Origin of the sequence: uncultured Idiomarina sp., assembly GCF_964010655.1 — a bacterium.
Taxonomy (GTDB): Bacteria; Pseudomonadota; Gammaproteobacteria; order Enterobacterales; family Alteromonadaceae; genus Idiomarina; species Idiomarina baltica.
This window is the reverse complement of record NZ_CAXGLS010000004.1, coordinates 1-100,199: the sequence shown is the minus strand read 5'-3', so window position 1 is coordinate 100,199 and position 100,199 is coordinate 1. Positions and strand designations below refer to the sequence as shown.

General features: G+C 47.0%; 93 protein-coding genes, 2 tRNA genes, 1 pseudogene and 1 riboswitch. Of the genes and pseudogenes, 37 read left to right on the top strand and 59 right to left on the bottom strand.

Annotated elements, in window-relative coordinates:
• Nucleotides 1-97 precede the first annotated feature (97 nt).
• Both groL and ABNS04_RS02445 read right to left on the bottom strand, forming a co-directional pair.
• Nucleotides 98-1,741, bottom strand: coding sequence for a chaperonin GroEL (groL, locus tag ABNS04_RS02450; RefSeq protein WP_006954339.1), 1,644 nt, complete (start codon nucleotides 1,739-1,741; stop codon nucleotides 98-100).
• A gap of 47 nt (nucleotides 1,742-1,788) precedes the next feature.
• Entirely contained in the window at nucleotides 1,789-2,079 is a 291-nt protein-coding gene (locus ABNS04_RS02445) for a co-chaperone GroES (protein WP_006954340.1), read from the bottom strand.
• A 141-nt stretch (nucleotides 2,080-2,220) separates the two neighbouring features.
• Here ABNS04_RS02445 and cutA point away from each other — a divergent pair, with 141 nt between their 5' ends.
• From cutA to ABNS04_RS02385, 12 genes are all read left to right on the top strand, one after another.
• On the top strand, nucleotides 2,221-2,544 hold the full coding sequence (cutA, locus tag ABNS04_RS02440) for a divalent-cation tolerance protein CutA (RefSeq protein ID WP_040487585.1): 324 nt from the start codon (nucleotides 2,221-2,223) through the stop codon (nucleotides 2,542-2,544).
• On the top strand, nucleotides 2,541-4,244 hold the full coding sequence (locus tag ABNS04_RS02435; protein WP_272977991.1) for a protein-disulfide reductase DsbD: 1,704 nt from the start codon (nucleotides 2,541-2,543) through the stop codon (nucleotides 4,242-4,244). The genes cutA and ABNS04_RS02435 overlap by 4 nt, the downstream gene beginning before the upstream one ends.
• A gap of 155 nt (nucleotides 4,245-4,399) precedes the next feature.
• Nucleotides 4,400-4,870, top strand: a complete 471-nt coding sequence (aroQ, locus tag ABNS04_RS02430; RefSeq protein ID WP_040487587.1) for a type II 3-dehydroquinate dehydratase — start codon at nucleotides 4,400-4,402, stop codon at nucleotides 4,868-4,870.
• A gap of 20 nt (nucleotides 4,871-4,890) precedes the next feature.
• The gene (gene accB, locus ABNS04_RS02425; protein ID WP_006954347.1) at nucleotides 4,891-5,346 is read left to right on the top strand and encodes an acetyl-CoA carboxylase biotin carboxyl carrier protein; all 456 of its coding nucleotides are present in this window, start codon (nucleotides 4,891-4,893) and stop codon (nucleotides 5,344-5,346) included.
• Between the two features lie 20 nt (nucleotides 5,347-5,366).
• Entirely contained in the window at nucleotides 5,367-6,716 is a 1,350-nt protein-coding gene (accC, locus tag ABNS04_RS02420) for an acetyl-CoA carboxylase biotin carboxylase subunit (protein WP_272977992.1), read from the top strand.
• Nucleotides 6,717-6,719: 3 nt separating this feature from the next.
• Entirely contained in the window at nucleotides 6,720-7,601 is an 882-nt protein-coding gene (prmA, locus tag ABNS04_RS02415) for a 50S ribosomal protein L11 methyltransferase (RefSeq protein ID WP_006954352.1), read from the top strand.
• A 125-nt stretch (nucleotides 7,602-7,726) separates the two neighbouring features.
• Entirely contained in the window at nucleotides 7,727-8,689 is a 963-nt protein-coding gene (dusB, locus tag ABNS04_RS02410) for a tRNA dihydrouridine synthase DusB (protein WP_006954355.1), read from the top strand.
• 18 nt (nucleotides 8,690-8,707) lie between these two features.
• On the top strand, nucleotides 8,708-9,001 hold the full coding sequence (gene fis, locus ABNS04_RS02405) for a DNA-binding transcriptional regulator Fis (protein ID WP_006954357.1): 294 nt from the start codon (nucleotides 8,708-8,710) through the stop codon (nucleotides 8,999-9,001).
• Between the two features lie 83 nt (nucleotides 9,002-9,084).
• The gene (gene purH, locus ABNS04_RS02400; RefSeq protein WP_272977993.1) at nucleotides 9,085-10,647 is read left to right on the top strand and encodes a bifunctional phosphoribosylaminoimidazolecarboxamide formyltransferase/IMP cyclohydrolase; all 1,563 of its coding nucleotides are present in this window, start codon (nucleotides 9,085-9,087) and stop codon (nucleotides 10,645-10,647) included.
• Between the two features lie 80 nt (nucleotides 10,648-10,727).
• Nucleotides 10,728-11,579, top strand: coding sequence for a methyltransferase (locus tag ABNS04_RS02395; protein ID WP_272977994.1), 852 nt, complete (start codon nucleotides 10,728-10,730; stop codon nucleotides 11,577-11,579).
• Between the two features lie 3 nt (nucleotides 11,580-11,582).
• A complete protein-coding gene (gene purD / locus ABNS04_RS02390; RefSeq protein WP_272977995.1) occupies nucleotides 11,583-12,863 on the top strand; it encodes a phosphoribosylamine--glycine ligase in 1,281 nt (426 codons plus the stop codon).
• A gap of 110 nt (nucleotides 12,864-12,973) precedes the next feature.
• Nucleotides 12,974-14,725, top strand: a complete 1,752-nt coding sequence (locus ABNS04_RS02385; protein WP_348671178.1) for an EAL domain-containing protein — start codon at nucleotides 12,974-12,976, stop codon at nucleotides 14,723-14,725.
• Here ABNS04_RS02385 and ABNS04_RS02380 read toward each other — a convergent pair.
• The 3 genes from ABNS04_RS02380 to ABNS04_RS02370 form a co-directional block, all read right to left on the bottom strand.
• Nucleotides 14,708-15,073 (bottom strand): DUF413 domain-containing protein, encoded by a 366-nt coding sequence (locus tag ABNS04_RS02380; protein WP_006954363.1) that lies wholly within the window; start codon nucleotides 15,071-15,073, stop codon nucleotides 14,708-14,710. The genes ABNS04_RS02385 and ABNS04_RS02380 overlap by 18 nt on opposite strands.
• Nucleotides 15,074-15,197: 124 nt before the next feature.
• Nucleotides 15,198-16,424: an Nramp family divalent metal transporter gene (locus ABNS04_RS02375; protein ID WP_348671177.1), complete on the bottom strand. Its 1,227-nt coding sequence runs from the start codon at nucleotides 16,422-16,424 to the stop codon at nucleotides 15,198-15,200.
• Nucleotides 16,421-18,472 (bottom strand): GGDEF domain-containing protein, encoded by a 2,052-nt coding sequence (locus ABNS04_RS02370; RefSeq protein ID WP_272977844.1) that lies wholly within the window; start codon nucleotides 18,470-18,472, stop codon nucleotides 16,421-16,423. The genes ABNS04_RS02375 and ABNS04_RS02370 overlap by 4 nt, the downstream gene beginning before the upstream one ends.
• 133 nt (nucleotides 18,473-18,605) lie before the next feature.
• Here ABNS04_RS02370 and ABNS04_RS02365 point away from each other — a divergent pair, with 133 nt between their 5' ends.
• Both ABNS04_RS02365 and ABNS04_RS02360 read left to right on the top strand, forming a co-directional pair.
• Nucleotides 18,606-20,459 carry a GNAT family N-acetyltransferase gene (locus ABNS04_RS02365; RefSeq protein ID WP_348671176.1) on the top strand — a complete coding sequence of 618 codons (1,854 nt, stop codon included), beginning with the start codon at nucleotides 18,606-18,608 and terminating at the stop codon, nucleotides 20,457-20,459.
• Nucleotides 20,456-21,385, top strand: a complete 930-nt coding sequence (locus ABNS04_RS02360) for a histone deacetylase family protein (protein ID WP_272977797.1) — start codon at nucleotides 20,456-20,458, stop codon at nucleotides 21,383-21,385. The genes ABNS04_RS02365 and ABNS04_RS02360 overlap by 4 nt, the downstream gene beginning before the upstream one ends.
• Nucleotides 21,386-21,398: 13 nt before the next feature.
• On the opposite strand, the gene ABNS04_RS02355 is transcribed toward ABNS04_RS02360, so the two are convergent.
• The 3 genes from ABNS04_RS02355 to orn all read right to left on the bottom strand — a co-directional run bounded on the left by ABNS04_RS02355 (nucleotide 21,399) and on the right by orn (nucleotide 22,202).
• Nucleotides 21,399-21,474: transfer RNA gene (locus ABNS04_RS02355), tRNA-Gly, on the bottom strand.
• Between the two features lie 32 nt (nucleotides 21,475-21,506).
• Nucleotides 21,507-21,582, bottom strand: a tRNA-Gly gene (locus ABNS04_RS02350).
• Nucleotides 21,583-21,650: 68 nt separating this feature from the next.
• Nucleotides 21,651-22,202, bottom strand: a complete 552-nt coding sequence (gene orn / locus ABNS04_RS02345) for an oligoribonuclease (protein ID WP_272977760.1) — start codon at nucleotides 22,200-22,202, stop codon at nucleotides 21,651-21,653.
• 72 nt (nucleotides 22,203-22,274) lie between these two features.
• Between orn and rsgA the strand changes: the two genes are divergently transcribed.
• Genes rsgA through ABNS04_RS02330 form a run of 3 tightly spaced genes read left to right on the top strand, consistent with a single transcriptional unit; the run spans nucleotide 22,275 to nucleotide 24,916 of the window.
• A complete protein-coding gene (rsgA, locus tag ABNS04_RS02340; RefSeq protein ID WP_272977761.1) occupies nucleotides 22,275-23,321 on the top strand; it encodes a small ribosomal subunit biogenesis GTPase RsgA in 1,047 nt (348 codons plus the stop codon).
• Entirely contained in the window at nucleotides 23,322-24,191 is an 870-nt protein-coding gene (gene asd, locus ABNS04_RS02335; RefSeq protein ID WP_272977762.1) for an archaetidylserine decarboxylase, read from the top strand. It begins immediately after the preceding gene.
• The gene (locus ABNS04_RS02330) at nucleotides 24,188-24,916 is read left to right on the top strand and encodes a glycerophosphodiester phosphodiesterase family protein (protein WP_272977763.1); all 729 of its coding nucleotides are present in this window, start codon (nucleotides 24,188-24,190) and stop codon (nucleotides 24,914-24,916) included. Before asd ends, ABNS04_RS02330 begins: the two co-directional genes overlap by 4 nt.
• An 8-nt stretch (nucleotides 24,917-24,924) precedes the next feature.
• Here the strand turns inward: ABNS04_RS02330 and ABNS04_RS02325 are convergent, their stop codons facing one another.
• From ABNS04_RS02325 to nudC, 4 genes are all read right to left on the bottom strand, one after another.
• Nucleotides 24,925-28,023 (bottom strand): efflux RND transporter permease subunit, encoded by a 3,099-nt coding sequence (locus ABNS04_RS02325; RefSeq protein ID WP_006954372.1) that lies wholly within the window; start codon nucleotides 28,021-28,023, stop codon nucleotides 24,925-24,927.
• Nucleotides 28,024-28,026: 3 nt separating this feature from the next.
• Nucleotides 28,027-29,082 carry an efflux RND transporter periplasmic adaptor subunit gene (locus tag ABNS04_RS02320; RefSeq protein ID WP_272977764.1) on the bottom strand — a complete coding sequence of 352 codons (1,056 nt, stop codon included), beginning with the start codon at nucleotides 29,080-29,082 and terminating at the stop codon, nucleotides 28,027-28,029.
• A gap of 124 nt (nucleotides 29,083-29,206) precedes the next feature.
• Entirely contained in the window at nucleotides 29,207-30,277 is a 1,071-nt protein-coding gene (gene hemE / locus ABNS04_RS02315) for a uroporphyrinogen decarboxylase (protein WP_272977765.1), read from the bottom strand.
• Nucleotides 30,278-30,312: 35 nt separating this feature from the next.
• Nucleotides 30,313-31,122: an NAD(+) diphosphatase gene (gene nudC / locus ABNS04_RS02310; protein WP_348671175.1), complete on the bottom strand. Its 810-nt coding sequence runs from the start codon at nucleotides 31,120-31,122 to the stop codon at nucleotides 30,313-30,315.
• Nucleotides 31,123-31,215: 93 nt separating this feature from the next.
• Here nudC and rsd point away from each other — a divergent pair, with 93 nt between their 5' ends.
• Nucleotides 31,216-31,686, top strand: coding sequence for a sigma D regulator (gene rsd, locus ABNS04_RS02305; protein ID WP_272977767.1), 471 nt, complete (start codon nucleotides 31,216-31,218; stop codon nucleotides 31,684-31,686).
• Nucleotides 31,687-31,749: 63 nt separating this feature from the next.
• Here the strand turns inward: rsd and fkpA are convergent, their stop codons facing one another.
• Entirely contained in the window at nucleotides 31,750-32,505 is a 756-nt protein-coding gene (fkpA, locus tag ABNS04_RS02300; RefSeq protein ID WP_272977768.1) for an FKBP-type peptidyl-prolyl cis-trans isomerase, read from the bottom strand.
• 95 nt (nucleotides 32,506-32,600) lie between these two features.
• Between fkpA and ABNS04_RS02295 the strand changes: the two genes are divergently transcribed.
• The 3 genes from ABNS04_RS02295 to ABNS04_RS02285 are packed head-to-tail and all read left to right on the top strand — an operon-like array spanning nucleotide 32,601 to nucleotide 34,785.
• A complete protein-coding gene (locus ABNS04_RS02295; RefSeq protein ID WP_006954378.1) occupies nucleotides 32,601-33,602 on the top strand; it encodes a hypothetical protein in 1,002 nt (333 codons plus the stop codon).
• 1 nt (nucleotide 33,603) lies between these two features.
• Nucleotides 33,604-33,834, top strand: coding sequence for a SlyX family protein (locus ABNS04_RS02290; protein WP_006954379.1), 231 nt, complete (start codon nucleotides 33,604-33,606; stop codon nucleotides 33,832-33,834).
• A gap of 54 nt (nucleotides 33,835-33,888) precedes the next feature.
• Nucleotides 33,889-34,785: a phosphoribulokinase gene (locus tag ABNS04_RS02285; RefSeq protein ID WP_006954380.1), complete on the top strand. Its 897-nt coding sequence runs from the start codon at nucleotides 33,889-33,891 to the stop codon at nucleotides 34,783-34,785.
• Nucleotides 34,786-34,789: 4 nt separating this feature from the next.
• On the opposite strand, the gene rlmJ is transcribed toward ABNS04_RS02285, so the two are convergent.
• The 10 genes from rlmJ to rpe all read right to left on the bottom strand — a co-directional run bounded on the left by rlmJ (nucleotide 34,790) and on the right by rpe (nucleotide 43,948).
• Nucleotides 34,790-35,641: a 23S rRNA (adenine(2030)-N(6))-methyltransferase RlmJ gene (rlmJ, locus tag ABNS04_RS02280; RefSeq protein ID WP_272977769.1), complete on the bottom strand. Its 852-nt coding sequence runs from the start codon at nucleotides 35,639-35,641 to the stop codon at nucleotides 34,790-34,792.
• Nucleotides 35,638-36,054: an OsmC family protein gene (locus ABNS04_RS02275; RefSeq protein ID WP_272977770.1), complete on the bottom strand. Its 417-nt coding sequence runs from the start codon at nucleotides 36,052-36,054 to the stop codon at nucleotides 35,638-35,640. The genes rlmJ and ABNS04_RS02275 overlap by 4 nt, the downstream gene beginning before the upstream one ends.
• Before the next feature lie 8 nt (nucleotides 36,055-36,062).
• Entirely contained in the window at nucleotides 36,063-36,410 is a 348-nt protein-coding gene (locus ABNS04_RS02270) for a DUF3802 family protein (RefSeq protein WP_272977771.1), read from the bottom strand.
• A gap of 12 nt (nucleotides 36,411-36,422) precedes the next feature.
• Nucleotides 36,423-37,892, bottom strand: coding sequence for a succinylglutamate-semialdehyde dehydrogenase (gene astD, locus ABNS04_RS02265; RefSeq protein WP_272977778.1), 1,470 nt, complete (start codon nucleotides 37,890-37,892; stop codon nucleotides 36,423-36,425).
• A gap of 13 nt (nucleotides 37,893-37,905) precedes the next feature.
• Nucleotides 37,906-38,931: an arginine N-succinyltransferase gene (gene astA, locus ABNS04_RS02260; protein ID WP_272977772.1), complete on the bottom strand. Its 1,026-nt coding sequence runs from the start codon at nucleotides 38,929-38,931 to the stop codon at nucleotides 37,906-37,908.
• 13 nt (nucleotides 38,932-38,944) lie between these two features.
• On the bottom strand, nucleotides 38,945-40,147 hold the full coding sequence (locus ABNS04_RS02255; protein ID WP_143441028.1) for an aspartate aminotransferase family protein: 1,203 nt from the start codon (nucleotides 40,145-40,147) through the stop codon (nucleotides 38,945-38,947).
• Between the two features lie 255 nt (nucleotides 40,148-40,402).
• Entirely contained in the window at nucleotides 40,403-41,581 is a 1,179-nt protein-coding gene (locus ABNS04_RS02250) for an HDOD domain-containing protein (RefSeq protein WP_272977773.1), read from the bottom strand.
• A 68-nt stretch (nucleotides 41,582-41,649) separates the two neighbouring features.
• Nucleotides 41,650-42,234 carry an aminodeoxychorismate/anthranilate synthase component II gene (locus ABNS04_RS02245; protein WP_272977774.1) on the bottom strand — a complete coding sequence of 195 codons (585 nt, stop codon included), beginning with the start codon at nucleotides 42,232-42,234 and terminating at the stop codon, nucleotides 41,650-41,652.
• 11 nt (nucleotides 42,235-42,245) lie between these two features.
• On the bottom strand, nucleotides 42,246-43,256 hold the full coding sequence (gene trpS / locus ABNS04_RS02240) for a tryptophan--tRNA ligase (protein ID WP_006954389.1): 1,011 nt from the start codon (nucleotides 43,254-43,256) through the stop codon (nucleotides 42,246-42,248).
• Nucleotides 43,257-43,282: 26 nt separating this feature from the next.
• Complete coding sequence (rpe, locus tag ABNS04_RS02235) at nucleotides 43,283-43,948, bottom strand: ribulose-phosphate 3-epimerase (protein WP_006954390.1); 666 nt, start codon at nucleotides 43,946-43,948, stop codon at nucleotides 43,283-43,285.
• A 133-nt stretch (nucleotides 43,949-44,081) separates the two neighbouring features.
• Here rpe and ABNS04_RS02230 point away from each other — a divergent pair, with 133 nt between their 5' ends.
• Nucleotides 44,082-44,414, top strand: a complete 333-nt coding sequence (locus ABNS04_RS02230) for a hypothetical protein (protein ID WP_272977777.1) — start codon at nucleotides 44,082-44,084, stop codon at nucleotides 44,412-44,414.
• A gap of 24 nt (nucleotides 44,415-44,438) precedes the next feature.
• Nucleotides 44,439-44,636, top strand: coding sequence for a DUF2970 domain-containing protein (locus tag ABNS04_RS02225; protein WP_006954392.1), 198 nt, complete (start codon nucleotides 44,439-44,441; stop codon nucleotides 44,634-44,636).
• A 6-nt stretch (nucleotides 44,637-44,642) separates the two neighbouring features.
• On the opposite strand, the gene prlC is transcribed toward ABNS04_RS02225, so the two are convergent.
• Nucleotides 44,643-46,691, bottom strand: a complete 2,049-nt coding sequence (gene prlC, locus ABNS04_RS02220) for an oligopeptidase A (protein ID WP_348671174.1) — start codon at nucleotides 46,689-46,691, stop codon at nucleotides 44,643-44,645.
• Nucleotides 46,692-46,828: 137 nt separating this feature from the next.
• Between prlC and ABNS04_RS02215 the strand changes: the two genes are divergently transcribed.
• From ABNS04_RS02215 to ABNS04_RS02205, 3 genes are all read left to right on the top strand, one after another.
• Nucleotides 46,829-49,153, top strand: coding sequence for a S9 family peptidase (locus ABNS04_RS02215; protein ID WP_272977587.1), 2,325 nt, complete (start codon nucleotides 46,829-46,831; stop codon nucleotides 49,151-49,153).
• A gap of 116 nt (nucleotides 49,154-49,269) precedes the next feature.
• Nucleotides 49,270-50,622, top strand: a complete 1,353-nt coding sequence (gene gorA / locus ABNS04_RS02210) for a glutathione-disulfide reductase (RefSeq protein ID WP_272977586.1) — start codon at nucleotides 49,270-49,272, stop codon at nucleotides 50,620-50,622.
• 147 nt (nucleotides 50,623-50,769) lie between these two features.
• On the top strand, nucleotides 50,770-53,661 hold the full coding sequence (locus ABNS04_RS02205) for an insulinase family protein (protein WP_348671173.1): 2,892 nt from the start codon (nucleotides 50,770-50,772) through the stop codon (nucleotides 53,659-53,661).
• Between the two features lie 90 nt (nucleotides 53,662-53,751).
• Here the strand turns inward: ABNS04_RS02205 and ABNS04_RS02200 are convergent, their stop codons facing one another.
• A complete protein-coding gene (locus ABNS04_RS02200) occupies nucleotides 53,752-54,081 on the bottom strand; it encodes a hypothetical protein (RefSeq protein WP_006954399.1) in 330 nt (109 codons plus the stop codon).
• Nucleotides 54,082-54,342: 261 nt separating this feature from the next.
• Between ABNS04_RS02200 and ABNS04_RS02195 the strand changes: the two genes are divergently transcribed.
• A complete protein-coding gene (locus tag ABNS04_RS02195; protein WP_006954401.1) occupies nucleotides 54,343-54,513 on the top strand; it encodes a hypothetical protein in 171 nt (56 codons plus the stop codon).
• A gap of 47 nt (nucleotides 54,514-54,560) precedes the next feature.
• Here ABNS04_RS02195 and gdhA read toward each other — a convergent pair whose 3' ends face one another.
• Complete coding sequence (gdhA, locus tag ABNS04_RS02190; RefSeq protein ID WP_272978127.1) at nucleotides 54,561-55,913, bottom strand: NADP-specific glutamate dehydrogenase; 1,353 nt, start codon at nucleotides 55,911-55,913, stop codon at nucleotides 54,561-54,563.
• 62 nt (nucleotides 55,914-55,975) lie between these two features.
• Nucleotides 55,976-57,682 (bottom strand): M1 family metallopeptidase, encoded by a 1,707-nt coding sequence (locus ABNS04_RS02185; RefSeq protein ID WP_286682102.1) that lies wholly within the window; start codon nucleotides 57,680-57,682, stop codon nucleotides 55,976-55,978.
• Nucleotides 57,683-57,881: 199 nt separating this feature from the next.
• Between ABNS04_RS02185 and ABNS04_RS02180 the strand changes: the two genes are divergently transcribed.
• Nucleotides 57,882-60,542 carry a GGDEF domain-containing phosphodiesterase gene (locus ABNS04_RS02180; protein ID WP_272977716.1) on the top strand — a complete coding sequence of 887 codons (2,661 nt, stop codon included), beginning with the start codon at nucleotides 57,882-57,884 and terminating at the stop codon, nucleotides 60,540-60,542.
• Here ABNS04_RS02180 and ABNS04_RS02175 read toward each other — a convergent pair.
• Genes ABNS04_RS02175 through hemH form a run of 3 tightly spaced genes read right to left on the bottom strand, consistent with a single transcriptional unit; the run spans nucleotide 60,535 to nucleotide 62,619 of the window.
• Nucleotides 60,535-61,002, bottom strand: a complete 468-nt coding sequence (locus ABNS04_RS02175; RefSeq protein ID WP_272977715.1) for a hypothetical protein — start codon at nucleotides 61,000-61,002, stop codon at nucleotides 60,535-60,537. The genes ABNS04_RS02180 and ABNS04_RS02175 overlap by 8 nt on opposite strands.
• Before the next feature lie 8 nt (nucleotides 61,003-61,010).
• On the bottom strand, nucleotides 61,011-61,514 hold the full coding sequence (locus ABNS04_RS02170) for a retropepsin-like aspartic protease (RefSeq protein ID WP_272977714.1): 504 nt from the start codon (nucleotides 61,512-61,514) through the stop codon (nucleotides 61,011-61,013).
• A 7-nt stretch (nucleotides 61,515-61,521) separates the two neighbouring features.
• Nucleotides 61,522-62,619 carry a ferrochelatase gene (gene hemH, locus ABNS04_RS02165; protein WP_272977713.1) on the bottom strand — a complete coding sequence of 366 codons (1,098 nt, stop codon included), beginning with the start codon at nucleotides 62,617-62,619 and terminating at the stop codon, nucleotides 61,522-61,524.
• Between the two features lie 129 nt (nucleotides 62,620-62,748).
• Between hemH and ABNS04_RS02160 the strand changes: the two genes are divergently transcribed.
• Both ABNS04_RS02160 and ABNS04_RS02155 read left to right on the top strand, forming a co-directional pair.
• On the top strand, nucleotides 62,749-63,366 hold the full coding sequence (locus tag ABNS04_RS02160) for a VTT domain-containing protein (RefSeq protein WP_272977712.1): 618 nt from the start codon (nucleotides 62,749-62,751) through the stop codon (nucleotides 63,364-63,366).
• Between the two features lie 10 nt (nucleotides 63,367-63,376).
• Nucleotides 63,377-64,411 (top strand): CNNM domain-containing protein, encoded by a 1,035-nt coding sequence (locus tag ABNS04_RS02155; protein ID WP_272977711.1) that lies wholly within the window; start codon nucleotides 63,377-63,379, stop codon nucleotides 64,409-64,411.
• On the opposite strand, the gene ABNS04_RS02150 is transcribed toward ABNS04_RS02155, so the two are convergent.
• Nucleotides 64,376-65,101, bottom strand: coding sequence for a sulfite exporter TauE/SafE family protein (locus ABNS04_RS02150; protein WP_272977710.1), 726 nt, complete (start codon nucleotides 65,099-65,101; stop codon nucleotides 64,376-64,378). The genes ABNS04_RS02155 and ABNS04_RS02150 overlap by 36 nt on opposite strands.
• Nucleotides 65,102-65,196: 95 nt before the next feature.
• On the opposite strand from ABNS04_RS02150, the gene ABNS04_RS02145 reads away from it, so the two are divergent.
• Nucleotides 65,197-66,126, top strand: a complete 930-nt coding sequence (locus tag ABNS04_RS02145; RefSeq protein WP_272977709.1) for a rhodanese-related sulfurtransferase — start codon at nucleotides 65,197-65,199, stop codon at nucleotides 66,124-66,126.
• 57 nt (nucleotides 66,127-66,183) lie between these two features.
• The gene (locus ABNS04_RS02140; protein WP_006954414.1) at nucleotides 66,184-66,660 is read left to right on the top strand and encodes a Dps family protein; all 477 of its coding nucleotides are present in this window, start codon (nucleotides 66,184-66,186) and stop codon (nucleotides 66,658-66,660) included.
• Nucleotides 66,661-66,715: 55 nt separating this feature from the next.
• On the opposite strand, the gene ABNS04_RS02135 is transcribed toward ABNS04_RS02140, so the two are convergent.
• Both ABNS04_RS02135 and ABNS04_RS02130 read right to left on the bottom strand, forming a co-directional pair.
• Nucleotides 66,716-68,347 carry a TonB-dependent receptor gene (locus ABNS04_RS02135; RefSeq protein ID WP_287830641.1) on the bottom strand — a complete coding sequence of 544 codons (1,632 nt, stop codon included), beginning with the start codon at nucleotides 68,345-68,347 and terminating at the stop codon, nucleotides 66,716-66,718.
• Between the two features lie 18 nt (nucleotides 68,348-68,365).
• Nucleotides 68,366-69,160, bottom strand: a complete 795-nt coding sequence (locus tag ABNS04_RS02130; protein ID WP_272978521.1) for a TonB-dependent receptor plug domain-containing protein — start codon at nucleotides 69,158-69,160, stop codon at nucleotides 68,366-68,368.
• A 195-nt stretch (nucleotides 69,161-69,355) separates the two neighbouring features.
• Between ABNS04_RS02130 and ABNS04_RS02125 the strand changes: the two genes are divergently transcribed.
• Nucleotides 69,356-69,553, top strand: a complete 198-nt coding sequence (locus ABNS04_RS02125) for a DUF3185 family protein (protein ID WP_272978522.1) — start codon at nucleotides 69,356-69,358, stop codon at nucleotides 69,551-69,553.
• A 30-nt stretch (nucleotides 69,554-69,583) separates the two neighbouring features.
• Here the strand turns inward: ABNS04_RS02125 and ABNS04_RS02120 are convergent, their stop codons facing one another.
• The 9 genes from ABNS04_RS02120 to trxA all read right to left on the bottom strand — a co-directional run bounded on the left by ABNS04_RS02120 (nucleotide 69,584) and on the right by trxA (nucleotide 78,861).
• Complete coding sequence (locus ABNS04_RS02120; protein ID WP_272978523.1) at nucleotides 69,584-70,900, bottom strand: MFS transporter; 1,317 nt, start codon at nucleotides 70,898-70,900, stop codon at nucleotides 69,584-69,586.
• 9 nt (nucleotides 70,901-70,909) lie between these two features.
• Entirely contained in the window at nucleotides 70,910-71,626 is a 717-nt protein-coding gene (locus ABNS04_RS02115) for a phosphotransferase (RefSeq protein WP_272978524.1), read from the bottom strand.
• Entirely contained in the window at nucleotides 71,623-72,216 is a 594-nt protein-coding gene (gene pnuC / locus ABNS04_RS02110) for a nicotinamide riboside transporter PnuC (RefSeq protein ID WP_272978525.1), read from the bottom strand. The genes ABNS04_RS02115 and pnuC overlap by 4 nt, the downstream gene beginning before the upstream one ends.
• Before the next feature lie 4 nt (nucleotides 72,217-72,220).
• Entirely contained in the window at nucleotides 72,221-72,481 is a 261-nt protein-coding gene (locus ABNS04_RS02105; RefSeq protein WP_272978526.1) for a hypothetical protein, read from the bottom strand.
• A 9-nt stretch (nucleotides 72,482-72,490) separates the two neighbouring features.
• Nucleotides 72,491-74,605: a TonB-dependent receptor gene (locus ABNS04_RS02100; protein WP_272978527.1), complete on the bottom strand. Its 2,115-nt coding sequence runs from the start codon at nucleotides 74,603-74,605 to the stop codon at nucleotides 72,491-72,493.
• 84 nt (nucleotides 74,606-74,689) lie between these two features.
• A riboswitch (TPP riboswitch) is annotated at nucleotides 74,690-74,788 on the bottom strand.
• Between the two features lie 35 nt (nucleotides 74,789-74,823).
• On the bottom strand, nucleotides 74,824-75,525 hold the full coding sequence (gene fre, locus ABNS04_RS02095; protein WP_272978528.1) for an NAD(P)H-flavin reductase: 702 nt from the start codon (nucleotides 75,523-75,525) through the stop codon (nucleotides 74,824-74,826).
• Nucleotides 75,526-76,998 carry a 4-hydroxy-3-polyprenylbenzoate decarboxylase gene (gene ubiD / locus ABNS04_RS02090; protein ID WP_006954423.1) on the bottom strand — a complete coding sequence of 491 codons (1,473 nt, stop codon included), beginning with the start codon at nucleotides 76,996-76,998 and terminating at the stop codon, nucleotides 75,526-75,528.
• A gap of 3 nt (nucleotides 76,999-77,001) precedes the next feature.
• Nucleotides 77,002-78,270, bottom strand: a complete 1,269-nt coding sequence (gene rho, locus ABNS04_RS02085; RefSeq protein ID WP_006954424.1) for a transcription termination factor Rho — start codon at nucleotides 78,268-78,270, stop codon at nucleotides 77,002-77,004.
• A 264-nt stretch (nucleotides 78,271-78,534) separates the two neighbouring features.
• Nucleotides 78,535-78,861: a thioredoxin TrxA gene (gene trxA, locus ABNS04_RS02080; protein WP_272977632.1), complete on the bottom strand. Its 327-nt coding sequence runs from the start codon at nucleotides 78,859-78,861 to the stop codon at nucleotides 78,535-78,537.
• Nucleotides 78,862-78,954: 93 nt separating this feature from the next.
• Between trxA and rhlB the strand changes: the two genes are divergently transcribed.
• Both rhlB and ABNS04_RS02070 read left to right on the top strand, forming a co-directional pair.
• Nucleotides 78,955-80,226: an ATP-dependent RNA helicase RhlB gene (rhlB, locus tag ABNS04_RS02075; RefSeq protein ID WP_287830625.1), complete on the top strand. Its 1,272-nt coding sequence runs from the start codon at nucleotides 78,955-78,957 to the stop codon at nucleotides 80,224-80,226.
• 1 nt (nucleotide 80,227) lies between these two features.
• Nucleotides 80,228-81,166, top strand: a complete 939-nt coding sequence (locus ABNS04_RS02070; protein ID WP_272977630.1) for a Ppx/GppA family phosphatase — start codon at nucleotides 80,228-80,230, stop codon at nucleotides 81,164-81,166.
• Here ABNS04_RS02070 and hemB read toward each other — a convergent pair.
• From hemB to ABNS04_RS02010, 12 genes are read right to left on the bottom strand one after another with little or no spacing between them, the layout of a single operon-like run.
• Nucleotides 81,158-82,153: a porphobilinogen synthase gene (gene hemB, locus ABNS04_RS02065; RefSeq protein WP_272977629.1), complete on the bottom strand. Its 996-nt coding sequence runs from the start codon at nucleotides 82,151-82,153 to the stop codon at nucleotides 81,158-81,160. The genes ABNS04_RS02070 and hemB overlap by 9 nt on opposite strands.
• A gap of 5 nt (nucleotides 82,154-82,158) precedes the next feature.
• Nucleotides 82,159-83,943: a diguanylate cyclase gene (locus tag ABNS04_RS02060; RefSeq protein ID WP_272977628.1), complete on the bottom strand. Its 1,785-nt coding sequence runs from the start codon at nucleotides 83,941-83,943 to the stop codon at nucleotides 82,159-82,161.
• 2 nt (nucleotides 83,944-83,945) lie between these two features.
• Nucleotides 83,946-84,740, bottom strand: coding sequence for a TatD family hydrolase (locus ABNS04_RS02055; RefSeq protein ID WP_272977627.1), 795 nt, complete (start codon nucleotides 84,738-84,740; stop codon nucleotides 83,946-83,948).
• 15 nt (nucleotides 84,741-84,755) lie between these two features.
• Nucleotides 84,756-85,478: a twin-arginine translocase subunit TatC gene (gene tatC / locus ABNS04_RS02050; protein WP_272977626.1), complete on the bottom strand. Its 723-nt coding sequence runs from the start codon at nucleotides 85,476-85,478 to the stop codon at nucleotides 84,756-84,758.
• Nucleotides 85,471-85,809 carry a Sec-independent protein translocase protein TatB gene (gene tatB, locus ABNS04_RS02045; RefSeq protein WP_006954432.1) on the bottom strand — a complete coding sequence of 113 codons (339 nt, stop codon included), beginning with the start codon at nucleotides 85,807-85,809 and terminating at the stop codon, nucleotides 85,471-85,473. The genes tatC and tatB overlap by 8 nt, the downstream gene beginning before the upstream one ends.
• A gap of 6 nt (nucleotides 85,810-85,815) precedes the next feature.
• Entirely contained in the window at nucleotides 85,816-86,061 is a 246-nt protein-coding gene (gene tatA, locus ABNS04_RS02040; protein WP_006954433.1) for a twin-arginine translocase TatA/TatE family subunit, read from the bottom strand.
• A gap of 7 nt (nucleotides 86,062-86,068) precedes the next feature.
• Nucleotides 86,069-87,721: a ubiquinone biosynthesis regulatory protein kinase UbiB gene (gene ubiB, locus ABNS04_RS02035; RefSeq protein WP_006954434.1), complete on the bottom strand. Its 1,653-nt coding sequence runs from the start codon at nucleotides 87,719-87,721 to the stop codon at nucleotides 86,069-86,071.
• A 9-nt stretch (nucleotides 87,722-87,730) separates the two neighbouring features.
• Entirely contained in the window at nucleotides 87,731-88,324 is a 594-nt protein-coding gene (locus tag ABNS04_RS02030) for an SCP2 sterol-binding domain-containing protein (RefSeq protein WP_272977624.1), read from the bottom strand.
• A complete protein-coding gene (ubiE, locus tag ABNS04_RS02025) occupies nucleotides 88,324-89,079 on the bottom strand; it encodes a bifunctional demethylmenaquinone methyltransferase/2-methoxy-6-polyprenyl-1,4-benzoquinol methylase UbiE (RefSeq protein ID WP_272977623.1) in 756 nt (251 codons plus the stop codon). The genes ABNS04_RS02030 and ubiE overlap by 1 nt, the downstream gene beginning before the upstream one ends.
• Nucleotides 89,080-89,131: 52 nt before the next feature.
• Nucleotides 89,132-91,207 carry an ATP-dependent DNA helicase RecG gene (recG, locus tag ABNS04_RS02020; RefSeq protein ID WP_272977621.1) on the bottom strand — a complete coding sequence of 692 codons (2,076 nt, stop codon included), beginning with the start codon at nucleotides 91,205-91,207 and terminating at the stop codon, nucleotides 89,132-89,134.
• Between the two features lie 3 nt (nucleotides 91,208-91,210).
• Complete coding sequence (trmH, locus tag ABNS04_RS02015; RefSeq protein WP_006954438.1) at nucleotides 91,211-91,903, bottom strand: tRNA (guanosine(18)-2'-O)-methyltransferase TrmH; 693 nt, start codon at nucleotides 91,901-91,903, stop codon at nucleotides 91,211-91,213.
• Nucleotides 91,904-91,912: 9 nt separating this feature from the next.
• Nucleotides 91,913-93,442, bottom strand: coding sequence for a bifunctional GNAT family N-acetyltransferase/carbon-nitrogen hydrolase family protein (locus ABNS04_RS02010; protein WP_272977620.1), 1,530 nt, complete (start codon nucleotides 93,440-93,442; stop codon nucleotides 91,913-91,915).
• A gap of 130 nt (nucleotides 93,443-93,572) precedes the next feature.
• Here ABNS04_RS02010 and ABNS04_RS02005 point away from each other — a divergent pair, with 130 nt between their 5' ends.
• Nucleotides 93,573-94,922: a Na+/H+ antiporter NhaC family protein gene (locus tag ABNS04_RS02005; RefSeq protein WP_006954440.1), complete on the top strand. Its 1,350-nt coding sequence runs from the start codon at nucleotides 93,573-93,575 to the stop codon at nucleotides 94,920-94,922.
• Between the two features lie 17 nt (nucleotides 94,923-94,939).
• On the opposite strand, the gene ABNS04_RS02000 is transcribed toward ABNS04_RS02005, so the two are convergent.
• From ABNS04_RS02000 to gmk, 4 genes are all read right to left on the bottom strand, one after another.
• On the bottom strand, nucleotides 94,940-95,332 hold the full coding sequence (locus ABNS04_RS02000; protein ID WP_006954441.1) for a RidA family protein: 393 nt from the start codon (nucleotides 95,330-95,332) through the stop codon (nucleotides 94,940-94,942).
• A 1-nt stretch (nucleotide 95,333) separates the two neighbouring features.
• Nucleotides 95,334-97,439 (bottom strand): bifunctional GTP diphosphokinase/guanosine-3',5'-bis pyrophosphate 3'-pyrophosphohydrolase, encoded by a 2,106-nt coding sequence (gene spoT, locus ABNS04_RS01995; protein ID WP_006954442.1) that lies wholly within the window; start codon nucleotides 97,437-97,439, stop codon nucleotides 95,334-95,336.
• Between the two features lie 170 nt (nucleotides 97,440-97,609).
• The gene (rpoZ, locus tag ABNS04_RS01990; RefSeq protein WP_006954443.1) at nucleotides 97,610-97,882 is read right to left on the bottom strand and encodes a DNA-directed RNA polymerase subunit omega; all 273 of its coding nucleotides are present in this window, start codon (nucleotides 97,880-97,882) and stop codon (nucleotides 97,610-97,612) included.
• A 68-nt stretch (nucleotides 97,883-97,950) separates the two neighbouring features.
• The gene (gene gmk, locus ABNS04_RS01985; protein WP_272977357.1) at nucleotides 97,951-98,577 is read right to left on the bottom strand and encodes a guanylate kinase; all 627 of its coding nucleotides are present in this window, start codon (nucleotides 98,575-98,577) and stop codon (nucleotides 97,951-97,953) included.
• Nucleotides 98,578-98,707: 130 nt separating this feature from the next.
• Here gmk and ABNS04_RS01980 point away from each other — a divergent pair, with 130 nt between their 5' ends.
• Nucleotides 98,708-99,901 (top strand): cyanate transporter, encoded by a 1,194-nt coding sequence (locus ABNS04_RS01980; RefSeq protein ID WP_272977356.1) that lies wholly within the window; start codon nucleotides 98,708-98,710, stop codon nucleotides 99,899-99,901.
• Here ABNS04_RS01980 and ABNS04_RS01975 read toward each other — a convergent pair.
• A pseudogene (locus ABNS04_RS01975) lies at nucleotides 99,887-100,199 on the bottom strand (TetR/AcrR family transcriptional regulator); the annotation flags it as partial. The gene ABNS04_RS01980 and the pseudogene ABNS04_RS01975 overlap by 15 nt on opposite strands.

Here is a 100,199-nt window from a genome sequence, read left to right as displayed (position 1 = left end):
ACTCTGCCGGATCGGTCAACCGATCATTGAAAATTTCTTAACTGATCGGCATTACCCGCAGGGCTCTTTTTTAAGTGTTCATGGGGTGAACGACAGATTACATCATGCCGCCCATACCGCCCATGCCACCCATGTCGCCCATACCACCCGCAGACTCATCGTCTTTAGGGATTTCGGCAACCATTGCTTCGGTCGTGATCATCAATGAACCAACCGATGCAGCAAATTGCAGTGCAGAGCGAGTAACTTTAGTTGGGTCAAGGATACCCATCTCTAGCATGTCACCGTAGGTGTCATTACCTGCGTTGTAACCGAAGTTACCTTCACCTTCACGTACACGGTTTGCAACAACAGACGCTTCAGCACCTGCGTTATACGCGATTTGACGCAGTGGTGCTTCCATCGCACGTAGCATCATGCGAATACCTACGTTTTGCTCTTCATTGTCGCCGGTTAATTCCGCTAGCTTGCTTGCAGCGCGAACCAAGGCAACGCCACCACCCGGTACAACACCTTCTTCAACCGCAGCACGAGTTGCGTGCAACGCGTCTTCCACTCGAGCTTTCTTCTCTTTCATCTCAACTTCAGTTGCTGCGCCAACTTTAATTACCGCAACACCGCCAGCGAGTTTCGCAAGACGCTCTTGTAGTTTCTCACGGTCGTAATCAGATGAAGTTTCTTCCATCTGTTGTTTGATTTGCGTTACACGGCCTTCAATCGCAGCGTCATCACCATTACCATCAACAACAGTGGTGTTGTCTTTAGTAATAACAACACGTTTAGCAGTACCCAAGTCTTCGAGCTGAGTTTTTTCAAGCTCCATGCCGATTTCTTCAGAAACGACGGTACCACCGGTCAATACCGCGATGTCTTGAAGCATAGCTTTACGACGATCGCCGAAACCAGGTGCCTTAACAGCCGCAACTTTTACAATGCCGCGCATGTTGTTAACAACCAAGGTCGCCAACGCTTCGCCTTCAACGTCCTCAGCGATAATAAGCAGTGGCTTACCTGCTTTCGATACGCCTTCAAGTACAGGCAGTAATTCACGAATGTTCGATACTTTCTTATCAACCAACAAGATGAATGGGTTGTCGAGTTCAACAGAGCCGCTTTCTTGGTTATTGATGAAGTAAGGAGATAAGTAACCACGGTCGAACTGCATACCTTCGACAACATCAAGCTCGTCTTGCAGCGCTTGACCTTCTTCAACGGTAATAACGCCTTCCTGACCGACTTTATCCATCGCCTTAGCAATGATTTCTCCAATGGTGCTATCAGAGTTAGCTGAGATAGTACCTACTTGTGCAATGGCTTTGCTGTCAGCACAAGGTTGAGAGATCTTCTTCAGTTCTTCGACAGCGGCAGTAACTGCTTTATCGATACCGCGCTTCAGATCCATTGGGTTCATACCCGCTGCAACTGCTTTCACGCCTTCGTTTACGATAGCTTGTGCTAAAACCGTTGCAGTGGTTGTACCGTCGCCTGCTTCGTCGTTAGCTTTAGAGGCAACTTCTTTAACCATCTGCGCGCCCATGTTTTCGAACTTGTCTTCAAGCTCGATTTCTTTCGCTACAGAAACACCATCTTTAGTGATGGTTGGTGCGCCGAATGATTTATCTAGAACAACGTTACGGCCTTTAGGACCTAAGGTCACTTTAACCGCGTCTGCAAGGGTGTTTACACCTTTCAACATTCTTTGACGCGCGTTATTGCCAAATTTTACTTCTTTTGCTGCCATTTTTTGATTCCTCTTAACTGTACTCTTAGAGACTGTTTAGATTCGGCTTACTCTTGGATAGCCAAGATGTCGCTTTCGCTCATGATCAGGTATTCTTCGCCGTCAATTTTTTCAGTCTTAACGCCGTACCCTTCATTGAAAAGCACTTTGTCACCCACTTTAACGTCAAGTGGACGTACTTCACCGCTCTCTAAGATGCGTCCGTTGCCAACGGCAACGACTTCACCACGCGTTGATTTTTCTGCTGCTGAGCCAGTTAGAACGATACCGCCTGCCGATTTAGCTTCGACTTCGATACGCTTGATAATGACTCGGTCGTGTAAAGGACGAAGTTTCATTTCTCGATAACTCCTTAACCTATTGTTGTTGATAAAACCCACTGAGTGGGCGTTTAAATTTAGTCGTGACCTTTAAATGGGGTATGATTTTCTGTTATCAAGGTTTGCAAGAAAATTTTTTTCATCATATTCGAGGTGAACATGACTACCCCCATCCGCATGGTTTACACCACTACCGACGATGGCGAAGTTGCTGATAGACTAGCCAAAACAATGATTGAGCGACGTCTAGCCGCCTGCGTAAAAATCGTGCCCAAGGTGAGTTCTTACTATCGCTGGGAGGATAAAGTTCAGTGCGACAGCGAATACTGGTTGGTGATTAAAACCCATCATTGGCAGGTCGCAAACCTTAAGCAGTTTATCAGCGAGCAGCACAACTATGATTCACCCGAGTTTATCGTTACAGAAATCGTCGATGGACTTGAGTCATACTTGGACTGGGTTGAGGTACAAACCAAACCATGAAAAAAATATGTTCGACTTTCTTATTTGCGCTAATCAGTTGGAACCTACTCACGGCCAATGCCGTTGCCCAAAGTAGTAATATCTTTGACCAGCAGCCGGAGTTTTTAACGGTCGATCAAGCCTTTAATGTTCAGGTGCTTAGTGAAAAGCCACTCACTATTGGCATTGAGATCCAGCCTGGCTATTACTTGTATCAGCACGCGTTTAAACTCACACCTGCATCGGCTCTTAATCGACCTATCGAGTACCCTCCTGCGGAATCACACGTCGATGAGTTCTTTGGTGAGAGTCAGGTTTACCGAAATTATGTCGAACTGACGTACTCACTCAATGCAGGTGTCAACGAGGTGACCTTTCACTATCAGGGTTGCGCCGACGCCGGCTTATGCTATCCGCCCGAAACACGCACTATTGGTGTTCAAAGTGATACCAATGAGCCCATTAAGGCGGCATCTAATCCTACGGAAAACAACCAGGTTGAACAGGTCGACTTCGCCACCTTAGGTTTATTTTTTCTATTAGGTATCGGACTCGCTTTTACTCCCTGCGTATTTCCCATGTATCCAATCATCTCAGCGACAGTTGTTGGAGACAAACCAAAGACTCTTAAAAACCTCGTCTTTCTTGCCTTCATTTATGTGCAGGGAATGGCTATCACCTATTCGTTGCTAGGACTTATCGTTGCTTCAATGGGGATGCAGTTTCAGGCTTATTTCCAACACCCAGCCATCATTGCCACCTTAGCAATTGCCTTCGCGATTTTTGCCATGAGCATGTTGGATATTATCAACCTACAACTACCGTCGGGTTGGCAATCACGACTAGACCAAATCAGTAGAAACCAGAGCGGCGGTCGAATTGCCGGTGTATTTTCCATCGGCGTGATTTCCGGGTTAGTCGCTTCACCCTGCACGACCGCGCCATTGAGTGGGGCATTGCTGTTCGTTGCACAAACTGGCGAATGGCTCTCTGGCGCTATACTATTGTACGCCCTGAGTTTAGGCATGGGCTTACCACTAATCGTTTTCGCCGCATCCGGTGGAAGGTTACTACCGAAAGCCGGCGCTTGGATGAATATCATCAAGCACTTGCTCGGCTGGTTACTATTAGCTGCTGTGGTTTTCTTATTAGAGCGCCTGTTTAACGACACAGTAAGCTTCTTTTTATGGCTTACTTACTTTGTCGGTCTAGCGGTGTATATGGGACGACATATTAACGATCTGAAGCATCCGTTAAGCCGCACTTTACTCTATCTGCTGGTAACGGCGACAGCCGTCGCTGGTAGCTATTGGCAAGTCGATAAGTATTACTCTGTTAAACAAACTCACGGTTTTTTCACTCAGGTTGAAACGCGAGCAGCGCTTGAGCAACAGCTGAATAACGCACACCAATCTCAGCAGTGGGTGATGGTCGATCTTTATGCAGATTGGTGCGTTGCGTGCAAGGAGTTTGAGCAATATACCTTTTCACGCCGTTCAGTACAGAGTGCACTCAGCGAATTCAAAAAATTGCAAATAGACGTTACCGCGAATACTGCGGAACACAAGCAACTACTCAGCGACTATCAAGTACTGGGATTACCAACGCTTTTATTCTTCTCCCCAAATGGCGAGGAGCTCAAGCAGTGGCGTGTAACCGGCTTTTTGGATGAAGATGCGTTCAATGAACATTTACAAAAGATGAAAGACACTGCAAACTAGAGTTTGCGGCGAAAATCGCTGATAAGACCAGTATTTTACTGCAAACTAGCATAACTCAACTATAATGCAGAAAGTTTTGTCAAAATGGCGGTTAAACTTTACTGAACCGCCATTAATCTTTGACTTTTAACATGTTCGTAACTTTTGGCGGCAATATGCAAAACACTTCTCGACAAAAAAAGCATATTTTGGTTTTAAACGGCCCTAACTTGAACTTATTAGGAAGCCGTGAGCCCAATATATACGGACATGAAACGCTTAAAGATGTTGAACAGTTACTTCAAACACAAGCGAATACGCTCGATGTAACGCTCGAGTGCAAGCAAAGCAATCGCGAATATGAACTGATCGAATGGGTACACGCAGCGGCTAACAAATCCCAGATGATCATCATTAATCCGGGCGCATTCGCGCATACCAGCGTAGCGCTAAGAGATGCATTGCTTGGCGTGGGAATACCTTTTTACGAAGTACACATCTCCAATATTTATCGTCGCGAAGCGTTTCGACATCACTCATATTTGGCAGATATAGCCGAGGGTGTCATTAGCGGCTTCGGGATTTACGGTTACGAGCTAGCGTTAGCTGCGGCTAATCGGCTCATCGATTCAACTCTAGAAAAATAAATTAGAGGTTAAACAGCACCATGGATATCCGCAAGATTAAGAAGCTCATTGAGTTAGTTGAAGAATCGGGCATTTCGGAATTAGAAATTACAGAAGGCGAAGAGTCTGTTCGCATTAACCGCTACAGCCCGCAACCAGCGCAAGCACCTATCCAATACAGTGCCGCGCCTCAACAAGCAGCTCCTGCACCGGCAGCACCGCAAAGTTCTGACAGCGCGCCGGCTGAGTCAGAGGAAATCTCAGGACATATCGTTCGCTCACCAATGGTAGGCACCTTCTATGAAGCACCCTCACCAGACGCAAGTCCATTCGTGACTGTCGGCTCACGTGTTAATGCAGGCGACACGCTGTGTATCGTTGAAGCGATGAAAATGATGAACCAAATCGAAGCCGATAAGAGTGGCGTTATTAAGCAAATCTTGGTCGAAAACGAAGAACCCGTTGAATTTGACCAACCTCTGTTCGTCATTGAATAAGATTAAACCGGGAACGCATCATGTTAGATAAAGTGGTCATAGCAAACCGCGGTGAGATTGCACTTCGCATTCTGCGCGCGTGTAAAGAGCTAGGCATCAAAACGGTCGCTGTTCATTCAACGGTCGACCGTAACTTAAAGCACGTCTTATTAGCGGATGAAGCGATATGTATCGGTAAAGCGCCCGCAGCAGAGAGTTATCTCGATATTCCGAGAATTATCAGTGCCGCTGAAATTACCGACGCCGCCGCTATTCACCCAGGCTACGGCTTTCTTGCTGAAAATGCTGATTTTGCTGAGCAGGTGGAAAAATCAGGTTTTGTTTTCGTAGGTCCTACGGCAGACGTGATTCGCTTAATGGGCGATAAAGTATCAGCCATTAAAGCCATGAAAAAGGCGGGGGTACCTTGTGTACCGGGTTCAGACGGCCCGTTGGACGACGACGATGAGCGCAACATTAAATTAGCAAAACGCATCGGTTATCCAATCATCATCAAAGCAGCTGGCGGTGGTGGCGGTCGTGGTATGCGTGTTGTCCGCCAAGAAAGCGAGCTACTCGGCGCTATCCGCATGACTCAAAACGAAGCGCGCGCGGCCTTTGGCAACCCTGTTGTCTACATGGAGAAATTCCTTGAAAACCCGCGTCACGTTGAGGTGCAGGTATTGGCCGATGGCCAAGGTAATGCGGTCCACTTAGGTGAGCGCGATTGCTCCATGCAGCGTCGCCACCAAAAAGTAGTCGAAGAAGCGCCTGCCCCAGGTATTACGCCAGAAATGCGTAAGTTCATCGGCGAGCGTTGTGCCAAAGCGTGTATCGAAATCGGCTACCGCGGCGCTGGTACCTTCGAGTTCTTGTACGAAAACGGTGAGTTTTACTTCATCGAAATGAACACACGGATTCAGGTGGAGCACCCCGTTACCGAAATGGTCACAGGTATCGATTTGATCAAAGAACAACTGCGTATTGCCGCGGGTCGTCAACTATCTTTCAATCAGGAAGATGTGGTGATTCGAGGTCACGCAGTTGAGTGCCGTATCAATGCGGAGGACCCTGAGACCTTTGTCCCTTCGCCGGGCCAAATTACTCGCTTCCACTCACCGGGTGGGTTTGGTGTGCGTTGGGATTCACACGTATATGCAGAATATAAAGTGCCTCCTAACTATGATTCGATGATCGGCAAACTAATAACATACGGTGAAAACCGTGACATCGCTATCGCTCGTATGCGTAATGCGTTGAACGAGCTGATTATCGAAAACATTAAAACCAATATTCCATTGCAAAAGTCGATCATGGCTGACGAAAACTTCCAACACGGTGGTACCAATATTCACTACCTTGAGAAGAAACTTGGCCTTGGGGGTCACTAAACAGTGCCCTGGATTCAACTGACATTATCAAGTTCAGAAGAGCATGCACCCCAAGTGGGTGACATGCTCATGGCCAACGGTGCACAAGCGGTGACTTATCGCGATGGTGCTGACACGCCAATTTTCGAGCCGCCACTGGGCGAGGTCTTACTATGGCAACATACCTTAGTGACTGGCTTATTCGATGCCGATATCGATATGAAGCCTGTCGTAGCTAACTTAGAGAAAGCTAAAGTTCTACCTAAACCACTGCAGTACAAACTCGATGGACTTGAAGACAAAGACTGGGAACTCGAATGGATGGATAACTTTCATCCTATTCAGTTTGGTAGACGGCTATGGATCTGCCCAAGTTGGCGCGATATTCCAGAGCCCGATGCCGTCAATATATTGCTTGATCCCGGCATGGCATTTGGTACAGGGACTCACCCGACGACGGCGATGTGTCTCGAGTGGCTTGATGCTCATGTAAAAGGTAACGAGCAGATAGTGGATTTTGGTTGCGGTTCTGGAATCTTGGGTATTGCCGCGCTTAAACTGGGTTCTGCTCATGCGCTAGGCATTGATATCGATAAGCAAGCACTTATATCGACACAAGAAAATGCTGAGCGCAATCATGTCGCCGATAAATTTGACGTCTACTTGCCTGAACAGCACCCAAACCTTCAAGCTGATATTGTATTAGCTAATGTACTTGCTGGTCCGTTGCGTGAATTAGCTCATGTTATCAAAGAGTTCGTGAAACCAGGTGGGCGTCTCGTGCTATCAGGCATACTCGCACGCCAAGCGCAATCAGTCATGGATGCTTATGCGCCGGAAATCAAATTTGAAACACCAACTCAACAAGATGAATGGATCATGTTGGCAGGATACCGCGCAGAGTGACTCTGCGCGACTTTTGTCAATAGTAAAAAATTAAAAAAAGACCAAATTTGCATACTTTTTAGCCTTTCCTTTATCCCATAAATTCCATAAAATTCTCTCCCTTTTCGCTGAGTAGTTTTTGACCGATGCGGATTGGACCATATTCTTTACCTAATAACCTGATTTTAGCGCCAATGGCCGGGGTCACTGACCAGCCGTTCCGACAGCTTTGCTATAAGCTCGGTGCTGGCATGACAGTGTCAGAGATGCTGTCGAGTAACCCGAAGGTATGGCAAACAGACAAATCGATGCAACGCATGGATCACTCTGGTGAATTAGGTATCCGGTCGGTACAAATTGCAGGTTCTGAGCCTGAGTTGATGGCACAGGCAGCGAAAATAAATGTCAGCCAAGGCGCTCAGATTATTGATATCAATATGGGCTGCCCGGCAAAAAAAGTAAATAAAAAGCTCGCGGGGTCGGCATTAATGCAGCACCCCGCGCTTGTAGAAAGCATTTTAACAGCAGTGGTTGAGGCGGTTGATGTACCCGTGACTTTAAAAACAAGGACGGGTTGGAACCTAGACCACAAAAATGGAATTGAAATCGCTCAAATAGCCGAACGTTGCGGTATTCAGGCGTTAGCCGTACATGGACGCACACGCGCCTGCATGTATAAAGGTGAAGCAGAATACAACACCATTCGTGCGATTAAAGAGACAATATCAATTCCTGTCATTGCTAACGGAGATATTACGTCGCCCGAGCAAGCAGCACACGTGCTTAGATACACGGGAGCCGACGCCATCATGATTGGACGTGGTGCGCAAGGTAACCCTTGGATATTTAAGCAAATACAGTACTTCCTTGAGTACGGAGAGCACTTACAAGCACCTCCGCTCGACGAAGTCGCCCACACTGTCGTAGAGCATGTGAAAGCCTTACATCAGTTTTACGGCGAATACAAAGGTGTGCGAATCGCTCGTAAGCACGTTGGCTGGTATCTCAATGAGCGTCCCAATGGGCGCGAGTTTCGCCAAGCGTTTAACGGTATTGAAGAAGCTGAACAGCAGATTAATACCTTGGAACATTATTTTTTGTCACTGTAGGAAAGAGATAAGCGCATTATGTTTGATCAAAACCCAAATCGTGAGAACACGTCTCCTTTAACCACTATTGGAAATAACTCACAACCTAAGCCGTTACGTGACTCAGTCAAACAAGCTATCAACAGCTTCTTACGTCAACTCGACGGTCAAGATCCAGAAGAGCTGTATGAGCTTGTTTTATCCGAAGTGGAAGCACCACTGCTCGAAGAAGTCATGACCTATACTCGAGGGAATCAAACGCGCGCGGCCACCATGCTTGGCATCAATCGTGGAACTTTACGCAAAAAGTTGAAGAAATACGGCATGAATTAACTGCCTATTCTCTAAGAGCGCCTTCTGGCGCTCTTTTTTTTACTACACTGTCCATTAATTGTAATTAAAATTAAGGCTCTATAATGACGACCCCAGCTATCAAACGTGCTCTTTTAAGTGTTTCAGATAAAACCGGTATCCTGGAGTTTGCCAAGCAGTTAGCATCACGTGGTGTAGAACTCCTATCTACAGGCGGTACCGCAAAACTGTTACGAGACTCTGGCCTTACTGTTACCGATGTCTCTGATCACACCGGACACCCTGAAATTATGGATGGTCGTGTAAAAACGCTTCACCCAAAGGTTCATGGTGGAATCTTAGGTCGTCGCGATGTCGATCAGGCGGTCATGGATACTCACGGTATCGCACCTATCGACATGGTTGTTGTTAACTTATATCCATTCGCTAAAACTGTCGCAAAAACGGATTGCAGTTTTGAGGATGCGATCGAAAATATCGATATCGGCGGTCCTACCATGGTTCGTGCGGCAGCAAAAAACCATAAAGATGTGACGATAGTGGTTAACAGTGATGACTATGAACTTGTTATCGCTGACATGGAGCAAAACAACGGCGCAGTATCCGCAAAGAAACGCTTTGAACTCGCCGTATCAGCCTTTGAGCATACAGCCCAATACGATGGCATGATCGCAAACTACTTAGGTGGTCGTCTACGTGATGAAGCAGCATTTCCGCGCACCTATAACCTCCAGTTCAATCACAAGCAAAGTCTACGCTACGGCGAGAATAGCCACCAACAGGCCGCATTTTATACCGAACAAGATGCCCCTGAAGGAACTGTCTCGAGCGCAACCCAACTGCAAGGCAAAGCGTTGTCATTTAACAACATCGCGGACACCGACGCCGCACTCGAATGCGTAAAAAGCTTTGTTGAGCCAGCTTGCGTCATCGTCAAACATGCTAATCCTTGTGGCGTTGCTGTCGCAGACTCCATTGAACAGGCTTATCAACGCGCCTTTAAAACCGACCCCACATCCGCTTTTGGCGGCATTATCGCGTTTAACCGCCCGCTAGACGAAGCCACCGCTAAAGCAATCATCGACCAACAGTTTGTCGAAGTGATTATTGCGCCTTCGGTCAGTGAAGCTGCACAAAGCGTCATCGAATCGAAGAAAAATGTCCGTTTATTGGCGTGTGGAGAGTGGTCGGAGTCAACCGAGCAATGGGACTACAAACGTGTTGCTGGCGGTCTATTAGTGCAAGAAGCAGACGCACAAGATGTGGATGAGTCACAGTTACGCGTCGTTTCAAAAGTTGCGCCAACCGATGAGCAAATGGCCGATCTGCGTTTCTGTTGGAAAGTGGCTAAATTTGTAAAATCTAACGCAATTGTCTATGCCAAAGATGGCGCGACAATCGGTGTAGGTGCAGGTCAAATGAGCCGCGTGTATAGTGCAAAAATAGCGGGCATAAAAGCCAACGACGAAGGTCTCAATGTGCCAGGCTCTGTTATGGCGTCTGACGCGTTCTTTCCATTCCGCGATGGTATCGATGCCGCTGCGGAAGCTGGCATTAAAGCGATTATTCAGCCAGGCGGTTCTATTCGTGACGAAGAAATTATTGCGGCGGCCGATGAACATGGTATTGCAATGGTCTTTACGGGAATGCGCCATTTCCGTCATTAATCCGTAGGTATTAGTTAGACAGATTTGCAGCCCTGCCTAAGCGGGGCTAATCTATCTTCAACAACTACGGAGGAAGCAAAATGAAAACAAAATTAATGTTATCAATGGCCGCCGCACTGACTTTAAGTGCTTGCGGGCAAGCGTCGAACGAAAATTCAGTCGGCTCTAGCATGACGTTAGAAAAGGCCGTTCAAGACGACAGCCGCACGGAACGCTATGTAAAGCGTGACGAAGCTCGTCATCCTGTTGAAACCCTTGAGTTTTTTGAGCTCGCTCCAACCATGACAGTGGTTGAGATCTGGCCAGGCGGTGGCTACTACACAGAAATTCTGGCGCCTTACTTAAGCGAAAGCGGTCAGCTCTACGCTGCGCACTTTCCACAAAACTCGGGTAGCGACTATTACCAACGCTCATTAGAAAAGTTCACGGATCGTATCCAAACCGAAGCGGTGTTCGGTAATGTCGAAATCACCGAGTTTGCACCACTGACTGATTTGGAAAGCGACATTGCGCCGCCTAACAGCGCTGATCGCGTACTGACATTCCGTAACTTACATAACTGGTACATGAGCGGCGGTGAAGAAGCAGTACGTGACGCATTTAAGCAGTTTTGGCGTGCGTTGAAGCCAGACGGTATTTTAGGTGTTGTTGATCATCGCCTACCAAAGGATGCGAGCGCTGATGCGATGGCAGAATCGGGGTATATTCATCAACAATGGGTTATTGATATCGCTGAACAAGCAGGTTTTGAGCTTGTTGAAGCCAGTGAAATTAATGCCAACCCCAAAGATACGGCAGACCATCCTAATGGTGTCTGGAACCTACCACCTACATTAAATGTTAATGAAGGTGATGATGCCGAGATATACAAAGCGATTGGCGAGAGCGATCGCTTCACACTGAAGTTTAGAAAACCAACAACACAAAGGTAACACATGAAGATATTGGTAGTTGGTGGCGGTGGTCGCGAGCATGCGCTCGCATGGAAAGCCGCCCAGTCAAAACAAGTCACTGAGGTTTTTGTTGCACCGGGCAACGCGGGAACAGCCGATGAAGCGAACCTTAAAAATGTCAGCATCAGTGCTGAAGACATCGAAGGGTTAGCTGACTTTGCCCAAGAGAATGCGGTCGATCTCACCATTGTTGGCCCTGAGGCACCGTTGGTAAAAGGTATCGTTGACCTGTTCCAGTCGCGTAAACTTGCGATTTTTGGTCCCTCTGCTGCAGCCGCACAACTCGAGGGCTCAAAATCGTTCAGTAAGGACTTTTTGGCACGTCACAACATTCCTACAGCCGCATACGATACCTTTACGGATATTGCGGCGGCTAAAAGCTATGTACGTGACAACCAACTACCCATCGTCATAAAGGCAGACGGCTTAGCAGCAGGCAAAGGTGTCATTATTGCTGAAACCCTTGAGCAAGCAGACGCAGCAATCGACGATATGTTAGCTGGCAATAAATTCGGTGAAGCGGGCAGCCGTGTGGTCATCGAAGAATTCCTCACAGGCGAAGAGGCTTCATTTATCGTTATCGCCGATGGTAAAACAGCAGTCGCTTTTGCATCGAGTCAAGATCATAAAGCGCGCGATGACGGTGATAAGGGTCCTAATACCGGTGGTATGGGGGCTTATTCTCCCGCTCCTGTTGTCACCGATGAAGTCCACGAATGGGTTATGCAGCACGTCATTCAGCCCACCATCGACGGTATGGCAGCGGAAGGTACACCTTATGTTGGTTTCCTTTATGCTGGTTTAATGGTTGCTCCAGATGGTTCTGCCAAAGTGTTAGAGTACAACTGTCGCTTTGGTGATCCCGAAACACAGCCCATCATGATGCGCATGCGCTCAGATCTGGTTGAACTTTGCGAAAAGGCAATTACAGGTCAATTGGCGGGTGCTTCAGCTCGCTTTGATGAACGCACCGCAGTAGGCGTAGTGATGGCGGCTGGTGGTTACCCTGAATCCTATCACAAGGGTGATGAAATTAAGGGGATTCCCGAAGCTACGGAATCGTACAAAGTTTTTCATGCTGGCACAAAATATGAGCAAGGCCGTTTGTTAACAAATGGCGGTCGTGTGTTGTGTTGTGTTGCGCTTGGCGATGACGTCCAGCAAGCACAGCTTGAAGCATATCAATTAGTTAAACATATTCATTGGGATAATGTTTATTACCGCAATGATATTGCACATCACGCTATTAAACGTCTCGGTTAATAGCCATTTTAAAAGGCGGCTGCCTCAGCCGCTTTTTAAACCTTCTGTCACAAATTCGTCACTCAAATGAGATAAATTAACGCCATCGTTAATCAGTCAGCTCACAATGCATGTCGAATCGGGACGTCTTATTAGAACTCATTGAACATGATCGTTTGTCACCACTCTTTCAACCAATTTTTGACAATGCATCACAAACGATCCTCGGGTATGAAGCACTTATTCGCGGCCCTGCTGGCCACTTGCTTGAGTTTCCTGACCAGTTATTTAAGGTTGCACAAGAAGAAGAGCTTCTATCAGAGCTCGAATTAGCCTGCCGCAACGCAGCCATTCAACGCTTTGTCCAACTTGAGACAGACGCCAAGTTATTTCTCAATGTAAATCCCAACGTACTTAAAGATGAGAGTCACCCCACAGGCAGCACCCTGCGACTTTCAGAACTGCATGGGTTAGCACCGGAGCGCATCATTATTGAGCTATCCGAACGTTACCCTATCGATGATACCGACTTACTATCTGAAGCTATTACACATTATCGGGCGCTTGGGTTGCGTGTGGCTATCGATGATCTGGGCGCGGGCTATTCGGGGCTGAAATTATGGTCAGAGCTACAACCTGATTTCGTTAAAATCGATCGCTACTTTATAAAAGAACTCCAACATGATGCGACTAAAAAGGAATTCGTTCAGTCAATTATCAACCTTGCTCGTAACCTAAACGCAAAAGTCATTGCCGAGGGGATCGAAACTCACGCCGAATTAAAGCAGTTGAATGAGATGGGTATCCATTTGTATCAAGGTTTTTATCTCTGTCGGCCCGTTCAAAGCCCGCCCATACACCCGGATTCGCAACTGATAGAGCGTATTGCCAGCTCTCACCGACCTAATGGCGATACCATTGCTCAGTTAGCTAAAGATGCTCCTAGCATTCCATCGACGACAAAAGCGCACGTGGCGCTTGATCTATTCACTAATGACAAGCAACTCACCGCAATCCCCGTTGTCGACAACAGTAAGCCGGTAGGCATGTTGCGCCGCGAAGCCATCATGGAATTATTCTCGGGGTCTTACGGGCGTGCACTATACGCCAATAAAGATGTCAGTCGAGTGATGGATAAAAACCCCATGATAGTGGACTGGCTGACGCCTATTGACTTGGTTAGTAACAAAGTGACCGATGATTTTGATGTTGATATCTACAAACAATTTATCGTTACGCAAAATGGTCGATTTCAGGGCATTGCCTCTATCCGCGACCTTTTGCGACGCATCACCGAAGTAAAAGTTCAGAATGCACGCTACGCCAACCCGCTGACACTATTACCCGGAAATGTGCCGATACACCGCACTATCTCCCAGTACCTCGATGAAAACAAAGCTTTTGAAGTCGCCTACTTTGACCTAAACAACTTCAAACCCTATAACGACGTGTACGGCTATTCGAAAGGCGACCGCGTGATATCTTGGGTAGGCGATTTATTACGCGAACTATTCGCTGAGAGTCATCACTTTATCGGACATATCGGTGGCGACGACTTTGTCACTATCTCGCCTGTTGCTGTTACTAACAGAGATAAATACCTCGACGTAGTGGCGCGTTTTGAGGCCAAAGTGAATGAGTTTTACTCGACTGCTGATCAAGCAAGGCAGTATATTTTGGCCAATGACAGAACGGGAGAACGTGCGCAATTCCCATTATTAGGTATCGCGATCGGTATCGTACAACCCGATTGCTCTCGCTGTAACTCGTATCACGACGTTTCTGATTTAGCGGCAGAAGCAAAGAAGCGTGCAAAACAACAACAAAAAAGCGCCTGCTTTTTTAGTCACAGACGCTTTCCTCAATTAATCCTCGACGATTAAGTCATCTTCACTGTCAGTGGAATAACCGAAATCTTCATCGGATAATTTACCTTTACCATACATACTTGCCACCTTAGGGCGGTGTATGCGTGCTTGGTATTTTGCCCAAGCCTTTTCGACAACGGTTACGGGCGCTTGTTCACCACGAGCCGATGCGAGCAACGAAATATCTTCATCGCAGCCAGGCGTTAATTCACCCTGCAATAAAGCAGTGATTAAACAGCCATATTGAGTCAGTGCGTCACTTTCTCGGATGGAAAAATCCCCAGAGCGAGAGAAACCATAGGGATAATTGCGGAAATCGTTAAACGGTTTTCTCAATAAAAATTCACGTGTAATTGCGGTCATGGCAAGCCCTTCCTACAGACTAAAACCTAACAAAAAGTCTGTCGCCTATAACGACAATGACGATATAGATGTAGAAAGAAAGTTTGTCAACGAAAAATTTATTTTTAACCGCAATTATCTATAACTAACTTGTGATGGACAGCCAGACATGATGCAAACTTTTCCAGCTCAGCAAGATACTGGTTAACATGATGATGGCTGCGAATGCATTACCCACGACACTGTTTTTCATGTGCCCCATCGTCGACTGGTTACATAGCCACCAAATAAAGCCGACAATAACCGGGAGTAAAATGCCGTTAGCAACTTGAGCAAACCAGATCACTTTAATCGGCGATAGATCGAGGCTACTAATAACGACACCTAGTACTAGAATTGTTGCCCAAATGGCACGAAACGCAAAGCCTGTTAATGACTGCTTCCACCCCATGATGCCGCATAGCGCATAAGCAGATGCGAGTGGCGCAGTGGTGGCTGATGAAATACCCGCGGCACATAAGCCGAGCGCCATTAAGTACTTCGCTGAGTCGCCGAACAGGGGCGCTAAGGCAACAGCAAGATCACCGGCGGACTCAATAACGATACCTTGGGCAAAAAAGGCGCTCGCCGCCGTGGCTAATATTGCCATGGAAATTAAACCGCCTAGCGGAATCGAGATAAACGTATCGATTCGAGCGTTTTTAACCCCCTCATCACCCGACCATTTATTTGCCACCGACGCGCTATGAAGAAACAAGTTGTAAGGCACCACGGTAGTTCCGACCAGCGCGATAACGGTGATAATACTGTCCGAAGGCCAGCGCCAGCGCAGCAGACTATCGGCAACACCGAGCCAGTTTGGGTCGGTCAGCAAAAAAGTGCCGATAAACGCGAGGCTCATTAACAAAACCAGCGTAATCAGCGCATATTCGATAAACTTGGCTTTGCCTTGCCAAAGAATAGCGGCTGCTAATACGCCAAAAACTAACGGCCACCCCTGAGCAAACCAATCCGACAATAACGGTACTTGCCCTAGCACTTCCTGTGCACCGAGTGTAGCGCCCGATAAGTTACCGCCTTGGTAAACACTGTTACCAACCACGATGGCGGCAATAATAAGTGTGAAGAAAAGAATACGAAGCCAAGGCGAGGTCATTTGGGAACGGATATTTTCACCGAGCCCTTTACCCGTAATAACGCCAATACGCGACGCCATCTCTTGCAGAACAGCGCAAATGACAGTGGAAAGCATCAATGCCCATAACAGCGCATAGCCAAATTCCGCGCCAGCAAGTGAAGCGGTGACAACCGTTCCAGGACCAATAAAAGCCGCCGCAACAAGTGCGCCTGGCCCAAACTGCGACAACTTCACTCAGCGTCCTCGAGAAACTCTAAAACTAACCAGTTTTCCTCTATCGCTGCATCCGAATTGTTAATTAAGTCGTCCATATGAGCATGTCCTCGCTCTGTTAGACCCATTACACCAACCGCGCAATGACGACCACGTGCTTTGCCCGAGTAGAGTGCGAGGTCAGCCAGTTTCAATGCACTTTCCCAATCAAGTTCAGACTCACTAAAATGACTGAATGGCAACGCTATGAACCCTACCGTCGCACTGACCTCGATCGATTGCTTCGACGTTTGTACGGGCTCCGCTGACACTGCGTGTTGAATACGCTGAACCAGGGTCACCAGTTGTTGCTGCGTGACTCTATTAAAACAAAATAAGAACTCCTCACCTCCCCAACGCACGAGACTATCATCTTCACGACAAAGCTCGCGTAGGCGTTGACTCATCTCCACTAGGACCTCGTCTCCAGTGTGATGCCCAAAGGTGTCATTTATCTTTTTAAAGTTATCAATATCGAGCAAAACTAAACCCATCGAGGTCGCGACATTTTTAGTCTTTCGGGTTTCCATTGTTAGTTGCATGGAACGGCGGTTTTCGAGTCCTGTCAGTGGATCTCGTTTGGTTTGCTCCGATAAAGCAACATTGGCTTGTTGTAGCTTACGATTGGATTCCTTAACTTTTCTATAAAGCAGTAAAAGCGTAAAAAATACAAATCCACCCAGCACGATAGCTAGCCATGTAATAACGGTTTGCTGACGGTTATTTTCTATGATTTGCTCACTTAACTTATTTCGTTGCTCCAGTAAGTCGATGCGTTGCGCCTTGTCGCGATTATCGTATAGCGCCTGCATCTCGGCTAATGCCTTGCTTTGCGAGTTTTGTAGAATTTTTTCTCGGATCGACTGACGCTCTTTTAATGCTGCTGCTTGCTCTTTATAGCGCCCCATAAGCTCGTATGCTTGCGCCAACTCTTTTAATGTTTGCTCGAGCGCACTGGATTGTTCGGTATCACGAAAATAGTCAACAACACGCTTCATCTGCTGCAGACCTAGGCTATCTCCTTGCTTCACGGCAATAAAACCTAAGTTAAACTCAACCGTGCGAATCATATCGCCGTAGTCAAGCGACTGCGCTAATTCTAATGCTTCTTGTAAGTGGGACTTAGCCTTATCAAGTTGCTGTAAACGCATGTACGAGTCACCAAAATTATTCAGCACGATCGCTCTTTGATAAGGAAAGTTTTCAGTGTATGCATAAGCCTTTTTCAAGGCGTTTAGACCTTTCTCGTGATCACCTAAACTGATGTACGCATAATATTGTGTAAACCAGAGCTCATAAGAAAGCGCAGGAAATGCATTCCCCTCCATCTCAACGAGTGCTTCCTGTGAGGTTTTTAAGGCGAGATCCCATTGCTCCAATCGTATTTGAATATCAGCAATGGAAGATTTCAAATAAAGACGACGACGAAGTTGATTAATGCCCTGCATATGATCGAGTGCCGACTGGGCTTTAATTAAGTAGGCAAGCGCCACCTCATAGCGACTCCACTGCGTATATAGACTAGAAAGCAAGTTATAGGCGTAGTAATTAATACGCGGGCTGGTGACTTGAGGCATTATTGCTTCAAGGTCAGGAACCTTAACAAACGCTTTATCGACCTTATCTGCAATGACTAAAAGATCGATTCTATTCGCAAGTAGTTCGGCTTGAAGGTTTGCATCACGACTCTTTTTCACCTCATCCGCCAGCTTATCAAGAATCGAGTTCGCCTCATCATAGCGCTCAGCATAGGCAAATTCAGAGGCCCAATAACTTAACGCGCGCAACCGTGTAGCGAGTGGAGTTGCGGGAGACAAACTATCAACAATCGGCTTCAAATAAGCTTTGCCATCAAAATCGTCAGCCTGAGACTGATTAAGATAGTCGTCCAGCTTCGACTGTACCGATTTATTCGACTCGGCTTCAGCGGTCTGAGCTTCGACTAAAGACGCATAGCCGATGAGGGCAAAGCTCAGTAACAATAGACAAAGTGCTTGCGAGAATGACTGTTGAGTTTTGGCAAATTTCACGGATATGCGTCCAACTTTTTGTTATATTTTTGTGTAAGCGGCGACATTGTATACGATTTTGCAACATCCTGTAACAGTTTAGCCTATTTAGCGCACAATCTAAATAATGACGGTTCCCTCTAAGGTGGTAACTATGAGCAAACTTGATTGGTCCAAGCTATTAAAATCAGGGCAACGCATTTTTATCGGCTCCCACGCTGCCGTTCCTACAGCATTGATTGATGATCTCATCGAAAATGCAAAACACCTACACGACATTGAAATTGTGCAGCTGATGACGCTCTCTGATAATAAGTGGGCACTTCCTGAGCATCAGCAACTATTTAAAGTGAATACCTTTTTTATCGGCGGCGATAACGTACGTAGCGCCGTTAATGAGGGGCGCGCCGACTACACGCCTTGCTTTATTTCTGATATTCCCAACTTATTCAGTAATGGCATATTACCCTTAGACGCCGCACTGATCATGGTTAGTCCAGCCGATCAATATGGCTATCACTCAATGGGGGTCTCCGTTGATGTGGTGGCTGCTGCTGCCAAATCCGCTAATACCGTAATCGCACAAGTCAACGAGCATATGCCTGTTACCTTTGGTCAATCTTTCTTACACAAAAATCAGATTGATTACTTTTGGTACCACAATCAGCCGCTACCTGAATTACCACCGCCCGATACCGTAGATAACAAAATTATTGAGCGTATTGGACAGTATATTGCTTTATTGGTGCGGGACGGTTGTACTTTACAAATTGGCTTAGGTCGTATTTGTGCCGCAGCGCTGCATTACTTAGGCAACCATAAAGATCTGGGAGTCCACAGCGAACTTATTACCGACGATATCATGAACCTGATGTTACAAGGCGTGATTAATAATCGTAAAAAAACGTTCCATCCCAATAAAATTGTCACTAGCTTTTGTATGGGCAGCCAAGCACTCTATGATTTCGTCGACAGAAATCCTCATATCGGCTTTTATCCAAGCGAATATGTCAACTCACCAACGAATGTGGCACGCAATGACAACTTAATTGCCATCAACAGCGCAATTGAAGTCGACTTGACCGGACAAGTGGTATCTGACTCGATAGGACATCAATTCTACTCAGGGATTGGCGGTCAAGTTGATTTCAGTCGAGGAGCGTCATTGAGTCAAGGAGGAAAGCCGGTCATCGCCCTTCCTTCAACAACACAAGACGGCAAGACCTCACGCATCGTCGCGCACATTCGAGAAGGCGCCGGCGTAGTGACCTCGCGTGGCCATGTGCACTATGTAGTAACAGAGTTCGGTGTCGCATCACTGCGTGGTAAAAGCATCCGCGAACGTGCTTTAGAACTCATTCGCGTTGCGCATCCAAAATTTCGCCAGCAACTATTGCAGCAAGTAAGGCAACATTATTGGGTCCCCAATTATCATCAACTAACGCCAAGCGATGTGCCGGAGCTAGGAGACATTGGGTTTAAAAAAATCACCTTCGCCGGTGAGGAGTTTGATTTGCGACCATTGTATCCGTCTGACGAACGCCGTCTGCAAGAGTTTTTCTATTCGCATACCAAGGAAACGCTTCAACTACGCTACAACGCCGTTCCTACACAAATGAGTCGAGAAAAATCCTGTACTTTAGTGAGTATTGATCAGTCCGTTGACCTTGCACTGTGTATTGTGCGTCAAAAAGGCTCGGCGGCAAAAATCATGGCCGTGGGGCGCTATTACTATATTGAATCTCATAATAGTTGCGAGGTCGCGTTTGTTACTCGTGAGCATTACCAGGGTCAGGGAATGGCCAGTGTCTTACTACAAGAAATGATACGAATTGCCAAACTACGTGGGCTCGACTCAATGCAGGCAGTCGTACTCGTGAATAATAAACCCATGCTCAACGTATTTGAAAAGTCCGGATTTGTGCGTCAAGCGAGTGATGAGCCGGGTGAAGTCATGCTCAAACTCGAACTTAAGCAAAACCAAACCCAAGAAGAGTCGTCCTCATGAGTATTTACCTTTACTCTCATCCTCACTGTCTACTGCATAACCCTGATAAAGAACATCCGGAGTGTCCTGATCGAATAGACGCGGTGAATGACCAGATTATTCGTTCAGGACTCGATTTTGTGTTGACTCGCGAGCAGGCGTGTCCTGCAACGTTAGAGCATATAAAACTAGCGCATAGCGATCAGTACATCAGTGAGTTGTATCGTAAGCAGCCACACGAAGGTCATGTTTGGCTCGATCCAGATACGCCGATGACGCCCGACACGCTTGATTCTGCACTGCATGCGGTTGGCGCAAACGTGGCTGCCGTAGATAAAGTGTTAGCCGATCAAAACAAACAGGCGTTCTGCCTGGTAAGACCGCCGGGACATCATGCGACAAAGGATCAAGCAATGGGGTTTTGCGTATTTAATAATATAGCCATTGCAGCGCTGTACGCGCAGCAGGCATATGGCTTATCACGGGTAGCGATTGTCGATTTTGATGTGCACCACGGCAACGGCACTGAAGATATTGTGCAAGCGCATCCTAATATCCTGTTTTGCTCAACTTTTCAGTCACAGCTCTACCCTTATGTTGACGAGAACAACAACGATGATCACATTCTTTCTATCGCACTGCCGCCAGGCTGCAAAAGCTTAGATTGGCGAGAGGCTGTTTACTACCAAATTTTGCCTAAACTCGATGCTTTTAAACCTCAATTAATTCTTATCTCAGCGGGTTTTGATGGTCATATTGAGGATGAAATGTCGCAGTTTCTACTGAAAGAAGATGATTACTTTTGGATTACGCAAAAACTCAAGTTAATTGCCGACAAACATTGTTCCGGACGCATCGTGTCCAGTCTAGAAGGCGGCTATGATCACAGCGCATTAGGACGCAGTGTTGTGGCGCATTTAAAAGGGATGCTGGGTAGCGAATACTAAGATAAAAGAGATTTGGAGCGGGAAACGAGACTCGAACTCGCGACCCCAACCTTGGCAAGGTTGTGCTCTACCAACTGAGCTATTCCCGCATTTCGGTATAAATACTTAGGAGAGTCTGACTTGGAGCGGGAAACGAGACTCGAACTCGCGACCCCAACCTTGGCAAGGTTGTGCTCTACCAACTGAGCTATTCCCGCATCGTCAGTGCGGCGTGTATTCTACTGAAACCGCCGCCAACGTCAACCGCTTTTTCACCACGAGCCGCTTAAATGGCGAAAAAATGTGCTCTATAATGTTTGAGTTCATCAATTGACTCACGAATATCAGCAAGTGCTTCATGTGCGCCTTTCTTTTTGAACCCATTCATGGCTTCGGGCTTCCAGCGCTTGGCCAGTTCTTTTATCGTGCTTACATCGAGGTTTCGATAATGGAAAAAGGCCTCGAGCTCCGGCATGTGTCGCGCCAAAAAGCGGCGATCCTGACAAATTGAATTACCACACATAGGCGATGTCTTGGGCTCGACATACTGTGATAAAAACTCAATGGTTTCGCGCACCGCATCCGCTTCGTTATGCTGGCTCTTTTGCACTCGCTCGACGAGACCTGAACCGGTATGCGTTTTGACATTCCAGTCATCCATTTTATCGAGGTTTGCCTGCGGCTGATGAATCGCTATAGTTGGGCCCTCAGCAAGAATATTCAAATCGGCGTCAGTCACAATGGTTGCCACCTCAATAACGTGATCGTAGTCAGGGTTTAGCCCCGTCATTTCTAAATCGATCCAAATTAACCGCTGACTTTTTTGTTCTTCACTCATTCGAACTCTCTTAACTCGACTCATTTTAGGTTATGATAGCGTTAAACCGTAAGTGGCAACAAGGTAAAGCGATTGGCGAAGCAAAAACGACTGAATAAAGGGCAAAAACGTCGAATCCAACAGAACCGTGAGAAGCGTCTCGCGCAAGCATTCGACGTGCCTAGCGACCAGCTAGGTGCCAGCGAAACAGGTGTCATTGTCAGTCGTTACGGTCAGCACGCCGACTTGTTGACCGCCGATAATGAAATTATTCGTTGTCACATACGGCGTACTGTCGATTCATTGGTGACTGGTGATAAAGTACAATGGCGCCCAATGATCCAGGCGCAAGACGGTATGCGAGGCATTATCGAAGCGGTGCACGAACGTCAATCGTTGCTGTCTCGCCCTGATTATTATGACGGCCTTAAGCCAGTCGCCGCCAACATCGACCAAATATTTGTCATTTCGAGCGTGCTCCCAAGCTTTACGACACAAATTATCGACCGTTATATCGTTGCGTGCGAAGCGATCGATATTGAGCCGATTATCGTTCTTAATAAAGCCGATTTGTTAGACGAAATTGATGCTGACGAGCGCCAGCTGATTGAGCAAAGGCTGGCTGACTACCAAGCGATTGGCTATCGGGTACTGCGGGTGAGTAGTCAGACTGCAGAAGGTATGGCTGAACTTAACAACATGTTGAGTGAACATATCTCGATTGTTGTGGGTCAAAGTGGTGTCGGAAAGTCATCTATCGTCAACCGGCTTCTTCCTGACGTTGCCACCGAAACCAAAGAAGTCTCGTCAAACTCGGGTTTGGGTCAGCATACGACGACCGTGGCAACTTGGTATCCACTAAACAGTGGTGGCGCCTTAATCGATTCTCCAGGGATACGTGAGTTTGCCTTGTGGCACCTTGAACCGGAGCAAGTCGCCAGTGGCTATGTTGATTTTCAGCCTTATCTTGGGACCTGTAAGTTTAAAGATTGCAAACACAAAAATGATCCGGGCTGTGCATTGCAAGAAGCCGTGGAAAAAGGTGAAATACACCCATGGCGATTAGAAAATTATCATCGGATTATCGAGTCTATGTTGGCTAATAAGCCATCTCGAGTTTCAGCAAAAGGAAAACTGTAAGTGAGCAGCAGCGAACGATTCAAAATTGGTCTTCAATACGTACTCCCAAAGCACCTACTATCGCGTTTAGTGGGTCGATTTGCAGCGGCGAAGGCGGGAATATTTACTCAGGCTTTTATTCGCTGGTTTATCAAACAGTACAAAATTGATATGTCCGAAGCGATTCAAGAGGATCCGCGCGACTACGCCACGTTTAACCAGTTTTTTACTCGTCGCCTAAAACCTGAATTACGGCCAATCGTTGATGAGCCGGACCATCTAGCTCATCCGGTCGATGGTGCCGTAAGTCAGCTCGGAGATATTGAGGAAGGCCGTATTTTTCAGGCCAAAGGGCACGATTATTCGTTACTTGAGCTATTAGGTGGCAAAGACGAGGACGCGGCACCGTTCCGAGAGGGTTCGTTTGCCACCATTTATCTCGCACCAAAAGATTATCATCGAATCCATATGCCAGTTGACGGGGTGCTGCGTAAGATGGTGTATATTCCAGGTGACCTGTTTTCGGTCAATCCACTCACCGCACAAAACGTACCGAATCTCTTTGCCCGCAATGAGCGAGTCGTTGCAATATTTGATACCGAAGTCGGTCCAATGTCGATGGTACTCGTCGGCGCGACCATTGTTGCGAGTATTGGTACCGTTTGGTCGGGAACCGTCACACCTCCAACGGGCGCACGGATACAACATTGGTCCTACCCGACATCTGGACCTGAAGCCATTCGTATCAATAAAGGTGAAGAGATGGGCCACTTTAAACTCGGCTCCACCGTAGTGATGACCTTCGCTAAAGGAGCAATAGAGTTTGATGAAGCACTGCAACCCGGCTCGGTGGCTCGAATGGGTTCAGCGATGGCTAAGGTTCGGTCATGAAAATTTGGGCGCATCGGGGTGCGAGCTTCGAAGCGCCCGAAAACACCCTGGCGGCATTTAGTCGAGCGATTGATAGCCATGCCTTTGGTATTGAGCTTGACGTTTATGCCGTCGACGATGAGCGATTTGTATTCCACGATCGGTATTTAGAACGCTTGACCGCTTCACCCGGGCGTTTGCTCGATTTAACTCAAGTTCAAGTTAGAGCGCTTAAGGTATTCGGTCAACAACCCATTCCCACTTTACGTGAAGCACTTGAGCATATCGCGGGACATTGTCACGTCAATATAGAGTTAAAAGGGGATATCCCGAGCCAGTCGCTGCTTCTCGACATCGATTATGTTTTGCAACGCAAGCTGTTCAAACCTGATCAGATCCTCGTCTCTTCGTTTAATCACCATTGGTTACAGCGCTTAAAACACCGTCGACCAAATATCAACGTAGGTGCCTTAACCACTTGTTGCCCACTCGACTACTGTGATTTTGCATCGCGTCTTAACGCCTACTCTGTCCATGTTGACGTTGATTTTGTCACACAGGAGTTAGTTGATGACGCACACCGACGCGCATTGGAAGTCTACGTATTTACCGTAGATGAAGGGCATGATATCGAAGAATTACATGACATGGGTGTGGATGGCATTTTTACCAACCACCCGAGTTTTGCTCAGAAAATTATTGAGGGGCTTCCCGGTATAAACCGTTCGCCCCTCTGGCATTACTGACCCACGGCCTAGTGACGGTGGTCAGGGTATTCCTCTTGCAATGACTCTAAACGACGTGTAATCGCCATCGGCGATTGTGTCTTCTGCGCCATCAGCATATACAGTGCCGGTATCACAAACAGCGTTAAGAACGCCGATAACGCCACACCCGCGAAGATAACCGTACCAATCACCATACGGCTCTCTGAACCCGGCCCAGTTCCTAGAATAAGCGGAACTGAACTCATTAACGTGGTAAATGCCGTCATCACAATCGGCCGCAAACGTTGTCGCGATGCCGTAATCACTGCATCACGGAAGGACAGCCCTGCATCCCTTAATTGGTTGGCAAATTCCACGATCAGAATACCGTTCTTCGCCGCCAAGCCAATAAGCATGACAATACCAATTTGGCTATAAATATTAATGCTGTTCCCGCTCAAATACAGGCCAATAAAAGCGCCTACAATGGCGATTGGGACAGCCAGCATGATGACCAGTGGATGAATAAAACTCTCAAACTGCGCCGCAAGTACCAAGAAGGTAATAATTAATGCGAGTCCAAAGACAAATACTATCGAGCTGCCACTCTCCTTATAAAGTTGTGACTCACCTTTGTAATCAATAGAAACGTCTTCTGGAAGTTTTTTGTCGACGACTCCCTCTAGGTAGCTCAACGCTTCGCCGAGCGAATAACCGTCGGCGAGGTTGGCTTCAATGGTGACACTACGCATACGGTTATAACGATTCAACTGAGATGAAGTCGCCCGCTCGCTCACTTTCACCACATTAGATAGTGGGATCAGTTCGCCGCTTTTGCCTGACCGAACATAAATGTTGTCGATAGCACTTGGGCTGCGATAGTCAGCTTTTTCACCCTCGAGCATGACATAGTATTCTTCGCCACGGTCAAGATAGGTCGTTACCCGACGTTGACCTAAAATCGATTGCAACGTGATACCGATATCTTCAACCGAGACACCGAGATCGGCAGCTCTCACTTCATCAACTTCGATTAATAGTTGTGGCAAAGTCTCTTTATAATCACTATCAACTTCAACTAAACCCGGGTTCTTAGCGGCTTCCTCAATCACAATATCGCGATACTCAGCCAGCTTTTCGTAGGTATTACCTTGCAGTACAAACTGCACGGGACGACCACCGCCACCGCTAATACCACTGCGCATAAAGGCAAAAGCCTGTACGCCAACGACTTGGTTGAGCTTTTTACGCATCTCTTCCATAAGTTCAAACGTCGACCAATCACGTTCCTCAAAAGGAATTGCGCCAACAATCGCGATCCCCGCTGAGTTACCCCAGCCCGGCGCCCTGACGATGACGCGATCTATTTTATTTTGATCGATATAGGGCAACAGAATTTGCTCAATTTCATCCATGTGCCGCGAATTAGATTCAAAACTCGCCCCTTCTGCGCCTTTAATACTGATGTAGAAGGTACCGCGATCCTCCGGTGGTGCGAATTCTTGTGGTACAAATTGCATTGCGCCGTAACTCACCACGCCACTTAAAACGACCAGTATCAATGCCAAACTCGGGCGTTTGATACTACCCTCTAAGACTGTTGTATATTTCGCTTCAAGCCATTTGAAAAAGCGGTCAAATGCTATACCAAACTTACTGGTCCGTTCTTTCTTATGTAAGATTTTCGAGCCTAGCATGGGCGTCAGGGTAAGCGCTGCAATACTCGAGAACGCCACAGCCGCCGCAATGGCTAAAGCAAATTCGGTAAACAACTTACCGATATTGCCTTCCAAAAACGCCAAGGGTACGAATACTGAAATCAGCACAAGCGTTGTCGCAATGACCGCAAAGCCGACTTCTCGAGCACCTCGATAAGCTGCCAGTAAGGGAGGCTCGCCTTCTTCGACCCGACGATAGATATTCTCTAGCACCACGATCGAGTCATCAACCACAAGCCCGATTGCGAGCACGAGTGCCAGCAAGGTCAATAAGTTAATCGAGAATCCGAGTGAAAACAGCACAATATACGAAGCAATAATAGCCACAGGTACCGTCAACGCGGGGATAATGGTCGCTCGGATATTGCCTAAAAATAGATAAATAACCACGACAACCAGTGCCATCGCGATGAGTAGTGTGTTATACACTTCATCAATCGAGCCTTTGATGAAAATAGACGAGTCGTAACTTGTGGCTAAGTACATGGTTTCTGGTAGTGTTTTTTCTAACACTTCCATTTCCTCGCGCACATTCTCTACGACACTCAGGGTGTTGGCTTTGGATTGTTTAATGATGCCGATACCGACCATATTGACGCCATTACCACGGAAATCAGTTTTGTCGTCCTCGGCGCCAAGCTCAACACGCGCAACCTCACCCAACCGCACTAAATAACCGTCATCACCCTGACGAATCACTAAGTTTCGGAAGTCGTCCTCAGATAAATAGGCACGTGCCATACGCACAGAAAATTCGCGCTCGGTCGATTCAACTTCGCCCGCTGGTAACTCAATATTTTCCTCACGTAAGCGGCTAACGATATCCGTCACAGTGATTTGACGTGCAGCCATCGCGTCGCGATCAAGCCAAACCCGCATTGCATAGCGACGGTCACCACCGATACGCACACGCGCAACGCCATCGACAACAGCGAGACGGTCCACAATATAACGCTCTGCATAATCGGTCAGTTCGAGTATCGACATACTCTCACTACGCAAGTTATACCAAACCACCGTTGTTTCATCAGAAGACGCTTTTGAAACTTCGGGGGGATCGGATTCCTCAGGCAAATTATCCAGTGCGCGTGATACCCGTTCACGCACATCATTGGAGGCTGCATCAATATCACGTGAAAGCGTGAATTCAATGCTAATCGACGAGTTCCCTGGACGGCTGCGTGACGAGATATTTTTTATTCCCTCAATGCCACTGATTCGTTCTTCGATAAGCTGCGTGACTTGCGTCTCTACAACTTCAGCACTCGCTCCTGGGTAGTCTGTGCTGATGGTTACCACAGGCGCATCAATATCCGGAAACTCTCGCAACGGAAGCATTGTGAAAGCAACAATACCGAAAATAATTAACAGTACATTGACGACGGTGGCAAAGACTGGGCGTTTTACTGATACATCAGATAACAACATGCCCTAGTCCTCCCTTACATCGACAGGAATACCATCACGCAAGCGCACTAAGCCCTCGACGATGACTTCGTCACCCGGTTTAATGCCCTCTGTAATTTCGACTACGCCCGGCTTACGACGACCGATGCTCACTTCCACCTGTTTAGCGCGATTATCCGGTGTTAGAACAAACACATACTGACGATTTTGAATCGGTAATAACGCTTTTTCAGGAAGTATCAAAGCCTCATCAATGCTGCGTAACAAGGTAATTTGTAACAACATACCTGGGCGTAGGCGTTCATCATCATTGGCTAGTTTGGCACGAACACGCACTGACCGAGTGACAGGATCGATGCGTGAATCAATACTGGTAATGCGTCCGCGGAACTGCTCGCCGGGATACGCTCGATTTCGAGCAATGACCTCTTGGTCAACAGCGAGGCTAGCGAAATACCGTTCTGGAACACTGAAGTCCACTTTAATCGGCGAGATGTCATCTAATGTTGTAAAGGTATCCCCCGGTGCAACTAGAGCACCTGGACTCACTTCACGAATTCCCACACGACCTGTGAACGGCGCATAGATCTTCATTTCCGCTAAGGTAGCTTCGGCTACTTCAAGTTCCGCCTGTAAGCGGTTAACTTCAACATGTTGCTCCTCGACCTGCTGTTGTGACGCTGCATTTTGACGACGCAGAGAGGTTAAACGGTCAAGTTGACGCTGGGCTTCGTTGAGACTGAACTGTAGCTGCTGTACGCGAGCCACTTCTTTACGCGCATTGAGCTCAGCCAGTAGTTGACCTTTCTCGACACGATCACCGCTATCAAAATAAATTGCATCCACGATATCTTGTGTTTGCGAAGTGATTTCAACGGTCTCATTAGCTTGGGCTGTACCCAAGGCCTCAATCACATCGCGGTACTCACTCATCGAGACAACTTGTGTCTTTACGGGAACACTCGGTTGCGATTGTTCCTCCACTTGCTTAGTCGGTGGAAATGCAAAAAAATAAATCGCCAGTGCAATTAAGGCGATAACAACAAGGGTAATTGGATTAATCCAATTGCGGCGCGCCATACAATAACCTCGAGAAAAACAACATCATAATAAGGTCTATTGTATGAAAAACACCGCCCATTGGGCGGTGCATCTAACGAGTTTGAACGTGAGTTAATCGCAAATGTTTCAAAACATGTTCGATTTAGCGGTGATATTTGGGGCTGTGCTTATGAACCGCTTCTATAAATGCCCCCGCGTGGTCAGGATTCACTTCTGGATGAATCCCATGACCCAAGTTAAATACGTGGCCACTTCCTTCACCGTAACTCTCTAAAATCAACTGAACTTCTTCTTCGATACGTTTTGGAGAAGCATATAATACAGATGGATCCATATTACCTTGCAAAGCAACCTGATCGCCAACGCGCGCACGTGCATCCGACAAGTCAGTAGTCCAGTCCACGCCTAAACCATCAGCGCCCGTTTGTGCCATCGCCTCTAGCCACTGCCCACCGTTTTTAGTAAACAGCGTGACAGGTACGTGATTTCCGTCTTGCTCACGGATCAAACCAGCGACAATTTTTTCCATATACGCCAGTGAGAATTGCTTATAATCGCGTGGTGATAACACGCCACCCCAAGTATCAAAAATCATCACCGCTTGCGCGCCCGCTTTAATCTGCGCGTTGAGGTAGTCAATCACCGAGTCAGCTAACACGTTGAGTACATGATGCATCAGCTCAGGTTCAGCAAATAGCATCTGCTTAACTTTAGAGAAGTTTTTAGTACTTCCGCCCTCGACCATATAGGTCGCTAACGTCCAAGGACTGCCAGAGAAACCGATCAAGGGTACCTTGCCATCCAATTCCTGACGAATCAGGCTCACCGCATCCGTTACATAACTTAATTCATCACTCATATCGGGCACAGCAAGCCCTTTCACATCTGATTCAGTGCGCAACGGACGCGAGAATTTGGGCCCTTCACCTTTTTCAAAGTAAAGACCAAGCCCCATCGCGTCTGGAATCGTTAAGATGTCACTGAATAGGATAGCCGCATCGAGGTCAAAGCGTCGCAGTGGCTGCAATGTCACCTCGCACGCAAGTTCTGTGTTTTTGCACAGCGACATAAAGTCACCGGCTTCAGCCCGAGTTGCTTTATATTCAGGCAAGTAACGGCCCGCTTGGCGCATCATCCAAATCGGTGTTCTATCAACCGGCTGTTTCTGCAATGCTCTCAGATAACGATCATTTTTTAACTCGGGCTTTCTCATAACGTCTTCCAACATCCAATTTATTGGTTATTTTATCACTCTTGCTGTGCCTTGCCGATAGCGATTTCAATCAAACGATGCGCAATCGTACCTTCAGGTGGCGTGTCGGGTAAGTCATTAATAGAAAACCAGTCGCCCGTTTCGAGTTCCACAGGATCAATGTGTAAATCGCCTGACTGCCATTGTGCAGTGAATCCCATCATCAATGAGTGTGGAAACGGCCACGGCTGACTTAGTTGGTACTCGATATCACAGACTTCAATACCCGCTTCCTCATGCACCTCGCGCGCTAATGCTTGTTCGAGCGACTCTCCCGGTTCCACAAAGCCCGCCAAAACAGAATAGATCCCCTGCTTGTGCCGCTTGCCCCGCGCCAACAACAACGTATCTTCTTTTCTTATTGCCACAATGATGCAAGGGGAAACACGCGGGTAACAGCGGTGATTACACTGCTGACAATGCATGGCGAGTTCCCAGTCCACCGCTTGCATACGCGCCCCGCAACGACCACAGAACCGATGTTGGTTAATAAAGTCCATCACCTGACGCGCTCTCCCAGCCATCGCGAACTGCTCTTCATCATGCACCGAGAGTAAGCTCCGTAGTGGCACAAACTCACCGCCTACAAAAGCAGGATCATTAAGGTCAGCCACAATAAGGTAACATGGTCGCTCTCTCAACTCGCCTAAATAGACCACTGTATATTGAGACAGATCAGGAAAGTTCAGTGATGCCATCGGTCCCGAGGGAACGTTACCATTCTCGGTTATAAAAACATCACCCGCCGAGCAAATAAACCAACGTGCGGGTTCGTCTTTCGATGGTTTTACATAAGGCTTAACCAAGTTACACTCCTTAGAGTAAAGATCGCCAATTTTGATTGAGAAAAGCATTCGACACCTTTACAGTATGTCGAAGATCTCATTTCGGAGAACCCCATGTTAAAGAAAAGTGAGGAAGCACGCCAGCGTTGGGGCGGAGCTCATGACAGCATTGACCAATGGTTAACTGAACGACAAGACCTTCTCGTTAACTATTTTAAGCTAGCCGCCCTTCCTCCCTATGAAGGTGTACGCAACGGCTTACCTGATGTCACTGACATTCGTGATTTCTGTGGTCAATTAGTCGACTACGTATCGAGTGGTCATTTTGAAATATATGAACAATTGATGAAGCAAGCGAGAGAGAATAAGCAACCCCTCGAAGCCTTGTTAGAACAAGTATTTCCACTCATCAGCGATACCACCGAAATCGCTTTAGACTTTAATGATAATTACGGTGAAATTGATTCAAATAATCACCTAAATCAATTTGATCGTGATCTATCAGCACTTGGTGAAGCCATTGAATTGCGAATGGAATTTGAAGACCAGTTACTACATCACTTAGAAACACACAAAGCGCTATAAATGATTCGATGAACAATAGAAAACGGCCGCAATTGCGGCCGTTTTTTGTATGTAAGTGACAACTTACTGTTGAGTCTCAGATTTATCAGACTCTTGCTTATCTTTCACGTCCAATAGCTCAACAGTGAAGATTAACGTTGAATTAGGTGGAATTTGACCACCCACTTCGCGATCACCGTAAGCTAGCTCTGCTGGAATAACAAAGCGGTATTTTGCACCCTCTTTCATCAACTGCAGGCCTTCAGTCCAGCCTGGGATCACACGATTAAGTGGAAAGACTGTCGGTTCGCCACGCTCATAGGAGCTATCAAATACTTCGCCATTGACTAAAGTGCCTTCATAGTGGACTTCTACAATGTCATCTTCACTAGGGCTATCACCTTCACCCGCTTCAATCACTTCGTATTGAAGACCCGATTCGGTTACCTTAACGCCATCTTTTTTAGCATTTTCTTCTTGGAACGCTTTGCCTTCTTTCGCAGCTTTGCTACCTAATACATTCTTGCGTTGTTCCATCACTTTTGAACGTAAGTCATTCAGTAGTTTGTCAGCTTCTTCGTCAGATAATTTATTTTCACCTTTGACGGCATCAACAAAACCCGCAATCACGAGTTGACGGTCAAGCATCACTTCTGCTTTTTCCTGATCATCAAGGTTACGAGCAACAAAACTACCCACTGACGAACCTAGCGCATAAGCTTGCTTTTCTTGTTCTGATTCGAGTTTCTTCTGGCTAACAGGATACGGTTCTTGCTGCGAACATGCAGTAATAGCCAGCGCAATAGCCGATAGCGCTAGAGGTTTCATCATTCGGTTCATCTTTTTCTCCAATTAACATCCCGTAAAGTAATTGACTATGCCATAATCAAATTGTTCGGTCAGCCCCATACTACACAACACCATAAGGCTTGCCCATGAATATTAAACAAAACGTCGTATTCAGTCTTGGTCTTGTAATCAGCATGCTGCTATTTGGATGCACGCCAGCACCCGAGCAGATACATAAAAAAGCCCATTCCGAAGCTGGCACATACGTGGCAGACATCGCCGATGATGGCTCCTTTAGTGTCGTCGCGACTGACAGTAACGGCGTCTTATTATGGCCACGCTACGCGAATGATGCCAAGTATCAATGGCGCCAAGATGATGCTGATGTGTCACAAATAATTGCCGTCGATATTAGCGCCGATGGCGCAACTGTAGCCGCGGCAAGTCGTAAGGCATTTAGCCTTTGGGACGTTGATAAAGGAACTAACATAGGTTATTGGCAATCAAGCGGAGCGGACATTAACAATATTGCCGTCTCTAATAACGGCTCCACCATCGTACTTGGGCTAAACAACGGTACTCAGATCGCATTTAATCCGCAGTCGGGTCGACGCCTTGAGTTTTACGGTCATCAAAGCTCAATCACTGACTTGGTCATTACACCCAATGGTCGCTATGCCTTGAGCGGAAGTACCGATCAAACAGCCATTCTGTGGTCAACTGAGTCTGGACAACCCATACATCAATGGCAGCATGAGACTCGCTTAACAAAGGTGGCATTAGACAGCGGTGGACGCTATGCCCTCACCGCTGGGAGTTTAGATAAAGCCTATATCTGGGATGTAAACTCCGGTGAGCAAGTAAAGCAACTCGATATCATCGAGCGTGTTAGAATATTTAGTAGTGCACGTTTCAGTCAGTCAGGTAAATTTTTAATTACCGGCTCGCCGTCTCGTCAAATCACACTTTGGCGTACTAAAACCGGCGAAGAACTTAGGACGTGGAACGTCGAGTTACGCGATAGCCATCGACCTAATAATGCCGTGGTATTATCAACCTGGCTTAACGAGAGTACCGGCATGGTCATGAGTGAGAGCTCCGCAGGCTATGGCGAATGGTGGCAACTAGAACCTAACTGGCAGCAGTAATATGAGTGAAGAAGAACGCTTACAAAGTAGAATTGATAATTTGGAATCACAATTAGCATTCCAAGAAGATGTCATTGACGCGCTGAATCAGCGCGTCACTGATCACAACCGCGAGCTCGCAGAGGTAGCGCGGCGCATGAAGTATTTAGGCGAACGATTAAGACAAGTGCAAGACAGTCAATCATCACCTGATGCGGATCCGAGTGTTGAGCCTCCACCGCCACATTATTGATCGTGACGCGGTTATCCGCTATAACAGATGTTCATCCATTGTTAATAGGTTTTTATGTCTTCGAAGCATCCTATCATTGCGGTAACGGGTTCGTCAGGTTCGGGAACAACCACGACAGGTCAAGCACTACGTCATATCTTTCGATCCCTCGATGTATCAGCTGCTTTCGTAGAAGGTGATAGTTTTCACCGTTATTCTCGACCAGAAATGGATGTCGCAATTCGTAAGGCGCAAGAGCAAGGGCGCCATATTAGCTACTTTGGACCTGAAGCAAATGATTTCGAGCGGCTTGAATCGTTGTTCGAAGAATACGGCCGCACGGGTAATGGACAAATTCGACGTTATTTACACACTTTTGACGACGCCGTCCCCTACAATCAAATGCCAGGCACATTTACGCCATGGGAAGACATGCCAGAAAACACCGACGCATTGTTCTATGAGGGGTTACATGGAGGCGTTTGCGGCGACGGTTATGATGTCGCTAAACACGTTGACTTATTGATTGGCATGGTACCCATCGTCAACTTAGAGTGGATCCAAAAGCTCGTTCGCGATACGCAGGACAGGGGGCATTCACGCGAGGCCGTCACGACTAGTATTATTCGTAGTATGGAAGATTACATTTACCATATTGTCCCCCAGTTCTCACGCACTCATATAAACTTTCAGCGCGTTCCGACCGTTGATACCTCCAACCCGTTTAGCGCCAAAGAAATACCGTCTCATGACGAGAGCTTTGTCGTTATTCGTTTTCGTGGAATGAAAAACGTCGACTTCCCGTACTATCTGCAAATGATCGACGGTTCGTTTATGTCGCGTACCAACACGCTTGTCGTGCCCGGTGGTAAACAAGCACTCGCAATGGAGTTAATACTAACACCTTTAATTGAACAAATTATCGAGCGCAAAACGCAGTTGCGTACCCAAGTGGATTGGCTCGATAATTAAGTCGTTACTCTTCAACAAGCCAAAAAGTACGCGAATGAGCTGACTCATCTTGAGCAAGAACACGTTGCAGGTAGTTCATCACATCAGGTAACTGTTGCTGTATTCCATAAGGGGGGTTAACCCAAACGTAACCGCACCCATAAAGACCGGCACTGGGGTCAGGCTCTTTTACCATCAGTTCAATCGCCAAGGTTTTTGGTAAGCCCTCGAGCTCACTGAGTTGACCGTAAAAGTCAGCCACTTTCGCATCGTCTTTAAGCGGGAACCAAACGGCAAAACTTCCCGCCGCCCAACGCTTAATACCCTGTTGGATAGCCGCTACAATATCATCAAACTCGTTAACCGATTCGAATGGTGGATCGATTAACACGAGTCCTCGCTTCTCATTAGGAGGCATTTTAGCTTTTAGTACTTCATAACCATCAAATGGCGCAAGTACCTCTAAGCGACTCGTTTGCTGCCCTTCAAGATTAGCCTTTAACGCCTCGGCATCTTCTATATGCAGCTCGCTCACAATATGTCTATCGTTCGCTCTCAATAATTGTTGCACTACCCAAGGCGAACCTGGATATGACTTCAACTCACCTTGCTCATTTAAACCTTCAACAATATCTAAGTAAGGCTTAACAAAAGCTGGCGCATCGGCATCGTTCCACAGCCTGCCAATACCCTCTGGATACTCATTCGTTTTACCGGCTTGCTCAGAGGTCAGATCGTATAGCCCAATCCCGCCGTGGGTATCGAGCACACAAATAGGCTTGTCTTTCTGCTTGTAATAGTCAATCGCCATGACCACCAGAAGATGTTTGAATACGTCAGCAAAGTTGCCAGCGTGATAAATATGTCGATAATTCACGCTTCGATAATCTTATAACTGTGAGTCATCTCAACACTGGCTTCCAGCATTTTAGCGACCGAGCAATATTTATCGGCTGACAGCTTAACTGCTCTGTCCACATGCGTTTCGGCGACATTTTGTCCTGTTACCACGAATTCCAAATGCACCTTTTTAAACACTTTCGGGGTGTCACTCACTCGTTCACCGGTCACACGACATTCACAGTGCATGACCTTTTGTCGTGCCTTTTGTAGTATGCTCACCACATCCACTGAAGCACAACTTCCGGCAGCCATTAGTATCGCTTCCATGGGACTGGCAGATGTTTTAGCATGCCCATCAAGTACCATTTGATGGCCACTCCCAGACTCGGCAACGAACGTCAAATCATCAAGCCACTTGACGGTCGCATTCAGGGTATTATCAGACATAAAAGCAATTAACCTTTAGTATTGAGACGCTGATCGAAGAGGTTTTTTACTAAACCTACGAATTCAATAATGCAGGCCTCTTGTTGTTCGGAGGGATGATTGTTTAGAACAGAAGAAAGGATTTCTTCTAAATCATACATGATAGCGTCAGCTTCTCTTACCATATCGAGCCGAGTATCTTGGTCGATATCATTTTGCTCGAACAACGCCATCATATGCTGAGAAAGTTGCTCTTCAAGCACATCACGTAGGGTGTAGTTGGCACTACCCGCTGGCAGCTTCCGCTGTTCAAACAACGGAAGCTGCCCAGTCAAGTAGTGAATAAGTTCGACGTAACCGTCTGTCTCAGTAATCATTGAGATAACTTATTAAAATTTTAGCCCCGGCGCTAGTGTTTCGGGCAAACTTTGTGTATCGGCTTCGACAGATGCCACAGGGTAAGAGCAGTAATCTGCCGCATAATAAGCACTTGCGCGGTGGTTACCGCTCGCACCAATGCCACCAAAAGGAGCTGCACTGCTTGCACCTGTGATCGGTTTGTTCCAATTAACAATGCCAGCACGAATGTGCTTAAAGAAATGACGATAGGTCGCTTCGTCATCACACAGAATGCCTGCTGACAACCCATAGCGCGTATCGTTTGCTTTAGCAATCGCATCGTCTAGATCGTTAAAGCGGTATACTTTAAGCATTGGACCAAAGTATTCTTCATCGGGCGCATTTTCGACACCGGACATATCAATAATACCTGGCGTAACAAAGCCTAAGTTACTGTCTTTCTGCTTGAGCTTAACCAATGGTTTACCACCGAGTTGGACAAGCTCATTCTGCGCATCCACCATTTGACTCGCGGCTTTTGCAGAAATCATTGCGCCCATGAACGGCTGAGGGTCAGCATCGTAGTCATCAACGAGGATGTTTTCGGTCACTTCTACCAAACGGTCGAGTACTTTGCCGCCCATTTCGGTGTTTTCGATAAACAGTTTACGCGCACAAGTACAACGCTGACCTGAAGTGATAAACGCTGACTGGACAATGTTATGTACAGCGGCATCGACATCAGTAATGTTGGTAACGATTAACGGGTTATTGCCGCCCATTTCCAACGCTAAGATTTTATCAGGACGTCCACCAAATTGTTTATGTAACAAGTGCCCGGTATTCGAAGATCCCGTAAAGTATAGGCCGTCGATCTGTGGATGGACTGACAGCGCTTTACCGGTCTCAACTTCACCCTGAACCAAGTTCAGCACGCCCGCCGGAAGCCCGGCTTCTTGCCACAACTCGACCGTGACCTGAGCCACATGAGGCGTCAGCTCAGACGGCTTAAACACCACCGTGTTGCCAGCGATCAAAGCAGGGACAATGTGACCGTTCGGTAAGTGCCCTGGGAAGTTATAGGGACCATAAACAGCGACTACCCCATGAGGCTTGTGACGAATAAACGCCTTCGCGCCTGGCATCTCGTTTTCAACCGTGCCTGTACGCTCTTGATATGCGCGCTCAGAAATGCCCACTTTACCGATCATCGCACCCACTTCAGTGCGTGTTTCCCAAACCGGTTTACCCGTTTCGGCCGCCATCACGCGTGCTAAACGTTCTTTGTTTTGCTCAAGTAATTCCGAAAACTTTTTACAAATGGCTAAGCGATCTTCAAATGAAGTGTGAGACCACTCAGGAAATGCCGCGCGAGCAGCCATAACCGCTGCATCAACTTGTTGCTCGGATGCACTTTCACCACTCCAAACAACTTCATTACGTGCAGGATCAATCGACTTAAAGGTTTTACCTTCGCCCGCGAGCCATTGATCGTTAATAAACTGTACATTAGAACTCATCATTGTTCTCCTGTTACAGAGCCACGATACGCACCGTATCGCCCTCAGAAAGATTCAATTTATCCGCTTGCTCAGCGCTCAATTGCACTTTTTCAGAGCCGTCAACGTGACGAACCTGAGCTGCTCTAAATGATTCAATTTGTGTGTTGCATATAATATGAGGTGTTGCACTCTCAGCATCTACTGGCGTATCGACCAGCACCACCTCTTTTAAAACACTATTACGTACACTACGTAAGTTCTGGACTTCTGCCTCAACCGTTGGTCCTGCGTCGAAAATATCGACAAAGCCACGGAACCTAAAGCCTTCAGACTCGAGTAGTTTTAACGCCGGTCGCGTATTATCGTGCACTTTGCCGATCACTTCTCTTGCCTTCTCTGGCAACAGTGATGTGTAAATCGGGTAGCGCGGCATGAGTTCAGCAATAAAGGTTTTATCGCCAATACCACTCAAGTAATCTGCTTTGGGGAAGTCCATCGAGAAAAAATGTTGTTCCAACCAATCCCAGAAAGGTGATGCACCATCGTCGTCACACACGCCACGCATTTCGGCAATCACCCAATCGCTAAAGCGTTGTTTGAATTGCGCTAAAAACAGCATCCGAAAACGTGAAAGCGTGCGGCCATTTAGGTTGTGACGATACGGTTCACGTAAGAACAACGTGCATAGCTCTGAAACACCTGTGTAGTCATTACATAATGACAGTGTCTCGAGCGTGTTATGAATGTTTAGCTTCTCAGAATGGTGCACGACCTTACCTAAGCGGTAATGCCAAAACGCTTCCGTCAACCCAACGGCTGCCTCAATACCACTGACACCGGCAATTTCGCCCGTTTCGGTATCTTCCATGACGAACAGATAACTTTCATCGCCTGGGGTCGCTACATCTTGCTTGGCAAAAGCAGCTTGCGCTCGAGCGATTCTTCGCTCGAGCAAACCTTGATCAATTGGCAACGATGTAAATCCATGCCCAGACTCTACCGCACAACTATATAGCGCTTCGTAATCTGCTGCCTCTATCGGTCGAATAACCAACATACAGGGTCCTCAATTAACCAACGACTTGAGCAACGGCGTGCTCAAAACGTTTGAGACCTTCCTTGATATCCGCTTCAGGGATAATAAGCGAAGGTGTGAATCGAATAACGCTGGCGCCAGCAACCAAAACCATAACGCCGTGCTCTTGACCCGCGAGCAAGAAATCGCGTGCACGACCTTCAAATTGCTCAGTAAGCTCCGCGCCAATCAGACAGCCCATGCCTCGTACTTCTTTAAACACATTGTATTTGTCGTTAATTGCAGCGAGGTGCTCTTTAATCATTGCTTCGCGCTGCTTAACACCTTCAAGCACGGTCTCTGTATTTACTACTTCTAGAACCGCTTCTGATACGGCACATGCCAACGGGTTACCGCCATAAGTACTACCATGCGTGCCTGGTTTTAAATGCTCTGCAATTGCCGCAGTCGTCAACATTGCACCGATTGGGAAACCACCACCCAATGACTTAGCAGAGGTTAGAATATCTGGCGTCACGCCAAGTTGCTCATACGCATACAACGTACCGGTACGACCAAAGCCAGTCTGGACTTCATCAAAAATCAATAACGCATTGTGTTTATCACACAATTCGCGAACTTGTTTTACGAAGTCCTGCTCTGGAGGGACAACGCCACCCTCACCTTGCAATGGCTCCATCATCACCGCACAGGTCTCGTCATCGATAAGTTTCGCCAATGCATCAGCATCATTGTAAGGTACGTGTTCAATCGCACCTGGCTTTGGACCAAAGCCATCAGAATAAGCAGGCTGACCACCAACCGTGACGGTGAAGAAGGTACGACCGTGGAAGCCTTTGTTAAAGGCAATAATTTTTTGTTTTTGTTCGCCGTGCACATCAATCGCCCAACGACGCGCCAGTTTTAACGCAGCTTCGTTTGCCTCAGCACCCGAGTTGGCGTAGTAAACACGGTCAGCGAAAGTCGCGTCAGTTAACTTCTTAGCTAAACGAATCGCCGGTTCGTTAGTAAACACGTTACTTAAGTGCCAAAGCTTTTGGCTTTGCTCATGAAGCGCGTTTACCATTGCCGGGTGACAATGACCTAGACAGTTAACGGCAATACCACCAGCAAAATCAATGTACTCTTTTCCCGCTTGGTCCCAAACACGTGAACCTTCACCTTTCACAGGCACCATTTGAGCGGGGTTATAGTTTGGCACCATCACGTCACTAAACATCTCACGCGTAACGGCCATTTTTGCTGAATTATCTGTCATTGCTCACTTCCTTATCGCTTACAGCGAATTAGTTAACTTAACAATCACGAATGATTTTAAAGGATATATTATGCCAAAAATTGAGCAATTTGTCTGCGTAAATCAGGTATGAATGGGGCGAAAGCCGTGATATGCAGTAGTTTTGCAAAGAATACGAATAACTATCCACAAACGCGGCTTAAAGTAGAATGAATACGCACAATTTTTTCTAAAGTTTAAAAACAGCGCGGTCGGTTACTTTGGCACGTTAAATTTTGGACGCTTCAAATTGAGCGTATTTAGTTCGGCAACAAGACCGGCGTCAACGTCATAGCGCCGCAGTAGATGTGAGCCCTCTTCAACACTGGCGAGCTCGACCTCACGTAACATACGAAACTCACAAAACGCATTTGCTTGGGACAAGACTTTCGCATAATCAGAGTCAAAGTCATCCACATCGTGCGCTTGGTGAAAGTTTTGCAAATGTTGACTGATCGGCACTCGCTGCAGACCCCACCCCTCAGAGACAATGTAACTTACACGCTTATCTTGCTCGAGCATCAAATTACGCAAAAATCGCTCGTCTGGTGTGATGCTGATGAGTGCGCTGTGGCGCTCTGGACTACTGTCGTTAATCGAAGCGATTGCCATTTCACGTTGGATCTCATCAAATACACGTAAGTACAATTTAGTCAGCGCCACTTTTCCTAATTCATGAAACATACCGAGCGTAAACGCCAAGACAGGATCCTTGAGTTGTTGCCGTTCGGCGATTGCTTGCGCGATGATCGCTGTTCCCAATGAATGTTCCCACACTTTCCTGCGAAACAATGTAAAGGGTTGCGTGGAAGGCGGCAGCCAGTTTTGCATGATGTAAGCAGGCGCCAATAAACGGAGGTTTTCCGTACCCATGAAGCTCATCGCTGTTCGCAGATTCTCTAGTTTTACTTTTTTACTCTGCTTACGTTGGTCAATAAATGGGGGCTGATTAACCGTTTTTAAGACTCCATTATGAAACCAATCCATGCCTTGCACGATATCTTCGATACGTCTCATCGACGCCGCTTTAGTGCTCAGAATATCAAGTAAATCCGGCAGTTTTTCAGGAAGCGGGATCAGCTTTTCACGGATATAATCTCTATCGTCAAGTTGAGCTAAAATACGACGATAGATATTTTCATGAAGCTCATCCGAAATCCGATCTTGGTAGCGTTGACGAGCACGCGCTAAACGTTCACGTTCATCATAGTTAATTTGTTCGACTTGCAATAACCGACGCTTCTGCTCTTGAACTTCACTTTCTACTCCATCCGCTTTATCTTTACTTTTACGGGCAAATGGAAAGCTAATCAGATAGTTAATAAAACGCTTCTCAAGACGAAATGCGGGGTCCTTGCTTCCACCTTCGGTCGATACAGCAAAAAAATCAAACATTTAACAGTATACTCTTGTTAACAATAGCTGGCTCAAATACACATAGAATGGCGCAAGACTATAGCATGCTAGGAGTTTAGCTCTGCTAAAAAGTTGCCAATAATCCTATGCCCCATTTTCGTAAGTACCGATTCTGGATGAAACTGCACGCCAAAAATTGGTAATCGCCGGTGCCTCATCCCCATCACCTCGACACCAAAATTGTCCGTTTCTACCCAGGCATCTACAACAAAGTCGTCCGGGATAGTATGTTGCTCAACAATCAGTGAGTGATATCGAGTTACTTCAATTGGCGACGGCAGCCCCATATAAAGTCCTTTTCCACTATGGGTTACCTCCGACACTTTTCCGTGCATGACACGTGGCGCTCTCACCACTTGCGCACCCCACACCTGAGCGATTGCCTGATGACCAAGACATACTCCGAGGATTGGCATATGGCCCGCACAAGCCTCTATCGCAGCCAACGACAGCCCGGCCTCATTAGGACTACAAGGCCCTGGCGAAATAACTAAGGCGCGAGGTTGCCGTGCCAGCAGTTCCGACAGCGAAATGGCGTCGTTACGCACGACCCATACCGACTCGCCTAGCTCCTCAAAGTAACGGGCTAAGTTGTAAGTGAATGAATCGTAGTTGTCGATTAACGCGATCACGCGTGGTGACCTCACTGACCGGGATATTGTACAAAGCCAACCGCTTTGTAGACATCTGACAGCGTTTGATGAGCAGCTTCCCGCGCCTTGTCAGCACCTTTCTTCATGACTTGATTTAAAAACTCACGGTCGTTTCGCATGTCGTGATAGCGTTGTTGAATCGGTTCCAGCATGGCGACGACAGCCTCTGCAACGTCTTTTTTCAAATGACCGTACATCTTATCTTCATACTCAGGGACAAGCTCATCAATACCACGACCTGTCGCTGCTGACATAATACTCAACAAATTGGACACACCCGGCTTCTCTTGTTGGTCAAAGTAAATGCGCGCTTTCTCATCCGAGTCAGTAACCGCTTTTTTGATTTTTTTGAGGATTTTTTTAGGTTCCTCTAATAAGCCCACATAGTTGTTCGGGTTGTCATCTGACTTTGACATTTTCTTCGTAGGGTCTTGTAGCGACATCACTCGAGCACCGACTTTAGGAATCATCGGCTCAGGAATTTTGAACACTTCTCCATACAAATTATTAAAGCGTTCAGCGACGTTTCGCGCGAGTTCCAAATGTTGTTTTTGATCATCACCCACCGGCACCTCGTTGGCTTGGTAGAGCAAAATATCAGCCGCCATCAGTGCTGGGTATGTGAATAGTCCCGCATTAATATTGTTGGCATGACGCTGCGACTTATCTTTAAACTGCGTCATTCGATTCAGTTCACCCATTTGCGTGTAGCAATTTAAAATCCACGCCAACTGGGCATGTTCTGGTACATGTGACTGAATAAATACTGTGCTTTGTTCGGGATCAAGACCGCAGGCGAGATACAATGCCAAACCATCAAGGGTCGCCTCTTGCAGTTTTTCAGGCTCCTGGCGCACAGTAATCGCATGCAGATCGACCAACATAAATTTGCAGTCGTGGGTCGCTTGCATATTCACCCACTGACGCAATGCGCCGATGTAATTACCAATTGATAGTTGTCCTGAGGGTTGGCAGCCACTTAATACAATAGGTTTCGACATCTTAATTTGCTTCCTAACTGAATAATTTAATTTGCGTTAATCGCTTGCTTCATCGTACGGATAACCTCGGCATAATCGTCGGCATTAAAAATCGCCGAACCTGCAACAAACATGTCGGCACCCGCCTGCGCAATTTCACCGATATTGTCGCAATTTACTCCACCGTCGACCTCTAAACGAATATCACGCCCACTTGCGTCAATCCGTTCGCGCACTTGACGAAGCTTATCTAACGTTCCCGGGATGAACTTCTGCCCCCCAAAACCAGGATTAACTGACATCAAGAGGATCAAATCGATTTTATCCATCACATAATCGAGATAATGCAATGGCGTCGCCGGATTAAATACGAGACCCGCCTGACACCCGTGTTCCTTTATTGTCTGAATCGTACGATCGACATGTTCAGATGCTTCCGGGTGAAAAGAAATAATAGAAGCTCCAGCCGCAGCAAAATCGGGCACGATTCGATCAACCGGCTTAACCATAAGGTGGACATCGATAGGTGCTGTGACGCCATAGTCCCGCAGCGCCTTACACACCATTGGACCAATGGTTAGATTGGGCACATAGTGATTGTCCATGACATCAAAGTGAATAACGTCAGCGCCCGCGGCTAACACATTATTCACTTCCTCGCCCAGACGCGCGAAGTCGGCAGATAAAATCGAGGGTGCAATTAACGGCTGCATGGGTCATCTCCGTTTTTAAAAGTGCGCGCATTATAGCACCGAAAAGATGACAAAAAAATTCGTAATATCGACTAGCATTTTCAGCAATTCGCTGATAAATTAATCAGAATTGTTAATGATAAAGGTGCTGACCATGAAAACATCCGCTAAATATGCAGCGCTCGCTGTCGGCGTGATTCTCACGGCTTCAGGCGTTTTTGCCCTGAACCAAGGTCCTGCTTTTGTCTCTAAACAAGCTGCTAACTCAACACAACGTTGCGAAGTGTTACTCAACGCCTCCGAAATTAAGCAGTCAAGTGCACAGTGCCAAGCACCTAGCACGAAAGTGACTTGGTCCAACTGGTTTAAAGGTGAGAGTCGCTCTACCCAGTTTCACTTCTTCGATTTAATCGAACTCCTCTTCAGCTCATCCGAAGAGCATACGCCCCAGTCGACCTCTAGCTATAATAGTCAGACAGCCTTATAACCGAATATTATGCAGATTGCGCGAATGAGCCAAGGCTCCATTTTGCAAACACTCTTGAGTGTTATTGCGGCTTTTTTTGGCGTACAAACAGATAAAAACCGCCAACGTGACTTCAATAAAAAAAGTCCTGTGCCTTTTATCGTCGTTGGCATCATTTTGGCGGTCTTAATGGTGATAGGCATTATGCTCATCGTCAAATGGGTGTTAGCCACCCATTCTTAATCGTTATTAATTGGCAATACCACTGTGACGGAGCAGTGCATTTATATCGGGTTCACGCCCTCTAAATTCGCTAAACAGTTCAGCGGCAGGTTGACTGCCTCCTCGCTCGAGAATTGCGTGTAAAAATTCGCGACCCGTTGCTCGATCAAAAATGCCATTTTCTTCAAATTTGGCAAACGCATCCGCTGACAACACTTCAGCCCATTTGTAGCTATAGTAGCCGGCAGCGTACCCCCCAGCAAAGATATGACCAAAGCTATGTTGAAAGCGATTATATTCTGGTGGGATACGCACAGCAACGTGCTCTCGAACACGTTGTAAGACGCCCGCAATATCTGCACCTTGCGCCGCATCAAACTCATAATGCAACTTCATATCAAATAGTGAAAACTCTAATTGCCTCACCATTTGCATCGCCGACTGGAAATTACGCGCCGCCAGCATGTTATCAAGTAAGTTTTGCGGGAGCGGTTCACCCGTCTCGTAGTGACCCGAAATATCGGCCAACGCCTCTGGTTCCCAACACCAGTTTTCAAGAAATTGGCTTGGTAACTCCACCGCATCCCATTCGACGCCATCAATACCTGACACGCCGCCCGTGTCTACTTGGGTAAGCATGTGGTGTAATCCATGCCCAAACTCGTGAAACAGAGTCAGAACTTCATCATGAGTAAACAGAGCCGGCTTATCTCCCACTGGCTTACTAAAGTTACACGTTAAAAATGCAACGGGATACTGTAACTCACCCTTACTATCACGATTGCGGCCAACAAAGTCAGCCATCCAAGCGCCACCACGTTTGCCAGCTCGCGCATATAAATCCATATAAAAGAAACCGCGTGTTTCACCATTGGCATCCGTAATCTCGTAAAAACGTACGGTTGGATGATAGGTGTCAATCTCCTTATGCTCCTTGATATGTATACCGAATAATCGGTTAACAACACTGAACAACCCATCCACTACCTTGTGCTCTGGAAAGTAAGGCTTAAGTTGCTCATCTGAAATCGCATATTCAGACTGTTTTAATTGCTCGCTATAATATGGAACATCCCACGCATCTAGGGTTTGTACTGACTGCGCTTTAGCAAAGTTTTCAATGGCTTGATAATCTGCTTTAGCCTGACCTAACGAACGCTCAGCCAAATCGTTTAGAAACGAAAGCACTTGATTAGGCGACTCGGCCATTTTGGTTGCCAGAGACATTTCAGCGTAATTATCAAACCCGAGTAAGTTAGCAAGCTCATGACGAAGGGCTAACGTTTCATTCATCACGTCGGAGTTATCATACTCACCTGCATTCGGACCGACATCCGATGCTCGTGTGACAAAAGCCTGATACATCGCCTTACGGAATTCGACATTATCGGCATACAACATGACGGGTAGATAGCTCGGAATATCAAGGGTAAACAACCAACCCTCCTTTTCCGCTTCCTGTGCCGCCTCTTTCGCAGCCTCAATCGCGCTATCGGGTAACCCGCTCAGTTGCGTTTCATCGGTTATATGATAATGCCAGGCGTGGGTGGCATCTAACAGATTGTTACTAAACTGAGACGATAATTCAGACAAGCGACTAGTGATTTCCGCGTAACGCTTCTTCTCGTTCTCAGGTAGGTCCACGCCCGACAGTTTGAAGTCGCGCAAGGTATCATTAATTAGCTTCTGCTGTGACCGATTCAGCGTAGAATATTCGTCACCATTAGCAAGTGCTTGGTAGCCTGCAAACAGCCCTTGATGCTGACCTACGTAAGTCGCATACTCAGACAGCAAAGCTAAGCATGCGTCGTGCGCGTTACGGAGCTCAGGCTCACTCATCACCGAATTTAAGTGTGACACCGGTGCCCACACTTTTTGGATACGTTCATCCGCACGTTGCAACGGCTCAACAAACCCTTGCCAAGTAAATTGTTTGGTATCAAGCACCTTATCAACCGTGCTTTTCGCATCGTTAATAACTTGTTCAATCGCGGGTTCTATGTGCGTTGGCTTAATCGCCGCAAATTTTGGCAACGCATTATGATTGTTAGCGACTTCAAGTAGTGGGTTCGACATCTTTACCCTTCCTTATAAAACCGATTAATTTAACTCTTATATTGGGCAGTTTGTCCAATCTTCAACCATAAACACTGATTTTCTGGCGCGCATCGGGTATCCTTTTTATGTTTTAAATAACAAGATGGAAACCGACTATGAATTTTAAAGCGTCAACCTTTAGCGCACTGAAGCCGCTAAAGCGGGGGCTAACACTGGTAAGTTTTGCGACGCTCGTTGCTCTTTCTGGTTGTAGCTCTATGTCGAATCAGTCTGTGGATAAAAATGACTCGGTAGCAGCTCAATCCACTGAGGGTCAGCTCTCTTTACAAGACATTTTTGCGAGTGATAAATTTCGTGTAAAGCGTCCTGCACCAACACGCTGGCTAGAAGATGGTTCGGGCTATACGACCCTTGAGTCATCAAAACAGGTAAAAGGTCGCGATATTGTCCGTTACCACCCCGAAACCAATGCGCGCGATATTATGGTATCAGCGCAAGCACTCACACCAGAAGGCTGGGATCACGCGCTTGATATTGCAGATTACCAATGGTCTAACGACGGCGATAAAGTATTAATTTTCACTAATACTAAACGCAGTTGGCGTACGCATACACTGGGCGACTATTGGGTCCTGAATCGCACAACCGGTGAATTGCGTCAGTTGGGCGGTGATGCGCCTGAATCAACGCTTCAGTTTGCAAAATTTAATCCACAAGGCACTAAAGTCGCTTACGTGATGCAGAACAACATTTACGTACAAGACTTGGATACGTTTAACATTCAAACGTTAACTAATGACGGTAGCAACACCATTGTTAACGGTACCTTTGACTGGGTTAACGAAGAAGAATTCTTCTTGCGTGATGGTTTCCGCTGGAGTCCTGATGGTCAGCACATTGCTTACTGGCAGTTAGATACGGAAGGCACACCGACCTTTACGATGATCAATAACACCGACTCGCTTTATCCAACGTTAAAGCAGTTCCCTTACCCTAAAGTGGGTGAAACCAACGCTGCCATGCGTATTGGCGTGATGCCAGCAGACGGAGGCGACACCACGTGGATGCAACTGCCTGGCGACCCACGCATGCACTACCTCGTACGCATGAATTGGGCGGGTAATTCAAGCCAACTGTTAATTCAACAACTCACGCGTAAACAAGACGTCAATCGCGTTTACCTGAGTGACATCAGCAACGGACGTAGTCAAAAATTATTAAGTGAAACAACCGACTCGTGGGCCGAATACGTTGATGACGTCAAGTTCCTCGATAATGGCAAGTCATTCACTTGGCTGAGCGAGCGCTCTGGATACCGTCATATTTACCGTGTTGAACGTGATACCGGCAAGATGACGACGATTACTCGCGGTAACTGGGACGTGGTTGAAGTCTTGCGTATTAACGAAAACGACGGCTGGGTTTACTTTATTGCATCACCTGAAACGCCACTCGAGCGCTATTTATTCCGTGCCAAACTCGATGGTAGTGGTGTATTAGAGCGTTTAACGCCTGATCAACCAGGCACTCACAGTTATAGTGTTTCACAAGATGCAAAATACGCCGAGCACACCTATAGCGACGTCAACCATGTTCCCGTGACTGATATGGTCAGTTTGCCCGACCACAAAGTTATTCGTACGGTTGTCGCTAACGATGATGCACAAAAGGCCGTCGAGAAGATCAACCACAAGCCGCTAGAGTTTTTCCGAGTATCCGCCCGTGATGGGTTAGCGCTTGATGGCTATATCATGCGTCCGACTGACTTTGACCCTAATAAAAAGTATCCCATTTTATTCTATGTTTATGGTGAACCATGGGGTCAAACGGTTGCTAATCGCTGGGGTGGTTGGTTGTATCTTTGGCATACCATGCTAACCCAACAAGGCTATATCGTAGCTTCAATTGATAACCGCGGAACTAAATCTCCACGGGGCTTCGATTGGCGTCGTTCGATTTACAAAAATCTCGGTGTTGTGACTGTTCGTGATCAGTACGATGCACTGCAAGAAATGGCAAAACGTTGGGATTACATCGATACCGATCGTGTCGGCATCTGGGGTCACAGTGGCGGCGGTTCACAAACACTGAACGCCCTATTCCGTTATCCTGAAGCCTACGATATGGGTATGGCACTCGCCCCCGTACCAGACTTAACGCTATACGACACAATTTACCAAGAGCGTTACTCAGGTCTGTTGCCGGAATCAGCTGAACGTTATAAAGAAACTTCAGCTATCACTCACGCCAAAAATCTCGAGGGTGATTTGCTACTGATCCACGGTACCGGCGACGATAACGTCCACTTCCAGGGCAGTGAACGCTTAGTCAACGAATTGATTAAATACAATAAGCAGTTTGAATTTTTTGCTTATCCCAATCGTTCACACGGTCTTTATGAGGGCGAGGGTACCACGCTACACCTTCGGACCATGATGACTGAGTTCTTGAAGGAGAACCTGCCAGCAGGTGCTCGCTAACTGATCTTCCGATTAAGTTAATCGGTATTAACCACTGATAAACCCCGTATCTTCGTTGCATGATACGGGGTTTTTACTCATCATATGCGCATCTTAGATTTGAGGAGTCGATTTTCATGAGCAGACATTATGACTATTTAGCTATCGGTGCAGGAAGCGGCGGCATCGCTTCAGCTAACCGCGCGGCCATTCGCGGCGCAAAAGCCGCTGTTATAGAAGCCAATGCGGTGGGTGGCACCTGCGTTAACGTCGGTTGTGTACCGAAAAAAGTCATGTGGTATGGCGCTCATATTGCCGAAGCAGTGAAATACTCATCCGCATATGGCTTTGATCTCGATCAGAAAGGTTTTGATTGGGCAACGATGGTTAAAAACCGTGAGGCTTACATTGAACGTATTCACGGCGGTTACCATCGTGGGTTCCAAGGCAATGGTGTTGAATTTATCGAAGGCTTTGCCAAATTCGTTGACCACCGCACCGTCGAAGTTAACGGTGAGAAAATTACTGCCGACCACATTACCATCGCTACTGGCGGTCGACCGATGATACCTGACGTACCGGGTGCCGAACACGGTATCGATTCAGATGGTTTTTTTGCGTTAACAGAACAACCTAAAAAGGCTGCTGTAGTAGGTGCAGGCTACATTGCCGTTGAGATTGCCGGCGTTTTTCAGGCGCTAGGAACAGACACACACTTACTCGTGCGTCGCGATCGTCCACTGCGCTCGTTCGACCGTTACATCACCGATGGTCTTTTAGAGCGTATGGAGCAAGACGGGCCTACCTTGCATACAGAAACCGTGGTTAAAGAGGTAGTTAAAGAGCAAAACGGTACGCTCACCTTGCACTTTGAAAACGGCGAAACAATGAAGGATGTCGACTGCCTTGTGTGGGCAATTGGCCGTGTCCCTGCAACCGATAAGATCAACCTCGAAACAACAGGTGTTGAGCTTGACGCGCAAGGCTTTATTAAAGTCGATAAGTTCCAAAACACCAGCGTGCAAGGCATTTACGCCGTAGGCGACAATACCGGTGCTACTGCTCTCACGCCCGTCGCCATTAAAGCGGGTCGCCAGCTGGCTGAGCGTTTGTTTAATGATATGCCGAACGCTCATATGGATTATGAGAATATCCCGACCGTGGTTTTCAGCCATCCAACCATTGGTACTGTCGGCTTAAGCGAAGAAGATGCCATCGTTAAATACGGTAAGAGCAATATCAAAGTGTATACCTCTTCTTTTGCTGCGATGTATAACGCCGTCACGCCACACCGCGCACTCAGCTACTTCAAAATTGTGTGCTACGGAAAAGAAGAGCGCGTCGTCGGTATTCACGGCATTGGTGAAGGCATGGATGAAATCCTACAAGGCTTCGCGACTGCGATGAAGATGGGCGCAACTAAAGCTGATCTCGATTCAACCGTGGCTCTGCACCCGACCAGCGCGGAAGAGTTTGTGACGATGCGCTAACCACTTACTGACAGTCGCTTAGTCTGCAAAGACAAGCGGCTGTCAAATTCTGTTACAAATTGCTTTGTGCCGTTGCATTTCTTTACTGCAAGAAACGACGTATTTCTGTTTATTATAAGGTACACCCTTAACAGGAATATGACGCTTATGAAGAACCTATTTATGCTGTCTGCACTCACTTCAGCCCTTATTTTGGCTGGTTGCAGCAGTTCAGAAACTCAATCTAATAATGCGCAAGTAGCAGCGCAGTCACAACAAGCACTCGCTGAACAAGTCGTAAAGAGTCCGAACGACGAACGCCAATATCGAGTCGTCACACTGCCCAATCAACTCGAAGTCATGCTCATTTCCGATCCAAACACAGAGAAATCGGCAGCTGCTTTGAGTGTTGGTGTGGGCTTGCTCAAAGATCCCATGACCCAACAAGGTATGGCGCATTATCTTGAACACATGCTGTTTCTCGGAACCGACAAGTATCCGGATACCAATGGTTATAGCGAGTTCATGAGTAATAACGGTGGTAGCCAAAACGCATCAACTTGGCTTGATATCACGAACTACATGTTCAAAGTGAACAATAGTGCGTACGATGAAGCACTTGACCGCTTCTCAGATTTCTTCAAATCACCCAAGCTATACGCAGAATACGCCGACAAAGAAAAAAATGCCGTCAACGCTGAGTGGTCGATGCGCCGTGAGATGGACTTTTTTGGTCAGTTTAAGCTCGCTCGCATGCTTTTAGGTGAACACCCGGCAAACCGCTTTTTAATTGGTAACAACGATTCACTCGGTGATAAAGACAACAGCAAGCTACACGAAGAACTTGTGAACTTTTATAATCGCTATTATTCAGCGAACATCATGAAAGTCGCAATGATTAGCAACGAACCGCTGGACAAAATGGAATCATTAGCGAAAAAGCATTTCGCCAGCATCGAAAATGATGACATCGAGCCACCAGAAACAACGGATAAAGTCGACTTCGCGAAAGCGGGTAAAAAGCGTATTCACTACGTACCCAATGAAGATGTTAAGCAATTGCGCCTTGAGTTCATTATCGACGATAACCAAGACCAGTTTGCGGTAAAACCCAATCGCTTTGTGACCTATTTATTGGGCTCAGAAATGCCAGGCACACCGACTGAACGCCTCAAGGCAATGGGATTGATTTCTAGTTTAAATGCATCGGCGTCACCGACCGAGTACGGTAATTACGGCGCGTTAACCGTGGATATAAATCTAACTGATGCAGGTATGAAGCATCGTGAAGATATCACTGCCTTAGTCATGCAATATATCAACATGATAAAAGAGCAGGGCGTTGATAAAAAATACTTTAAGGAAATTCAAACCAGTCTGGCTAACAGCTTCCGCTTTTTAGAAAAAGGTGACGAGTTTGGTTACGTTTCATCGCTTGCTTCCGCGATGCAGAATTACCCTGCTCAGTACGTGATAAGCGCACCTTACGAATACAAAGAATTTGATGCCGATGCGATTAATAACGTACTTAATCAGTTAACGCCTGAACACCTGCGCGTTTGGTACATTTCTAAAGATGAACCACACGACAAAGAGCTGAGTTTTTACGATGGTAAATACCAAGTCGAAGATATTGCAGCTTCAGAGGTTGCCACTTGGTCAGCCGAGCCACAGCTCGCAATTAACTTACCTAAAGTTAATACGTTGCTTCCTGAAAACTTCGATTTAAAGAAAAATGCTGACTTTGACCAGCCGAAAGTCGTTATCGAAGAGCCCGGCATTGAGGTATGGCAGTATCCAAGCCAAGTATTTGCCGACCAACCACGGGGCGTGCTAACCACCATCATCAACAACCCCGATCCGATTACTGACGTTAAGAAATCAGTACTGCTTGCTTTATGGCAGGATCTTTACAACCTGCGTGTGAGTGCTTTATCGACTGAGGCGAGCATCGCGGGCATGAGCTTAAGTCTTAACGATAATCGGGGTCTTACCTTTAATATTTCGGGCTTTACCGACAAACAGCCAGAACTCATGCAACGTGCACTAGAGGAGCTCACGTTTGATATCGAACCGCAAGCATTTGCACAAGCTGTTGATCGTTTAGTTCGCGGCATCAAAAACAAAGGACAACAATTCCCGTTATATCAATCCTTTGATGCGTACGGACAAATTATTCGCGAAGGTCAGTTTGCCGATGACAGCCTTATCCAAGCAGCCCAGAACGTAAAACCGGCTGATTTAGCAAGTTACATGGATGAGCTACTAGCGAATAACTCAATTAAAATGTTTGCCTTTGGTAACTACGACAAGGCTGATTTACAGTTAGCAGTCAATGAAATCAAAGATCTATTGCCCGCCAACAGAAGCGTCACCGAATACCGCACTGCACGCTTCTGGAAGCCGCAAGCTGACACTTCTTTAGTGTTACGTAAGGACTTATCTGTTGCAGACGTGGGAATTGTTGATGCACATATCAACGGCACACCGAGCTTCGCTACACAGGCAGCAGCGACCGTATTGCAAGGCCACTTCCGTACCGAGGCGTTTGATACCTTACGTACCGAAGAGCAGCTTGCCTATGCGGTAGGTACTTTTGCACCACAACTGGACCGCTACACCGGCTTTGGGCTTTATATTCAGACTCCGGTGAAAAATGTTGCCGATATGCAGGCGCGTTTTGAATCCTTCAAAAAGGAGTACTGGGAAACATTGCAGAACTTAAAGCCTGAGACGTTTGAACAGTTGAAATCAAGCACCTTAGTCACGCTTAACGAACCGCCGAAGAACCTGTCTGAAGAGTTACAGCCGGTGTTGAGCGATTGGTATTTACATCGTTATGACTTTGATACCAAGCAACAGCTAATTAATGCGGTTGAGCAAGTGACTCTGGAAGACGCGAAACAGTTCTACAAGGATACGGTATTAAACGAAGATAGTGCCCGGATCTCTGTACAACTACGCGGTGAGAAGTTCCAAGATGCTAGCTTTGCTGACCTTCCAAATCAGCAAGTGATTGAAGACTTAGCAGAGTTCCATCAAGAGATGCCTAAGCAATAGGCGATGATATGAAGAAAAGTAAAAGGCGCCGCTAGGCGCCTTTATTATAACTGCCGAATCAACTCGACAGTGGTTGGGAACAAGGTTCAACTATTTGTCAGCGCGGAGCTTTAGTGCACTCGGAAATCCGGTTGCCGCAACGCTGCTCGTCCGAAACTGCTCACGAACTTGAGATACGACGGTTTGAGCATCATTCGCTAACATCGCTTGGTTACTTAACATCAGGTCATACATCATGCGCTGCTGAGTCAGACGCACACTGCCACGAATGGTTTCATGATAACCCGTTTGTCCTGGTGTCACTGTGTAGTGTTGCATGACACTTGATGACGCAGGTGCCTGTTCTATATTCATTTCTGCACTTGCCATTACGTTCGCTGATACGACTAAGCCAGCGACTATCGAAATTAAACGTTTCATAATCTTGACTCCTAATCTTGAGGCTTACTTAATGAGTCGTACTCGCGTAAGCAAAGGTTGCATCACCGTGAAATTATTTTTGTTATGAGCTAACTATAGCGAGTTATCTATGTATTTGGGTTTCAAAAAGATGTCCATTTGTAAATGATTGGATCAAATCACGCAGATTAGCCTGGCTTTGATGAATTTTTTCGAACACAGCATCCAAACTGGTTATTTTTTCGTCTAATAGGTGATTGCCCTAATCTAGAGGAACTTATCATGGCTAACAGCAACCACTCGCAATGGGATTCACACCCCGATATTGGACCACAACCCGCCTGTACTGGAGCAGACTTGGATAACGAAACAGGCTTTTGGGAGCGGAGTCGACCTATCGACCCCTTTATCGAACAGAAAGAGTTAGACAGTATCGATGATCAACAGGAATAAAAAAAGGGAGTGCGTGCACTCCCTTTTTTAATGATGCCATCGTCAGATTAAACGACACCCTGCTCAATCATCGCATCAGCGACCTTTTTGAAGCCCGCGATATTGGCCCCCAAAACGAGGTTATTAGGTGAGCCAAATTGTTCAGCCGTGCGCTTACAGTCAGAGTAGATAGTTTTCATAATCTCTTGTAACTTACGATCCACCTCATCAAACGACCACTGCTGCATACTCGCATTCTGGGCCATTTCTAGCTGACTGGTTGCCACACCACCCGCATTCGCTGCTTTACCGGGACCATAACCGATTTTTTGTTCAACAAAGAAGTCGACCGCAGCTTGCGTCGATGGCATATTCGCTCCTTCAAGCACCGCTAAACAGCCATTTTCAGCGAGTGCTTGAGCATCCTGCTCAGTCAGTTCATTCTGCGTTGCACACGGAAACGCGATATCCCCCTCATAACGCCAGACACTATGCCCGTCTTCAGGGTAATCTTCACGAGCGATATATTCGGCGTCGTCGTGGGTGTCTAAATATGTTTTTAGGCGTTCATGGTTTTCTTCTTTAATCTGTTTAACTAGGTCTAAGTCAATACCTGATTTATGATAAACCATACCGTTTGAATCGCTGCATGTGACCGGTGTAGCACCGAGCTCGTAGAGCTTTTCCATCGCGTATATGGCGACATTACCGGATCCAGATACAAGGCACCGCTTGTCACTGAGCTTTTCGCCACGATCACCTAAAAGGCATTGAGCAAAGTAAACAGCCCCGTAGCCAGTGGCCTGTTTGCGTGCGTGCGAACCTCCCCAACGCAAACTTTTACCAGTCAGTACACCCTCGAATCGATTTTTTAGCCGCTTATACTGACCAAAGAGATAGCCAATCTCGCGGGTTCCCACACCAATATCGCCTGCCGGAACATCGGTGTGAGGACCAATGTGGCGATGCAACTCGGTCATAAACGATTGACAAAAACGCATGATCTCCGCGTCAGACTTGCCCTTGGGATCAAAGTTTGAGCCGCCTTTACCGCCCCCAATTGGGAGTCCAGTCAACGCGTTTTTAAATATCTGCTCGAAACCAAGAAACTTAATGATGCCAGCGTTCACTGATGGATGGAATCGCAACCCACCTTTATAAGGACCTAGGGCTGAATTGAATTCAATCCGATAGCCCTTATTCACATGAACCTGACCTTCATCATCTTGCCATGGCACGCGAAACATGATCTGTCTCTCGGGTTCTACGAGTCGCTCAATGATCGCCTGTTGACGATATTTGGGGTGCTCCTCCAACAACGGTTCGATAGACTCCAATACCTCTTCCACCGCTTGATAAAACTCATTTTGCGCCGGAGAGGTGCGTTTCAACATATCAATAGTTTCTTTTACGTAGCTCATGCGTTCCTTCTCGTTTCTAAAAGATACTTAATAAATAAACCTTCCATGGTGTTTTGGATCGTTTATTTGGCTTCAAACGCCGAATATTCATCCAAATAATCTTGTTGCCGCAAAATTTTCGACTCTGGATCGAGTACAATGTGTACGTCGTTAGACGGGAGTGTAATTGTCTTCGCCTCCTTCGATACGACAACGGTTCTTAGCTCACCACCGACGCGTATTTCGACGGGCATCGTAAAAGGAGCCTTTGCTGCCGATTTAAAGTGCAACGTAAGTTGGTCGCCGTCGCGTTCGGAGACTAACTCGGGTAGAGCCGCTTGATAAATATAATGCTCAAAAAACCATGTCATGTCTTTTCCCGTTTCGGCATTAACGGCATCGATGAAGTCTTGGGTATCGGCAAAATGTGGCTTGAAGTTACCTGGCTTGGGATCGTCCGTACCGTAGACAAGCTGTTGGGTTGCGTTAAAAAAGGCTTCATCGCCAATCAGGTAACGCAGCGTGTGCAAGACCCAAGCGCCTTTTTGATAAATATCGCTACCCGGTCCACGATCGGCTTTGTAGACGTCATCCTCGGACATTGGTTTATTTGAAACAATGGGATGCTCGTTACGAATCCCAATACGCTGGTCATACATCATTGTATGGTATAGGGCATCACCATGTAGATACTGGCCGTAGAGTGGTTGCATATAAGTACCAAATCCCTCATGTAGCCACATATGGTCCCAGTCCGTATTCGTGACTTGGTTGCCAAACCACTCATGCGCCAGCTCATGTTGTAGTAGCCAATCAAAGTCGTACTTCCCTGGTTTATAATCCTGCCCATAGGCATTAATGGTCTGGTGCTCCATCCCTAAATGAGGTGTTTGTACAACCCCCATTTTTTCAGCATAAAAGGGGTATGGCCCTATGACCCGTTCGTAAAATTCAAGTTGCTTAGGAAACTCCGCAAAGAGTTTTTGTGCTTTTTCCTTCTCGCCTCGCAAGTAATAGAATACAAGCGGGTATTCATGCCCGTAACGACTGTGATAGGTCGTCTCGAGCTTATCGTAAGGACCGATATTTAACGCGATGCCATAATTATTTTGTGACTGTTCGCTACGCCAATGATATTCGCTCCAATCATCGCCCTCAGTGGTTTCGATAAGTTGACCATTGCTTGCCGCGACGAGTCCCTTTGGCACACGAATGCGAATATCTGTTTGCTGCGGCTCAAACGTTGGGTGATCGAGGCAGGGCCAAATTAAATCACATCCCTCACCTTGCACTGCGGTCGCGATCCACGGTTGACCTGACTCAGTTTTAGACCACACATAGCCGCCATCCCAGGGCGCTCGTTCAGCCACATGAGGCTGGCCCTCATAATTGATAGTTACCTCGAACGGCTGGTTGACGGTGACACTATCAGGTAGGGTAAAACGGATCTCACCCTTTTCGTGACTAAAGTCACTCACCGGATGCCCTGCGGCGGTAATTGATGAGATACGATAGTTGTTGTCCAAGTCTAACAATAGCTGCTTCTGTTCAGCCGTTACGGTGAGTGTCAATGTCGTTGTGCCAATTACCGACTTTGTCTCAGGGTGAATATCAAAAAATAAGTCCGCCTGATCGAGTTCAATGTTTTTTTGTAAAGGCTTAAGCGCACCTCCAGTTTCAAGCGTTTGCGCTAGTGTTCGTTGCTCTTGAATTGGTGTGCTGCATCCTGACAATGCAGTAGCAGATAAGATCCCCAGCACGAGAGCCGAGTTTATAGCGTTAGAACCCATGTTTTCACCTCGTTTGTTTTTGTACTTATACACTAGCGCGTCTCCCACTTGGCATACAGTTCGTTAGTCGCTTCAAATACGGTGTTGATAGAAAGTTACATGACATTGATCAAAAATATATGTGCTCAGCGACATAATCTGTTACCTTGCAAATATACAAATATCAATAATAAAAATAACCTAATTAGAGAGAGCCGCTTTGTTAAAAGCATTACTCAAACATGCATCAACTTCCGTTGTTCATACGGCCGCGTTTACGTGCGTGTTGTTTGGAATGTTAGGCTTTGCAAACTATCTTTTTATCGAACCATCAAGCCGTATTAATTCTGCAAGTCTGTCATTAAGCGCCGCAGCGCTATGTATTGGCGTCGCACTTTACGGTCAGCAAGCTCATCGATACTGGCTTGCACGTATTGGCGGGATTGGGTTATTCGCCACTGGCCTCTACGCACTTAAAGCCACTGATCTACAATTGCCCCTATTCCTGCCCACCTGTTGTTTCATATTAGCGGCGGTCTACATCACCACGGGTAAGACTCAATTACATCGCATTATTTGGAAAGCCGTCGGTAGTATTTTTATCTTCATTGCGCTGATTAGCTTCGCTATTACTTGGCTCGATATTAATACCTACCCACTGATTCAAAACCCGATCGCATTTTCAGCAGCCACCATCATTGGCCTCATTGCCGGTTTAGGCATGCTATTTTATTGCTTTAATCAATCGCCCCCAAAGCAATCTATTCTTTCTCTAACAGGCTTAGTCTTAACCTTGAGTGCCACAATCGCAATTTGGTTCGCTCAATCGAATGCCGACATTAATGAAATACGCAGTCGCGGCGAAGTAAACCTGACTCAGTCAGCGGATGTGATTGGCCAAAGGCTCAGCTCTCAGTTCAGCGCGCTTCAGCGCCTCTATCGACGTTGGAGCGAATTACCAGCAGAATCTGTCGACCAAATTATCAATATTGATACAGAGGACTACACGCGCGATTTTTCATTGATTGAGTGGATGGGAGTCTACGATGATAGTCAACAGCTGATGTTTAGCCCTATCCCGATATCGGATATTGATAAAGAGATTTTAGAACAGCCTTCAATCAAGGCATGGCGCGCCAATAATGTGCATAATGAAAGCCGCGTTATTTCCGCCTATTCATTACAACAAGGCGTTCCACGATTAATTCTTAGTTACCCGATCACTAACCCAGACATCGAAGCCGATCAGTTAATCGCCAATTTAAATATCAAAGACCTCATGCGGATCGATCGCATACCTTATTTAGATATCTTCGACAGTTACGTCGAACTATCAGAAAGTTACCTATTACCGATAAGTAGTGATTCATTTGATGTTATTTCACTGTCCGAACTCACGGACATCCATGCCTACAAGGTATCGACCATGTCTTCGATTCTTGGGCAACCCATTAAGCTACACGCTGTTATTGCCGACGCTCATGTATTCTGGCAAGCGGCTCGCGTTAATCAAACCATACTCATCGCCGGAATCCTTCTTGCCTTTTTGTTGTTGGAGTCGATAGAGAGTAACCGCAAACTAACCGAACAACAGGGTCGCTTGATTCAAATGGCCAATTTTGACTCGGTGACTCAGCTAATGCGTCGCGATGTCTTAGAGACGAATATCAACCAGTGGCTATCGGTCAATCCAACTGACGCGCATATTTTGTTTATTGATTTAGATGGGTTTAAGCCCATTAATGATAGTTTAGGGCTTCATACAGGTAATGAGTTACTCAAGCGTATTGCGACACGCTTAGCAGAGGTCAGCCCTGCAACGGCGCAGTTATCAAGATTTAGTAGCGATGAGTTTATCGTCTTTCTACCCGGAGCCGATAAAACATCGTCGACGGAGGTGGCGCGTTCTTTGTTAACTGCCCTACGCGACAAGTTTGAAATCGATTATATCGATCTGTACCTCACTGCAAGTATCGGTATTGCGTCGCGTGAGTTTCAAGTGTCTTCTGCCGAAGCCTTTATTCAAAATGCTGACGTCGCGATGACTAAAGCGAAAGAGAGTGGGGGAAATACCTTCGCTTTCTTCACACAAGCGATGGGGCTGAAGTATCAGACAGATTTAACGCTACGTAATCAACTTCAAGTGGCGATTGAAAACCAACAACTGGAAGTCTTCTATCAACCATTCGTCGACCTCAAAAGCGAGCAGATAATCGGCGTTGAGGCGCTCGCTCGTTGGCGTGATAAACAAGGCAACTGGATACCTCCCGACGTTTTTATACCGCTAGCTGAGCATACTGGACAGATTATGCCGCTTTCCGATTTGATCCTAGAAATGTCAATTCGTGAGGTAGCTCAGTATGTTGCTCAGCCGAACTTTATATTGTCGATAAATTTGTCACCCAAACAGTTGCAAAATGGTCAGTTGGTCAGTCAAGTGACACAGTTGGCTCACAAGTACAAGATGCCGTTCAGTACGCTACAGTTTGAGTTGACAGAAACTATGCTAGTCGATGATGCAAAGGCTGCATTTAAACAACTCGCCGAGCTCAGAACACTCGGCTGCAAAATCGCTATTGATGACTTTGGCACCGGTTACTCATCGCTTTCTTATTTGAATGATTTACCCGCCGATATTATTAAAATTGACCGAAGCTTCACACGGCGAGTGCTTACCGATAGCTCATCGCACCCCATCACTGAGGCAGTGATTTCGATGGCGTTGGGTCTGAATAAGTCAATTACTGTTGAGGGAATTGAAAATGCCGAAGAAGCAGCTTACTTTGCTCGGCGTAGCTGCCAAGCGGCACAAGGTTTCTATTTCTACCGCCCTATGCCGCTCGAGCAACTCATAGAAGTGATTAATCCTGCGACTACTTAATGCGTTCGATTTTCATGCGTTTATTGACCTCTTTGCGTGACAGAAAATACGCATTAAACATGCCTCGCGTAATGGTATAGTTGCCCTCATCGTGCCAAGGAAAATAGTCTTCTGAGCCCTTTTGCTTCCAAACTTGACCGTTATCGAAAGTAAGTATCCATTTACCGTAAGCATCCTTGTCGCGACTTGTCAGTTTAACTGACATGCTTTCATCTTGTTTCAGCTTTTTATGCTCTAAACCAAAGTCAGCATTGTTGTCACGCTTCTGCTCGACTTTCTCTTTCATTTTGGCAGCAGGGACCGGCTTTTTATCTTGCTCATTCAATCGGTCGTAGCACATCAACCGCTCTTGGTCGTCCTGAATGAGCGCACAATCACGATATGATTGCTGCGCCATGGCCGCTGACGCTACAACGCCAGACACGAGTACTAACGAAATCGTCACAATATTAACTCTCATACCACCTCTTAATATTTAATGGTTAATGTATCGCCCTTTTGTACCAACTCCAGTTGTTTTAACGCACTCATGCCCAACAAGATCACATCATCTTCTAAGCCAGGCGTGATCGAGGCATCCACATTATCGAGTACAATATCGCCCAGAGTTAATGAGTTTAGGTGGGTTCTATAGGTAACAATACGTCCATTGGCGGTTGCAGAAATACCCTTTCGTCCTTTTACAAGGCCCAGTCTGTCAGCAATATGTTCTGGAATAGCCACTAAGGTAGCGCCGGTATCTAATAGAAACGTAACGGGTTGCTGGTTTATCTTGCCTGATACTACGTAGTGACCCATGCGGTTTTGCGTCAGTTCGACCACAGTTTGACCACTCAACCGCTGAGAAACAACGTCTTGGTTGGGATTAAATTGCTGTTCGAGCTTGTCTTGGAAGAACCAAAAAAGTAGCGCGAGGGCAAGTCCCCACGCTATAAAACTAAATGTTTTACCAAATCCTTGAGTGCTACTCATGCTTGACTCAATTCGCCGTATTTCGCTCTACCTTATCAGCTTCACGTTGTCTTGTCGCTAACGCTTCGGCCTGCTGCTCGGGTACAGTCCAGCCTGCGAGGTTATCTTTAATTAAGCTAACAAGTGCTGAGATATGCTCCTCTTCGGCATTGAGAGCGCTAATATATTCATAGCGTTCGCCCCCGTTCTCGATAAAGTACTCACGATTCTCTTCGCCTATCTCTTCAATAGTCTCCAAACAGTCGGATGAGAAACCCGGACACATCACTTGAACTGATTTGACTGACTGCTTCGGCAACGCCTTTAACGTCTCATCGGTGTATGGCTTTAACCATTCCTCACGACCAAAGCGCGATTGAAAAGTTGTCATATACTCTTGCTCACTGAGGCCAAGACGTTCAGCCACTAGGCGCGTGGTCTTATAGCACTCACAATGATAAGGGTCACCGTTTTTCAGGTAGCGCAAAGGTACGCCGTGATAAGAAAAAATCAGCTTATCGGCACGTCCGTGAGTTTCCCAATGGCGCTCTATCTTATTAACTAAAGCACTGATAAATGGGTCATAGTCGTGATAATGCGAAATGAAACGAAACTCGGGTAACCAACGTCGCTGAGTAAAGTCATTCGCTATTGCATCGAAGGTTGAGCCTACGGTCGATGCCGAATATTGAGGATAGAGTGGTAACACCAATAGTTTGCGTACGCCCGCACGCATCATTCTGTCCAGCGCATCTTGAATCGATGGTTTTCCGTAGCGCATCGCATAGTCCACTATCACATGTTCACCTAAATCCTGCGTCAGCGCGTGTTGCACCGCAGCGGCTTGGTCCTCTGTGTGATACAGCAAGGGCGAGCCCCGATCAGTCCATACGGTCTTATACGCCTCTGCAGAACGTTTAGGTCTGATATTCAGAATGATACCGTTAAGGATAATTTTCCAAAGCCAACGTGGAAACTCAACAACTCTGGGGTCAGACAGGAATTCTTTAAGGTAAGGCTTGAGCGCTGCTTTAGTCGGCGCATCGGGCGTACCTAAATTAGTGAGCAAAACACCGACTTTATCAGCTTGTTGATGCGAGAACGCGCTATTACCACGATAATTCATTGAGGAAACACCTTATTAACTTCATTCTGGGTTTAGTTTACGAAATTTTTCGACTTTACGATCCACTAAATTCCAATTTATGCAGTATAACGATACGATTAACTTAATCGAGTAAAAAGGATACCTAAAGTGAGTAACGAGCCTGCTTCAGCGCAGAAAATTGAACCGGATGATAAAAAAGCGAACAAGTGGTTCCAGAAACTCATTGACTCGCCTCATGCATTGGTGCTTTTATTTTTCTTCTCAGCGCTAGAAGCCACCATTATACCTATTCCTTTAGAACTCATATTAGTGCCATACATGCTTGTTGAGCGCCAGCGCATTTGGCTCATTGCTTCTGTCGCGCTAGCAGGTTGTCTAACAGGTGCGACCGCAGGCTATTTCGTGGGTCAAGCATTCATGGATACGGCAGGCGTTTGGGCAATAAACTATTTTGGTATTGAAGATTCTTTTGAACAATTTAAAAGCACACTCGAAGCTCAAGGTTTCTGGGCCGTATTTTTAGTCGGCGTAACACCCGTCCCCTTTCAAACAGCGATGTTAGCTGCCGGCGCTGTTGACTACTCCTTTGCTATGTTCATGCTGGCATCCGCGCTATCACGCGGTATTCGCTATTACGGACTGGCGTTACTCGCTCTCTGGTTAGGTCCTTATGCACAAAAATGGTGGCAAAAGCACGCTGTTAAGCTTGGTTGGGGGGTTGTACTTATAGCCGCAATGGTTATTATCGGCGTTCAACTCGTATAGGTACTCATTCATGTTTTTGCTGATTGTATTTGCGTTTATAGCTATTGGTATATCGTTTTTGTGCTCCATGCTTGAAGCGTCGTTGCTGTCGATTACACCAAGCTACATTGCTGGCCTCAAAGAACAGCGCCCCAAGCTGCACAAACAGCTATCTAAATTGAAACAGACGATTGATCGCCCGCTCGCTGCTATCTTGACCCTGAATACGATCGCGCATACGGCCGGTGCGGCGGGTGTGGGCGCCCAAGTTGGTGTTGTATTCGGAGATGGTTATCTCGGTGCCGCGAGTGCAGTCATGACTTTACTGATTTTGATTCTGTCAGAAATCATTCCGAAAACCATCGGTGCAAAATTTTGGCGTTCGCTCGCGCCTCTACTCCCGGGGATTTTGAACTTCTTAATCACTAGCCTTAAGCCATTTATCTGGCTATCGGATCAAATCACCAAACGTATTGGCGCCAACGAAGCGGATATCGATGTGCGCTCAGAAATCAAAGCGATGGCGACTATGGGACTTGAGCAAAATGCCCTCGATGAGGACGAGCGCCGAGTTATCTGGAACATTCTAGACCTACACGATATTCGCGTGAAACAAGTCATGACGCCGCGCACAGTATGCGAGACAGTGCGCCCAGATATGACCATTGGCGAGTTCTACAAGCACACTAAACAACTACCCTTTTCTCGATTTCCAGTCATCGATGCTGACGAGGAGCCGCATGGAATCTTGTTTCGCAGTGACGCGCTAGAAGCCGATCAGGAAACAACCCTTGCTGAGCTCACACGCCCAGTTGAAATTGTCACGGAAACGGTGAGTGTTGAAGCCTTAATGGCGCATCTGCTACAAGAACGCCAGCATATGTGTTTGGTCTACGATGAGCATGGAAGTTGGCTTGGGTTAATTACTTTAGAAGATATCATCGAGACCATTTTAGGTACGCCGATCATGGACGAAACCGATAATATCGCCAGCCTGCGTCGTTATGCTCGGCAGCGCTGGGATAAACGCTTAAAAAGCACTCCAAAGCAAGCGCAGAGCGAGTAAGGTAATGACCCATTTAAAGAGTTGGTCAAAGTGCTGGTTAGTCATTCTCTTTAACCAGCGAACCCCCATGTAGGTTCCTAAAAAACCGGCGGCTATCATACACATGATAAGTAACCACCACTGCTCAAAGACAAAACCTTGTGCGCCAAAGACAATTGCTTTCGGCGCATGTTGCATTGTCATAATAGCGGCAAATGTCGCCACAACCGTATGCCTATGATCAAAGCGTGCTTTTACGAAACTGGCGACCACGGGCCCTGAAGCACCAACAAACAGTGAAATAAAGCCACATAATGCCGCGCCAAGCGCTAAACCAACACGTCCCAAAATTAATTTAGGTAACTGCGGCCCCCAAGTTAAAAACAACAGGAACCCAGCAATACTCAACTGCAACCAATGTTGCGGTAATTGCAGCAATACGAGGCTACCCAGCAGCGTTCCGACCAATCCAAAGGGCACAAACCAAATGACGGTCCGCCAATCAATATGCCGCCACGTCAATGCTGAACGCCCTACATTCGATCCCATTTGCACAAAACCGTGTACCGGGATGATTGCATGCGCCGGCAATACCGAAGCTAGGACGGCAATAAGCACAGCGCCACCGCCAGCACCCGCGACAGCACTCAATAGTGATGTCAAAAACGAAAGACCCACCAATAAACTAAACCAGATATCCTGAACGCCCAACTCGCCCCCTACACACAACGCTCTAATTTGGTTATAATCCGCTCGATTTTAACGCCCCGGATTTGCGATCCGACCTGCTGAAAAAGGAAGTAAACATGTATATCTGTGCAGCCCTCTATAAGTTCGTTGAACTCAACGACTTTGAATCCCTCCGTGAACCACTCTACCAAGTGATGTTAGAGAATGATGTCAAAGGCACATTATTGCTCGCACGTGAGGGCATTAACGGTACTATCTGTGGCACCCGCCAAGGCATTGACAATGTACTAGCACACATCAACGCGGATGAACGCCTCGCTGGTATTGAGCATAAAGAGTCACCGAGCGATGAACAAGCGTTCTATCGCACTAAAGTGAAGCTTAAAAACGAGATTGTCACCATGGGTGTTGATTGGGTGGATCCAAAGAACACTGTGGGCACTTATGTCGAGCCCGAAAAGTGGAACGACCTCATCTCAGATCCCGAAGTGCTTTTAATTGATACACGTAATGAGTACGAATACGCCGTAGGCACGTTCAAAGGCTCGGTCAACCCCAAAACAGAAACCTTCCGTGAGTTCCCTGAATACGTCAAGGAGCACTTAGATCCGTCTAAACACAAAAAAGTAGCCATGTTTTGTACCGGCGGTATTCGTTGTGAAAAGTCGACGGCTTACTTGAAAGAGCAAGGATTTGATGAGGTCTATCATTTAAAGGGCGGCATCTTAAAATACCTAGAAATGGTGCCAGAGGAAACCAGCCTTTGGGATGGTGAATGCTTTGTTTTTGACCAGCGGGTAACGGTAAAACACGGTTTAGAGCAAGGTGCGTACGACCAGTGCTATGCTTGCCGCATGCCTATCACTGATGAAGAGAAGCAATCGGAACATTATGTGAAAGGGGTCAGTTGTCCACACTGCTACGACAAGACAACCGAAGAGCAAAAGGCGCGCTATGCCGAACGCGAACGCCAAATCCAACTTGCTAAACAGCGAGGCGAAGCGCACATTCGCGATGGTAAACGCGATGCCACACTACAAAACTGATCGGAATTGCGCTAGATTCGTATCAGTTCAACAGCATCGATTTACTGGAGAAAGGTAATGAAGCAATTAAAAGTGATTGGTTTAGATGAGAAAAAAGCTGAGCAATTAGCCGACAAACTCAACGAATTGTTGTCTAACTATCAGATTTTTTACATGAACGTTCGTGGCTTTCACTGGAATATTAAAGGTGAGCGCTTTTTTGAGCTACATGCCAAGTTCGAAGAAACTTACGACGATTTATTGTTGAAGATTGATGAAATTGCCGAGCGTATTTTGACATTAGGTCAACGCCCGATGCATGCCTATTCGACTTACATCAAGACCAGTGACATCGAAGAAGTCAAAGACGTTCATGATGGTCGCGCGTGTGTGGCTAACATCTTAGATAGCTATCAAACGACAATTCGCCTACAACGCGAAATTCAAGATCTGGCGAATGACGCAAATGATGAAGGCACCTCAGCACTGATGAGTGATTATATTCGCGAGCAAGAGAAAACTGCGTGGATGCTCACCTCATACCTAAACGACTAAAGTTACGAAGCTAGAAAATGAAAGCCCACCCTGCGGTGGGCTTTTTTGTGAGCGATTAAAAGCTGTACTTCGCTTTTACGTAGTAGTAGCCGCCGTTGATACCAAAAGGTAGTGTTTCCCAGCCATATTTAAAACCTGCTTGAGAGAACGGAACGCCTGCACTCCCCCATTCATCCGGATAAGTATCAAACAGGTTGTTTGCCCCCACGACCAGTTTAAAATCATCAGTCAGATCGTAACCGACCGACAAGTCAGTAAGCCACTTTCCATCCCATTTATGTTTGATACCGGTGAAAGCCTGACCTTCTACGGCGCCAAAGTAGTTAAATGCAAGATTAACGCTCCAACGATCACGCTCCCAGTCGGCCATAATCGATGCTTTCTCACTCGGTTGACCTTCTTCGATACGTAATACTTGAGTTTCGTTAAATATCTGCTCGGCAGGGATAAGTGATGAGACTGAGTTAACGCGTTCGACATCGGTATTAACAAAGCTCAACGCCGTAGTTAATACAAGATCGCCACTCAAAACTTCTGTCGGATATGACGCGATAATATCGACACCCTGCGTTTTGGTATCCACAGAGTTAGTGAAGAACTGCGCCGCGCCGAGATTGTTATTATCGAGTATAGTTGCGAACTCGGTACCAATATCTGCCGTTAGCGGCTCTGAGATAACGATGCGATCATCAATATTTATTTGATACAAATCGATGGTTAGGTCGAGTCCGTTTCGCCAACGTTTGATGATACCGATACTCGCGCTCTCAGATGTTTCTTCTTCGAGTCGGTTAATGCCAAATTGACGGGCAACTTCATCGTCATTCGACACAGTACCCGTTTGTACCAAAGTACCATTTACGATATTAGTAAGCACTTGTGAGTAATATATCTGTTGCACACCGGGCGCCCTAAAACCGGTCGCCAAAGTGCCACGGACCGAGAAATCATTGGTAATATCGTACCGCGTTGAGATTTTACCGGAGATGTTGTCACCGGCGATATCGTAATCTTCGTAACGCAACGCACCAGCAAGTAGCCAATCCGGTGTTACGTAGTACTCGGCATCAACGTATGCGCCGTAGCTATCACGTGAGGCATCTACTTCTTGTCCTGGACTAAAGCCAGGAAAGCCTTGGATACCGGCTTCTGCGGGCGCACCGGAAGGCGTTAGAATGGTTATTGAAGGGTCATTGCTACGACCATAAGCCCAAGACACCGGATCACCTGCATTGATCTCATAACCATCGGTTCTAAACTCAACGCCCAAAGCGAGATAGAGTAATTCGTTATTGACGTCGATGGTGCCATTAAAATCGAGGTTGAAGGTGGTTTGGTCAAACACTAATTCACCATCAAACGCCTCGGTCGGCGTGTCTGCGTAGATTCCACCGCCGGGTGCCGGCTCATAATACCAACTGACGTTTGCTGAGTAGGCAGAGTTAAAACCGAATTCATTTTTGCCATACACAATACTCGCGTCCCACAACCATGCATTGGGTAAGTCCCCCCGCAACCCAACCGCTATCGACTGATCATCCGCTTCGGTTTTAAGTTGTGGCAAAAAGCCATCTGGATAGATTGTCTCAATTGTACGAGGGTGTCCGCGACCACGGAAAAAGCCCGCTGAGCCACCATCGCGTGACGAAATACCACCAAAAGCATAGAGCTCGGTCGAGCCCGTCAATGTGTAGGCTGAGTTAAACTAAGCGTAATAGTTTTCTGAATCTGCATCCCCCACATGTAAACGTACAACAGGATCGCCATTACGATCCCACCAGTCACCGATTAATTGTCCACCGGTCGCTTCTAAGGTCGCTGGTGCAGCGCGATTAGTCATACCGCGGTCACGATATTCTAGAGTAAAATTAAAGTAGCCTTTATCGTTCGTAGTGCCCAAGTTGAGGCCAACTTGATTAACCTCACCATCACCTTCATAAGTTTGCCCGATTTCCGCACTCACGCTTCCACCGTCTCCTGATTTAAGCGTGATGTTGATAACACCTGCAATAGCATCCGATCCATATTGTGCGGCTGCACCATCCCGCAAGATTTCTACGCGCTCAACCGCAGTGATTGGAATCGCATTGATATCGTAGCCTGGTGAACCTTTGCCGATGGTTTCTTGAACGTTAACAAGCGCTTGTTGATGACGACGCTTACCATTGACGAGTACAAGTACTTGGTCAGGTCCTAGACCACGTAACGTCGCTGGTCGAATGATATCCGAGCCATCTGAAATGGTGGTGGAAGAAAAGTTAAACGAAGGCGCACTCATTTGAATAGCTTTACCGAGTTCAGAAGCGCCTGTCTCAGCCAGTTGCTCACTCGAGATAATGTCCACAGGTGACGCCGACTCGGTGGCCGTTCGCCCGTTTACTCGTGAACCCAAAGTAACAATACGCTCGATATTTTCAGGCACTTCTTCAGCTTGCTGTTGCTGTGCCAAAACCGGTGAGGCACCGCAAACGGCTGATACAGCAAGCGCGATGACACTCAATTTTATTGTTTTTCTTTCATGCTCGCTCTTCCTTCACCATTTTGTAATAGTTCATTTACAGTGTTTACTTATATTGGTGAAGAATATATATATGACATTTGACGTAACGTTGACGTCAAACTAAAAAATACATGCTATGGTAGTCATTGTAGTTAAATTATTTAATATATATAACAACAACTTAGGAAGATTCAGATGAACAAAATCGTAGGTCTTATTCTTTTAGTGGTCGGAGCAATTTTATTGTACTTTTCTTATGAGGCGTCTCAGTCGCTTGCTTCTGAAGCTTCACAAATGGTCACCAATGAGCCAACGGATAACACCATGTGGTATTTAACCGGTGGTGTGGTCGCCGTGATTATTGGGTTATACGCGGTATTTAAAGGAAAGTAAGTAAATTAGAGTATAAAGCAGTGTGTCTGGCTAACTGCCAGACACATTTTTAAGTGAAAGCGATGACAGTGTGGCAAGCACCCCAATGCCGACAAGTAGCCATAATACCGCCGCCACACCGTAAGAAGCATCGAGCCAACCAAGCAAGATACCAGCCAGTAGAATAACGCCCATCACCGTATTAGATACAGCAGTCAGTTGCGCGCGGTTATCTTGATTTGCCATGTCCACCAGATAGGTTTTACGCCCCACACGCGCGCCATGATGCGCCACTGCAGATAGGAACATTAAACCGCCCGCCGCCCAAATTGAACTTAACGCTTGTGGGAACCAATAATAAATCGCCAAGGCTACTAACATCACAAGCGTCGACATTACCGACGCCGCCGCCATCACATGATGGCTAGCCGAATCTGACCAACGTCCCCAAAACCGTCCGGCCAATAAGCCGGCTAAGCCACTAGCCAATAGTAAACTCCCTAGACTGGTATAGCCTGCATCGCCTTCGCGCTGAATAAGAACAACGATATATGGAATCGCAAAAGCCGCCGCAACTAATAAAGCTCGGGTAAGAACAAAGTGACCAAAAAGTGCATTACGCCACAGTAATGACAGTGACTTTAACGCTTCGCTGATAGCGTTACCGCCGCCCTCTGTTGCGCCAGCAACTTCGGGTATACCCGCGTAGGTGATTGCCGCACAGGTCCAAAGCAGCACGCCACCACCGAGCAATACAAGAAAGAGACTGCGTTGCCCCTCAACATCGGGAAACATCACAATAACTAACGCTGTCACTAAGGTCAGTAATCCCGCAGCCGAAGCGGCGACACCCGACAGTCGCCCACGCCGCGTTTTCGAGACGGTTTTGCCCGTCACGTCTTTATTGGCTACGGAACAGACCCCACGCGACAGTGAGAAAGTAATTAGAAACAAAATGACTGTCCAACCCAACGCGGTACCGTCCAAAGTCGCGACAGCCACAAGCATTAAAGCCAATGACACGGCTTGACCAACGCTACCGGCGACCCAAAACCACTTTCGTACAGGTTGCTCGCGTAATTTTTGCGCAACAAAGAGTTGTGGTAGTAACGCCAAAGATTCTCTTATGGGCACTAAGGCACTGATAAATACGGGTGGCGCGCCCAGTGCACTGAGCATCCAGGCTAAGACTAACCGTGCGCTCACCAGTGAATCGCCAAGTTTGGTCAGCATTAGAGAAATAAGCATCAATACGAATGAACGCGGTTGTTCATTGCATGCATTTTCGGGGATATCTTTACATACGCGTGCGTCTTCGTCTTCAGCAAGGTAGCCGTAGACACGATTCATCAATTGCTTATCAGCCATCACATTTCCCTAATCGTCAGCTAATTGATACCAAATGTCATTGACCCATTGCATCAATTGCAGCGCAGCTAGCACATCATCCCACTTTAAAGGTACCGGCGACTGCCGACGGTACTCATCAAAGCAGTCATGCTGTTCAGCCACTGAGCAGCGATTAATTAACATAGCACTGGCAAAATCAACGGCGGGGTTACCAAAACTGGCGTACTCCCAGTCCAACGCCACAGGTCGTTCTGTTAGTACGATATTATCGAAAGAAAGATCGAAATGGCAAAGACAAGATTGCGCTGCATCAATCGTTAACTGTTCTTGCAGCGCATGTATGCGTGCTAACTGTTGCTCAGAAGCGCACGCAAAATAGCCCTCAAGGCGTTGCCAGAAAGAAGGACCCTGGTAATCAACGCGCGTTTGATGCAGCGTAGCCATGAGACCAACCATGATAGTTAGTTTTTCGGTTCGCGGTAACTGACTTTGCGCTAGGGTAGGTCCTTCAACGAACGCTTGCAGCACCCAACGACTGTAATCGCTATCAATAATTTGAGGGGCCAAACCTTGCACCGCCAGAGCCCTTTGCAACTTCAGCTCATCCTCGCGATTAAGTAATAGACCCTCTGCCGCATTGAGCCACTTAAACAAGTAGCTTTCCTGAGCGCAGGTAATGCGCCAAACATCGTTCACTTGTCCAGTCGATATGCGTTCAACATGTTGAGGGGCCGGCAGTCTCATGTCGTCTGAACCGCAGGTCCATCATCCACTCGCCAGCGGTACATGGCATACACCACAAGTACCAGGTAGAGCACAAATAACATGGCTGTAGCGACGAATCCTTTACTTAAATAGAGATAAACATAGACCGAATCGATTACAAGCCAATACCACCAGGTTTCCATCGCCTTTTTGGTAACCAAGTAGGTCGCTAGTAGACTAAATGCGGTCGTAAAGGTATCGAGCCAAACCGCATCTGCATCGGTATAGTTTTGTAAAAGCACGGCGGTAACCACCGCAACCACTGATACCCAAACCCATTGCTTGAAATGCCACTTAAAGGAATAATGATGACCGCGTTGATTTTCCTCAATTGCAGTCCCCTGCTGTCGCCATTGCCACCAGCCATAACCTGCCATAATGACGTATATCACTTGCAGTAGCGATTCCATATACAGCTTTGCATCCCAAAAGATACTCGCATAAACACAACAGCTTACCGCCGCAGCGAGCCAGCACCCTTGCCTTTGATGCGCGGCAAGCACTAAGTAAGCAAGCGCCAGTAGCAAAGCGCCGAGCTCCCAAAAGGAGCTCAGCATAAGTTGATCCATTAACTCACTTAACATGGTCAGGGGTCAGGTCTTTATTGATAAACTTACAAACAAGAACCTGCGATGGCACCCGATCGTATAACCACTTGAGCTCCTTCGTCAGAGCGCCCATAACCACTTCAAGCTCACCAAATACTTGTGTGCTCATGGTGTTAGTGAGCACCGTTAAATCGGGATACTCATTCAGTCTATCGATAAACGCTTGAATCACCTCTATGTAATTATTTGCAAGCGGATAGAGCGAGAGTTCTGCAGAAAATGGCATACAACCTCCTTAAAATGTGTAACGTGCGGTAAGGCCAAATCGACGCGGCTCACCATATTGGACGTAGGTTTCCGTCACGTATTCATCGCGCGGGTCGTTACCGAAATAGAAGCCTCGAATTTCGTAGTCTTCATCGGTTAAGTTACGTCCCCAAAGGGTAAAACGCCACTGGTTCCAATCGTAATTAAGTTGCGCGTGCAGCAAGGCCATACTATCCGCTTGTTGATTGTGTGAGTTAGAGAAGTAAAAGCCATCTTTTAGATCGGTTTGAACGCTCCAGCTCAACGCATTCGTCAGTTGTCCCTCTAAGCCAATGTTGGCTTGGTAGTTAGGTGCGTGAGCTTGATCGCGTCCACTCATATCCCTGCCATCTTCGGTGACGAAGCCATCGATTTCCGTATCCAACCAGCCCAGTGATGCAAACGCACTGACGGAATCACTCAAACGGTATCTTAGCTCGGCTTCTAACCCATAGTTACTGCCTTGTGCAGCGTTCTCAATGTAACCCACGAACGACTGATTGCGATTTACCCAGCTCTTGAGCTGTACATCATCACGCCAGTTGTAAAACGTGGCCACCCGATAACTCCAATCGCTGCGCGTGGCCTTCATACCCACTTCCGCATTCCACAATATTTCAGGGGCAAAAGTCGCACGATCAAGTAAATAGGCTTCAAGTTCGTCAAGTTGTTGGTCTTTCGCGCGCCCTAACGCCTCACCATTAACGCCACCCGCTTTATAACCGCGTGCGAGCGTGGCATAAGCATAACTTTGCGGTGCATATTGATACCGTAAACTCAGATTTCCACCAACCATGGTATCGCTAGGCTCTGCAACCACTCCGTTACTATCAACATAGTCATTGTCGTAACGTTCGATACGCAAACCACCAATCCAGCTCCAGTTATCGTTGACTTGTTGGACAAGCTCGCCATAGATCGCTTGGTTTTGAGTTTCGTAACTACTGCCGAAAATACTTGGTGAACCGATGTCCCAATTATAGTAATCACGGGTCAGGTTCACGTCTTTACTGTAATAGTAAACACCGACCGTCCAGTCTGTTGGCAAGCCCCACAGGTTAATGGGTGCATCCGATGTAAAACGAACTTCAGCAGTTACATCGTCTCGCTCACGATAATACGCGTCAAAAGAAGAGTACTCCCAACCTGGAGCGATGCCGACATAAGTCCAGTCTTCATCAAATGCGTAGTCTTTGTCAGCGCTGAGCACGTTAACCGCGGTTTCAATCGTGAATTTTTCAAAGCCGCTGTAATCCAGCTGTAATCGCCCTGCCGTTGAATCCAAACGATCAAACCCAGGTTCATCAGATAAGGTGGTGCGGTCGTTCTCTAAACTAAAGGCATCGTAGCCATTATCAATATCCATTTTATGGATACGCGTTTTTAAAAGCCAATCTTGCCCGAGCTGGGTATCGATGCTTAAGCGCGCAGTAAATTCATCACGTTGCTCAGTATCATCGCGGTTTAGAAAGGTATTTTCGGTGTAGCCATCTTGGTCGAATTGCATGAGGGATAAGCGTGCATTGCCCAACGCGCCCAAGGAACCACCCACAGCACCGGCCAATGTGCTTTCAGAGTAGTTACCCACACCGATTAGCCACTCTCCACTCGTAACCTCGGTGGGCTGATTAGACTCGAGCAACACCATACCCGCCAGCCCGTTAACGCCAAAGCGCCCACTTTGTGGACCACGGTAGACTTCCACTTGTCCGACATCGAATAATGTCGCTGCAGAACCCAACCCAGAATAGTCGATGCCATCAATGACTAAGCCGACCGATGGATTAATTGCATCAACGAATTGCGAACGTTCGCCGATACCGCGGATCTGGATGAAACGTGCCGTACTGGAGCCACCCGAAAAATTGACGTTAGCAACCGAGTTCAACACGTCCTGCAAGTGACGTGATGCGCGTTGCTGCATTGAGTTTTCATCAACAATGGCAATGCTGCGAGTGGTCTGTGTGATGGTCTGCTTTTGAAAGTCACCGACCACCTCAATGGATTCATCAATAGTGGTTTCGTTGGTATCTTGTGCCCAAACAGAAGTGCTGCTCAGTACACTAACCAGAAGCGCAGATAGTTTAAATCTGTTGTTATGCATGGATCATTTCCCTTATTGACTGCAAAGAAACGACCCGGTTGGATCAGTCAGAGACTGATACTGAAGGAGGTTATTCACTCATTGTATGCGAGACTTTACCATCCCTACGCCAGTATTAACCGGATCAGGTAAAAAGGGTTCGCTTTCGCATCTCAGCCTAAAAAGGCACCCCTTGGTACTCGGGCGCTAGTATAACGCCTTGTTTAAAATTGGCAAACCTAGATGAATGCCAATGCGTCACCGTGCATATTTTCCATTGGCACATCACGTGCCGTAAAATCATCACGAATGACACGGACCATTTCAAAACGTCCAGCCATATAGATCTGGCATTCGGACAAATTCGGTTGCTGAGCCATGACTTCGTGGTGGACTAAACCAACGCCATAATCCCAACCCTGCGGCGCCTCTTCGACCACAGGATGGTAAGTAAATAATGGATGTTGAGTTGCTAATGCCTGCAGCTCCTCATGCAAATAAAGGTCATCCGCCGACTTTGCGCCCCAATAGAAATAAACAGGTTTATCTAAGCCATCTGTCAGCAATTTTTGCAAAATAGAATATGTGTAAGAGAAGCCCGTACCTCCGGCAATCAACACCGTATCGCCAGTACGATCGGACTTAAATACAGCCTCCCCCGCCGGGGCTTCAATCGTGAGTTCGCCTTTATCTTTTATAACATCTAATACTTCTGTCGCGTAGCTGTTATCCGGTGGCGCGCCAATATGAAGTAACCATTCTTTATGCGCAGTCGGTGCCGACGCAATGCTAAACGGGCGCTTATCTCGCTCGCCCATCACCACCATTAAGTACTGACCCGCTTCAAATTTCGTCGCCTCAGGTAAGGTCACACTGACTTCCCAGACGTGCTCTGCTAACTGACGGCTCACATGCGCTTTACAGTGCATCACTTGCGACATTTACTTCTCCAAAATATTTAGTTCATCCCACAGCGAATCAACGCGCTGCTTGACTGCTTCGCTCATCACGATGGGTTCACCCCACTCACGATTAGTCTCGCCAGGCCACTTATTCGTGGCATCGAGACCCATTTTTGAGCCTAGACCCGAAACCGGTGAAGCAAAGTCTAAATAGTCGATTGGCGTATGCTCAACCATCGTCGTATCTCGCGCTGGATCCATACGCGTTGTCATCGCCCAAATCACGTCTTTCCAATCGCGCGCGTTGACATCATCGTCACACACGATGACAAACTTGGTATACATAAATTGTCGTAAAAAAGACCAAACCCCCATCATCACACGCTTTGCATGACCGGGGTATTGCTTCTTCATGGTCACAACAGCCAATCGATACGAGCAACCTTCGGGCGGTAAATAAAAGTCGACTATTTCTGGGAATTGCTTTTGTAAAAGCGGAATAAACACTTCGTTCAATGCAACACCCAATACGGCAGGTTCATCCGGCGGACGCCCAGTATAGGTGCTGTGGTAGATAGGGTCTTTACGATGTGTAATATGAGTCACTGTAAATACAGGGAACTCATCCACCTCGTTGTAATAACCTGTATGGTCGCCGTAAGGTCCTTCCGGCGCCATTTCTCCCGGCTCAATATAGCCTTCTAAGATCATCTCAGCGTGAGCCGGCACTTGTAAGTCGTTGCTTACACTCTGAGTCACTTGCGTACGACTATCGCGTAACAAGCCAGCAAAAGCATACTCCGATAAACTGTCTGGAACCGGCGTGACCGCCCCCAAAATTGTTGCAGGATCAGCGCCCAAAGCGACCGACACAGGAAACCGTTCACCCGGATTTTGCTGACACCACTCTTGAAAGTCTAAGGCACCGCCACGGTGCGACAACCAACGCATGATGAGCTTATTTTTGCCAAGTACCTGTTGGCGGTAAATACCCAAGTTCTGACGCTCTTTGTGCGGACCTCGGGTAATCGTTAAACCCCACGTAATTAAAGGTGCGGCATCACCTGGCCAACAATATTGAATAGGCAACTGGGTCAAGTCAACGTCATCACCCTCTACAACCACTTCTTGGCACGGCGCCTTTTTAATCGACTTAGGTGCCATGCTTAGCACTTTTTTGTACGTGGGTAATAGATTAAGCGCGTCTTTGAAACCTTTAGGAGGTTCAGGCTCTTTCAAAAAAGCCAGTAGCTTACCGACATCACGCAGTGCAGTGACCGATGTTTGTCCCATACCCATAGCGACACGGTCGGGAGTACCAAACAAATTGGCGAGCACAGGAATCGAGTGACCTTTCACATTCTCAAATAACAATGCCGGCCCGCCCGCTTTTAGCGTGCGGTCGGCAATTTCTGTCATTTCTAAGTATGGATCGATCTCGTGTTGAATGCGCTTGAGTTCACCTTTCGCCTCAAGCTGCTGAATAAAATCACGCAGATCTTGATATTTCATAGGTTAACTATTGCGTTGACGCTTCATTGACTCAAAGAACTCGTCGTTGGTTTTGGTCATTTGCAGACGATCGATTAAGAACTCCATGGCCTCAACTTCACCCATCGGGTTCATGATCTTACGTAGGATCCACATCTTCTGTAGTTCGTCTTGAGATGTAAGTAGTTCCTCACGACGAGTACCAGAGCGGTTAAAGTCAATCGCTGGGAATACACGGCGCTCTGCAAGCTTACGGTTTAAGTGCAGCTCCATGTTACCGGTACCTTTAAACTCTTCGTAGATGACTTCATCCATCTTCGAGCCAGTATCAATCAGTGCCGTCGCAATAATGGTTAAGCTACCACCTTCCTCGACATTACGCGCAGCGCCAAAGAAGCGCTTCGGCTTATGTAACGCATTGGCATCAACACCACCGGTCAGTACTTTACCTGAACTAGGAATCACGGTGTTATAAGCACGCGCTAAACGCGTGATTGAGTCGAGCAAGATAACCACATCTTTTTTGTGTTCAACTAGACGCTTAGCCTTCTCAATCACCATCTCCGCAACCTGGACGTGACGGTTTGCCGGTTCATCAAACGTCGACGCAACCACTTCGCCTTTAACCAAGCGATGCATTTCGGTCACTTCTTCTGGACGTTCATCAATCAACAATACGATGAGTTCAGCTTCAGGGTGATTGGCTGCTAACGACGTTGCAATGTTTTGCAGCAACATGGTTTTACCCGCCTTAGGCGGCGCAACGATAAGACCACGCTGACCTTTACCGATAGGAGCCGATAAATCGAGCACACGTGCAGTGATGTCTTCAGTACTGCCGTTACCACGTTCAAGGTGGAAGCGCTCATTCGCATGCAGAGGCGTTAGGTTTTCGAATAGGATCTTATTACGTGAGTTCTCTGGTTTATCAAAGTTTACTTCACGAATTTTTAGTAGAGCAAAGTAGCGTTCGCTGTCTTTCGGAGGGCGAATCTTACCGCCAATCGTATCACCGGTACGCAAGTTAAAGCGTCGGATCTGACTCGGCGAGACATAAATGTCATCGGGTCCCGCGAGATATGAAGAATCGGCTGAGCGTAAAAAGCCAAAGCCATCTTGCAATATTTCTAGGACACCACCGCCGTATATATCCTCACCACTTTTGGCGTGCGCCTTTAAAATCGCGAAGATAATGTCTTGTTTACGCAGACGAGCCATGTTTTCAAGGCCCATGCTATCGGCTAGTTCTACTAATTCATTTACAGGTTTATTTTTAAGTTCAGTCAGATTCATAGGGGGGTTTCGAATTATCGATTCATCACAAAGTCGGTAAGGACTCGCTTAGGTTATAAGTTAGGGTTACATTAAAATTTGAAATTTGGATTCCGAGCGGTTGGAAATCGAGTCAAGAAAGACTTATTTTGCGTGCAATGACTAGCGCACATTGCCTCGATGCTCAGTTAATGAGCAAAACCTAACACCAAACTTCGGATTCGTCCAGTTTTTAGGCCATAAAAATTAAAAAACGGCGTCATGGACGCCGTTTTTTACGATCAATTAGATGTGTTGATCAAGAAACTCAGTTAACTGAGCTCGAGACAACGCACCTACTTTGGTTGCAACCACTTCACCATTTTTAAATAATAGCAAGGTAGGAATACCACGAATACCGTACTTCGGTGGCGTCTGATCGTTATGGTCTACGTTCAGCTTGCCGATGATCAAGCGACCTTCGTAGTCTTTCGAAATATCGTCCAAAATAGGCGCAATCATTTTACAAGGACCGCACCATTCTGCCCAAAAGTCTACTAAAACAGGTTTATCAGAATTGATGACATCTGCTTCAAAGCTGTCATCGCTAAGCTGAACAATTACTTCACTCATGTTAATCTCCGCTACTCTTTTCGCGACTAATGTGTGTATGATGATATTATTTCTGTTTTTGATTACAAGCGCAAACTGATATGCTTATAACCTATGAATAAAACACATTTAACTGAAACTCGATTCGAAACGCTGGGTTTGCATGACAAAATCCAACAGGCTCTCACGTCTGCAGGATTTGAAAATTGCACGCCTATTCAAGCACTTAGCCTACCAGTGGCGCTCTCTAATCAGGATGTAGCAGGCCAAGCCCAAACAGGTACCGGCAAAACCTTGGCATTTTTGTTAGCAACTTTCAACCGATTAATGCAATCGCAAAAATCGTCTGAGGCGGGTCCCCGCGCTATCATTATGGCACCGACGCGTGAACTTGCGATACAAATTGCCAATGATGCGAAAATTCTTACACAAACATGCGAGCTGAAAACGGCCGTTATTTATGGTGGTGAGGGTTATGAGGCGCAGCAGCAGCAATTAGCAGATAAGCCCGACATCATCATTGGCACAACGGGTCGGATTATTGACTTCTATAAGCAAAGCTTATTCCCTCTCGATAACATCGAGGTAGTCGTACTTGATGAAGCCGATAGGATGTTCGACTTAGGCTTTATCAACGACATTCGTTATTTGCTTAAAGCAATGCCTGACCCTAGTGAGCGACTCAATTTGTTGTTCTCAGCGACTTTATCTTATCGCGTACAGGAACTGGCGTATGAGCATATGAATGCGCCTACCAAAGTCGAGGTGGAGCCTCAACAGAAAACCGGCGTACGTATTTCGGAGGAGCTATTTTATCCGTCTAAGTACGATAAGATGCCGCTGTTGCTGACATTGATTGAGGAAGACTGGCCTGATCGCGCTATCGTATTTGCCAACACCAAGCATGGTTGCGACAAAGTTTATCAATGGCTCGACATTAACGGTCATCGGGTGGGCCTGTTAACGGGCGATGTACCACAAAAGAAACGCCTGAAAATTTTGGATGACTTTGCCGAGGGGCACCTCGATATTTTAGTGGCAACGGACGTCGCAGCGCGCGGACTCCACATCCCAGAAGTTACGCACGTTTATAATTTCGACTTACCAGACGACTGCGAAGACTATGTACACCGTATCGGTCGAACAGGTCGTGCGGGAGCGAGTGGCGCAACTGTTAGTCTTGCATGCGAAGAGTATGTATATAACTTGCCTGCGATTGAAGACTATATTGGTCATACGATCCCGGTTACGAAATACGACGAGACCGCGATTCTGACGGATTTAAAACGTCCTCGAAATCAAAATCGTCGTCGCCGTGGACCACATCCTAATAACCGTAATCGTAACCGTAACCGTAATAACAAGCATCGAGGCCCTAAGAACTAACATGACCTCAAATAACCGCCGCATTGCTGCCATTGATTTAGGTTCCAACAGTTTTCACTTACTCTTGGCTGAAATGGTAACGCGCGGCGGTATTGATTCTCCTCGTATCATCAAACGCGTAAAGCAAAAAGTGCGTTTAGCCGATGGCTTTGATGCCTCTCGAAACATCAGCCAACAAGGTATAGATCGAGCTAAGGCGTGCTTGAATCTGTTTCATGATGAGATCGTTCAGTTCGGTGCGAGCACTGTTAAAGCCGTCGCAACAGCGGCGATGCGCCAAGCGAATAACCAATCGGATGTCCTGCTCGCGCTCGAAACTGCGTTGAAATTTCCTATCGAGATAATTAGTGGGTTACGCGAGGCAGAACTGATATACGCAGGTGTGACCTCAACAGCACGCAGTCGCGGTGACACGTTGGTCATTGATATTGGCGGTGCGAGTACGGAAATCATTGCGGGCCACGATAAAACCCCCCAGCTATTGCACAGCTTTGATATGGGTTGTGTCGTATTTCAAAATAATTATTTTCCTGAAGGTATTATCACTCGGAGTCGTATCGAGTCCGCGCAAGCACAAGTGCGTAATCAACTCAGTCACTACCAACACGCATTTAAGCGCCTTGGTTGGAAACGCGTCATTGGCGCATCGGGCACCTTCAGAGCGGTGTACGAAATCGCTCAGGCGAATCAACAAGATACGATCGACAGCGACTATCTAACCTCTTTGGTTTCAAAATGTATTCAATCAGGCGCAGTAAAAAATCTAGCATTATTGGGTCTACGTGAGGATCGTAAACCCATTTTCTTAGGTGGTCTGGTGATTTTGGCCACCCTCGTCGAACAATTGGGGATAAACGCCATTGAGATCACCAATGGCGCTTTACGTGAAGGCTTACTCGCTGAAATATCTCAGCCCAATGAGCAATTAGCGCTACGCTAACTCGCGCGCAATCTGTTTCGCAAAATAGGTGAGAATCCCGTCTGCGCCAGCACGCTTAAATGCGAGCAAACTTTCCTGCACGACATCGTTCGCTAGCCAACCGTTCTCAATTGCTGCCTGAAGCATCGCGTATTCACCACTCACTTGATAAGCAAACGTCGGCACTTTAAATTGATCTTTGACTTCGCGGACAATATCTAAGTACGGCATACCGGGCTTGACCATCACCATATCGGCACCTTCTTCGATATCCAGCGCAATCTCATGCAACGCTTCGAGACGGTTAGCCGGGTCCATTTGATAGGTTTTCTTGTCGCCGCCTTTAAGGTTACCTGCTGACCCCACTGCATCCCTGAAAGGTCCATAAAATGCACTGGCGTATTTCGCTGAATAAGCCATGATTTGTGTGTTCGAGAACCCCTCATGTTCTAGCGCGTCGCGGATGGCACCAATTCGTCCATCCATCATGTCTGAGGGCGCGACCATGTCAGCGCCTGCCCGTGCATGGGACAACGCTTGTTTAACCAATACATCAGTGGTTATATCATTCAATACGTAACCCGACTCGTCGATAATGCCATCTTGCCCGTGGATGGTAAACGGATCGAGAGCGACATCGGTCATTACACCTAACTGCGGGAATTTGGCTTTAATTGCACGCACTGCACGTTGGGCAAGACCATCGTCATCATATGCAGCTTCAGCCATTTCTGACTTTACTGACGCGGGCGTAACGGGAAATAACGCCACCAGCGGAACCCCAAGCTCTACCAATTCAGCGCATTCATCGAGCAACAAGTCAATGGACTTACGTTCCACACCGGGCATCGAGGGAACTACTTCGCGTTGCTGCTCTCCCTCTAAAACAAACACGGGATAAATTAAGTCATTTACCGTGAGCGAGTTCTCTGCGACCAACCGGCGTCTAAAATCAGATACGCGATTGCGGCGCATACGCGTGCGTGGAAAATTGCCATTCGTCGACATGACGGTTACTCCTCAATGGACGTTGTTACAACTTGATCGCGGCCCTCGCGCTTGGCTTTGTATAGCGCCGAGTCTGCCGCAGTAAATAAATCATGCACACTATGATCGCGCGTATTATCTATCGCTGCAACTCCAGCGCTGATAGTAATTGAGTGCTCGCCGTCACGTGTCGAGAACACACATTGCCTAATATGCTTAACCAACCGCTCAGCGAACACCAAACCGTTCTGAGGGTCTGTTTCCGCCAAAATAAAAGCAAATTCTTCACCACCGTAACGGCAGACTGCATCGGTAGGACGACGTGCTTGCTTACGTAGTTCCGTACTCACAGCCTGCAAGATATCGTCGCCGACGCCATGACCATAGGTATCATTCACTGCCTTAAATTTATCAATATCGATCATCAATAAGCACATCGGCTTTTGATTACGGCGGCTACGACGATACTCTCGCTCAATTTGCTGAGTAAAATAACGACGATTATGTAAACCTGTCAAAGGGTCTTCTAAGTTACGTTGCTCTAACTCATTATTCGCTTCTTGTAGCTCTCGTAACGTGATTTCTAACTCAAATGTTCGCTCCTCTACACGTGTTTCAAGCTCCTCATTGTAACGCTGTTGTGCAATCAAACGTTCCCGCCGTTGCTCGTTATAACGCACCGCCAAAACCCACGAGAGCAACAAAATTTCTAAACCAGAGCCCAGCATGATAGCGTGACGCTGGATAAACATACTGTCGATAATGCCAAGGTAGCCCAACGAGTTGACCATCACGGAGAGAAGTAATGCGCCCCATGCAATGGTGAACATGCGCGCGTAAATTAGACCTTTTTTCCATAAGTAGACGCCAATAATCAATAAATAAAGGCAGCCGGGTACGGCTAATGCGAGTAGCGCATGGATACCGACTTTATAGCTACTGAAAGCACCAACAGCCAGACTAACCAAAGCCAAACCCGCCATGATAAAAAGACCACGCGCTAACGTTCGTCGATAGTTCTTAAGTCGTAATAATTGATAGGCAAATAACGCAGCCGTTAACAGCGTCAAACTCCCAAATATCGGTATACCTTTGTCTTGCAGGTACAGCCAGTTGGGCCATAAATACCGGAAACCAAGTCCATCAAGACTCAGCATTAAACCACCGAAGAAGATCGTATATAAAGAATAGATGCCAAATTCAGGTTCACGTGAAGCGATGAACCCAAATAAGTTATACACGGTCATACAAAAAAGCACGCCAAAATAGAGACCCTCTACAAGCCGTCGCTGTAGCTTGGCATCAAAAAAGTCGGCTTCCGACATCAACGAAACAGGAACACGCATTGAACTTGATGTCACAACTTCGATGAAAACCTCGCCGGTTTGATTCGCCGGTACTGGAATCGCGAAATCAGAAATTAATACCGCTCGTTGAAAAAACGGTTGCTTATCACCTAGGTTGTATTCAATTAAACCGTCATTGGAAAACCAGTGGATGTGAATTGAATCGAGTAATGGATACGCCATGTATAGCACGCGATCATAATCGACGTCGCTAATGTTAAAGGTTAACCAGTAGTGATCATCGGTATAGCCGAATGAGCCGCGTGATCCATTGAGCACATGCCAATTTTCATCTGAGCGCGCCTTCACCGCTTCGATACTTAACGATTCCGGCGTACTAAAGTACTCAATATTTAAGGCTTCTGAGCTCCGACGTTGGTCCATAGTGAGCGATGAAAACACAAACCACAAAACAGTTGCGGCAATCACCACCAAAAATAAAACGATCGAGGACCATCGCGTCATATTCAACTCGAATAGTTGTCAAGTGCGAACAAACGTAAGGCGTTAGCGGTCGTCAATTGTGCAACCTCTGTTACGCTCATACACCAGCTTTCAGCCAGTGCCTCGCCGACGTAGGGCAGATAAGCGGGTTCATTATCTCGCGGTCGCGGGCGAATATTTCGCGGCAGTAGAAAAGGTGCATCGGTCTCAAGAACCGTTCGTTGTTTTGGCAACGCAGGCAATACTGACAATAATTCTTGATTTCTGCGTTCATCACACAGCCAGCCCGTTAGACCAAAGCAATGTCCACGTTCGTTATAGGCATCTAAGGCCTTATGCCCGCCTGTAAAGCAATGAGTCAGTCGTGGCAACTTGGGCTTCGCGTAACGGTCGAGTAGACTAATTTGTTCTTCCAGTGCATCACGCTCATGGAGATAAAGTGGCAAAGATAACTCATTGGCCACCTCGATCTGTTGAATAAATACACGCTTTTGATTTGCTGAGCTTGCGAAGTTGCGATTAAAATCCAAGCCACATTCGCCAATGGCTTTAACAAATGGAGATTGGGCTAATTCAAAGAGTTGAGACTGAAGGTCTGTTGGCGCGTTATCAGCTTCATGCGGGTGAACACCCACGGTCGTATACAATGAGTCAGGAAAGCGTTCACACAGCTCGATCGCTGCATGCGCTTCAGCAATATCGGTTGCAATAACAAGTTGATGACTCACGCCGGCCGCACGTGCTCGCGTAATAACGGACTCAAGTTGGCGATGAAGCCGAGTATGTGTCAGATTTACGCCCGCATCGAACCATTCCATAAAGCCCACTTTAATTTAATTATCGTTCAATTTGGGTTTATACCAGCTTCCAATAATAAGACCAAGCTCAAACAATAGCCACATTGGTATCGCCATTAGCGTTTGTGAGATAACGTCTGGGGGTGTCAACAACATACCGATAGTGAAGGCCGCGACAATAACGTATGGCCTTTTTTTACGTAAACTAGCCGGTGACGCGACGCCCGACAAAATAAGTAAAAAGATAGCGACAGGAGTCTCAAATGCGATACCGAAAGCGACAAAAATCGCCAAAACGAAATCGAGATAGTTGGAAATATCTGTAGCAACCTGAATGTCATCGGGTGCCGCTGCCATAAAGAAGCTCATGGCGAGCGGCAACACAACGAAGTACGCAAACGCGACCCCCAGATAGAACAGCAAGGTGCTACTGGCTAAGAGCGGCACAACAAAGCGCTTTTCTTTTTTGTATAAACCCGGCGCAATAAAAGCCCATATTTGCCATAAAATGACAGGGATAGCTAAAGCAAAGGCAACCACAAAGGTCAGCTTGAAAGGCGTGAAAAAGGGTGCTGCTACATTCGTTGCTATCATTTGCGACCCTTCCGGCAAATAGCGGATAAGCGGGTCAGCAAGAAGGCGATAAAGATCCTTCGCGAAATACGCCAATCCAGCAAATACAACAACGACCGCGATGACAGCTCTGAGCAAGCGTTTACGAAGCTCGATAAGGTGACTAAGGAGAGGCGAATCAGTCATGCTTTTTAGGCTCAGTATCAGATTCTTTTGCCGCTTGGTAGGGGCGCTGAACGTCAGCTGCGGCATTTTGTAACTCAACGATTGAACGCTGTAACTCAGGACTTAATTCGTGAAAATCTTTGCCTTCTTGCTCGAACTTACGTAAATGCTCGTGTAGCTCTTTAACTCTGAGTTCATGATCAAGCTCATTTTGTACGTTTTGAGAGAACGACTTTACTTTCGCTATACCTCGCTGAACGCCACGCAAAGCAGACGGCAAGCGCTCGGGCCCTAGCACTAATAGACCGACCACGATAATGACCAGCAACTCCCAAAATCCAATATCGAACATAAAAAATTAGGCGTTCTTATCTTTCTCGGATTCGCTGGTTGTGCTTTCCGTTTGTTGGTTTTGCTTCAGGTTTTTGGTTGGCTCACCGTCTTCGTTAGCGTCGTCATCCTTTTTAGGTTCGTCACTCACTGACTTTTTAAAGCCGCGTACAGCACTGCCAACGTCTGAACCGAGGTTTCGTAGGCGCTTACTACCAAAAAGTAGCACGATAATGAGTAATAAAATCAGTAATTGCCAAGGACCTGGACTCATAATTCACCTATTCCTTTATCTTAATTTGAGGGCGCGCGCGCCACGCTTTTAATCCAACCATTACGGTAAGTATACCAGAACCCAGCGCCCACGCAGCAGTGCCCTGGCTAATTAACCATACCGAGCTGACAACTCCGCTTGCCGTCAAAATAGTCCAAAACTGACTAGTGGCCGCTTGCTGTTGCGTCATCAACTGCTCTATGCGGTGCCGCTCTAGCTGCGCTTGAATACGTTGTTGCGAACGCAGTCCATCGTACAATAGATTCGGGAGCTCTGGCAGCTTTTCGGCCCAATAAGGTGCGTTTTCCTTCACTGAACGCACCACCGCTCGCCATCCTAGTTGCTCATTCATCCAACGCTCTAAAAACGGTTTAGCGGTCTTCCATAAATCCAATTCAGGATACAACTGGCGACCTAACCCCTCGATATACAGTAAGGTCTTTTGTAAAAGTACCAACTGCGGTTGTACTTCCATCTGAAACCGACGGGCGGTATTAAAAAGATTGACTAGCACATGCCCGAATGAGATCTCAGCGAGGGGCTTCTCGAATATCGGCTCGCACACCGTTCGGATAGCTGATTCAAATTCTTCGATATTTGTTTCTCGTGGCACCCACCCCGAATCCACATGAAGCTCAGCCACTTTACGGTAATCGCGATTAAAAAAGGCGAGGAAGTTTTCAGCTAAGTAACGTTTATCTTCACGATTGAGGGTGCCGACGATACCAAAATCAATACCGATGTACCGAGGGTACGTCGGGTCATCCTTGGCGACAAAAATATTGCCTGGATGCATATCCGCGTGAAAGAAGCTATCGCGAAACACTTGTGTGAAGAACACTTCGACTCCACGCTCCGCTAACTTTTTCATATCCACGCCACGTGCCTTCAACATATCGACTTCGCTGACAGGGATCCCGTCGATACGCTCCATTACCATCACGTTTTTACGACTTAAATCGCTGTAAACCGTGGGGATATAAAGTAACTCAGAGTCCTCAAAGTTGCGCTTTAACTGAATAGCGTTGGCGGCTTCACGCAACAAATCTAATTCATCCAATAACGTCTTACGATATTCTCGTACCACTTCTTTCGGTTTTAATCGACGTCCATCGGGCAAATGCCGCGCTAATACGGCAGCAAGCGATTCCATCAGCTCTAAGTCAGCATTAATCGTCTCACGTATGTCTGGACGAATCACCTTAATGACGATGTCTTTAAGCTCGCCATCTTTTTGTTTTAGCTTGGCTGTATGTACTTGAGCGATCGATGCAGAGGCTAATGGCTTAACAGCGAAGTCTTGAAACAACTCACCGATATGCTCAATATCTAACGACTTTTCAATGATGCGTTGTGCTGCATGACCATCGAATGGCGCCACGCGATCTTGCAAATAGGCCAGTTCCAATGCGATGTCTGGGGGCAGTAAGTCACGCCGCGTCGACAACATTTGGCCGAACTTGACCCAGACAGGACCCAGCGACTCCAGCGCTAAACGCAAACGCTCTCCAGCGGGCTTTTCTTTATGCTTATTAGGCCACCAAAACATCATATGGCGCCCAAAACGCAGATACCACGGTAGCCAACGTGCCGGAATCAAGTCATCCAAACCATAATTTAAAAAGGTTTTTGCAATGCGATATATACGTTTACTGCGCATGCTGGGTCTCTACTTTAATTTTCGCTGAAGTCGCTCAATTTGCGCACGCAAAGCCTGCACATCGTCTTTAAATAACTCGAATTCCAAACGGTTAGGAAGCACTTGCTTTTCTTCTGTGAGTACACCTTTTAGCCAACGTTGACGCATTTCACTTTGTTGCTGAAAGCGCTCGCGACTCTGTTTAAACAAGGTACTGATACGGTGCGCCATACCGTCACCGAGTTTTTCGGCTAGTTTGGCTTCCCAATCAATATCCAGCGCTTTAACCAAATTCACCAATTGCTGCGCTAGCATGGGGTCGCCATCAATATCCAGTTTATCGGCTTTAATAAGGCGCGTAAGATTAGCCGTATCGCTTAACTCTGGTAACACGCCAAGTTCCGTTTTTACATGGCAATCCAGTTCACCGCCATCATCAACAGAGCTTAAGTTGAGTCCGTCGGTGTGCACAGCGATATTGATGTCAAAGGGTAGCTCTTTGAAGCTAAATCGAAAATGCTTACCCGCCAACTGATTTAATCGCTCGGTTGAATTCGGGTCCTGCTGCAACAGTGCATTGATAGTGCGCTCAAGCACCATCCACGGAATCAATTGCCAAATCATTAAAATTTGTATCCTCGATGAAGTGCGACAATACCGCCCGTCAAGTTTTGATAGTCGGCGTTCTCGTAACCCGCTTCCGACATCATCTGTTTCAGTGTCTCTTGATCAGGATGCATACGAATCGACTCAGCTAAATACTGGTAACTGTCTGCATCATTGGCAACCAGTTGCCCCATTTTGGGCAAAATATTAAATGAGTAAAAGTCGTAAAGCTGATTCAGTGTCGCAGTTGTTGGCTTGGAAAACTCTAAGATCAGTAAACGACCGCCTGGCTTCAATACCCGTAACATTGATCGTAAAGCAGCTGGCTTATCCGTCACATTTCGCAAACCAAAAGCAATAGTCACAATATCAAAACTATTATCAGCAAAGGGCAGGTTTTCTGCGTCTGCTTGTACACAATTTACGTTACCAACTATCCCTTTATCGCGTAATTTGTCACGTCCGACCTTTAACATAGCATCGTTAATGTCAGCCAACACAACCTCGCCGGTATCTCCGACACGACGCGAGAACTGTGCCGTTAAATCGCCCGTGCCACCGGCGATATCGAGCACTTTCATGCCTTTACGTACACCACTGCAGTCTATGGTATAGCGTTTCCAAACACGGTGGATCCCCATCGACATGAGGTCATTCATAACATCATACTTGGCTGCCACTGAGTTAAATACATTGGCAACGAGGCCTTTTTTCGCATCCTTTGGCACGCGCTGGTAGCCAAAGTCGATTCCATCTTCGTGTTTATCTGACATAATTTTTCCTAACGACTTTTTACCCTATTGTACGGGCGTCACTGCTGTAATACTACACCTGAGCGTAATGATCTCGCCGTGGTAACCACCGCGCAATCAACGCATTGACAGTGTTGGGGTACTTGCGAATAAGCTCCTCGGCAACCGTCTGAGCCTCGGGTATTAATACCTCATCACGTTCAATATCCGCCACTTTCATCTGTGTTAGACCGGTTTGTCGTTGTCCGAGAAGTTCACCGTACCCTCGGATCTCCATATCTCGTTGCGCGATCACAAAGCCATCATTACTATCCCTTAATACGGACAAACGCTCGGTCGCGGTTCTTGATAAGGGCGTTTTGTAGAGCAAAACACAATGACTCGCTACCGAGCCTCGACCCACACGTCCTCGTAACTGATGAAGCTGCGCTAAGCCTAATCGTTCTGGGTTCTCGATAATCATTAAAGATGAATTAGGTACATCGACACCCACCTCGATCACAGTGGTCGCCACCAGCAAGTCAATTTCGCCGCTTTTAAAACGCGACATTACCGCTTCCTTTTGGTCGGCTTTCATACGCCCATGCACGAGTCCGACCGTCAACCCATCCAGTTGTTCTTGTAACTCCGTTGCGGTGTCTTCAGCCGCCTGACATTCCAACACCTCAGATTCTTCAATCAAAGTACAGACCCAATAAGCTTGTCGACCTTCGTGAGTACACACTTCGCGCACACGCTCGATCACTTGGTCACGTCGTGTATCCGGGATGGCAACGGTTGTGATCGGTGTACGCCCCGGCGGTAGCTCGTCAATTACTGACGTCGCTAAGTCCGCATAGGCGGTCATCGCTAACGTTCGCGGAATCGGTGTGGCTGTCATAATTAATTGGTGCGGTTGAAAGCCCGCTTGTACACCTTTTTCTCGCAATTGTAACCGCTGATGCACACCAAAACGGTGCTGTTCATCAATAATAACTAACGCGAGTGAGTGATAGTGCACGTCGGCTTGAAATAATGCATGGGTGCCTACAATTAGCTGAACTCTACCGCTCGCAAGCTGCTCCAACGTGCGCTGACGCGCCTTGCCCTTGCTGCGCCCACTGAGCCAAGCAACTTCAATACCCAAGGGTGCGAACCATTGCTCGAACGTCAGCGCATGCTGTTCTGACAGAATTTCGGTGGGCGCCATAATCGCCACTTGATGACCTTGTTCGATAGCAGCCAATGCGGCCAGGGCCGCCACGAGCGTTTTCCCCGAGCCCACGTCACCTTGCACCAAACGCATCATCGGCTGTTCGCGCGCGAGATCCGCATGGATTTCACTTAATACGCGCTGCTGTGCAGCCGTTGGCTTAAACGGGAGTTGCTTTAAGAATTCACTTTGTAAGTGCGGATCCGCATTCAGCGCATGAGCACGCTCTTGCTGACGTTTTTCACGTAACTGCAATAAACTGACCTGATGTGCAATCAATTCTTCCATTGCTAACCGCTGTTGTGCAGGATGTGACCCCTGTTCAAGTTGCGCAAGACCAACATCCTTGGGCGGGTTATGCAGTGTTTTGAGTGCCTCGACCAAAGATAGATCGTGGGGCTGAAGAGATTCTGGCAATAACTCGGGCAACGCTCGCTCGGTCACATAAGAGAGAGCTTGGTCGATAATCTTACGTAGAGAAGCCTGATAGACGCCCTCGGTCGTGGGATAGATAGGCGTCAAGGTATCGGGTAACTCAATCGCGTCGGATGAAGAAAGTACACGATATTCGGGATGAATCACTTCTAGACCGCTAAGCCCCGCACGCACTTCACCAAAGACTAGTAACGAGGTGCCAGCGCTGAACTGTTTTAGTTGCGCAGCGCTAAATTGGAAAAAGCGCAATGTCATAGTGCCGGTTTCGTCACGCACTCGGCACACCAACATACGCTTGCGACCATATTTAATGTCCGCATTATCGACAGTTACCTGAAAGTGACCCGCCACCCCAGGACGCGCATAAGCAATTCGGTAAACCTGTGTGCGATCCTCATACCGCGCAGGTAGATGAAAGATCGCATCATTTACCGTCACTAAGCCCAGCTTTTCCAACTTCTTAGCGACTTTATCGCCGACTCCTTTGAGCGTGGTCAGTGGAATTTTGCTGAGAGGCTGCATTGATTAGGCTCGCTTTTTAGCGGCACGCATGGCTAACCACCACTCGTTATCCGCGACAATTTGTCCGTGTTCATCTAGCGGAGGATACGGTAGTCCCTTGCGTTTACAGGCTTTGGCATAAATTGGGTGGCCACCTTCAAACAATACGCGATGCTGTTCGGTATCACTTAAACGCATAGCGTCATACATACCCGCTTGCTCTCGCTGACGCTGCGCCTCATAAAGCATCACCGCACCTGCCACTGAGACATTCAGCGACTGCACCATACCCACCATCGGAATCTTGACGTGATGATCGGCAATTTTCAGCGCCTCTTCGGTCGCACCATGCTTTTCCTGACCTAACAAGATTGCAGTAGGCTGGGTGTAATCGATTTCACGAAAATCCACCGCTTGATCAGACAAGTGAGTCACCACCACTTGCATACCCTGTTGCTTTATTTGCTCTACCGCAGGGCTTAACTGGCTATGATGATGCACATTAACCCAGTTTTGACTTCCCAAAGCAGTGCCGCCGGATACGCGCATTTTACTGCTAAGCCAAATGGCATGCATTTCATGGACGCCGACAGCATCCGCAGTACGCACCACCGCAGATAAATTATGATGCTTATGCACCCCTTCCATGACGACGGTTAAGTCGGGCTGGCGAAACGCCAGCATCTCGGTAATGCGTTGATAACGTTCTGGACTCATTGATAGCCTTTAACTTCTATGCTTTCTTACTACATCGTAAATATCAGTACGACGATCTTTCTTATTAGTCACTGAACCTTCGTGATGCAGATAACGCAGTTCATCTAAATTCAAATCAGAGAACATTAACATTTCTGTATTCGGAGTCGTCTCTGACATCACCGCATCGTGTGGGAAGGCAAAGTCTGACGGCGAAAATACAGCAGACTGCGCGTATTGTACGTCTAAGCTTTCGACTTCAGGTAAGTTACCAACACTGCCACAAATCACTACGTAACACTCGTTTTCAACGGCACGTGCCTGTGCACAGTGGCGAACTCGCAGATACGCGTTCCGTGTATCGGTCCAAAAGGGCACAAACAAGATCTCAAGTCCCTCTTCAGCCATAATACGACTCAACTCAGGAAATTCGACGTCGTAACAAATCAAAATACCGACACGCCCCGCATCGGTGTCAAATACGCGCACATCATCGCCGCCTTCAATGACCCAGTCACGCTTCTCGTGCGGAGTGATATGCAGTTTACGCTGCTCTTCAACTGAGCCATCGCGACGACACAGGTAAGACACGTTGTAAATACTCTCGCCTTCTTGTAATGGCATTGAGCCCGTGATGATATTGACGTTGTAACTGACCGCCATTTGCGACATTTCGCGTTTAAATCGCTCGGTGAAACCGGCGAGAAAGCGAATAGCATTCATCTGTTGACTCTGATCGGTTAACCCCATCAGCGGCGCATTAAAGAATTCAGGTAGCACAGCAAAGTCACTCTGATAGCTTGAAAGCGCATCAACAAAGTACTCGACTTGCTGCAGAAGCTCATCGACAGACTCGACTGACCGCATTTGCCACTGCACCGCACCAACACGCACATTCTGAACCCGCGTATTCAACATGTTTGTCGAAGGATCGTAGAGGAAATTATTCCACTCCAACAACGTGGCGAAACCCCGCGAACGTTCGTCCTCAGGCAAATATTTTCCGAGCAAACGCTTCACACTAAAGTCGTTCGCTAACTGGAACGTGAGAATCGGATCATAAATTTCACGACGTTGAACTTTGTCTAAGTACTGTGACGGAGACAGATCGTTTGAGTACTTGTGATAATTAACGATACGTCCACCGGCAAGAATAGCGCGCAGGTTTTTCTGTCGGCATAGCTCTTTGCGTGCATCGTATAAACGACGGCCTAAACGATAACCGCGATAATCCGGATGAATCAGCACATCAAGGCCATACAATGCATCGCCTTTCTTATCATTAAGAATGGCTTCGCGATGCCCAATCAAATCATCGTAAGTGTGCGGGTTCGAAAATTTGTTATAGGCAACTTTCACGGTCAACGCGACACCAATAATACGACCATTATCTTCGAGGCAAAACTGTCCTTCGGCGAAGTCTTTGATTAACTTCTCGATGGTAAAACTGCTCCACGCACCACCGATATCGGTGTAGATGGCATCCATTAACTCTTTTAACTGCTCGTAATCATCTAATCGAAGATTACGAATCTGAAGATGCAATTCTTCTGGGCTCATACTTGCCTCTTTACGTCAATTACTATACGAGTAGTGTACACGGTTTTTAATAAAGGTTGCATCACAACAGTTAGCTATATAAACTTCTGGACGTCTAAATATAATAATGAATTAACCATAAAGGTCACCTATGTCGTCACAAATTCCTGCGCAACCCGCCAGCGCTAAGGCGCTGTTGCCACTCGCCTTGTTCCTCGCGCTGTTTTTAGGAACAGGCATTTATTTTCAGTCAGAGGGTGTGGAATACGCTTTTTATCAACTGCCAAGTCCCGTCGCTATTTTACCTGCGATTGCGTTAGGTATTTTGCTCAGCAAACAAGCGTTCGAGGAACGCATCGCCACCTTTGTCGCGGGCGTGGGTGACAGCAACATTGTCACCATGTGCATGATCTATTTATTAGCCGGCGCATTTTCTACGGTCGCCGAAGCAACCGGTGGTGTTGATGCCATGGTAGCTCTGGGGTTAGGTATTATCCCGGCGTCATTTCTCCTGCCTGGCCTGTTTATTATTGCTGGTGTGATCTCGACCGCAATGGGGACTTCAATGGGTACCTTGGCTGCCCTCGCTCCCGTCGCGTTGGGCATTGGCGAAGCAACAGATATCAGTCTGCCTTTGCTCGCAGGGGTCTTGGTCAGTGGTGCCATGTTCGGTGATAACTTATCCATCATTTCAGACACAACAATTGCAGCCACACGCACACAAGGCTGCAGTATGCGAGACAAGTTTAAAGCAAACTTAAAAATCTCGATTCCCGCAGCGATCATCACCTTGCTGTGGTTAGTCAGTTACGACACCAGTAACGCGCCTTTGAACATTCCTGAAGCCAACCTATGGTTATGTATTCCCTACTTCGCCATCATTGTGCTAGCAGTAATGGGCTTGAATGTATTTGCGGTGTTAGGTCTCGGTATCGTATTGGCTGCTGCATTTGGCATGGTTGCGGTAGATTACCAGTGGGTGAAATTTAGTCAGGATATCTACGATGGCTTTTCATCGATGCAAGAAATCTTCTTGCTGTCGTTGCTGATAGGTGGGCTTTCGGGCTTGATCCGTCAGCAGGGCGGTTTGGCTTTCCTTGCCAAAGCCGTTGAAGCGGTCACCAGCCGCTTAAGTAAGCACAAACAACGGTCTTCTGCGCTTGGCGTCGCTGGCCTTACATCACTTACAAATCTCTGTGTTGCGAATAACACGGTGAGTATTCTGCTTGCGGGAGAAGTCAGTGCACGCTTAGCTAAAAAAGGTAATTTAGCAGCGCGCCAAAGCGCCAGCTTATTGGATATTTTTGCCTGTGTTGTGCAAGGCGTCTTGCCTTATGGCGCGCAGGCATTACTCATGGGGGCGAGTTTCGGTATTTCGCCATTGTCGGTGAGTATCCATACCGGCTATTGCTTTATCTTAGGTGCAGTCGCTTTGGTGATTATCGTATGGCGCAAGCCACTTGAAGATCGTATACCGGAGCAAACAGAAGCGGTCACTTAGACCGCTTCTATCAAAAATTAATTGGTACTTGGTAATTCGAGAATACCGTCGATTTCAATCTGAGCACCTTTGGGCAGCTGCTTCACACCAATAGCCGCGCGCGCTGGATAAGGTTTGCTGAAGTGGCGAGCCATGACCTCATTGACGATGGCAAACTCACCTAAATCAGTTAAGTAGATTTGTACTTTCACCATATCCTGAAGTTCGCCACCGGCGGCTTCACACACCGCTGCTAGGTTCTTAAATACCTGCTCGGCTTGCTGTTGAAAGTCCTCAGAGACCAACTCCATGGTTTCGGGATCAAGCGGGATCTGACCCGAAAGGTAGACAGTAGTGCCAATTTTTACCGCTTGCGAATAAGTGCCGATCGCCGCAGGCGCTTTATCTGTTGCAATGATTACTTTAGACATTTTACTTCCTTAAGCGCGTCACGCGCTGAACATCGGGCATCTTACGGATATGACGGATCACGTCAGCAAGATGCTTTCTATTTTTAATAGTCAGTGCCACATCAATAAAATAAATGTTGGCATCGATTTCTTCAGTTTTAAGACCATCGATATTACAACCCGTCGTCGCAATAGCTGACGTGAGTTTAGCGAGCGCACCTTGATGGTTAATAATCTCGATTCTAATCTCTGAAATAAATTCCGCTTCAGGGTTATTATCCCACTCCACTGGAAAGTAGCGGCCTGGCTCTTCCTCATGACCGCGAACGTTTTTACACTCACGACGGTGAATGACCAGACCTTTCCCTGGACTCACATGAGCAATAATGTCGTCACCAGGAATGGGTCGACAGCATTTCGCAAAACTCACCAATAGCCCTTCGGCACCCTTAATGGATAAACTCTTGCGACTCAAACTTTCGTCCTTGAAAGGCTGTAGCTCACCCAGTAAGCGCTTTGCAACTGCCAATGACATGAGGTTACCCAGGCCAATTTGTTTTAATAACTCGCCACGTGTTTCTATTTTAAGCTCCGCGATTACCCGCTCAAACTCAGCGTTCGGAATCTCATCATAGCTCAGCGAACCTAAAGCAGATCGCAATAGACGCTCGCCTAAATGCTCAGCTTCGGATGCTTGCTGTCCTTTCAAAAACTGTCTAATTTTCGCACGAGCCTTGCCCGTTACAACGAAGTTGAGCCATGCGATATTAGGCCGTGAACCTGGAACGGTTTTAATTTCTACCGTTTGTCCCGTTTCCAATGGTTTACTCAATGAGTAAGTACGATGATTAACACGAGCACCGACGCATGTATTGCCCACATCGGTATGTACTGCATAAGCGAAGTCGACAGCAGTAGCGCCTTGAGGTAACTCGACGATGCGCCCATCTGGCGTAAATACGTATATTTCGTCGGGGAACAAATCCGATTTCACGTTTTCAATAAACTCGAACGAACTACCCGCGCTTTGTTGCAGCTCCAACAGGCTTTGCATCCATTTACGCGCTCTTACCTGAGCCGTGGTGCCCGAGTCATCATTATTTTTATAAAGCCAGTGTGCAGCCACCCCGCGATCGGCCATCAAGTCCATTTCTTCCGTACGAATTTGAATCTCGACAGGAACGCCGTGGGGCCCTTTGAGGGACGTATGTAGCGACTGATAACCGTTCGATTTCGGAATCGCAATGTAGTCTTTAAAACGTGTTTCAATCGGTTTATATAAGTTATGCAGCGCACCCAACACGCGATAACACGTATCCACTGAATCAACGATGACACGAAAAGCATAAATGTCCATCACCTGATTAAAGCGCAACTCTTTGTTCAGCATCTTGCGATAAATACTATGCAAATGCTTCTCGCGTCCCATCACTCGCGCGCTGATGTGGTTACCTTCAAGTCGAGCCTGAATTTCATGCTGAACACGCTCCATAAACTCACGCCGATTGCCGCGCGCTTTTTTGACCTCCGACTCTAGAAGTTTCGCGCGCCATGGAAACAGCGCCCAAAAGCCGAGTCGCTCGAGTTCATTTTTAACATCGTGAATACCCAATCGATGCGCAAGCGGCGCATAAATTTCTAGTGTCTCTCGGGCAATCCTGCGACGTTTATCGGGTCTTAAGTGCTGTATTGTTCGCATGTTATGCGTACGGTCAGCTAGCTTGATCAAAATGACACGAATATCCTGCGTCATCGCCATGATCATTTTACGATAGTTTTCGGCTTGCGCTTCTTCTTTGGAATTAAACTGCAATTTATCAAGCTTTGATACACCCTCGACCAACGAGGCAACCGTTGACCCAAACATCTCAGCGAGTTCTTCTTCTTTGATCTCGGTATCTTCGATCACATCGTGTAGTAAAGCCGCCATCAACGTTTCATGGTCAAGGCGCATATCGGCAAGCAAACTAGCCACAGCGACTGGGTGGGTTATATAAGGCTCACCGCTGCTGCGTTTCTGACTACTGTGTGCATCCTTGGCCACTTTAAAGGCATGTTCAACACGATCAATTTGATCGCTTGGTAAATACTCACTTATTTGATTTTTCAGGCCTTCAAATAAATACACCGAAAGACTCCATTTATGGGCGATAAGGCAAAGTTTCTTCTGCGGTTAATACCGACACTAACTGACAGCATAAGAGCAAAAGACAAAAAAGCCAACGGAATACACCGTTGGCTTTTAGTATGAGTGCGAACTCATTGTGCTAAAGGGCTAGCCTCTAGCTAATAATTAGCTTATTCAACGCGACGCAACGCATCAACGGCGCGCATCTCTTCTGCGTCTGCTTCTTGCTGCGCTGCACGTTCTTCAGCATCTAAACGATCTGCGTCGATTTTACCCTGCTCGATCTCGCGTAAAGCGATAACCGTGGGCTTCTCGTTTTTAGTTTCAACCAATGGATCTTTGCCTTGGACTGACAGCTGACGCGCTCGGCGTGCAGCAAGCAAGATCAAATCAAAACGGTTACCTACGCGGTCAACAGCGTCTTCTACAGTTACGCGAGCCATGCTCTACTCTCCATCCAACCTGAGTGAAATTCTTCGAAAGGCTAATAATTATACGGAAATAAGCGCAATTAGCCAAGTAATTCGTTAATCACCGCTTTATGGCGCTCTTGCTGCACGGCCATTGCATTGCGTTGCGCTAAAACAATATGCTCGAGCTGTGCCAGTGAGTCATCAAACTGGTCATTCACCAACAAATAATCAAACTCATGGTAGTGCGACATTTCTGCTTGTGCTTTTGCCATCCGCTTACTGATGACTTCATCACTGTCTTGTCCGCGGCGCCGAAGTCGCTGTTCTAAAGTTGCCAAACAAGGCGGCATAATAAAAATAGAGCAGGTGTCAGGATGATGTTCGCGCACTTGTTGCGCGCCTTGCCAGTCAATATCAAGAAAAATGTCAATGCCGGCGGCTAAGCCTTCTTCAATAACCTTTTTAGAAGTGCCGTAGTAGTTATCAAACACTTTCGCCCACTCGTAAAATTCACCTTTCTCGATACGCTCCTCAAAGCTTTCAGCCGATAAAAAGTGATAGTGTATGCCATCATGCTCACCGGGACGTGGAGCACGTGTTGTGCAAGAGACAGAGACCTGCATCGAGCCATCATTATGTTTGTTTAAAAGAGCACCGATAAGGCTCGACTTGCCCGCTCCGCTTGGAGCCGCGATGATAAATAGATTGCCAGTGTGATTTGCCATAGAAAACACAGTACCTTGCTTTATATGGCGAAGAAGAATAACACGAGCAACGAGATTTGGAAAAAGTTAACATTCACTCTTCGTGACTAAATCAGTATTATTAATGCTTTTAACGTGCGCTAGGGAAGCTATGAGCAATACACACCAAGGCAAAACATCGGTCGGCTTTGCGATTTTATTATTAATACTGCTAGGCTTAAACCTACGCCCGTTATTGACATCAATCGGGCCATTGACGCAAGCCCTACAAGCAGCTACAAGCATGCCTTACAGTAGTTTCTCGCTGCTCACCACTATTCCTATCATGATGATTGGTGTGCTCGCTTTGTTTGCCGGTCGAATGACCCGAGCGCTAGGCTATCAACGGGGAATTGCCACAGGTTTATTGGTACTGATTGCCGGCTTAGTCATTCGGGCATGGCCTGCCTCCGCCGCAATATTGGTGGTCAGCGCGGTTATTGGCGGTTTTGGCATTGCTTTACTGCATATCATTATTCCCGAACTGACTAAACAGCAATTTCGTCATCGTCTCGGAGCCATGACCGGTCTTTGGTCCGCAGCACTGATGGGCGGCGCGGCGCTTGGCGCAGTAGTGACACCATGGCTTGACGCTCACTTTAGTTCCCACTCAGTTGCTCTCGCCAGTTGGGCATTACTGGCACTTATAACGCTAATACTATGGCTGAGCCCAGCGAACCGTGTGCCTAAAGCCGATATCCTGCCACGCCATGAATTACTTAAAGCCTTTAAATATCCTCGAAGCTGGCTATTAGGTGCCTATTTTGCCCTAGTTAATGCAGGTTACGCCGGGTTTATAGCCTGGATAGCGCCTTTTTATGGTGAATTCGGTTGGACCACTCAACAGGCAGGTAATCTTCTCGCGCTGTTTTCGTTAGTGCAGGTGATGGGTGCTCTGATTCTTCCGACCCTATCACGTAGCATGGATCGCCGTCCGTGGCTGGCATTGGCGGTGATCACACAAATGGTTGGGTTTGCTGGGCTCTGTTGGCTACCTGAGCAGGCGCCTTGGCTGTGGTCAGCACTTTGTGGTTTCGGCTTAGGAGGTGCATTCCCATTGTGTATTGTCATGGCACTCGATCACATCGACGATCCGGTGCAGTCGGGCAGACTCGTCTCGTTTATGCAAGGTATCGGATTTATTTTTGCCAGCATAATGCCATTAGTGACCGGCGCATTTCGTGATATTAGCGGTAACTATCAGTTAGGATGGGGATTTCACATTCTAGTTGGCGTCGTCATCTTGTTAATGACGACGCGGTTTAGACCTTCAGGGTATAAAGCAGCTTTTTCAGTTACGCGGTAATACGCGCTCGAGAGCGTCTTCAACTAGCTGATTTAATGCTGTTTTTTCTAGCCCTCGGTGAGCGTATGTGGTCACGCCAATGAGTGTAGCTTGATAGAGCACCGCAAGACGCTCTGGATCTTCATCTGGACCCAATTGACCGCGCTCTTTAGCAAGCAAAAATGCTTCTTTGAAGATGTTCTCGAATCGATCAATATAACTAATTGCGGTTGATGCATCCGCATCATCGAGCGTGTGTAACTCGAGAAGGCTTTTTACAACCATACACGCCATGCTTGGCTTTTGCTGACCACACTCA

What these genes read in the sequence shown, in the direction of transcription:
- groL (WP_006954339.1), bottom strand. Translation starts at nt 1,741, where the DNA reads ATGGCAGCAAAAGAAGTAAAATTTGGCAATAACGCGCGTCAAAGAATG.
- ABNS04_RS02445 (WP_006954340.1), bottom strand. Translation starts at nt 2,079, where the DNA reads ATGAAACTTCGTCCTTTACACGACCGAGTCATTATCAAGCGTATCGAA.
- cutA (WP_040487585.1), top strand. Translation starts at nt 2,221, where the DNA reads ATGACTACCCCCATCCGCATGGTTTACACCACTACCGACGATGGCGAA.
- ABNS04_RS02435 (WP_272977991.1), top strand. Translation starts at nt 2,541, where the DNA reads ATGAAAAAAATATGTTCGACTTTCTTATTTGCGCTAATCAGTTGGAAC.
- aroQ (WP_040487587.1), top strand. Translation starts at nt 4,400, where the DNA reads ATGCAAAACACTTCTCGACAAAAAAAGCATATTTTGGTTTTAAACGGC.
- accB (WP_006954347.1), top strand. Translation starts at nt 4,891, where the DNA reads ATGGATATCCGCAAGATTAAGAAGCTCATTGAGTTAGTTGAAGAATCG.
- accC (WP_272977992.1), top strand. Translation starts at nt 5,367, where the DNA reads ATGTTAGATAAAGTGGTCATAGCAAACCGCGGTGAGATTGCACTTCGC.
- dusB (WP_006954355.1), top strand. Translation starts at nt 7,727, where the DNA reads ATGCGGATTGGACCATATTCTTTACCTAATAACCTGATTTTAGCGCCA.
- fis (WP_006954357.1), top strand. Translation starts at nt 8,708, where the DNA reads ATGTTTGATCAAAACCCAAATCGTGAGAACACGTCTCCTTTAACCACT.
- purH (WP_272977993.1), top strand. Translation starts at nt 9,085, where the DNA reads ATGACGACCCCAGCTATCAAACGTGCTCTTTTAAGTGTTTCAGATAAA.
- ABNS04_RS02395 (WP_272977994.1), top strand. Translation starts at nt 10,728, where the DNA reads ATGAAAACAAAATTAATGTTATCAATGGCCGCCGCACTGACTTTAAGT.
- purD (WP_272977995.1), top strand. Translation starts at nt 11,583, where the DNA reads ATGAAGATATTGGTAGTTGGTGGCGGTGGTCGCGAGCATGCGCTCGCA.
- ABNS04_RS02385 (WP_348671178.1), top strand. Translation starts at nt 12,974, where the DNA reads ATGTCGAATCGGGACGTCTTATTAGAACTCATTGAACATGATCGTTTG.
- ABNS04_RS02380 (WP_006954363.1), bottom strand. Translation starts at nt 15,073, where the DNA reads ATGACCGCAATTACACGTGAATTTTTATTGAGAAAACCGTTTAACGAT.
- ABNS04_RS02365 (WP_348671176.1), top strand. Translation starts at nt 18,606, where the DNA reads ATGAGCAAACTTGATTGGTCCAAGCTATTAAAATCAGGGCAACGCATT.
- ABNS04_RS02360 (WP_272977797.1), top strand. Translation starts at nt 20,456, where the DNA reads ATGAGTATTTACCTTTACTCTCATCCTCACTGTCTACTGCATAACCCT.
- orn (WP_272977760.1), bottom strand. Translation starts at nt 22,202, where the DNA reads ATGAGTGAAGAACAAAAAAGTCAGCGGTTAATTTGGATCGATTTAGAA.
- ABNS04_RS02330 (WP_272977763.1), top strand. Translation starts at nt 24,188, where the DNA reads ATGAAAATTTGGGCGCATCGGGGTGCGAGCTTCGAAGCGCCCGAAAAC.
- ABNS04_RS02325 (WP_006954372.1), bottom strand. Translation starts at nt 28,023, where the DNA reads ATGTTGTTATCTGATGTATCAGTAAAACGCCCAGTCTTTGCCACCGTC.
- ABNS04_RS02320 (WP_272977764.1), bottom strand. Translation starts at nt 29,082, where the DNA reads ATGGCGCGCCGCAATTGGATTAATCCAATTACCCTTGTTGTTATCGCC.
- hemE (WP_272977765.1), bottom strand. Translation starts at nt 30,277, where the DNA reads ATGAGAAAGCCCGAGTTAAAAAATGATCGTTATCTGAGAGCATTGCAG.
- rsd (WP_272977767.1), top strand. Translation starts at nt 31,216, where the DNA reads ATGTTAAAGAAAAGTGAGGAAGCACGCCAGCGTTGGGGCGGAGCTCAT.
- fkpA (WP_272977768.1), bottom strand. Translation starts at nt 32,505, where the DNA reads ATGAACCGAATGATGAAACCTCTAGCGCTATCGGCTATTGCGCTGGCT.
- ABNS04_RS02295 (WP_006954378.1), top strand. Translation starts at nt 32,601, where the DNA reads ATGAATATTAAACAAAACGTCGTATTCAGTCTTGGTCTTGTAATCAGC.
- ABNS04_RS02290 (WP_006954379.1), top strand. Translation starts at nt 33,604, where the DNA reads ATGAGTGAAGAAGAACGCTTACAAAGTAGAATTGATAATTTGGAATCA.
- ABNS04_RS02285 (WP_006954380.1), top strand. Translation starts at nt 33,889, where the DNA reads ATGTCTTCGAAGCATCCTATCATTGCGGTAACGGGTTCGTCAGGTTCG.
- ABNS04_RS02275 (WP_272977770.1), bottom strand. Translation starts at nt 36,054, where the DNA reads ATGTCTGATAATACCCTGAATGCGACCGTCAAGTGGCTTGATGATTTG.
- ABNS04_RS02270 (WP_272977771.1), bottom strand. Translation starts at nt 36,410, where the DNA reads ATGATTACTGAGACAGACGGTTACGTCGAACTTATTCACTACTTGACT.
- astD (WP_272977778.1), bottom strand. Translation starts at nt 37,892, where the DNA reads ATGAGTTCTAATGTACAGTTTATTAACGATCAATGGCTCGCGGGCGAA.
- astA (WP_272977772.1), bottom strand. Translation starts at nt 38,931, where the DNA reads ATGTTGGTTATTCGACCGATAGAGGCAGCAGATTACGAAGCGCTATAT.
- ABNS04_RS02255 (WP_143441028.1), bottom strand. Translation starts at nt 40,147, where the DNA reads ATGGCCGTTACGCGTGAGATGTTTAGTGACGTGATGGTGCCAAACTAT.
- ABNS04_RS02250 (WP_272977773.1), bottom strand. Translation starts at nt 41,581, where the DNA reads ATGTTTGATTTTTTTGCTGTATCGACCGAAGGTGGAAGCAAGGACCCC.
- trpS (WP_006954389.1), bottom strand. Translation starts at nt 43,256, where the DNA reads ATGTCGAAACCTATTGTATTAAGTGGCTGCCAACCCTCAGGACAACTA.
- rpe (WP_006954390.1), bottom strand. Translation starts at nt 43,948, where the DNA reads ATGCAGCCGTTAATTGCACCCTCGATTTTATCTGCCGACTTCGCGCGT.
- ABNS04_RS02230 (WP_272977777.1), top strand. Translation starts at nt 44,082, where the DNA reads ATGAAAACATCCGCTAAATATGCAGCGCTCGCTGTCGGCGTGATTCTC.
- ABNS04_RS02225 (WP_006954392.1), top strand. Translation starts at nt 44,439, where the DNA reads ATGAGCCAAGGCTCCATTTTGCAAACACTCTTGAGTGTTATTGCGGCT.
- prlC (WP_348671174.1), bottom strand. Translation starts at nt 46,691, where the DNA reads ATGTCGAACCCACTACTTGAAGTCGCTAACAATCATAATGCGTTGCCA.
- ABNS04_RS02215 (WP_272977587.1), top strand. Translation starts at nt 46,829, where the DNA reads ATGAATTTTAAAGCGTCAACCTTTAGCGCACTGAAGCCGCTAAAGCGG.
- gorA (WP_272977586.1), top strand. Translation starts at nt 49,270, where the DNA reads ATGAGCAGACATTATGACTATTTAGCTATCGGTGCAGGAAGCGGCGGC.
- ABNS04_RS02205 (WP_348671173.1), top strand. Translation starts at nt 50,770, where the DNA reads ATGAAGAACCTATTTATGCTGTCTGCACTCACTTCAGCCCTTATTTTG.
- ABNS04_RS02200 (WP_006954399.1), bottom strand. Translation starts at nt 54,081, where the DNA reads ATGAAACGTTTAATTTCGATAGTCGCTGGCTTAGTCGTATCAGCGAAC.
- ABNS04_RS02195 (WP_006954401.1), top strand. Translation starts at nt 54,343, where the DNA reads ATGGCTAACAGCAACCACTCGCAATGGGATTCACACCCCGATATTGGA.
- gdhA (WP_272978127.1), bottom strand. Translation starts at nt 55,913, where the DNA reads ATGAGCTACGTAAAAGAAACTATTGATATGTTGAAACGCACCTCTCCG.
- ABNS04_RS02185 (WP_286682102.1), bottom strand. Translation starts at nt 57,682, where the DNA reads ATGGGTTCTAACGCTATAAACTCGGCTCTCGTGCTGGGGATCTTATCT.
- ABNS04_RS02175 (WP_272977715.1), bottom strand. Translation starts at nt 61,002, where the DNA reads ATGAGAGTTAATATTGTGACGATTTCGTTAGTACTCGTGTCTGGCGTT.
- ABNS04_RS02170 (WP_272977714.1), bottom strand. Translation starts at nt 61,514, where the DNA reads ATGAGTAGCACTCAAGGATTTGGTAAAACATTTAGTTTTATAGCGTGG.
- hemH (WP_272977713.1), bottom strand. Translation starts at nt 62,619, where the DNA reads ATGAATTATCGTGGTAATAGCGCGTTCTCGCATCAACAAGCTGATAAA.
- ABNS04_RS02155 (WP_272977711.1), top strand. Translation starts at nt 63,377, where the DNA reads ATGTTTTTGCTGATTGTATTTGCGTTTATAGCTATTGGTATATCGTTT.
- ABNS04_RS02145 (WP_272977709.1), top strand. Translation starts at nt 65,197, where the DNA reads ATGTATATCTGTGCAGCCCTCTATAAGTTCGTTGAACTCAACGACTTT.
- ABNS04_RS02140 (WP_006954414.1), top strand. Translation starts at nt 66,184, where the DNA reads ATGAAGCAATTAAAAGTGATTGGTTTAGATGAGAAAAAAGCTGAGCAA.
- ABNS04_RS02125 (WP_272978522.1), top strand. Translation starts at nt 69,356, where the DNA reads ATGAACAAAATCGTAGGTCTTATTCTTTTAGTGGTCGGAGCAATTTTA.
- ABNS04_RS02120 (WP_272978523.1), bottom strand. Translation starts at nt 70,900, where the DNA reads ATGGCTGATAAGCAATTGATGAATCGTGTCTACGGCTACCTTGCTGAA.
- ABNS04_RS02115 (WP_272978524.1), bottom strand. Translation starts at nt 71,626, where the DNA reads ATGAGACTGCCGGCCCCTCAACATGTTGAACGCATATCGACTGGACAA.
- pnuC (WP_272978525.1), bottom strand. Translation starts at nt 72,216, where the DNA reads ATGGATCAACTTATGCTGAGCTCCTTTTGGGAGCTCGGCGCTTTGCTA.
- ABNS04_RS02105 (WP_272978526.1), bottom strand. Translation starts at nt 72,481, where the DNA reads ATGCCATTTTCTGCAGAACTCTCGCTCTATCCGCTTGCAAATAATTAC.
- ABNS04_RS02100 (WP_272978527.1), bottom strand. Translation starts at nt 74,605, where the DNA reads ATGCATAACAACAGATTTAAACTATCTGCGCTTCTGGTTAGTGTACTG.
- fre (WP_272978528.1), bottom strand. Translation starts at nt 75,525, where the DNA reads ATGTCGCAAGTGATGCACTGTAAAGCGCATGTGAGCCGTCAGTTAGCA.
- ubiD (WP_006954423.1), bottom strand. Translation starts at nt 76,998, where the DNA reads ATGAAATATCAAGATCTGCGTGATTTTATTCAGCAGCTTGAGGCGAAA.
- rho (WP_006954424.1), bottom strand. Translation starts at nt 78,270, where the DNA reads ATGAATCTGACTGAACTTAAAAATAAACCTGTAAATGAATTAGTAGAA.
- trxA (WP_272977632.1), bottom strand. Translation starts at nt 78,861, where the DNA reads ATGAGTGAAGTAATTGTTCAGCTTAGCGATGACAGCTTTGAAGCAGAT.
- rhlB (WP_287830625.1), top strand. Translation starts at nt 78,955, where the DNA reads ATGAATAAAACACATTTAACTGAAACTCGATTCGAAACGCTGGGTTTG.
- ABNS04_RS02070 (WP_272977630.1), top strand. Translation starts at nt 80,228, where the DNA reads ATGACCTCAAATAACCGCCGCATTGCTGCCATTGATTTAGGTTCCAAC.
- hemB (WP_272977629.1), bottom strand. Translation starts at nt 82,153, where the DNA reads ATGTCGACGAATGGCAATTTTCCACGCACGCGTATGCGCCGCAATCGC.
- ABNS04_RS02060 (WP_272977628.1), bottom strand. Translation starts at nt 83,943, where the DNA reads ATGACGCGATGGTCCTCGATCGTTTTATTTTTGGTGGTGATTGCCGCA.
- ABNS04_RS02055 (WP_272977627.1), bottom strand. Translation starts at nt 84,740, where the DNA reads ATGGAATGGTTCGATGCGGGCGTAAATCTGACACATACTCGGCTTCAT.
- tatC (WP_272977626.1), bottom strand. Translation starts at nt 85,478, where the DNA reads ATGACTGATTCGCCTCTCCTTAGTCACCTTATCGAGCTTCGTAAACGC.
- tatB (WP_006954432.1), bottom strand. Translation starts at nt 85,809, where the DNA reads ATGTTCGATATTGGATTTTGGGAGTTGCTGGTCATTATCGTGGTCGGT.
- tatA (WP_006954433.1), bottom strand. Translation starts at nt 86,061, where the DNA reads ATGAGTCCAGGTCCTTGGCAATTACTGATTTTATTACTCATTATCGTG.
- ubiB (WP_006954434.1), bottom strand. Translation starts at nt 87,721, where the DNA reads ATGCGCAGTAAACGTATATATCGCATTGCAAAAACCTTTTTAAATTAT.
- ABNS04_RS02030 (WP_272977624.1), bottom strand. Translation starts at nt 88,324, where the DNA reads ATGATTTGGCAATTGATTCCGTGGATGGTGCTTGAGCGCACTATCAAT.
- ubiE (WP_272977623.1), bottom strand. Translation starts at nt 89,079, where the DNA reads ATGTCAGATAAACACGAAGATGGAATCGACTTTGGCTACCAGCGCGTG.
- recG (WP_272977621.1), bottom strand. Translation starts at nt 91,207, where the DNA reads ATGCAGCCTCTCAGCAAAATTCCACTGACCACGCTCAAAGGAGTCGGC.
- trmH (WP_006954438.1), bottom strand. Translation starts at nt 91,903, where the DNA reads ATGAGTCCAGAACGTTATCAACGCATTACCGAGATGCTGGCGTTTCGC.
- ABNS04_RS02010 (WP_272977620.1), bottom strand. Translation starts at nt 93,442, where the DNA reads ATGAGCCCAGAAGAATTGCATCTTCAGATTCGTAATCTTCGATTAGAT.
- ABNS04_RS02005 (WP_006954440.1), top strand. Translation starts at nt 93,573, where the DNA reads ATGTCGTCACAAATTCCTGCGCAACCCGCCAGCGCTAAGGCGCTGTTG.
- ABNS04_RS02000 (WP_006954441.1), bottom strand. Translation starts at nt 95,332, where the DNA reads ATGTCTAAAGTAATCATTGCAACAGATAAAGCGCCTGCGGCGATCGGC.
- rpoZ (WP_006954443.1), bottom strand. Translation starts at nt 97,882, where the DNA reads ATGGCTCGCGTAACTGTAGAAGACGCTGTTGACCGCGTAGGTAACCGT.
- gmk (WP_272977357.1), bottom strand. Translation starts at nt 98,577, where the DNA reads ATGGCAAATCACACTGGCAATCTATTTATCATCGCGGCTCCAAGCGGA.
- ABNS04_RS01980 (WP_272977356.1), top strand. Translation starts at nt 98,708, where the DNA reads ATGAGCAATACACACCAAGGCAAAACATCGGTCGGCTTTGCGATTTTA.